84 protein-coding genes and 2 riboswitches are annotated in these 97,913 nt (G+C 70.6%); of the genes, 21 read left to right on the top strand and 63 right to left on the bottom strand.

Translation table 11 applies throughout. The features are described 5' to 3' along the window. Nucleotides 1-261 (bottom strand): carboxyl transferase domain-containing protein (locus tag IEY89_RS32265; protein WP_308437468.1); only part of this gene is annotated, 261 nt, incomplete at its 3' end. Between the two features lie 321 nt (nt 262-582). Here IEY89_RS32265 and IEY89_RS32260 point away from each other — a divergent pair. Then, the gene (locus IEY89_RS32260; protein WP_189151066.1) at nt 583-1,200 is read left to right on the top strand and encodes a YceI family protein; all 618 of its coding nucleotides are present in this window, start codon (nt 583-585) and stop codon (nt 1,198-1,200) included. 145 nt (nt 1,201-1,345) lie between these two features. Here the strand turns inward: IEY89_RS32260 and IEY89_RS32255 are convergent, their stop codons facing one another. Further along, a complete protein-coding gene (locus IEY89_RS32255) occupies nt 1,346-1,906 on the bottom strand; it encodes a YdeI/OmpD-associated family protein (protein ID WP_229695526.1) in 561 nt (186 codons plus the stop codon). Nucleotides 1,907-2,218: 312 nt separating this feature from the next. Between IEY89_RS32255 and IEY89_RS32250 the strand changes: the two genes are divergently transcribed. Beyond that, a complete protein-coding gene (locus tag IEY89_RS32250; RefSeq protein WP_189151064.1) occupies nt 2,219-3,004 on the top strand; it encodes a S1 family peptidase in 786 nt (261 codons plus the stop codon). A 239-nt stretch (nt 3,005-3,243) separates the two neighbouring features. Here the strand turns inward: IEY89_RS32250 and IEY89_RS32245 are convergent, their stop codons facing one another. The 6 genes from IEY89_RS32245 to IEY89_RS32220 form a co-directional block, all read right to left on the bottom strand. Beyond that, nucleotides 3,244-4,602: a hypothetical protein gene (locus IEY89_RS32245; protein WP_189151063.1), complete on the bottom strand. Its 1,359-nt coding sequence runs from the start codon at nt 4,600-4,602 to the stop codon at nt 3,244-3,246. A gap of 92 nt (nt 4,603-4,694) precedes the next feature. Further along, entirely contained in the window at nt 4,695-7,727 is a 3,033-nt protein-coding gene (locus IEY89_RS32240; protein ID WP_189151062.1) for a glycoside hydrolase family 3 protein, read from the bottom strand. A gap of 156 nt (nt 7,728-7,883) precedes the next feature. After that, complete coding sequence (gene cimA / locus IEY89_RS32235; RefSeq protein ID WP_189151061.1) at nt 7,884-9,488, bottom strand: citramalate synthase; 1,605 nt, start codon at nt 9,486-9,488, stop codon at nt 7,884-7,886. 321 nt (nt 9,489-9,809) lie between these two features. Next, complete coding sequence (locus IEY89_RS32230) at nt 9,810-11,066, bottom strand: TolB-like translocation protein (RefSeq protein ID WP_189151060.1); 1,257 nt, start codon at nt 11,064-11,066, stop codon at nt 9,810-9,812. Between the two features lie 258 nt (nt 11,067-11,324). Then, the gene (locus tag IEY89_RS32225; protein ID WP_189151059.1) at nt 11,325-12,413 is read right to left on the bottom strand and encodes a branched-chain amino acid aminotransferase; all 1,089 of its coding nucleotides are present in this window, start codon (nt 12,411-12,413) and stop codon (nt 11,325-11,327) included. 263 nt (nt 12,414-12,676) lie between these two features. Beyond that, nucleotides 12,677-13,717: a 3-isopropylmalate dehydrogenase gene (locus IEY89_RS32220; RefSeq protein ID WP_189151058.1), complete on the bottom strand. Its 1,041-nt coding sequence runs from the start codon at nt 13,715-13,717 to the stop codon at nt 12,677-12,679. A gap of 152 nt (nt 13,718-13,869) precedes the next feature. Between IEY89_RS32220 and IEY89_RS32215 the strand changes: the two genes are divergently transcribed. Beyond that, the gene (locus tag IEY89_RS32215) at nt 13,870-15,441 is read left to right on the top strand and encodes a purple acid phosphatase family protein (protein ID WP_189151057.1); all 1,572 of its coding nucleotides are present in this window, start codon (nt 13,870-13,872) and stop codon (nt 15,439-15,441) included. Nucleotides 15,442-15,451: 10 nt separating this feature from the next. Here IEY89_RS32215 and IEY89_RS41570 read toward each other — a convergent pair whose 3' ends face one another. The 4 genes from IEY89_RS41570 to IEY89_RS32195 form a co-directional block, all read right to left on the bottom strand. Then, nucleotides 15,452-15,583, bottom strand: a complete 132-nt coding sequence (locus tag IEY89_RS41570; RefSeq protein WP_006374903.1) for a hypothetical protein — start codon at nt 15,581-15,583, stop codon at nt 15,452-15,454. A gap of 249 nt (nt 15,584-15,832) precedes the next feature. Then, the gene (locus IEY89_RS32210; RefSeq protein WP_189151056.1) at nt 15,833-16,372 is read right to left on the bottom strand and encodes a GNAT family N-acetyltransferase; all 540 of its coding nucleotides are present in this window, start codon (nt 16,370-16,372) and stop codon (nt 15,833-15,835) included. 520 nt (nt 16,373-16,892) lie between these two features. Further along, nucleotides 16,893-18,524, bottom strand: coding sequence for an L-glutamate gamma-semialdehyde dehydrogenase (gene pruA / locus IEY89_RS32200; protein ID WP_189151055.1), 1,632 nt, complete (start codon nt 18,522-18,524; stop codon nt 16,893-16,895). A 62-nt stretch (nt 18,525-18,586) separates the two neighbouring features. Further along, nucleotides 18,587-19,513: a proline dehydrogenase family protein gene (locus IEY89_RS32195; RefSeq protein WP_189151054.1), complete on the bottom strand. Its 927-nt coding sequence runs from the start codon at nt 19,511-19,513 to the stop codon at nt 18,587-18,589. A 141-nt stretch (nt 19,514-19,654) separates the two neighbouring features. On the opposite strand from IEY89_RS32195, the gene IEY89_RS32190 reads away from it, so the two are divergent. Next, entirely contained in the window at nt 19,655-20,851 is a 1,197-nt protein-coding gene (locus IEY89_RS32190; protein WP_189151074.1) for a PucR family transcriptional regulator, read from the top strand. Nucleotides 20,852-20,968: 117 nt separating this feature from the next. On the opposite strand, the gene IEY89_RS32185 is transcribed toward IEY89_RS32190, so the two are convergent. Then, on the bottom strand, nt 20,969-21,598 hold the full coding sequence (locus IEY89_RS32185) for a hypothetical protein (protein ID WP_189151053.1): 630 nt from the start codon (nt 21,596-21,598) through the stop codon (nt 20,969-20,971). A 281-nt stretch (nt 21,599-21,879) separates the two neighbouring features. Next, the gene (locus tag IEY89_RS32180) at nt 21,880-22,479 is read right to left on the bottom strand and encodes a TetR/AcrR family transcriptional regulator (protein ID WP_189151052.1); all 600 of its coding nucleotides are present in this window, start codon (nt 22,477-22,479) and stop codon (nt 21,880-21,882) included. 96 nt (nt 22,480-22,575) lie between these two features. On the opposite strand from IEY89_RS32180, the gene IEY89_RS32175 reads away from it, so the two are divergent. Next, complete coding sequence (locus IEY89_RS32175) at nt 22,576-24,129, top strand: MFS transporter (protein WP_189151051.1); 1,554 nt, start codon at nt 22,576-22,578, stop codon at nt 24,127-24,129. Between the two features lie 156 nt (nt 24,130-24,285). On the opposite strand, the gene serA is transcribed toward IEY89_RS32175, so the two are convergent. From serA to IEY89_RS32145, 6 genes are all read right to left on the bottom strand, one after another. Then, a complete protein-coding gene (gene serA, locus IEY89_RS32170; RefSeq protein WP_189151050.1) occupies nt 24,286-25,875 on the bottom strand; it encodes a phosphoglycerate dehydrogenase in 1,590 nt (529 codons plus the stop codon). A 252-nt stretch (nt 25,876-26,127) separates the two neighbouring features. After that, nucleotides 26,128-27,126 (bottom strand): ketol-acid reductoisomerase, encoded by a 999-nt coding sequence (gene ilvC, locus IEY89_RS32165; protein ID WP_189151049.1) that lies wholly within the window; start codon nt 27,124-27,126, stop codon nt 26,128-26,130. Between the two features lie 131 nt (nt 27,127-27,257). Further along, entirely contained in the window at nt 27,258-27,785 is a 528-nt protein-coding gene (ilvN, locus tag IEY89_RS32160; protein WP_053739835.1) for an acetolactate synthase small subunit, read from the bottom strand. 20 nt (nt 27,786-27,805) lie between these two features. Then, nucleotides 27,806-29,653 carry an acetolactate synthase large subunit gene (locus tag IEY89_RS32155; protein ID WP_189151048.1) on the bottom strand — a complete coding sequence of 616 codons (1,848 nt, stop codon included), beginning with the start codon at nt 29,651-29,653 and terminating at the stop codon, nt 27,806-27,808. Between the two features lie 254 nt (nt 29,654-29,907). Beyond that, complete coding sequence (locus IEY89_RS32150) at nt 29,908-32,955, bottom strand: putative bifunctional diguanylate cyclase/phosphodiesterase (protein ID WP_189151047.1); 3,048 nt, start codon at nt 32,953-32,955, stop codon at nt 29,908-29,910. Nucleotides 32,956-33,357: 402 nt separating this feature from the next. Next, nucleotides 33,358-34,308, bottom strand: coding sequence for a 2-hydroxyacid dehydrogenase (locus tag IEY89_RS32145; protein ID WP_189151046.1), 951 nt, complete (start codon nt 34,306-34,308; stop codon nt 33,358-33,360). Nucleotides 34,309-34,383: 75 nt separating this feature from the next. Here IEY89_RS32145 and IEY89_RS32140 point away from each other — a divergent pair, with 75 nt between their 5' ends. Further along, nucleotides 34,384-35,382, top strand: a complete 999-nt coding sequence (locus IEY89_RS32140) for an aldo/keto reductase (RefSeq protein WP_189151045.1) — start codon at nt 34,384-34,386, stop codon at nt 35,380-35,382. Nucleotides 35,383-35,466: 84 nt separating this feature from the next. Then, nucleotides 35,467-36,645, top strand: a complete 1,179-nt coding sequence (locus IEY89_RS32135; RefSeq protein ID WP_189151044.1) for a PQQ-dependent sugar dehydrogenase — start codon at nt 35,467-35,469, stop codon at nt 36,643-36,645. A gap of 15 nt (nt 36,646-36,660) precedes the next feature. Here the strand turns inward: IEY89_RS32135 and IEY89_RS41065 are convergent, their stop codons facing one another. The 7 genes from IEY89_RS41065 to IEY89_RS32100 form a co-directional block, all read right to left on the bottom strand. Continuing rightward, on the bottom strand, nt 36,661-36,798 hold the full coding sequence (locus IEY89_RS41065; RefSeq protein ID WP_229695524.1) for a hypothetical protein: 138 nt from the start codon (nt 36,796-36,798) through the stop codon (nt 36,661-36,663). Between the two features lie 168 nt (nt 36,799-36,966). Then, complete coding sequence (locus tag IEY89_RS32125) at nt 36,967-39,993, bottom strand: helix-turn-helix transcriptional regulator (protein WP_189151043.1); 3,027 nt, start codon at nt 39,991-39,993, stop codon at nt 36,967-36,969. 182 nt (nt 39,994-40,175) lie between these two features. Beyond that, nucleotides 40,176-40,361 carry a hypothetical protein gene (locus IEY89_RS32120; RefSeq protein WP_189151042.1) on the bottom strand — a complete coding sequence of 62 codons (186 nt, stop codon included), beginning with the start codon at nt 40,359-40,361 and terminating at the stop codon, nt 40,176-40,178. Nucleotides 40,362-40,574: 213 nt separating this feature from the next. Continuing rightward, nucleotides 40,575-41,192, bottom strand: a complete 618-nt coding sequence (locus tag IEY89_RS32115) for a hypothetical protein (protein WP_189151041.1) — start codon at nt 41,190-41,192, stop codon at nt 40,575-40,577. 35 nt (nt 41,193-41,227) lie between these two features. After that, the gene (locus tag IEY89_RS32110; RefSeq protein WP_189151040.1) at nt 41,228-41,803 is read right to left on the bottom strand and encodes a GNAT family N-acetyltransferase; all 576 of its coding nucleotides are present in this window, start codon (nt 41,801-41,803) and stop codon (nt 41,228-41,230) included. Beyond that, complete coding sequence (locus IEY89_RS32105) at nt 41,781-44,093, bottom strand: MMPL family transporter (RefSeq protein ID WP_189151039.1); 2,313 nt, start codon at nt 44,091-44,093, stop codon at nt 41,781-41,783. The genes IEY89_RS32110 and IEY89_RS32105 overlap by 23 nt, the downstream gene beginning before the upstream one ends. Nucleotides 44,094-44,291: 198 nt before the next feature. Next, on the bottom strand, nt 44,292-44,600 hold the full coding sequence (locus IEY89_RS32100) for a hypothetical protein (protein ID WP_189151038.1): 309 nt from the start codon (nt 44,598-44,600) through the stop codon (nt 44,292-44,294). A 192-nt stretch (nt 44,601-44,792) separates the two neighbouring features. Between IEY89_RS32100 and IEY89_RS32095 the strand changes: the two genes are divergently transcribed. Beyond that, nucleotides 44,793-45,605 (top strand): SAM-dependent methyltransferase, encoded by an 813-nt coding sequence (locus IEY89_RS32095; RefSeq protein WP_189151037.1) that lies wholly within the window; start codon nt 44,793-44,795, stop codon nt 45,603-45,605. Nucleotides 45,606-45,684: 79 nt separating this feature from the next. On the opposite strand, the gene gatB is transcribed toward IEY89_RS32095, so the two are convergent. The 8 genes from gatB to IEY89_RS32055 form a co-directional block, all read right to left on the bottom strand. Beyond that, on the bottom strand, nt 45,685-47,205 hold the full coding sequence (gene gatB / locus IEY89_RS32090; protein ID WP_189151036.1) for an Asp-tRNA(Asn)/Glu-tRNA(Gln) amidotransferase subunit GatB: 1,521 nt from the start codon (nt 47,203-47,205) through the stop codon (nt 45,685-45,687). A gap of 16 nt (nt 47,206-47,221) precedes the next feature. Continuing rightward, nucleotides 47,222-47,464, bottom strand: coding sequence for a hypothetical protein (locus tag IEY89_RS32085; protein ID WP_189151035.1), 243 nt, complete (start codon nt 47,462-47,464; stop codon nt 47,222-47,224). Next, on the bottom strand, nt 47,461-48,969 hold the full coding sequence (gatA, locus tag IEY89_RS32080) for an Asp-tRNA(Asn)/Glu-tRNA(Gln) amidotransferase subunit GatA (RefSeq protein ID WP_189151034.1): 1,509 nt from the start codon (nt 48,967-48,969) through the stop codon (nt 47,461-47,463). The genes IEY89_RS32085 and gatA overlap by 4 nt, the downstream gene beginning before the upstream one ends. A 5-nt stretch (nt 48,970-48,974) precedes the next feature. Further along, nucleotides 48,975-49,271 (bottom strand): Asp-tRNA(Asn)/Glu-tRNA(Gln) amidotransferase subunit GatC, encoded by a 297-nt coding sequence (gene gatC / locus IEY89_RS32075; RefSeq protein WP_015036350.1) that lies wholly within the window; start codon nt 49,269-49,271, stop codon nt 48,975-48,977. 181 nt (nt 49,272-49,452) lie between these two features. After that, nucleotides 49,453-51,795 (bottom strand): putative bifunctional diguanylate cyclase/phosphodiesterase, encoded by a 2,343-nt coding sequence (locus IEY89_RS32070; protein ID WP_189151033.1) that lies wholly within the window; start codon nt 51,793-51,795, stop codon nt 49,453-49,455. A 218-nt stretch (nt 51,796-52,013) separates the two neighbouring features. Next, on the bottom strand, nt 52,014-54,209 hold the full coding sequence (ligA, locus tag IEY89_RS32065; protein WP_189151032.1) for an NAD-dependent DNA ligase LigA: 2,196 nt from the start codon (nt 54,207-54,209) through the stop codon (nt 52,014-52,016). Between the two features lie 15 nt (nt 54,210-54,224). Next, nucleotides 54,225-55,226 carry a methionine synthase gene (locus IEY89_RS32060; RefSeq protein ID WP_189151031.1) on the bottom strand — a complete coding sequence of 334 codons (1,002 nt, stop codon included), beginning with the start codon at nt 55,224-55,226 and terminating at the stop codon, nt 54,225-54,227. A 205-nt stretch (nt 55,227-55,431) separates the two neighbouring features. Continuing rightward, nucleotides 55,432-56,130 carry an SDR family oxidoreductase gene (locus IEY89_RS32055; protein ID WP_189151030.1) on the bottom strand — a complete coding sequence of 233 codons (699 nt, stop codon included), beginning with the start codon at nt 56,128-56,130 and terminating at the stop codon, nt 55,432-55,434. Between the two features lie 95 nt (nt 56,131-56,225). Here IEY89_RS32055 and IEY89_RS32050 point away from each other — a divergent pair, with 95 nt between their 5' ends. Next, on the top strand, nt 56,226-56,549 hold the full coding sequence (locus IEY89_RS32050) for a DUF427 domain-containing protein (RefSeq protein ID WP_189151029.1): 324 nt from the start codon (nt 56,226-56,228) through the stop codon (nt 56,547-56,549). 87 nt (nt 56,550-56,636) lie between these two features. On the opposite strand, the gene mnmA is transcribed toward IEY89_RS32050, so the two are convergent. After that, on the bottom strand, nt 56,637-57,761 hold the full coding sequence (mnmA, locus tag IEY89_RS32045; protein ID WP_189151028.1) for a tRNA 2-thiouridine(34) synthase MnmA: 1,125 nt from the start codon (nt 57,759-57,761) through the stop codon (nt 56,637-56,639). Between the two features lie 60 nt (nt 57,762-57,821). Here mnmA and IEY89_RS32040 point away from each other — a divergent pair, with 60 nt between their 5' ends. Beyond that, on the top strand, nt 57,822-58,559 hold the full coding sequence (locus tag IEY89_RS32040) for an N-acetylmuramoyl-L-alanine amidase (protein ID WP_229695523.1): 738 nt from the start codon (nt 57,822-57,824) through the stop codon (nt 58,557-58,559). Nucleotides 58,560-58,730: 171 nt separating this feature from the next. Here the strand turns inward: IEY89_RS32040 and IEY89_RS32035 are convergent, their stop codons facing one another. Next, nucleotides 58,731-59,894, bottom strand: coding sequence for a cysteine desulfurase family protein (locus tag IEY89_RS32035; RefSeq protein ID WP_189151027.1), 1,164 nt, complete (start codon nt 59,892-59,894; stop codon nt 58,731-58,733). A gap of 190 nt (nt 59,895-60,084) precedes the next feature. On the opposite strand from IEY89_RS32035, the gene IEY89_RS32030 reads away from it, so the two are divergent. Continuing rightward, nucleotides 60,085-60,867: an IclR family transcriptional regulator gene (locus tag IEY89_RS32030; RefSeq protein WP_189151026.1), complete on the top strand. Its 783-nt coding sequence runs from the start codon at nt 60,085-60,087 to the stop codon at nt 60,865-60,867. Nucleotides 60,868-60,972: 105 nt separating this feature from the next. Here the strand turns inward: IEY89_RS32030 and gap are convergent, their stop codons facing one another. Next, the gene (gene gap, locus IEY89_RS32025; RefSeq protein ID WP_189151025.1) at nt 60,973-61,983 is read right to left on the bottom strand and encodes a type I glyceraldehyde-3-phosphate dehydrogenase; all 1,011 of its coding nucleotides are present in this window, start codon (nt 61,981-61,983) and stop codon (nt 60,973-60,975) included. A 52-nt stretch (nt 61,984-62,035) separates the two neighbouring features. Continuing rightward, a complete protein-coding gene (locus IEY89_RS32020; RefSeq protein WP_189151024.1) occupies nt 62,036-62,971 on the bottom strand; it encodes a DMT family transporter in 936 nt (311 codons plus the stop codon). Nucleotides 62,972-63,135: 164 nt separating this feature from the next. Here IEY89_RS32020 and IEY89_RS32015 point away from each other — a divergent pair, with 164 nt between their 5' ends. Continuing rightward, nucleotides 63,136-63,669, top strand: coding sequence for a CGNR zinc finger domain-containing protein (locus IEY89_RS32015; protein ID WP_189151023.1), 534 nt, complete (start codon nt 63,136-63,138; stop codon nt 63,667-63,669). Nucleotides 63,670-63,729: 60 nt separating this feature from the next. Here IEY89_RS32015 and IEY89_RS32010 read toward each other — a convergent pair whose 3' ends face one another. From IEY89_RS32010 to leuC, 5 genes are all read right to left on the bottom strand, one after another. After that, nucleotides 63,730-64,149: a cupin domain-containing protein gene (locus IEY89_RS32010; protein WP_189151022.1), complete on the bottom strand. Its 420-nt coding sequence runs from the start codon at nt 64,147-64,149 to the stop codon at nt 63,730-63,732. 76 nt (nt 64,150-64,225) lie between these two features. Beyond that, nucleotides 64,226-65,230 carry a TauD/TfdA family dioxygenase gene (locus tag IEY89_RS32005; RefSeq protein ID WP_189151021.1) on the bottom strand — a complete coding sequence of 335 codons (1,005 nt, stop codon included), beginning with the start codon at nt 65,228-65,230 and terminating at the stop codon, nt 64,226-64,228. Nucleotides 65,231-65,235: 5 nt separating this feature from the next. Then, the gene (locus IEY89_RS32000) at nt 65,236-65,901 is read right to left on the bottom strand and encodes a cysteine hydrolase family protein (protein WP_189151020.1); all 666 of its coding nucleotides are present in this window, start codon (nt 65,899-65,901) and stop codon (nt 65,236-65,238) included. Then, nucleotides 65,898-66,494 carry a 3-isopropylmalate dehydratase small subunit gene (gene leuD, locus IEY89_RS31995; RefSeq protein ID WP_189151019.1) on the bottom strand — a complete coding sequence of 199 codons (597 nt, stop codon included), beginning with the start codon at nt 66,492-66,494 and terminating at the stop codon, nt 65,898-65,900. The genes IEY89_RS32000 and leuD overlap by 4 nt, the downstream gene beginning before the upstream one ends. Beyond that, a complete protein-coding gene (leuC, locus tag IEY89_RS31990; RefSeq protein WP_189151018.1) occupies nt 66,491-67,909 on the bottom strand; it encodes a 3-isopropylmalate dehydratase large subunit in 1,419 nt (472 codons plus the stop codon). The genes leuD and leuC overlap by 4 nt, the downstream gene beginning before the upstream one ends. Nucleotides 67,910-68,215: 306 nt before the next feature. On the opposite strand from leuC, the gene aroH reads away from it, so the two are divergent. Both aroH and IEY89_RS31980 read left to right on the top strand, forming a co-directional pair. Then, complete coding sequence (gene aroH, locus IEY89_RS31985) at nt 68,216-68,590, top strand: chorismate mutase (RefSeq protein ID WP_373287318.1); 375 nt, start codon at nt 68,216-68,218, stop codon at nt 68,588-68,590. 287 nt (nt 68,591-68,877) lie between these two features. Next, a complete protein-coding gene (locus IEY89_RS31980) occupies nt 68,878-70,104 on the top strand; it encodes a 3-deoxy-7-phosphoheptulonate synthase (RefSeq protein WP_229695521.1) in 1,227 nt (408 codons plus the stop codon). A 12-nt stretch (nt 70,105-70,116) separates the two neighbouring features. On the opposite strand, the gene dhaL is transcribed toward IEY89_RS31980, so the two are convergent. Beyond that, the gene (dhaL, locus tag IEY89_RS31975; protein WP_189151016.1) at nt 70,117-70,809 is read right to left on the bottom strand and encodes a dihydroxyacetone kinase subunit DhaL; all 693 of its coding nucleotides are present in this window, start codon (nt 70,807-70,809) and stop codon (nt 70,117-70,119) included. A 282-nt stretch (nt 70,810-71,091) separates the two neighbouring features. On the opposite strand from dhaL, the gene IEY89_RS31970 reads away from it, so the two are divergent. Continuing rightward, on the top strand, nt 71,092-71,793 hold the full coding sequence (locus tag IEY89_RS31970; RefSeq protein ID WP_189151015.1) for a response regulator transcription factor: 702 nt from the start codon (nt 71,092-71,094) through the stop codon (nt 71,791-71,793). 28 nt (nt 71,794-71,821) lie between these two features. On the opposite strand, the gene IEY89_RS31965 is transcribed toward IEY89_RS31970, so the two are convergent. From IEY89_RS31965 to IEY89_RS31940, 6 genes are all read right to left on the bottom strand, one after another. Beyond that, the gene (locus IEY89_RS31965; protein ID WP_229695520.1) at nt 71,822-73,054 is read right to left on the bottom strand and encodes a pyridoxal phosphate-dependent aminotransferase; all 1,233 of its coding nucleotides are present in this window, start codon (nt 73,052-73,054) and stop codon (nt 71,822-71,824) included. Next, nucleotides 73,051-75,003: an FAD/NAD(P)-binding protein gene (locus tag IEY89_RS31960; RefSeq protein ID WP_189151014.1), complete on the bottom strand. Its 1,953-nt coding sequence runs from the start codon at nt 75,001-75,003 to the stop codon at nt 73,051-73,053. The genes IEY89_RS31965 and IEY89_RS31960 overlap by 4 nt, the downstream gene beginning before the upstream one ends. Beyond that, nucleotides 75,000-75,869 (bottom strand): prephenate dehydratase, encoded by an 870-nt coding sequence (pheA, locus tag IEY89_RS31955; protein WP_189151013.1) that lies wholly within the window; start codon nt 75,867-75,869, stop codon nt 75,000-75,002. The genes IEY89_RS31960 and pheA overlap by 4 nt, the downstream gene beginning before the upstream one ends. Continuing rightward, on the bottom strand, nt 75,866-77,071 hold the full coding sequence (locus tag IEY89_RS31950; protein ID WP_189151012.1) for a LeuA family protein: 1,206 nt from the start codon (nt 77,069-77,071) through the stop codon (nt 75,866-75,868). The genes pheA and IEY89_RS31950 overlap by 4 nt, the downstream gene beginning before the upstream one ends. 240 nt (nt 77,072-77,311) lie before the next feature. After that, entirely contained in the window at nt 77,312-77,587 is a 276-nt protein-coding gene (locus tag IEY89_RS31945) for a DUF4190 domain-containing protein (protein ID WP_189151011.1), read from the bottom strand. Between the two features lie 5 nt (nt 77,588-77,592). Next, on the bottom strand, nt 77,593-77,745 hold the full coding sequence (locus IEY89_RS31940) for a hypothetical protein (protein ID WP_189151010.1): 153 nt from the start codon (nt 77,743-77,745) through the stop codon (nt 77,593-77,595). Between the two features lie 125 nt (nt 77,746-77,870). Between IEY89_RS31940 and IEY89_RS31935 the strand changes: the two genes are divergently transcribed. Beyond that, entirely contained in the window at nt 77,871-78,497 is a 627-nt protein-coding gene (locus IEY89_RS31935) for a TetR family transcriptional regulator (protein ID WP_189151009.1), read from the top strand. An 88-nt stretch (nt 78,498-78,585) separates the two neighbouring features. On the opposite strand, the gene IEY89_RS31930 is transcribed toward IEY89_RS31935, so the two are convergent. Next, nucleotides 78,586-78,936, bottom strand: coding sequence for a hypothetical protein (locus tag IEY89_RS31930; protein WP_189151008.1), 351 nt, complete (start codon nt 78,934-78,936; stop codon nt 78,586-78,588). 201 nt (nt 78,937-79,137) lie between these two features. Then, nucleotides 79,138-79,998, bottom strand: coding sequence for a thioesterase family protein (locus IEY89_RS31925; protein WP_189151007.1), 861 nt, complete (start codon nt 79,996-79,998; stop codon nt 79,138-79,140). Between the two features lie 149 nt (nt 79,999-80,147). On the opposite strand from IEY89_RS31925, the gene IEY89_RS31920 reads away from it, so the two are divergent. Next, complete coding sequence (locus tag IEY89_RS31920; protein WP_189151006.1) at nt 80,148-81,404, top strand: alpha/beta hydrolase; 1,257 nt, start codon at nt 80,148-80,150, stop codon at nt 81,402-81,404. Here the strand turns inward: IEY89_RS31920 and IEY89_RS31915 are convergent. From IEY89_RS31915 to IEY89_RS31875, 9 genes are all read right to left on the bottom strand, one after another. Next, the gene (locus IEY89_RS31915) at nt 81,301-81,969 is read right to left on the bottom strand and encodes a trimeric intracellular cation channel family protein (RefSeq protein ID WP_189151005.1); all 669 of its coding nucleotides are present in this window, start codon (nt 81,967-81,969) and stop codon (nt 81,301-81,303) included. The genes IEY89_RS31920 and IEY89_RS31915 overlap by 104 nt on opposite strands. Nucleotides 81,970-82,064: 95 nt before the next feature. Next, nucleotides 82,065-83,312, bottom strand: a complete 1,248-nt coding sequence (locus IEY89_RS31910; RefSeq protein WP_229695519.1) for an ABC transporter ATP-binding protein — start codon at nt 83,310-83,312, stop codon at nt 82,065-82,067. Nucleotides 83,313-83,335: 23 nt separating this feature from the next. Continuing rightward, nucleotides 83,336-84,433 (bottom strand): ABC transporter ATP-binding protein, encoded by a 1,098-nt coding sequence (locus IEY89_RS31905; RefSeq protein ID WP_189151003.1) that lies wholly within the window; start codon nt 84,431-84,433, stop codon nt 83,336-83,338. Next, entirely contained in the window at nt 84,430-85,428 is a 999-nt protein-coding gene (locus IEY89_RS31900) for an ABC transporter permease (RefSeq protein WP_189151002.1), read from the bottom strand. Before IEY89_RS31900 ends, IEY89_RS31905 begins: the two co-directional genes overlap by 4 nt. 110 nt (nt 85,429-85,538) lie before the next feature. Then, entirely contained in the window at nt 85,539-87,335 is a 1,797-nt protein-coding gene (locus IEY89_RS31895; protein ID WP_189151001.1) for an ABC transporter substrate-binding protein, read from the bottom strand. 74 nt (nt 87,336-87,409) lie between these two features. Further along, on the bottom strand, nt 87,410-88,417 hold the full coding sequence (locus tag IEY89_RS31890; RefSeq protein ID WP_189151000.1) for an ABC transporter permease: 1,008 nt from the start codon (nt 88,415-88,417) through the stop codon (nt 87,410-87,412). 334 nt (nt 88,418-88,751) lie between these two features. Next, on the bottom strand, nt 88,752-89,564 hold the full coding sequence (locus IEY89_RS31885) for an enhanced serine sensitivity protein SseB C-terminal domain-containing protein (protein ID WP_189151070.1): 813 nt from the start codon (nt 89,562-89,564) through the stop codon (nt 88,752-88,754). Nucleotides 89,565-89,745: 181 nt separating this feature from the next. Continuing rightward, nucleotides 89,746-90,546: an enhanced serine sensitivity protein SseB gene (locus IEY89_RS31880; RefSeq protein WP_189150999.1), complete on the bottom strand. Its 801-nt coding sequence runs from the start codon at nt 90,544-90,546 to the stop codon at nt 89,746-89,748. Between the two features lie 92 nt (nt 90,547-90,638). After that, nucleotides 90,639-91,325 (bottom strand): AAA family ATPase, encoded by a 687-nt coding sequence (locus IEY89_RS31875; protein WP_189151069.1) that lies wholly within the window; start codon nt 91,323-91,325, stop codon nt 90,639-90,641. 213 nt (nt 91,326-91,538) lie between these two features. Next, a riboswitch (glycine riboswitch) is annotated at nt 91,539-91,639 on the top strand. Further along, nucleotides 91,640-91,766: riboswitch (glycine riboswitch) on the top strand. A gap of 34 nt (nt 91,767-91,800) precedes the next feature. On the opposite strand from IEY89_RS31875, the gene gcvT reads away from it, so the two are divergent. The 4 genes from gcvT to IEY89_RS31855 all read left to right on the top strand — a co-directional run bounded on the left by gcvT (nt 91,801) and on the right by IEY89_RS31855 (nt 96,164). Beyond that, on the top strand, nt 91,801-92,919 hold the full coding sequence (gene gcvT / locus IEY89_RS31870) for a glycine cleavage system aminomethyltransferase GcvT (RefSeq protein WP_189150998.1): 1,119 nt from the start codon (nt 91,801-91,803) through the stop codon (nt 92,917-92,919). A gap of 123 nt (nt 92,920-93,042) precedes the next feature. Further along, on the top strand, nt 93,043-93,420 hold the full coding sequence (gene gcvH / locus IEY89_RS31865) for a glycine cleavage system protein GcvH (protein WP_189150997.1): 378 nt from the start codon (nt 93,043-93,045) through the stop codon (nt 93,418-93,420). Between the two features lie 42 nt (nt 93,421-93,462). Next, a complete protein-coding gene (gene glyA, locus IEY89_RS31860; protein ID WP_229695518.1) occupies nt 93,463-94,740 on the top strand; it encodes a serine hydroxymethyltransferase in 1,278 nt (425 codons plus the stop codon). Nucleotides 94,741-94,796: 56 nt separating this feature from the next. Beyond that, entirely contained in the window at nt 94,797-96,164 is a 1,368-nt protein-coding gene (locus tag IEY89_RS31855; RefSeq protein ID WP_189150996.1) for an L-serine ammonia-lyase, read from the top strand. Nucleotides 96,165-96,517: 353 nt separating this feature from the next. Here IEY89_RS31855 and IEY89_RS31850 read toward each other — a convergent pair whose 3' ends face one another. Further along, nucleotides 96,518-97,852, bottom strand: a complete 1,335-nt coding sequence (locus IEY89_RS31850) for a glycoside hydrolase family 68 protein (protein ID WP_229695517.1) — start codon at nt 97,850-97,852, stop codon at nt 96,518-96,520. Nucleotides 97,853-97,913: the final 61 nt, after the last annotated feature.

The raw sequence follows: 97,913 nt of genomic DNA, 5'->3' as shown, positions 1-97,913 counted from the left end.
GGCCTCCAGGCCGAAGCCGGTCGCGCGATGCCGGCGCAACTGCTCGACCTCGTTGAAGGAGTCCGGGTCGAGGAGTAGCTCGATGCGCTCCCGGGCGGTCAGCTTGCCCTTGGCGTGCTGCGCCTCGGTGGCCTTCTCGCTGGGCCCGGCCAGAGCCTGCGCACGGATCTGGTGCAGCTCGGCCACGCGCCCGCGTGCGTCCGTCGGCTCCCCCGTCGGCTCGCCCGTGGACTCACCCTGCGCCTCATCCAAAACGGTCATGTAGCGACCATACGAAGCCGGGCGAGAAAACCGGGCCGTCGACTCCGTACAGTCTCCGGCGCGTTTTCCTGGTACCCCTGAACAGAACGATGTCGGCATGCAGCCGACCCGACTGCTCAGAGGGCATGCGCGTTGTAGAGGTCTCACAAAGTCGTCGCGGTGAGAGCCCTGTCACGCCGGGCGGGAGTACGACACCTGGAGTAACAACACGATCACTCCAGAGATAAAGTTGAAATTTGAACGGAATGGAACTACGGTGACTCCTGTTGAAGTGATTCAAGCTTCAACGACTTCGGTACCCCGTCCCCAAGGAGTCACGTCATGAGCATCTTCGGCCGCAGGACCACCGCCGACAGCGACGCCGCCACCTCGTCCGTGGCGACCGCGGTGGCCCCCGAGCTCGCCGCCCTCACCGGCGACTACACGATCGACCCGTCGCACACGACGATCGGCTTCGTCGCCCGGCACGCCATGGTGACGAACGTCAAGGGCAGCTTCCAGGAGTTCGAGGGCGCCCTGCACCTCGACGGAACCGACCCCGCCAACTCGACGGCCTCCCTCGACATCACGATGAACAGCATCGAGACGGGTTCCGCCGACCGGGACGGCCACCTGAAGAGCGCGGACTTCTTCCGCACGGACGAGTTCCCGACGATGACGTTCCGCTCCACCAAGGCGGAGTCCCTGGGCGGCGACGACTACCGCATCACCGGCGACCTGGAGATCCTCGGCACCTCCAGGCCGATCTCCATCGACCTGGAGTTCAACGGCACGGCGAAGGACCCGTTCGGCAACGAGCGCGTGGGGTTCGAGGGCAAGGCGGAGATCCTGCGCTCGGACTGGGGCCTGACCTGGAACGCGGCGCTGGAGACGGGCGGGGTGCTGGTGTCGGACAAGATCAAGCTGAACTTCGACATCTCGGCCATCAGGAACGCGTGACACGACGCGTGCCGCTCCGGGTGCCGCGACGTCGGCGCCCACGGAGCGGAGACGAACCGCCCGCCCGGTCACTCCCCGACCAGGCGGGCGGACGTGTATCGGGGCGCCGCCTCCCGCTCAGGCTCGCAGGGTCGGGGTCGCCCGCTCAGGCTCGCGGACTCGGGGCCCCTTGCGCCAGGCCGGCGACGGCTGCCGCGAGGCGTGCGCCCCGGGTGTCCGGTGTACGGGCCTTGAGCAACGGCAGGACGACCTGGTACCGCCCCGTCCTGCCGAGTGCCTCGAAGGCCGCCCCGGCGCGAGGCTCGCGCTCCAGCGCGGCGAGGAGGTCGTCCGGCACCGAGGCGTTGCGCTGGGACTCGTAAGCCGCCTCCCATCGGCCGTCCGCCTTGGCCGTGTCGACCTCCGCGAAGCCGCCGGGCCGCATCAGCCCGGCCGCCGCCAGCTCCGGCACCCTGCGCACGTTGACCATCGACCACTGGCTGCCCCGCCGGCGCGGGGTGATCTTCTGGAGGAAGTACGAGGCGTCGAGGCTCTTGCGCTGCCCGGTGATCCACCCGTGACAGAGGGCCATGTCATTGACCTCGGCGGCGGTGACGGAGGACGGCTCCGAGCCCTTCTTCGTGACCTTCACCCAGAGACCGGCGGTCCGCGGTGCCGAGTGGGCGACGAGCCAGGCGTCGAGGGCGGGCGCGTCGGCGAAGGGCATGACCGGTATGCCGTCGAGGGCGTCTGCGGGCTGGTCAGGTGCGTTCTCGGGTGGGGTGGTCGTTGGCGTGGTCATATGGAGACGGTAGGAGGGCTATAGGACAAGTCCTGTCCTATAGCCCTCCTGTCATCCACCTGTGGCTCGATTGGCGCGGCTGGATTTCGCCCCTTGTGGGGGTGCTCACAGCGTTCACATAATCCTTCAACAGATTTTGACCAGCTCATGCCAGCAAAAGCGCGAGTTCTTTCTGTTGATTTGGCATGGGCCTGACATTCCTGCGTATGTCCAACCCCCCCCACGGAAGGCATCACGTTGAAGAAGCTCATCACCGCGCTGAAGAGAGCCGCAGCCGCCGGCGCAGCCGCGCTCGCGATCATCAGCCTGCAGCCCCTCTCCTCCGCGCAGGCCGCTCCGGCACCCGTCGTCGGTGGAACCCGTGCCGCGCAGGGCGAGTTCCCCTTCATGGTCCGACTCTCCATGGGCTGTGGCGGCGCGCTGTACACGCAGCAGATCGTGCTCACCGCCGCGCACTGTGTGAGCGGTTCGGGCGCCAACACGAGCATCACGGCCACCGCCGGTGTCGTGGACCTCCAGTCCACCTCCGGCCGGGTCCAGGTCAGGTCCACCCGGGTGCTCCAGGCCCCCGGCTACAACGGCACCGGCAAGGACTGGGCGCTGATCAAGCTCGCCCAGCCGATCAACCTGCCGACGCTTAAGATCGCCACCACCACGCAGTACAACACCGGTGACTTCACCGTCGCCGGCTGGGGTTCGGCCCGCGAGGGCGGCGCTCAGCAGCGCTACATGCTCAAGGCCACGGTGCCGTTCATCAGCGACGCCACCTGCAAGGCGTACGGCGGCTACTACAGCGGCCTCGTCGCCGGCGAGGAGATCTGCGCCGGCTTCGCGTCGGGCGGCGTCGACACCTGCCAGGGCGACTCCGGCGGCCCGATGTTCCGCAAGGACAACGCCGGTGCCTACATCCAGGTCGGCATCGTGAGCTGGGGCGACGGCTGCGCCCGTGCGAACGCCCCCGGCGTCTACAGCGAGGTCTCGACCTTCGCCTCGGCCATCGCCTCGGCGGCGTCGACTCTCTGACGCGCCTGAGCAGCACCCTCAGTACGACGTCCGCTGGCCCGGCGCTCTCCAGCGCCGGGCCAGTGCCCGTTCCCGTACCCCTATCCGTGCGTTTGCGGGGGCCTGCGTTGTCAGGGTGAGTCGCCCCCCGCCGCCCCTACCCGTCCCTCCCCCGGAGGGGGGACCCCCATCGGGGGCGCTGCCCCCGAACCCCCGCTCCTCAAACGCCGGAGGGGCTGAATTTTCCCCTCGTCGCTTGCTCAGAAGCCCCCGCCGAAGTCGCCGCCCCCTCCGAAGTCGCCGCCTCCCCCGAAGTCCCCGGGGTCGAAGTCGGCGCCGGACGTGTCGCCGCCCTCGTAGCCGCCGGGGTCCCGGAAGTCGCCGTATCCGCCGCCGTAGTCGGCCGCGTAGGACGGGGTGGCCATCATGCCGCCGAGCATCGTGCCGACGAGGAGGCCGGGGAGGATGCCGCCGCCGAAGTAGCCGCCCGCCCAGGGACCGTACGCCGGGCCCGCGTCCCAGTAGGGGCGGGGCCCCGAGGCGGTCTCCACCTCGCGGACCGCCGGGTCGTGGCCGTCGGCCAGACGGGCCCGGTCGGCGGCGCAGACCGGGACCTCGCGGGGAGAACCGCCGGTCGGCCTCCAGGTCGCGTCGGCGACCGAGGGGCCGTGGCGCGGATCGAAGAAGCAGGGGCCACGGCGGTCGGGCAGCGGGCGGCCCTCGCGGCGCGCGGCCAGTCGCGTGAGCGAGAACCGGCCGTCCTCCAGCGCCTGCGTCACCGCGCGCACCTCCTCCGGTCGCCGGGTGGCGGCCATCAGCGACTTCGCCTTCTCGTACGCGTCCAGCGCCCGTTCGTAGTCCGCGCGCATCGCGTCGTCGGCGCCCGACTCGGCGGGGTGGAAGTCGAGCCGGTCGAGCTCCTCGCCGAACGCGGTGATGTCCTCGTCGACGACGACCGTCAGCTTGGCGAGCGCGGCCCGCCGCTCCGCCTCGTGCCGCGCCCGGTTGCGCCGGACCAGCGCGTACGCGCCGCCACCGCCCGCCGCCAGCACCGCGCCGACTGCGATCAGCGCCCCCGTGTTCACCCCACCGTCGTCGCCACCATCCGAGCCGCTCCAGGTGGCCGGCGCCGAACCGCCGACGGTGCCACGCAGCGCAGCGTCGACGAAGTCGTTGAGCTGGGCCTTCGTATCGCCCTCGCTCCGCACCGCGGTCACGAGGTTGCGGACCGCCGGCCGGCTGAGCACACCGCCGTCGGCCCGTGCGTCGAACCGGTCGCCGAGGCGGACGGCGTACAGACCCGTGATGCCTGTCTCGGTACGAAGGTTCGTGAACAGGTTCGCGGACGGGTGGTCGGCCGGAAGGACGGCCACGAACACCGGTTTGTCGGCCTCCTCGATCCTGGCGGCGAGCGCGTCCGCGTCGGACGAGGACAGCAGGTCGGAGGCGGCCGGGTCCACGTACACCGGGCTCGCTCGCAGCGCCTCGGCGATCTTCGAGAGGTCGGTGGCCGCGTGCGCGCCGGGCGCGGCGGCCGTCAGCATCGCGAGTACCGCGAGTGTCGCGACGAGAGGCACCAGCAGCAGGCGTACGAGAGGTCGGACCGGTACGGCCTTCATGTCTTCGAAGCTACCTGAGTCGGGGGAGAAACGGAGACCGGTCCCGGTGAGGTCCCACTGCCTCCTCCCCACCAGGACCGGTCCCCCATCGCTCAGGCCGCCCGGTACGCGGCCCTCAGCTTCTCCAGGGCCGCGCCGTACCGCCCGGTCAGCAGCAGATGGTCGGCGTCGGCGAAGGGCTTGGCGGCGGCCGACGTGATGTCCTGCCCGATCCTCTGCTGGACGATCAGCCGCGCCTGGGTGACGAGGGCGCGTCCCGCCTTCCCGTCGTGCGCCCGCTCGGCCACGGCCGCCGCGGCCGTCAGCGCCTTCAGGGTCTTTTCGCCGCCCTCCGGGATCTTGGCCCTCGTGGTCAGGCCCCAGCCGTACGGGAACTGCGGGTCGTACGTCGTGTCGCCCACGTTGATCGGCAGCTGGGCCTCCGACTTCGGCCAGGTGAGCGGGAGTTGGCCACTGAACCCGCGCCTGCCGTAGAGCACGTCGGCGACGCCGTCGCCCTCGGTGCCCGGCAGCCAGGAGGCGATGAGGGCGTCGATGTCCCCGAGCCGGTCGCCGATGAGCTGGGGGCGTCCGGCGACCACCAGTACCGCGCACTTCATCGCGGCGCACACCCTGTCGACCGCTGCCTTGTCGGCGTCGCTCAGCGCCAGGTCGTTGCCGTTGCCGACGTCGCCCATGCCCTCGGCGTACGGGGTCTCGCCGACCACGACCACACCCACGTCGTATCCGCCGGTGGGGGCCGAGGCGTCCTTGGAGTAGGTGAGGTCGGCCCCGGTCCTCCGCATGCCCTCCAGGACGGTCGTGCCCTCGGTGATGTCGCCGGAGGAGCCCTGCCAGGTGACGGTCCAGCCGCCGGTCTGGTTGCCGATGTCATCGGCGTTGGACCCGGCGACGTACACCTTCTGGGACTTTTTCAGCGGCAACAGGCCCTGTGAGTTCTTCAGCAGCACCTGCGACTTGGCCGCCACCTCCCGTGCCACTGCCCGGTGTTCGGCCGAGCCGATGTCCGCAGCGCCGCTCGTGTCGGCGTACGGGCGCTCGAAGAGGCCGAGCCTGAACTTCTGGGTGAGGATGCGGGAGACGGCGTCGTCGATCCGCTTGCCGTTGATCCGGCCGGCGTTCACCTCGGCGACGAGGGTGGTGCGGAAGTCCTGGTAGGCGTACGGGACCATGATCATGTCGAGGCCCGCGTTGACGGACGTTCGGACGTCGGAGGCGTAGTCGCCGGGGATCTGGTCGATGGCCTGCCAGTCGCTGATGACGAAGCCGTCGAAGCCCATACGGCCCTTCAGGACGCCGTTGATCATGTCGGCACGAGCGTGCATCTTCACCGGCCCCTGGCCGTCCCCCGCGATGTCGAGGGAGGAGTAGGACGGCATGACCGAGCCGACGCCCCGGTCGACGGCGTCCTGGTACGGGGCGAGGTGGACCGACTCCAGTTGCTTGCGGGTGACCTCGGTGACGCCCTGGTCGATGGTGTACGAGCCGGTGGTGGAGGAGCCGTACGTGGTGCCGCCGTCGCCGACGAAGTGCTTGGCGGTGGCGAGGACCTTGTCGTTCCTCTTCAACTCCGTGCCGTTCGGGCGCCCTTGGAGGCCCTGGATCACCGTCTCCATCGACTCGACGAGGGCCGGGTCCTCGCCGAACGACTCGTACGTCCGTCCCCAGCGTTCGTCCCGGGCGACGCAGAGACAGGGCGCGAAGTCCCAGGGAATACCGGTGGCCCGGACCTCGGCCGCCGTCACCTTCCCTGCCCCATAGGCGAGTTGGGGGTCCCGGGCGGCCCCGATACCGATGTTGTGCGGCAGGATCGTGGCGCCGACGAGGTTGTTGTGGCCGTGCACCGCGTCCACCCCGTAGATCAACGGGATCTGGAACCGCGTTGCCTGTGCCCGGAGTTGGAAGCCGTCGATCATCTTCGCCCAGGCCGCCGGGGTGTTGGGCGTGGGCGTCGAACCGCCGCCGGAGAGCAGCGAGCCGAGGTCGTACGAGGCGATGTCGCCGGGCGTCGCCGCGAGTGCGCCGCGCTCGGCCTGGGTCATCTGGCCGGCCTTCTCCGCCAGGCTCATCCGGGAGAGGAGGTCGGCGACGCGCTGCTTCACCGGCAACTTGCCGTTCAGATACGGGAGTCCGTGTGCGTCGATGACGATCTGCGGGGTCTCGGCCGGGGCCCTGGCTCCGGTGACCGTGAGCTTGAGGGGGACGGTCTCCGCCGACTCCGCCGCCCTGTCCTTGCGGGTGGGGACCTGGATCGTGCGGGAGGTGCCGGAGGCCGTACCCGCGGGGAAGGTGAGCTCGCCGCGGACGGGCGTGTAGTCGGCGCCGTCCGATGCCGTACCGCCGGTCGTCGTCTCGTAGGTGACCGTCACGGGGTCGGTGAGCGGGGCGGAACCGGTCGTGCCGAGAGTGACGCCGACCGTCGCCGTGCCGCCCTCCTTCACCGGGTACACGGCGGAGTCGGTGGTGACCGACGCGCGCAGCGACTGATCCGCCCTGCCGTACAGTTCGACGCCGTCCATGGCGAACCGGTCGCTGATCCCGACGGGAAGCGTGAGGGCGTACCCCCAGATCTCGGTGAGGCCGAGGATCTGGTCGATCCCGCCGACCGGCTGGTAGTCCGTGCGGTACGCGAAGTCGGTGAAGGGGATCTCGATCCGCTTCCAGCCGGTGAAGTCGTCGGTGAAGGAGGTCGTCCAGAGTTCGGAGGCCTCGCCGTTGGCGCCGCCGTCCTTCAGCTCGAAGCCGACCTTCCCGCCGTTGTTCCGGCCCTCCCACCAGAAGCGGATGCCCTTGCTCGCCGACCAGTCGTGGGCGGGCTCGGCGAAGGCGAAGTCGTGGGTGAAGCCGCCGTAGCCGCTGATGTCGTAGGTGCCGGTGAGGACCTTGGCGCCCTCGGGGGCGTCCGACCGTTCGGTGAGGGCGAGTCGGGGCGGGTCGTCGGCGTCGCCGCCCCAGGTGAAGATGCCGTCGGCGGGCGGGGAGGCGAAGGGGACCTCGCCCTCGAAGCGGTCCACCGGGACGGGAGTGGGGGCGGGGTCGTCCGCCCCGGCCGCCGTGCCCGCGGCGGCCAGGGGCAGCAGCCCGGTCAGCAAAGTGGCGCAGACGAGCAGGGCGGTTCGTCGCATGGACCTTCCCTCGGCTCTGGAGTCCTTGAGTCCTTGAGTCCACTTGAACACCTCGGGTGAACTCACGGCTGGGAACACGCCGCGAGTCAACAAGTGCCCCAGAGGACCGTCAAGGTGCCGAACAGGCCTCGCCCACTTTGCCCGGATCGGGTCTCCCTACTCGGCGGGCTCGACGCCCGCCCGCAGCAGTCCGTACGTGTAGGCGTCCGCCAGCGCCTCCCAGGACGCGGCGATCACGTTGTCGGCGACGCCCACCGTCGACCACTCGCCCTTGCCGTCCGAGGTGGAGATCAGGACGCGGGTCGTGGACTGCGTACCGTGCTTGCCCTCCAGGATGCGGACCTTGTAGTCGACCAGCTCCAGCTGGGCGAGCGGCGGGTAGATCTTCTCCAGGGCGACCTTCAGGGCGCGGTCGAGGGCGTTCACCGGGCCGTTGCCCTCCGCCGTCGCGACGATGCGCTCGCCCTTCGCGAAGATCTTGACCGTGGCCTCGTTGGCGTGGCTGCCGTCGGGGCGGTCCTCGACGATCGCACGCCAGGACTCGACCTCGAAGTACGTACGGGCCCTGCCCTCGGCCTCCGCCCGCAGCAGCAGTTCGAAGGACGCGTCGGCCGCCTCGAACGTGTAGCCCTGCAGCTCACGCTCCTTGACTCTCCCCACGACCCGGCCGACCAGCTCCCGGTCGTCGCCGAGGTCCACGCCGAGTTCCCTGCCCTTGAGCTCGATCGAGGCGCGGCCGGCCATGTCGGAGACCAGCATCCGCATGGTGTTGCCGACCTGCTCGGGGTCGATGTGCTGGTAGAGATCGGGGTCGACCTTGATGGCCGAGGCGTGCAGGCCCGCCTTGTGGGCGAAGGCCGAGACTCCCACGTACGGCTGATGCGTGGACGGCGTCAGGTTGACGACCTCGGCGATGGCGTGGGAGATACGGGTCATCTCGCGCAGCGCGCCGTCGGGCAGGACCTTCTTGCCGTACTTCAGCTCCAGGGCGGCCACGACCGGGAACAGGTTGGCGTTGCCGACGCGCTCGCCGTAGCCGTTCGCCGTGCACTGGACGTGGGTCGCGCCCGCGTCCACGGCGGCGAGGGTGTTGGCGACCGCGCAGCCCGTGTCGTCCTGTGCGTGGATACCGAGGCGGGCGCCGGTGTCGGCGAGGACCGTGGAGACGACCGCCTGGACCTGGGCCGGAAGCATGCCGCCGTTGGTGTCGCAGAGGATGACGACATCGGCGCCGGCCTCGGAGGCGGCGCGGACGACGGCCTTCGCGTACTCGGGGTTCGCGCGGTAGCCGTCGAAGAAGTGCTCGCAGTCGACGAAGACACGGCGGCCCTGGGAACGCAGGTGGGCGACGGTGTCGCGGACCATCTCCAGGTTCTCGTCGAGGGTCGTGCGCAGCGCCAGTTCGACGTGTCGGTCGTGGGACTTGGCGACCAGGGTGACGACGGGAGCGCCGGAGTCGAGGAGTGCCTTGACCTGCGGGTCCTCGCTCGCCTTGCCGCCGGCCCGGCGGGTGGCGCCGAAGGCCACCAGCTGGGCGTGCTTGAAGTCGATCTCCCGCTGAGCGCGGGCGAAGAACTCGGTGTCGCGCGGGTTGGCGCCCGGCCAGCCGCCCTCGATGAATCCGACGCCGAAGTCGTCCAGGTGCCGTGCGATGGCCAGCTTGTCGGCGACGGTGAGGTTGATGCCCTCGCGCTGGGCGCCGTCGCGCAGGGTGGTGTCGAAGACGTGGAACGAGTCGTCGGGTTCGCTGGGTTCCGTCATGATCTCAAGGCTCCTGAGGATGTCGATCTCGGTCTGTACCGGAATGACCGGCTCCACCGTCCCCCAATGATCCCTCGCGCTTCTTCTCCGGCTGAAGGTGGGCCAGAAAAGCGAAAAACCCCTCGCGGGTGCGAGAGGTCTGCGCGCGGGTCGAAGACGACGATGGCCGCCCGTACCTGTTAGTACGAGGCGGTCACTGCGGACCGGCGCGCCTGCTGCCAATAATCGTGGCGAACGAGAGCACGGGAGCAGTCTTGCACAGCACTGCCCCCGCGCTCAGCGGTGTCTCAGCATGCGAACCCGAGGAGTGACGCCTGAGGGTCATCGCAGGCGGCGTACAAAGCCGTCGGTCTCGCCGTTCGTGTCGCCCCTGACCAACTGCGCGGAGGTGCTGCCGAGGCCGAGGAGTCGGTCCTTGCCGCCGAACGAGGTGATGTGGACGGGGTCGTCCGTGACCGGGCCGCCGGTGACGGCAGGGCTGGCGAGCCGGGACTTCCCGGTGCGCAGATCCCGTACGTACGCGTTGCCCTGGCCCTGTGGGGCCGCGAACACATAGCCGACGTTCCGGCCGTCGCCGCTGAGCTCGGGCCCGAAGACGGACGCGCCGCCCGCTCCGTCGTGGACGACGCCCCGGGTCCTGTCGGTCCGCAGGTCGCGCACATAGGTGTGGGTGTTGACGGTGCCGCCGGCCACCAGGTCGTCGCCGTGGTGCTCGAAGGCGATGATCCGGCCGTTCGCCGAGAGCGACGGGGTGAGGCCGTAAAACGCGGACGGGGTGCCGTCCGGCTTCACGTCGACCGGTTCCTCGGTGTGGGTGCGGCGGTCGTGCACCCACAGCCGGCCCCCGCCGCCGCGCGGCTCGAACTGCGTGTACGCCACGTAACGGCCGTCCGCGCTCAGGTCGAGGTGGTACGCGCCGCGGGTCGGGTGGTCGCGGTTGGTGATCCGCTCGATCTTCCCCGTGCGGCGGTCGGCGAGGTACACGGCCGGATGGATGGGCCTGTCGGCGCTCTCCAGCTGGCTGGGCCGGGCGTTGAAGGCGACGTAGCGGCCGTCGTCGGAGATCCGGGCGACTCCGTGGGCGTACGAGGACGCGCCCGTCGGGGTCTTGCTGATCCGGTCCGTGCGGCCGGTGCGGCGGTCGTGGACGTACACGTCCTGGGCCCAGTAGACCTGCGGCTCGGGCCACTTGGCGAGGTTCGTCGCCGTCGAGACGAGCACCACGAAGCGGCCGTCGGCACTGATGGCCACGACGCCGGTGCCCCGGTCGGCCTGGGTGCCGTCCGTCGCGACGCTGACCCGGCTCACCCGGCCCGTGCGCAGATCCCGGACGAAGGCGTCCTCAACGCCGTTGGTGTCACCAGGGACCAGGTTCTTGGCGTGGGAACCGAACGCGGCATAGCGGCCGTCGTCGCTGAGGTACGGGCCTGCCGAGTAACTGTCGCCCTGCTCCCCGGCGGCCGACACCGTGACCCGCTCGGTCGGGCGCGGCGGCGCCGGAGCCGCCGAGGTCACCGACAGTGCGACCGCCCCCGCCGTGATCGCCGCGACGGTCATCGCGCGCGTGATTGCGAACATGCCTGTTCCCCCGTTTCCCCTGCCCCCGCAGGGTGCTGCTTCCGCGATGCATGCGATGCAAACGCATATTCACGATACGGGTCAATCAGTCATATTGAGTACAACCTGAACGGGAGTTCACGCGTCCGTGTGGTCCTCACCAATTCCGGGAACCGTACAGTCCCCCGACCCCGAAAGGGGCGCGGGGAACTGCGCGACCAGCCCCAACCGGCCCGCGGCCATAAATCCACCGGTCCATGGCCAAGAACCCGCCGGCCCTCAGCCGAGAACATGCATCCAGGCGTGCTTGTCCTCGGCGGTGCCGCGCTGGATGTCGAGGAGCGCCTCGCGCAGGCGCAGCGTGACCTCGCCGGGCTCGCCGCCGCTCTGCTGCCACTCGACGTCGGCGCGCTTGACCGTGCCGACGGGGGTGATGACGGCCGCCGTACCACAGGCGAAGACCTCGGTCAGGGTGCCGTTCTCGGCGTCGCGCTGCCACTGGTCGACGGAGATGCGGCCCTCCTCGGCGGTGTAGCCGAGGTCGCGGGCGACGGTGAGGAGGGAGTCACGGGTGACGCCCTCCAGGATGGAACCGGTGAGGGAGGGGGTGACGATGCGGTCCCCGTACACGAAGTACAGGTTCATGCCGCCGAGTTCCTCGATCCACTTGTGCTCGACGGCGTCGACGTAGCAGACCTGGGCGCAGCCGTGTCCGGCGGCCTCGGCCTGGGCGAGCAGGGAGGCCGCGTAGTTGCCGCCGGTCTTGGCGTCGCCCATGCCGCCGGGGACGGCGCGGACGCGGTCCTCGGAGAGCCAGATGGAGACGGGCTGCACGCCACCGGGGAAGTAGGCGCCGGCGGGGGACGCGATCACCAGGAACAGGTACTCGTTGGCCGGCTTGACGCCGAGGCCGATCTCCGTGGCGATCATGAAGGGGCGCAGGTAGAGGGACTCCTCACCGCCGTGTGCGGGCACCCAGTCCCGGTCCTGGCGCACGAGCGTGTCGATGGCCTCGATGAACGTCTCGACGGGCAGTTCGGGCATGGCCAGACGGCGCGCGGAGTGCTGGAAGCGCAGGGCGTTCTTCTCCGGCCGGAAGGTGGCGACGGAACCGTCGGGGCGGCGGTAGGCCTTGAGACCCTCGAAGATCTCCTGCGCGTAGTGCAGGGTCATGTTCGCGGGGTCGATGGAGAGCGGGCCGTACGGGACGAGCTGGCCGTCGTGCCAGCCGCGGCCCTCGGTCCACTTGATGGTCACCATGTGGTCGGTGAAGTGGCGGCCGAAGCCGGGGCTGGCCAGGATCGCCTCGCGCTCCGCACCGGAGAGTGGCGAGGCCGAGGGCTTGAGCTCGATCGTGGGCGTCGTCATGAGTGGGTGTCCTTCACCGGTCTTGTGTGTGACGGGCCGCGCCCACGCCCATGACCGTTCGACTGGTGGTCAGTGTGAGGACGTCCGAGCATTCCCTCAGTCCGCGGCTCCGCGTTCGATTATCGCGCGAAGGGGGCCATGGACGAAAAGGGCGTGAATGCGACCCAGGGGATGATGGTGACACCCGGCGGGGACATAAGAGAAGCCGCCGGGTGCATACGCGACCCGGCGGCTTCGAAAGTTTTCGAGTGGAGCGCCGCGGGTCAGCCGGCTACTCGTACGGCGAGAGCGTCGCCGATCTCGTCGGTCGTACGGGTCGTCGTGCCGCGCTCCGCGAGGTCGGCGGTGACGGCGTCCTCGATGCGGGCGGCCTCGGACTCGTAGCCGAGGTGGCGCAGCAGGAGGGCGACGGACAGGACGGTGGCACTGGGGTCGGCCTTGCCCTGACCGGCGATGTCCGGGGCCGAGCCGTGCACGGGCTCGAACATCGAGGGGTACTCGCCGGCCGGGTTGATGTTCCCGCTCGCGGCGACGCCGATGCCGCCGGAGACGGCCGCGGCGAGGTCGGTGATGATGTCGCCGAAGAGGTTGTCGGTGACGATCACGTCGAAGCGCTCGGGCTGCGTGACGAGGTAGATCGTCGCCGCGTCCACGTGCATGTACTCGGTGGTGACGTCGGGGAACTCCTCGCCCACCTTGTTGAAGATGTCCGTCCACAGGTGACCGGCGTGCACGAGCACGTTGTTCTTGTGGACGAGCGCCAGCTTCTTGCGGGGGCGGGCCTGGGCGCGGGCGTAGGCGTCGCGGACGACCCGCTCGATGCCGAAGGCGGTGTTCAGCGACACCTCGGTGGCGACCGCGTGGGGGGTGCCCTGGCGGATGGTGCCGCCGTTGCCGGTGTACGGGCCCTCGGTGCCCTCGCGGACGACCACGAAGTCGATCGCCGGCTGCCCGGCCAGCGGGGTGGCGACCCCGGGCAGGAGCCTCGACGGACGCAGGTTGACGTGGTGGTCGAAGGCGAAGCGGAGCTTCAGCAGGAAGCCGCGCTCCAGGACGCCGGAAGGCACGCTCGGGTCACCGATCGCACCGAGCAGGATGGCGTCGTGCTTCTTGAGCGCGTCCAGGTCGGCGTCGGTGAGGGTCTCACCGGTGGCGCGGTAGCGCCGGGCTCCGAAGTCGAACTCCCTGGTCTCCAGCTTCACATCCTGCGGAAGGACGGCGGAGAGCACCTTCAGCCCCTGGGCCACGACCTCCTGGCCGATGCCGTCACCGGGAATCACTGCGAGATTGATGCTGCGAGACATACCGGCACCGTACTCCGGGTCCCATGGGATGACACACCGTGTCCGCGATACGGACACGGCCTGGAGGTGAGACGTGCGGAACCGGCCGCTCTTCGACCGGCGTTCACCTGTACGTCTGGCGGACGTCGGGGATTGCTGGGAGGTTCCCTCCCATGGACAGTCCCCCGGACACCCCCGACGTCGGCATTCCGCCTCAGCTGGCCCGCCGGATGAGCATGGCGGAGCAGTACGAGTACATGCGGACGCGGCTCACCCGGCGCCGCGCGCTGGTGACGGCGGGCGCGCTGGCCGGCGGCGGCCTGCTCGCCGGCTGTTCGTCGAGCACGGGGACGGCGAACCCCGCGACCAGCAGGGTCCCCGGCTCCGCCGTCACCCCCTTCGGCCGTCACCTCGCCTTCGGCGCCGACCCGAAGACACAGATGCGGATCTCCTGGCAGGTACCGTTCGCGGTGCGGAAGCCGTACGTGCGTGTCGGACCGACGCCCGGCGACCTGAGCCGCCGCGTCGAGGCCGAGGTCCGCCCGCTGCACACGCCGGGGCTGTCGGGCGTACGCCTCGACCTGGACCAGTACTACGTGCACGCGGCGCTCGACGGACTGCGTCCCGGGACGACGTACTACTACGGCGTCGGCCACGAGGGCTTCGACCCGGCGTCCGGCGCGCACAGGCCGACCCTCAGCACCTTCCGCACAGCACCCGCGACCGGCCCCGCGAGCTTCGTGTTCACCGCCTTCGGCGACCAGGGCGTCACGCCCGACGCGCTCGCCAACGACAAGGTACTGCTCGGCCGGAACCCCGCCTTCCACCTCCACGCCGGTGACATCTGCTACGCGGACGTCACCGGCCACGGCGAGAAGTCGGACAGCTACGACCCCACCGCCTGGGACCTGTTCCTGAAGCAGACGGAGACGGTCGCGAAGTCGGTGCCGTGGATGGTGACGACCGGCAACCACGACATGGAGGCGTGGTACTCCCCGAACGGGTACGGCGGCCAGTCGGCCCGCTGGTCACTCCCGGACAACGGCTTCGACGCCCGGAACACACCGGGCGCCTACTCCTTCGCGTACGGCAATGTCGGGGTCGTGGCGCTGGACGCGAACGACGTGTCGTACGAGATCCCGGCGAACCTGGGCCACTCGGACGGCCGCCAGACGGCGTGGCTGGACCGACGGCTCGCCGAGCTGCGCGCGTCGGACGCGATCGATTTCGTCGTGGTCTTCTTCCACCACTGCGCGTACTCGACGACGTCCGCCCACGCCTCCGACGGCGGCGTACGGGACGCCTGGCTGCCGCTCTTCGACAAGCACCAGGTGGACCTGGTGATCAACGGCCACAACCATGTGTACGAGCGGACGGACGCCCTCAGGGGAGGCCGGGTGGGCCGGCAGGTCCCGGTCGGCGCGTCGACCGACCCGACACGGGACGGCACCGTGTACGTCACGGCGGGCGGCGCCGGCAAGAGCCTGTACGGCTTCCCGTACGGGGTGAAGGACAGCTTCGAGGGGAAGGTCGCCGACCGGGAGTCGGTGGAGACCTACCACTGGACGAGGTCGCAGGACCGGCACGAGGACACCGTGGAGTGGTCACGCGTGCGCTACACCGGCTACTCGTTCCTCTCCGTGGAGGCGGCGGCAGGCGCACCGGGCACGGCTCCCCGGCTCACGGTGTCGGCGCTGGCGCAGAGCGGGGAGCGGATCGACCACTTCGAGGTGCGGCGCGGGTAGCGAACCGCCCTCAGTGACCTGTCTGGCCGCCGTTGTCCCGGCGGTCGAGGGCGCGCTGGAGGGCTGCGGCGGCGTTCTTGCGGTCGGACTCGCTCGTCGGGGAGACGTGGCGGACTCGGCGGCGGACGGTCGTCTCGGCCATGGGAAATCGACTCCTTCAGGGAATCCGGGAGTACGGCAGGGGGATGCGAGACGCCGGGTGGGACGGGGAGCAGCGGTACCGCAGGGGTTGCCTGCACGGGGTACCGGCCCACGACCGTCATTCGCTTGGTCTGGCGAGACGTTCGGCTCCCACCAAGCTAGGCGAGGACAGGGCATCTGTCTCCACCGTTACTCGGACTTCCTACTATCTGAGACGGTGGATTGGGTCACACCCCGTTGACCTGGTGTTTTACAGCACGTCACCGTCTCGCCAGTCGAAGACCAGACCGTCCGCGGGGTCGAGCGAACCGGCAGCGGCCCGGCGGACGAAGACACTGCCCTCCTCTTCCGGAAGGTGGATCACCCCGTCCGTACCGAGGGCGCTGATCCGCCCCGGCCAGAGCTGCCAGCCCCTGGCCTCGTAGAGGGCGGCGCCGTCGACGCTCGCGGACAGCGCGCCCACGTCGTAGCCGCCGTCGACGAATCGCTCCAGCGCGCCCATCACCTCCCCGCCGAGGCCACGACGGCGGGCGTCGGCCCGGACAGCGACCGCCTCCACGTAGCCGACACGCAGCCAGCGGCCCCGGTGCAGCGCGCGCCGCATGACGACCGAGCCATGGGCGAGGAGGCCGGTGGCGTCGTGGACGAGGGCGTGGATGCCGCCGAGCGCGTGCTCCCAGTCCTCGCCGGAGAAGCCGCCGTCGAACGCGGCGCCCAGGAGGTCGCGGGCGGCGGCGAGTTCGGCCCGGGTGAGGTCGGCCGTGTGGGCGGTGCGCAGCGTGTGGGCCATGACTCCAGTATCCCGAAGCCCGGAACCCAGAACTCGTAGTCGCGGCAGCGCACGCGCTGGTACGACGAGGCCCTGGAAGCGACGGCCCGTCACGACCTCCTCGTCGGCTTCCACGGCTCGACGATCCCCAAGCGCATGCGACGCACCTGGCCACAGCTCCTGACGATGGAGTGCGTGGGCGGCGAGGAGGAGCGCGTGGTGGGCCTGACGGTGCTGAACGAGTCGGGCGTCCAGAACCTCGTCGGCACCCCGGCGTCGTACGAGACCCGCCCCGAGGCCCGCCACTGCCTGCGGCGACTGCCCTGGCGCCGCGGAAGGAGACACGGGTGTCGACCGGGCCCGGGCCTGGCCGCCGTACTCGCCCGACGGGACGTACCACTGCGACTCGGCGCCGGCCGCCTGCTGGTGGAGACGGTGGCTGACGGCCCGCCGGGCGCCCTGGTCCGGGGCGGTGTGACGAACGCCGGGCCCGCGTGTACGCGGACCCGGCGTTCACCCGTGAGCCGACAGCTATCAGCCGTCAGCCCATGTGCGGGTACGGGTAGTCGGTCGGCGCGACCAGGGTCTCCTTGATGGCGCGGGTCAGGGTCCAGCGCATCAGGTTCTGCGGGGCCCCCGCCTTGTCGTTGGTGCCGGACGCGCGCCCGCCGCCGAACGGCTGCTGCCCGACGACCGCGCCGGTCGACTTGTCGTTGATGTAGAAGTTGCCGGCCGCGTAGCGCAGCTTCTCCATCGTGTACGCGGCTGCCGCGCGGTCACCGGAGATGACCGAGCCGGTCAGCGCGTAGTCGGACACGGACTCCATCTGGGTCAGCATCGCGTCGTACTTGTCGTCCTCGTAGACGTACACGGCGAGGAACGGGCCGAAGTACTCGGTGGTGAAGACCTGGTTGGCGGGGTCCGTGCACTCCACGACCGTCGGGCGGACGAAGTAGCCGACCGAGTCGTCGTAGGAGCCGCCCGCCACGATCGTGCACGTCGGGTCGGACTTCGCGCGGTCGATGGCGGCCTTGTTCTTGGCGAAGGCACGCTCGTCGATGACCGCCCCGATGAAGTTGCCGAGGTCGGTGACGTCACCCATGGTCAGGTGGTCGGCCTCGGCGGCGAACTCCTCGCGGAACCCGTCGTTCCAGATGGAGGCCGGGATGTAGGCGCGGGAGGTCGCGCTGCACTTCTGGCCCTGGTACTCGAAGGCACCCCGCGTGAGGGCCGTCTTCAGGACCGCGCGGTCGGCGCTCGGGTGGGCGACGACGAAATCCTTGCCGCCGGTCTCGCCGACGAGACGCGGGTACGAGCGGTACTTCTCGATGTTGGCGCCGACCGTCTTCCACAGGTACTGGAAGGTCTTCGTCGACCCGGTGAAGTGGATGCCGGCCAGATCGGGGTGCTCCAGGGCCACCTTGGAGACCTCGATGCCGTCACCGGTGACGAGGTTGATGACGCCCTTGGGCAGCCCGGCCTCCTCCAGCAACCGCATGAGGAGAACGGCGGAGTGGGTCTGCGTCGGGGACGGCTTCCACACCACCACGTTGCCCATGAGGGCGGGCGCGGTCGGGAGATTGCCCGCGATGGCCGTGAAGTTGAAGGGGGTGATCGCGTAGACGAAGCCTTCGAGGGGGCGGTGGTCGAGACGGTTCCAGACGCCCGGGGAGTTGGCGGGCGGCTGCTCGGCGAGCAGGTCGCGCGCGTACTTGACGTTGAAGCGCCAGAAGTCGACGAGCTCGCACGGACAGTCGATCTCGGCCTGCTGGGCGGTCTTCGACTGGCCGAGCATGGTGGAGGCGGCGAGGGTCTCGCGCCAGGGGCCGGCCAGCAGTTCGGCGGCGCGCAGGATGATCGCGGCACGGTCGTCGAACGACATCGCGCGCCAGGCGGGCGCGGCGGCGAGGGCCGCGTCGATCGCGTCCTGGGCGTCCTGCTGGGTGGCGTTGGCGTAGGTGCCGAGGCGGGCCTTGTGGTGGTGCGGCTGCACGACGTCGAATCGCTCGCCGCCACCCATGCGCCGCGCGCCGCCGATGGTCATCGGCAGGTCGACGGGGTTCTCGGCGAGCTCCTTGAGCTTGGCCTCCAGGCGGGCCCGCTCGGGCGACCCGGGGGCGTAGCCGTGCACCGGCTCGTTGACGGGGGTGGGGACCTGGGTGACGGCGTCCATTGGTTCCGAATCTCCTTGGGGGGCGAGTGAGTGGGTGTTGTCGGGGGCCAAATCCCTTGGTCTCAGCCCTTGGTGAGGATCGAACGGCCGAAGAACAGGAGGTTGGCGGGGCGTTCGGCCAGCCTCCGCATGAAGTACCCGTACCAGTCCGTCCCGTAGGCGGTGTAGACACGCATCCGGTGTCCCTCGGCGGCGAGCCGCAGATGCTCGTCGCTCCTGATCCCGTACAGCATCTGGAACTCGTACTCGTCGGGCTTGCGGCTCGCGCGCCGGGCGAGTTCCTGGGCGATGGAGATGAGGCGCGGGTCGTGGGACCCGATCATCGGGTACCCCTCGCCCTCCATGAGGATCCTCAGGACGCGGACGTACGCCTTGTCGGTCTCGGACCTCTGCTGGTAGGCGACCTCGGCGGGCTCCTTGTACGCGCCCTTCACCAGCCGTACGCGGCTGCCGCTGTCGGCGAGGCGGCGGGCGTCGGCCTCGGTGCGGTACAGGTAGGCCTGGATGACGCAGCCGGTCTGCGGGAAGTCCTTCCGGAGTTCCTCGTGGATCGCGAACATCGAGTCCAGGGTGGTGTGGTCCTCCGCGTCGAGCGTGACCGTCGTGCCGATCGCGGCGGCGGCCTCGACGACGGGCCGGACGTTGGCCAGGGCCAGCTCGTGCCCGCCCCGCAGCGCCTGGCCGAACAGCGACAGCTTGACGGACATCTCGGCGCGGGTGCCCAGTTCCAGGTCCCCGAGCCGCTCGACCAGCTCCAGATAGGCGTCCCGGGCGGCGGCGGCCTGCTCGGGGGTGGTGATGTCCTCGCCGACGACGTCCAGGGTGACTTCCAGCCCCCGGTCGGTGAGGTCCTGGACGATCGGCAGGACGTCGTCGACCGTCTCACCGGGGATGAAGCGGTCGACGACCGGCCCGGTCACCGGGGCGGCCGAGATCAGCCGGCGCATCCGGTCGCTGCGCGAGGCGGCGAGAATCACGGGACCCAGCACGGGGCACCTCCACAAAAGGCCGGTAGACGGAGAACCGGAGAACCACCGTGAAACCTAGGGATCCTTCCGATCGTGGGCCATCGACAGCTGTCACGCATCCGTGCCCCCGATCTCATACAGATGTCTGAAAGCGCCGCCGGAATGCGCGAGAATGCCCCCATGAGCCAGGCGAGCGGCGACCACCACGGTGACTACCAGGAACTGGTGGACGACATCTCGGAGCTTCTCGGTGCCCCCGCGACGCTGGAGAACCGCGACTTCGAGCTGCTCGCCTTCGGCGCCTACGACAGCGAGGGCGAACTGGACGCCTCGGCGCTGGACCCGGTCCGCGCCCGCTCGATCCTGACCCGCCGCTCGACACCCGCGGTGCGCGCGTGGTTCGAGGGCTTCGGCATCACGCGGGCGACCGGCCCGGTCCGTATCCCGCCCACCCCGGAGGCGGGGGTGTACCGGGGGCGGATCTGTCTCCCCGTACGCCATCGGAGTGTCGTCCTCGGTTACGTCTGGCTGCTGGACGACGATCCGGGGCCGTCGGCGGAGCAGCTCACGGCGGCCATGGAGGTGGCGGACCGGATCGGCGCGCTGCTCGCGGACGAGGCGCAGGCGGGGGCCGATCTGAGCCGCGAGTTCCGGACCGCGCTGACCGCCGAGCGCGGCTGGCAGCGGGACATGGCGGTGGCGGCGCTGCGTACGGCCCTGGGGGCACGCGGCGAGGGCCCGCACGCGCTGGTGTGTGTGGCGCCCTGGCCGTCGGCGGATCCGGACGACGCCCCGTCGGCCCGTACGGTGCCGCACGCGACAGCGGTGTGCACGGTGCCGTGGGGCACGACGGCCCGGAGCCTGGCGCTGCTGGTCAGGCTGCGCGCGACGGACGTACCCGCCCCGGCTCTGACGGCGGCGTCCCGGCTGCTGAAGGAGACGGAGGGCGCGGTCGCGGCCGGCGTCGGCGCACCGCGCACCGGCCTCGCCGGTCTGGGCGCCGGCTGGCAGGAGGCGTCGGCGGCGGCCCGCGCGGCCCTGGCGGAACCGCACCTCGGCCCGGTCGCGGAGTGGGGCGCCATCGGCCCGTACCGCCTGCTCACGGCGCTGCCCCCGGACACGGCCCAGGACCCCGCCGTACGCACCCTGCTCTCCCCCGCCCACCAGGAACTGGCCCGCACGGCGGAGATCTATCTGGACCGCGCGGGCCAGGCGGGCCGCACCGCGGCCGAACTGGGCATCCACCGCCAGACGCTGTACTACCGCCTGTCCCGGGTGGAGCAGCTGACGGGCCTGGACCTGGACGACGGCGAGGACCGCCTGTTGCTGCACATGGCACTGAAGGGTGCGCGGCTCTAGGTCTGGTGTATCCGCGTCTTGATGGACAACGGACCCGTGAAATGGGCAATGGATGAGCAATTTCACGGGTCCGTGGTCACTAACCGCTCTCAGTAACTACCGTCCTCCGCATGGCGATCAAGGGTTCAGCCCCGTTGTCGGGAAGGGGCACGCCGTGCGTACGGGCCGCCTCGTCCAGCTCCGCGTGTGTGGCGGGACGTGCGCATCGGACGTCGTCCAGGATGCTCTCCGGGCCGCCACCGCCATCCGCCACGGCGCCAGCGGCAGGAGCGTCACGGAGGTGACCAGCACGACGTACGCCCAGTTCGCCCCGGATTGGCTGAGCCAGACGCTCAGCCCGTCGAGGGGCCCCGTGATCGGCAGCGGGCCACCCGCGGCGGCGTGCAGCAGGACCAGACCGACGGCGAGGGGGGCGGCCAGGCCGCTCAGCCAAAGCGTCGCCCGGTTCCCCCAGCGGGCACAGCCGAAGAGCACGCTCGCCTCGCCGACCTGGACGAGCAGGAAAGGGGCGGCGGCCAGCACCTGGGCCACGCTCACCAGCGCGGCCAGCGCGGCCAGCGCGAGCGCCGCACCCGGTGCGCGCCGGCTCCCGCCGACCACCGTCGCGGCGCTCGTGACCAGCAGGAGCTGTCGGCTGTCGGCCGTGGACGGGGCGCGCCAGGCCACCTCCAGGAGCCCCAGGAGAAGGACAGCGAGGCCGACGGTCGCGTCCGGAGCCCAAGCACGCCGGTACCAAGAGACGCTCAAACCGTTTCTCCACTCGTGCCGGGGCCGGTCAGCCCAGAACCGACCCGAGGAAACCCTGGTAGACGACGGCGTATGCGCACAGTGCCATTGACACGGCTGCCGCCAGCGTCAGCGCCCGCTCACGGTTGCCGCGCCCCACAGCCTCGGACGGAGGGCCGATGACGGCAGGCGCTACTCGGAGCGACCGCGGAGGAATCCCAGCGAGACGTACTGCTCATGATCCGCGGCCACAAGCAGTGCTCACCACGCGCGGAATCCGACGATTCCGCAGGAGTCCGTGCTCACGAAGCGGCGGTCCCTGCAGCCTGGGACGCGCCGATGACCCGGCGCAGCCCTTCCGTGAGTTGATCCGCGGTCGGGGCCGTCGCCGGATCGAAGACGTACTGGCAGATGAGCCCGGTCATCAGGGTGTTGTAGAACTGGCCGACGGAGTCGACGTCGTCCTCCGAGACGTCCTCCTCCTTGCCTCCGAGGAACAGCGGGATGATGCCGCGCCCCGCCTCCCGCTGGGCCTGCGCCAAGTGGTCGCGGACGGTGGGCAGTTGGTCCCCCATGGCCACGATCTCCACGCTCAGCCGCCACAGTGAACCCGGCCCCTGCATGGTGCCGATGATGTTCGACCAGACCTCCTGGAACCGGTCGAGCGAGCCGGGCCCAGTGCCGCCGGCCGTCCCCACGGCGGGGGTGAAGTCGTCGGAGAGCCCCTCCACCAGGGAGACGTACGCCTCCGCGAGGAGCTTGTCCTTCGAGCCGTAGTGGTAGCCGATCGACGCCAGGTTGGTCCCCGACTCCCTGACGATGTCGCGCGCGGTCGTACGCACGAAGCCCTTCTCCAGCAGGCAGCGTTTGGCGCCTTCGAGCAGATCCTCACGGTGTCCCATGGGATCACCCTACCCGCGATCCATACGGTCGTCCTAGACGAACGCATTACACAATCGTTCTAGACAGTCGTTTAATACGACCGTATATTCCCGGTCATGACGAACTCGACCAGCACGACCACCTCCCCCGGCCCCCGCGCAGGCCGCCGCGAATGGACCGCGCTGGGCGTGCTGATGCTGCCGCTGCTGCTGGTCTCCATGGACGTCTCCGTCCTCTATTTCGCGGTCCCCGCGATCAGCGCGGACCTGGAGCCGACCGGCACCCAGCAGCTGTGGATCTTCGACATCTACGCCTTCGTCCTGGCCGGTCTGCTGATGACGATGGGATCGCTCGGCGACCGTATCGGCCGCCGCCGGCTCCTCCTCATCGGCGCCGCCGCCTTCGGCGGGGGCTCGCTGCTCGCCGCCTACGCGAACAGCGCCGAGACCCTGATCGCGGCCCGCGCGGTCCTCGGCATCGGCGGCGCGACCCTGATGCCGTCGACGATGGCCCTGGTCCGCACGATGTTCCGCGACCCCGGCCAGCGCGCCAAGGCGATCGGCGTGTGGTCCGGCGTGATGACCGGAGGCATCGCCCTCGGCTCGGTGATGAGCGGACTGCTGGTCGAGTACTTCTGGTGGGGCTCGGTCTTCCTGGTCAACCTGCCCGCGATGGCACTGCTGCTGGTCCTGGGCCCGATCCTGCTCCCCGAGTCGAAGAACCCGGACCCGGGCCGCTTCGATCTCCTCGGCGTCCTCCTGTCGATGGCCGCCGTCCTCCCCGTGATCTACGGCCTCAAGGAGATCCCGTCGGAGGGCTGGTACGCGCAGTACGTCCTCTCGGTCACCGTCGGCCTGTTCTTCGCCTACCTCTTCGTCCAGCGCCAGCGCACGGCGGCCTCGCCCCTCATCTCCCCCGCGCTGTTCCGGAGCCGCGGCTTCGGCCCTGCCGTCACGCTGAACCTGCTGTCGGCGTTCGCGATGATGGGCTCGGCGTACTTCACCACGCAGTACCTCCAGTCGGTGCTCGGCAAGAGCTCCATCGAGGCCGCGCTGTGGGGCCTGCTGCCGACGGTCCTGGTCGGCATCGCCGCACCGGTCGCCGCCGCCCTCGTCCAGCGGGGCGTGCAGCGTGCCCATGTCGTCGCCGGCGGATTCCTCACCGCGGCGTGCGGATACGGGCTGCTGGCCCTGGTCGGCACGGACTCGCTGTGGCTGGTCCTGGCCGGCGCGGGCGTCCTCGCCGCCGGCATCGTCACCGTGATGTCCCAGATGACGGACCTGGGCCTGAGCACCGCTCCCCTCGACAAGGCGGGCACCGCGGCCTCCCTGCTGGAGTCGGGCACGGAGTTCGGCGGCGCGCTCGGCATGGCCGTACTGGGCTCGATCGGTACGGCGGTCTACCGACACGACATCCCGGCCTCGGCACCCACCGCGGCCCAGGAGACCCTGGGCGGCGCGCTGGCGGTGGCCCAGCAGCTCCCGGCGCGCACGGGAGACGCGCTGGCCACGGCGGCCAGGGAGGCGTACACCCACGGGATGCAGGCGGCGGCGATCACGGGGGTGATGGTGTTGCTTGGGGCGGCCTTGCTGGCGGCGCGGGCGCTTCGCGGGGTGACTGTGCGGGAGACCTCTGTGGAGGAGGCGGCGACGGAGGTCTCCCGCGTCTGAGACAACGGAAAACGCGGGCCCACTGAGGTTTCCCAGTAGGCCCGCGTTCACGTACAAGCGCCGCCCAGCATCCCAGCCCGCCCGGCGGTTGAGGACGAGGCCCCTTCAGGGCCGAAGCGGGGGCCCGGGGGCGGCAGCCCCCGGACGACGGTCACCTCAGACCAGGTTCACCGAGCGAGCAGACGTCGCCCCGATCTCCTCGGCGACCTCCGCGAGCACACCGGGGGCAACCGTGTCGTCGACGGTCAGGACGGCCAGCGCCTCTCCACCCGCCACCGACCGCGACACCTGCATCCCGGCGATGTTGATCCCGGCCTCGCCGAAGATCCGGCCGACCGTGCCGACGACACCCGGGCGGTCCGCGTACCGGTACACGACCATGTGGTCGGCGAGCGCGAGGTCGACGTCGTACTCGCCGACCGCGACGATCTTCTGGTGGTGCTTGGGTCCGGCCAGCGTGCCGGAGACCGACACCTCCTCGCCGCTGCTGAGCGTGCCGCGCACGGTCACGACGTTGCGGTGGTCCGCCGACTCCGAGCTGGTCGTCAGCCGCACCTCGACGCCGCGCTCCTGGGCGAACAGCGGGGCGTTGACGTACGACACCGTCTCGTCGACGACGTCCTCGAACACACCCTTGAGCGCGGACAGCTCCAGCACCTTCACGTCGTGCTGGGTGATCTCGCCGTACACCTCGACGTCGAGACGGACCGCGACCTCGCCCGCGAGCGCGGTGAAGATACGGCCGAGCTTCTCGGCGAGCGGCAGACCCGGCTTGACGTCCTCGGCGATGACACCGCCCTGGACGTTCACCGCGTCCGGGACCAGCTCACCGGCGAGCGCGAGACGCACCGAGCGGGCGACGGCGATACCGGCCTTCTCCTGTGCCTCGTCCGTGGACGCGCCGAGGTGCGGGGTGCAGACGACCTCGTCCAGCTCGAACAGCGGGGAGTCCGTGCAGGGCTCCTTCGCGTACACGTCGAGACCGGCGCCGGCGACGCGGCCCTCCTTGAGCGCCGAGTACAGCGCCTCCTCGTCGACGATCCCGCCGCGCGCGGCGTTCACGATGCGGACGCTCGGCTTGACCTTGTGCAGCGCCTCGTCACCGATGAGACCGAGGGTCTCGGGGGTCTTCGGCAGGTGCACGGTGATGAAGTCGGAGACCTCCAGGAGCTCGTCCAGGGACAGCACCTTGACGCCCATCTGCGCGGCCCGGGCTGGCTGGACGTACGGGTCGTACGCGACGACCTTCATGCCGAACGCGGACATGCGCTGCGCGACGAGCGCGCCGATGCGCCCGAGGCCCACGACACCGAGGGTCTTCTCGGCCAGCTCGACGCCGGTGTACTTGCTGCGCTTCCACTCGCCGTTCTTGAGCGCGGTGTTGGCCTGCGGAATGTGGCGCGCGGTCGCCAGCAGCAGACCGCAGGCCAGTTCGGCGGCGGTGACGATGTTCGAGGTGGGGGCGTTGACGACCATCACGCCGGCCTTGGTGGCGGCGGCGACGTCCACGTTGTCCAGGCCGACGCCGGCTCGTGCGACGACCTTCAGCTTGCGGGCGGCGGCGACCGCCTCGGCGTCGACCTTGGTGGCCGAGCGGATCAGGATCGCGTCGACGTCGGCGATGGCGGGGAGCAGTTCGGCTCGGTCAGCTCCGTTGCAGTGCCGGATCTCGAAGTCCGGGCCGAGCGCGTCGACGGTCGCGGGCGACAGCTCTTCAGCGATGAGTACGACAGGTTTCGAGCTCACGTGAGGTCCTCACTCAGTCCTATGCGGACGGCCGTCCCGACGGCCGCAGGCGGTGGAGGGTGCTACCGCGTTGGAGACGCACGACGCTGTGGGCCTGACGCGTTGGTAGTACGGCAGTGTAGTGGCGCGGCGAAGGGCGGCTCCCGCCCCTGCGGAAGGATCACTCATCCGTGACGGGTCAGCCCGGACAAGGCCTTACCGGGGGTTCGGCAATGGGGCCGCAGCATGCGCCACGGCCCCATCCCTCAAGAACTACGCCTCGTCGTCGACCCAGGACATGAGCTTGCGCAGCTCCTTGCCCGTGGTCTCCAGGAGGCTCTGCTCGTCCTGCGTCTTGTACTCGTTGTACTTCTTCAGACCGCCGTGGTACTCGGCCATCCACTCACGCGCGAAGGTGCCGTCCTGGATCTCGGCCAGGATCTTCTTCATCTCGGCCTTGGTGGCGTCCGTGATGATCCGGGGGCCGGTGACGTAGTCGCCCCACTCGGCGGTCTCGGAGACGCTCCAGCGCATCTTCTCCAGGCCGCCCTCGTACATGAGGTCGACGATCAGCTTCAGCTCGTGCAGGCACTCGAAGTACGCGATCTCCGGCTGGTAACCGGCCTCGGTCAGCGTCTCGAAACCGGCCTTGACCAGCGCGGCCGTACCACCGCAGAGAACGGCCTGCTCACCGAACAGGTCGGTCTCGGTCTCCTCGGTGAACGTCGTCTTGATGACGCCGGCGCGGGTGCCGCCGATGCCCTTGGCGTACGACAGGGCCAGCGCGAAGGCGTTGCCGGTCGCGTCCTGCTCGACGGCCGCGATACACGGAACGCCGCGGCCCTCCTCGTACTGGCGGCGCACGAGGTGGCCCGGGCCCTTGGGGGCGACCATGCAGACGTCGATCCCGGCCGGGGGCTTGATGAAGTCGAAGCGGATGTTCAGGCCGTGGCCGAAGAACAGCGCGTCGCCCTGGTTGAGGTTGTCCTTGATGGACTCCTCGTAGACCTGGGCCTGGATCGGGTCCGGGACCAGGATCATGATGACGTCGGCCTCGGCGGCGGCCTCGGCGGGGGTCACCACGCGCAGGCCCTGCTCCTCGGCCTTCGCCTTCGACTTGGAGCCCTCGTGCAGACCGACGCGGACGTCGACACCAGAGTCGCGGAGCGACAGCGCGTGGGCGTGGCCCTGGCTGCCGTAACCGATGACCGCGACCTTGCGGCCCTGGATGATGGACAGGTCGGCGTCGGCGTCGTAGAACAGCTCGGCCACTTTGGGTTCTCTCCTTGGGTGCAGATGTTGCGTCCCACCGTATGACGGCGGGCGGAAGTGAGGTTCGGGGGTCTCGGTATACGGGCGGCCGGTATCACCCGACCGCCCGAATCCGCCGCCCTTGACGCTGGTCAGGCCGACCGGTCGAGGGCCCGCAGCGACCGGTCCGTGATCGAGCGCGCGCCGCGGCCGATCGCGATGGTGCCGGACTGCACCAGCTCCTTGATGCCGTACGGCTCCAGCATCTTGAGCATGGCGGACAGCTTGTCGCTGCTGCCGGTGGCCTCGATGGTGACGGCCTCCGGCGAGACGTCGACCGTCTTGGCGCGGAAGAGCTGGACGATCTCGACGATCTGGGAGCGCGTCTCGTTGTCCGCGCGCACCTTCACCAGAACGAGTTCACGCTGAACGGCCGAACCGGATTCCAGTTCGACGATCTTCAGCACGTTGACGAGCTTGTTGAGCTGCTTGGTGACCTGTTCGAGAGGGAGCGCCTCGATCACGTTGACCACGATGGTGATGCGGGAGATCTCGGGGTGCTCGGTGACACCGACGGCGAGCGAGTCGATGTTGAAGCCGCGCCGGGAGAACAGGGCGGTGATCCGGGCGAGGACACCTGGCTTGTTCTCGACGAGGACGGAGAGGGTGTGCTTGGACATGTCTCTGGAGTCTCTCTCGCTCAGTCGTCTTCGTTGTCGCCGAAGTCGGGGCGGACGTCCCGGGCTGCCATGATCTCGTCGTTGGAGGTACCGGCGGCGACCATCGGCCACACCATGGCGTCCTCGTGGACGATGAAGTCGATCACGACGGGGCGGTCGTTGACCGAGTTCGCCTCCTCGATGACCTTGTCCAGGTCGTCCGGGGACTCGCAGCGGATCGCGTAGCAGCCCATCGCCTCGGACAGCTTCACGAAGTCGGGGACGCGCGTGCCCCTGGCCGCCGGATTGACGTCGTCGGGCCCGGAGTGCAGCACGGTGTTGGAGTAGCGCTGGTTGTAGAACAGGGTCTGCCACTGGCGGACCATCCCGAGGGCGCCGTTGTTGATGATGGCGACCTTGATCGGGATGTTGTTGAGCGCGCAGGTGGTGAGTTCCTGGTTGGTCATCTGGAAGCAGCCGTCACCGTCGATGGCCCAGACCGTACGCTCGGGGGCGCCGGCCTTGGCTCCCATCGCGGCCGGGACCGCGTACCCCATCGTTCCGGCGCCGCCGGAGTTCAGCCAGGTCGCGGGCTTCTCGTACTGGATGTAGTGCGCGGCCCACATCTGGTGCTGGCCGACTCCCGCCGTGAAGATCGTGCCCTCGGGGGCGAGCTGTCCGATGCGCTCGATGACCTGCTGGGGCGAGAGCGAGCCGTTGTCCGGCTGTTCGTAACCCAGGGGGTAGGTCTCGCGCCAGCGGTTGAGGTCCTTCCACCAGGCGGTGTAGTCGCCGGTGTGCCCGTCGCTGTGCTCCTTCTGCACCGCCTGCACCAGGTCCGCGATGACCTCGCGGGCGTCCCCGACGATCGGGACGTCGGCGGCTCGGTTCTTGCCGATCTCCGCCGGGTCGATGTCGGCGTGGACGATCTTGGCGTGCGGGGCGAAGCTGGACAGCTTGCCGGTGACGCGGTCGTCGAAGCGGGCTCCGAGGGCGACGATCAGGTCGGCCTTCTGCAGCGCGGTGACGGCGGTGACCGCACCGTGCATGCCCGGCATTCCCACGTGCAGCGGGTGGCTGTCGGGGAATGCGCCGAGCGCCATCAGGGTGGTGGTGACGGGCGCTCCGGTGAGCTCCGCGAGGACCTTCAGCTCGGCGGTGGCCCTGGCCTTGAGGACGCCGCCGCCGACGTAGAGGACCGGCCGCTTGGCGGCGGTGATCAGCTTCGCGGCCTCGCGGATCTGCTTGGCGTGCGGCTTGGTCACCGGGCGGTAGCCGGGCAGGTCGGTGACCGGCGGCCACTGGAAGACGGTCTGGGCCTGGAGGATGTCCTTGGGGATGTCGACCAGGACCGGGCCGGGGCGGCCGGTGGAGGCGATGTGGAAGGCCTCCGCGATCGCCCGGGGGATGTCCTCCGCCTTGGTGACCAGGAAGCTGTGCTTGGTGATCGGCATGGTGATGCCGACGATGTCCGCCTCCTGGAAGGCGTCCGTACCGATCGCCTTGGACACGACCTGCCCGGTGATCGCCACGAGCGGCACCGAGTCCATGTGCGCGTCGGCGATCGGGGTGACCAGGTTGGTGGCACCGGGGCCGCTGGTCGCCATGCAGACGCCGACCTTGCCGGTGGCCTGCGCGTAGCCGGTCGCCGCGTGGCCGGCGCCCTGCTCGTGGCGGACCAGCACGTGGCGCACCCGCGTGGAGTCCATCATCGGGTCGTACGCCGGCAGGATCGTGCCCCCCGGAATGCCGAATACCGTCTCGGCCCCGACCTCCTCAAGCGAGCGGATGAGGGACTTCGCACCCGTCACATGCTCGGGGGCGGACTGCTGTCCTCCGGAACGGGGCCGCGGCTGCGGGTGATGGGCCCCGGTGGCCTGCTCGGTCATCGGCATTCTCTTCTCGATGCTGAGGGTTTTTGCGAGGTTTGTGCGGTGTGCGTTGCGGTTGCGTCGCTGTTCGGCCGGTGCCGGTGCAACAAAAAACCCCTCGTGCCGTGAGGCAAGCGAGGGGAGCGCGCCGGGTGCGGTCGCTGGGAGTTCCGGGTCCGTCCGAAACTTCACCAGCGTCAGCCGACGCGCTTTCCAAGTACGAGAATTCGGGTGCGCATGGGGTCGACCCTCCCCCCGGCACGCACCGACTGTCAAGTGGGTGGGACGGGAGTCTCATTATGTGAGCGGAGGGCGGTTCCGCCTCCGAAAACAGCGGGCACACCTGTACTTGTGTACACCCCGGAACCGCCGCCCGCGAACGCGGGTTCGGCCGGCCCGTTCGGCACCGGATAGCGGCCGGTGGACAGGGCCCGGCGCAGCCGGTACTCGTCCAGCGGCCCGGAGAAGGCCATGCCCTGCCCGTGCGTGCAGCCCATCGCGCGCAGGGCGACCACCTGCTCCGGCAGGTCCACACCGTCGGCCACGGACGGGAGCCCGAGGTCGGTGGCGATTCTGAGCAGCCCACTGGTGATCTTGTGCAGCCGCGGGTTCTCGACGACGCCCTCGACCAGACCACGGTCGAGTTTCAGTACGTCGACGGGGAGCCGGCGCAGTGCCGTGATCGGCGCGTAGCCGCTGCCGAAGCCGTCCAGCGCGATCCGTACGCCCAGGCACCTGAAGGCGTTCAGGCGGCGCTCCAGCTCGTCCAGGGAGACCCGGGGGTCGGTGTCCGCCAGTTCGATCTCCAGGGCGCCGGTGGGGAGCCCGTGGCGGGTCAGCAGGCTCTCGACCGAGCCGAGGGGCAGGGAGCGGTCGAGCAGCCGCCGGGCGCTCATCCGGACGGCGACGGGTACGGCGAGCCCGGTCGCGGCGCGTTCGGCGGCCTGTTCGACGGCCTCCTCCAGCATCCAGCGGTCCAGCTCGGCGGTCCTGCCACTGTCCTCGGTGACGCGCAGGAACTCGGCGGGCGTGAAGAGCACTCCCTGGGAGGAGCGCCAGCGCGCCTGGGCGGAGACCGAGGTGATCCGGCCGGTTTCCAGCTCCACCACGGGCTGGTGCAGCAGCGCGAACTCGCCGTCGTGCAGGGCGGCACGCAGACGCGTGGCCAGCTCCGCCTTCCGTACGACGTCCTGCTGCATCTGGGGGGCGTAGAGCTCGACGCGGCCCTTGCCGGAGGCCTTGGCGCGGTACATCGCCAGGTCGGCGTTGCGCAGCAGCTCGCCCGCGCCGAGGCCGGGCTCGGCGAAGGCGACGCCGATGGAGGCGTTGACCCGCACATCGTTGCCGTCGATGTCGTAGGGCTGCGAGAGGGTGAGCCGCAGCCTGTCGGCCAGTTCCCCTATGTGGCGTTCACGCGCGGCACGGTCCTTGGTGCCGTCGCCGACGATCAGGGCGGCGAACTCGTCACCGCCGAGGCGGGAGGCGGTGTCCCCGTAGCGGACCGAGTCCTGGAGCCTGCGGGCGGCCTGGACGAGCAGTTCGTCCCCGGCCTGGTGTCCGATCGTGTCGTTGACGGCCTTGAAGCCGTCGAGGTCGATGAAGAGGACGGCCGTCCCGCGGTCGGTGGAGCGGCGGCCGGACAGGGCCTGCTGCACGCGCTGGGTGAACAGGGCGCGGTTGGGCAGGTCGGTGAGCGGGTCGTGTTCGGCGTTGTGCTGCAGCTGGGCCTGGAGCCGCACCCGTTCGGTGACGTCCCGGCTGTTGAAGATGAGGCCGCCGTGGTGCCGGTTGACGGTCGACTCGACGTTCAGCCAGCCTCCCCCGCTCTCGGCTTCTCCCCCAGCCTCCGGCCGGGAGGTGCCCCCGGAGCGGGAGGTGCCCCCAGAGCCGGCCTTGAAGCGGCACTCGATGCGGGTGGTGGGTTCCTCGTCGGGGCTGGCGGCGAGGAAGCGGCGCACTTCGTGCACCACGCAGCCCAGGTCCTCCGGGTGGATGAGGTGGGCCAGTTCGGTGCCTACGAGGTCCTCCGCTGGCCGCCCGTAGACCCCGGCGGCGGCCGGGCTGACGTAGCGCAGCATTCCGTTCGGAGCGGCGATCATGATGACGTCGCTGGAGCCCTGCACCAGGGAGCGGAAGTGGTTCTCCTTCTGGGCCAGTTCCTGGGTGAGGGTGATGTTGTCGAGGAGCATGATGCCCTGACGCACGACCAGCGCGAGGACGACGCCGCCCGCGGTGATGAGCACGACGCGGTCGGGGCTGCGGCCGTTGAGCACGTTGTAGAGGACGCCCAGGGTGCACACGGCGGCGGCCAGATACGGCGTGAGCGCGGCCAGGGAGCCGGTGATGGGCCGGGTGGCCGGATACCGGCCGTGTTCGCCTCCGGGTGCGGGCGGATGCCCCTGTCCGGGGGCGGGCGCCCGGCCCTGCCTGGGCACCGGCCGGTGCCCCCCGGGCCTGACGGGATGCTGCCGCCCGGGGCGGTGTTCGTGCACCACACGCGTCTGCCCGTCGGACTCGCCCGGGCCGCTGTGCCCGGAGCCCACCCAGGGTGCGTACGCCAGCAGCAGCGAGCCCGCGAACCAGCCCGCGTCGAGGAGCTGACCCGAGTGGTAGTTGTTGTGCATCAGGGGCGAGGTGAACAGGGCGTCGCAGCCCACGGTCAGGGCGAGCGCGCCGATCGCGGTGTTCGCGGCGGAGCGGTTCACGGTGGAGCGCCGGAAGTGCAGCGCGAGCACCATGCTGACGAGGGCGATGTCGAGCAGCGGATAGGCCAGCGACAACGCGGTGTGCGCGACGCTCGGCCCGTCGGCCTTCGCCGCCTGCGCCAGGGCGAGGCTCCAGGACAGGGTGAGCAGCGAGCCGCCGATCAGCCAGGCGTCGAGGACCATGCAGACCCAGCCGGCCCTCGTCACCGGCCGCTTGGCGAGGACCAGGAGTCCCACGATGGCGGGCGGGGCGAAGCACAGGAAGAACAGGTCGGCGTAGCTGGGGCTGGGTACGTCCTGGCCGAGCACCACCTCGTACCAGCCCCAGACGAAGTTGCCCAGACAGGCCATGGCCGACGACAGCGCGAACAGCAGCCAGGCGGGCCGAAAGCGGATCCGGCGGCGGGCGTAGAGGAAACAGGACACGGCCGCGGCTCCCGCCGCGACGCTCAGCCCGAAATCGCCCATGATCAGGGCGAGTCGGGGGGAGCCCCAGCCGAGCGCGGCACCGACGGCGTATCCCGCGCACACCAGGGCCAGTACGAGCTGCGCGACCAGGTTCGTCCCGCCGCCGAGGGCCGGCCGGCGGGCCAGCAGCGCTCCGGGGGAACTCACCGGACGCTCCGGGCCCGCACCGCGACCATGTCCCGCGCGTCCCGCTGGCGCGGGTGCGCGGCGGGTGCCGGGGGCGCGGTGTGCGTGTGCCTCCGGCGAGCGCTGTGCCGGCGGTGCTGATGATGGCTGCTGTGGCCGCGTCTGCGCGTGGCCGTGCGCCAGGGTCGCCGTCGGCGGTCCCGCCGCGTCGGATCGTTCGTCCATAGGCCGTGCATCGCCCGTCGCCCCCCTCACAGTCTGCAATGTCCATCCCCGGCGCCGAAAGGTTCGCGGCGCAGCCCCTGTCGGGACGATACACCAGTCTCGTCACTCAGGGACATAGTTCCTCTACTCTCCGTGACGGCCGGCGGTGGCAGCGACACACCCCGCATACGGGGGAATGCGGAGGGTGCCCGAAACGGACTACGCGTCGACCGCCCCCGTCGTAAGGATCACGTTCCGCAGCGGCTTCTGGTTCATGAAACGACTCAACTGGTCCACCAGCAGCCTCTCGGCGCGCGGCCGGAACGCGGTGGTCGGGCCGCCGACGTGCGGGCTGATGAGCACGCCGGGCGCCTGCCACAAGGGGTGCCCCGGAGGCAGCGGCTCCGGATCGGTGACGTCGAGGGCTGCCGTGAGGCGGCCGGACTCCAGCTCGGCGAGCAGCGCCTTGGTGTCGACGACGGGCCCGCGGGCCACGTTCACGAGCAGTGCGCCGTCCTTCATCCGCGCCAGGAAATCGGCGTTCACCAGCCCTCTTGTCTGATCGGTGAGGGGAGTGGCGAGGATCACGATGTCGGCTTCGGGCAGCAGGGCGGGCAGTTCGGTGAGCGGATGCACCGGTCCGCGCGCCGTGGTGCGCTCAGAGCGCGCGACGCGCGCCACCCGCGCGAGCTCGAAGGGCGCGAGCCGGTCCTCGATGGCGGCGCCGATGGCCCCGTAGCCGACGATGAGGGCGGACTTGTCGGCGAGAGCCGGCCGGAAGCCGCCCCGCCACTCCCCCCTGTCCTGCGCCCGCACGAAGTCGGGGATGCCGCGCAGCGAGGCCAGGATCAGGGCGAGGGTCAGCTCACCGGTGCTCGCCTCGTGCACACCGCGCGCGTTGCACAGCTGTACGCCCGGGCGCAGATGCCCGAGCCCGGGCTGCACGTTGTCGACACCCGCGGACAGCGTCTGCAGCACCTGGACGCGGGTCATCTCCGGCAGAGGGCGTACACAGAGCTCTACGGGCTTCATGTACGGCACGACGTAGAACACGCAGTCGGCCGGGTCCCCCGGGTAGTCGTGATCCCCGTTCCAGAAGAGGTAGCCGGGCCCTTCGGGCAGGCCCTCGATCTCTTCCGGCGGGATGGGGAGCCACACGTCAGCAGTCATGGTCACGAGCGTAGGCGAACCCCTGTGCGTACAGAGGTTAGGTTTGGGGGCAAGGAGAGAGAGGTTCGCGACCAGGTGGAGCGCAGGACGATCGGCGCGGCGGCGCTCGAAGTGGGGGCCATAGGCCTCGGGTGCATGCCGATGAGCTGGGCGTACAGCGCCTCCCGGCGGCGTGGCGAGGAGTCGGTGCGGGCCGTGCACCGGGCCCTGGACGAGGGCTCGACGCTTCTGGACACGGCCGACATGTACGGCCCGTTCACCAACGAACTGCTGGTGGGACGGGTGTTGAGGGAAAGGCGCCGGGACGCCTTCGTGTCGACGAAGGTCGGTCTGCTGGTGGGCGATCAGCACATCGTGGCCAACGGCCGCCCGGGATACGTGAAACGGGCGTGCGACGCCTCGCTGCGCCGCCTGCAGACGGATGTCATCGACCTCTACCATCTGCACCGCGCGGACCCGGAGGTACCCCTCGAGGAGACCTGGGGCGCGCTGGCCGAACTCGTACAGGCGGGAAAGGTCAGGGCGTTGGGGCTGTCCGCGATGGGCGCGCGGACGGGGCGCCGGTCGGAAGCACGGCTGTACGACACGACGATCCGCCAGCTGGAGCGGGTGCAGCAGGTGTTTCCGGTCAGCGCGGTGCAGGCCGAGCTGTCGGTGTGGTCGCGGGAGGCCCTGGAGACGCTGCTGCCGTGGTGCGCGGCGCGCGGGATCGGCTTCCTGGCGGCGATGCCCCTGGGCAACGGCTTCCTGACCGGGACGCTGACTCCGGGCGGGGGCTTCGAGCCGGAGGACATCCGGGCCCGCCACCCCCGCTTCACGGCCGACATGATGGCCGCGAACCAGCCGATCGTGGCGGGACTGCGCCGCGTGGCGGCACGGCTCGGTCCGGACGTCACCCCGGCCCAGGTGGCGCTGGCGTGGGTACTCGCGCAGGGGCGGCACGTGGTGCCCGTACCCGGGGCGAAACAGGAACGGTGGGTGGCCCAGAACGCGGGGGCGGCCCAGTTGCGGCTGTCGGCGGCGGACCTTGCCGAGGTGGCGGGACTCCCCAGGGCGCAGGGGTCGTGGGACTGAGGCCGGAATCAGACTGCGGAGATCGGGAACTCGTGAGGCGCGAGCGGTGTATGACAAGGAGAACCCGTCGCGTCGAAGGGACCCATGATCGTGCAACGTAGAGCTGTGACGGCCGTACTGGCCGCGGCCACGCTCCTGCTCACGGCCGGCTGCTCCTCCGGCGAGGGACAAGGAGTCGGCGGCTCGGGCGGCACCGACACCGCCTCGCCCCGACGTACGAGCCCGCAGTCGTCGCCCCCGTCCCAGGCGACCGAGGAGGCCCCGCCGGCCAAGGGCTCGGTGAAGGTGGTGCGGACGGTCGCCGAGGGCCTGAAGTCCCCCTGGGGCCTGGCCCCGCTGCCGGACGGCGATCTGCTGGTCTCCTCCCGTGACGACGGCACGATCACGCGGGTCGACACGGAGACGGGCGGGAAGACGGTCCTGGGCGAGGTACCGGGCGTCTCCCCGGCCGGTGAGGGCGGCCTGATGGGCCTCGCCCTGTCTCCTTCCTTCGCGTCGGACCACATGGTCTACGCGTACTTCACGACGGAGTCGGACAACCGCATCGCCCGGATGCTCTACGAGGAGGAGAAGCCGGCGGGCGAGCAGCTGGGCGCCCCGGACACGGTCTTCAGGGGCATCCCCAAGGGCTATGTCCACAACGGGGGCCGGATCGCCTTCGGCCCCGACAAGATGCTGTACGCGGGCACGGGCGAGAGCGGTGAGACGGGTCTGTCGCAGGACAGGTCGTCGCTGGGCGGCAAGATCCTGCGCATGACCCCGGAGGGCGAACCGGCGCCGGGCAACCCCTTCCCCGACTCCGCGGTGTACTCCTACGGTCACCGCAATGTGCAAGGTCTCGCCTGGGACACGAAGCAGCGTCTGTTCGCCGCCGAGTTCGGCCAGGACACCTGGGACGAGCTGAACCGGATCGAGCCGGGCGACAACTACGGCTGGCCCGAGGCGGAGGGCGACAGCGACGACGCCGCGTTCCACAACCCGGTCGCCCAGTGGGGCACGGACGAGGCGTCCCCCAGCGGCATCGCCCATGCCGAGGGCTCGATATGGATGGCCGGGCTCAGGGGCCAGCGCCTGTGGCGCGTCCCGCTGAAGGGCACGGAGGCCGCGGCCGACCCGCAGGCGTTCCTGGAGGGCGAGTACGGCAGGCTCCGTACGGTCGTGTCGGCGGGCGGCGACAAGCTGTGGCTGGTGACGAGCGAGACGGACGGGAGAGGGTCCCCGGAGGGCGGGGACGACCGGATCCTGGAGCTTCAGGTGACGTAGCGGTCCGGTAGGGGCCTATTCGTCTATCAACGACTGGTCGAGGATCGCCACCGAGACCAGGATCAGGAACGCCCGGTGGACCATGTAGTCGACGATCAGCCCCGGGGCGACGGACACCACACGGATGTCCTCGCCGCTGACGGCCTGCGACACGGGTGTGAAGGGATCCTCGGCCAGCTTCAGCAGACCGCGCTCCAGGAGCTTGCGCCGGTCTTCGGGCAGCGTGTCGCGCTGTGCGCGGCACGCTCGGTGAATTCGATCTGGTACACCACAGCTCCTCCGCGACGTTTGTCCTGCCGTCGGTATCCCGCGTCGAAGCGGTCAGCGTGCACCAGCCGGGAACAGCCCCAGCCGGTGGGCCATCGCCGCCGCCTCTCCCCGGCCCGAGACGCCCAGTTTGGCCAGGATGTTGGAGACGTGGACGCTGGCCGTCTTGGGGGAGATGAAGAGTTCCTCGGCGATCTGGCGGTTGGTGCGGCCGGCGGAGACCAGGCGCAGGACGTCCCGTTCGCGGCTGGTCAGGCCCAGGGACTCCGCCGGGTCCGCCGGGTCCGCCGTGGGACGGGGCGAGGTGGGGCTGAGGCGGGCGCGCTGGGCGAGGAGGGTGACGGCGTCGGCGAGGGGGCGGGCGCCCAGGTGGTCGGCGACGGTGGCGGACAGGCGGAGGAGTTCGGCCGCCCGGTCACGGTCGCCGGGGTCGGCGCCGTCCGTCAGCAGTGCCTCGGCGAGGCGGTGGCGGACCCGGGCGAGGTCGTAGGGGCGGTCCAGGGTCTCGAAGGCGGTGACGAGCCGTGACCAGGTGTCGGGGGTGTCGATGCCGTCGGCGCGTTGGAGTTCGGCGCGCACCCACTGTTCGTGGGCGAGCCAGACGGGGGCGTCCGTGGTGAGCTTCCGCGCGGTGCCGAAGATGCGTTCGAGGGTCGCGGGGCGGCCCGCGTCGACGGTGGGCAGAGCGCGGGCGTCCGCCTCCGCGGAGGCGGCGGCAAGGAGCAGCGGCCAGCCGTAGCGGTGGGTACCGGGCGGGAAGCCGGTGTCGAGGACGTGGCCCAGCGCGGTGCGGGCGTCGAGGAGACGGCCCTCGGCGGCGGCGACACCGATGGTGACCAGGGCGAGCATCAGGTCGTGCTGGGGCATGGGGTCGTGGGTGCCGAAGTGCTCGTGGGCGATGGCCAGTCGGCGCGCCGCCTCGGGCAGGTCGCCCCGGCCCAGGGCGAGCTGGGACAGGCAGACGGCGCCGGCGGCCTGCGGTTTGGCGCTGTGGCCGCGCCGTAGTGCGTTGGCCGCGGCGTCGGCGGCCTCGTCCCAGCGGCCGAGCGAGTACAGCGATTCGGAGAGGTTGTCCCACACCCAGGCCTCGGAGTCCAGCAGCCCGAACTTCCGGGTGTAGACGAGGCCCTCCTCCAGGATGCCGACGGAGTCCCGGGAGCGGCCGACCGCTTCGAGCCCGTTGGCTAGGTTGACGTAGGCGCGTCCGGCGACGAAGAGACTGTTCGCCGCGACCGACCTTTCCTTGACCGCGCGCATCTCCGCGAACCCGGCCTCCGTGGCCCCTGCGTCGACCAGGAGGGTGCCGTGGGTGAGGCGGGCGTGCAGCTCGGTCTCGGCGGCGCCCACCATGCGGGCGTACTCGACCGCCTGTTCGGCGGCGGCGAGGGCGTCGGGGCCCGGCGAGTGCAGCATCGACCAGGCGGCGACGTGGGCCAGGACCTCGGCGTGCACCGCCGAGGGCGGCAGGCCGCGTACGAGTTCCTGGGCGGTGCCGAGTTCCTTCCAGCCGTCGCCGCGGGACTGGGCCTGGACGAGGCGGGAGCGCTGGCACCAGAACCAGGCGGCGCGCAGGGGGTCGCCGTCGTCCTCAAGGAGGTGCAGCGCACGCTTGATGATCTTCAGGGCGCGTTCGCGTTCTCCGCTCAGCCGGCCCGCGACGGCGGCCTCGGCCATGAGGTCGAGGTAGCGCAGGGCGGTGGTGGCCGGGTCACAGCCGCAGGGAGGGTAGACCTCGGTGTGGTCGACGGGCCTGAGCGTGGCCCGTACGGCTTCGGAGGCGGCGTCCCACAGCTCCATCGCCCGTTCCAGCAGCCGTAGTTGCTCGGAGTAGGCGTACCGGCGGCGGGCGGTGACCGAGGCGTCCAGGACGGCGGGCAGGGCCTTGGCCGGGTCGTGGGCGTGGTACCAGTAGCTGGCCAGGCGCATGGCACGTTCGTCGGCGGGGACGAGCGTCGGGTCGGCTTCCAGTGCCTCGGCGTAGCGGCGGTTGAGGCGGGAGCGTTCGCCGGGGAGCAGGTCGTCGGCGACGGCCTCGCGGACCAGGGAGTGACGGAAGCGGTAGCCGTCACCGGCCGGGGTGACGAGCAGGAGGTTGGCGCCGACAGCTGCGCGCAGCGCCTCGATGAGGTCGTCCTCGGCGAGCCCGGCGACGGCGGCGAGCAGCCGGTACTCGACGGTGGAGCCGCCCTCGGCGACGGTCCGGGCGACCCGCTGGGCAGTCTCGGGCAGGCTTTCGACGCGGACCAGGAGAAGGTCCCGGAGGGTGTCCGTGAGCCGGGTGCGGCAGCCCTCGTGGGCGGCGACGGCGAGTTCCTCGACGAAGAAGGCGTTGCCGTCGGAGCGCTCGAAGATCTCGTCGACCTGGGCCGGTGCGGGTTCGGCTGCGAGGATGCCGGCGATCTGGCGGCCGACCTCGGCGCGGTTGAAGCGGCTCAGCTCGATCCGGCGGACCGTGCGCAGCCGGTCCAGTTCGGCGAGCAGGGGGCGCAGTGGGTGGCGGCGGTGGATGTCGTCGGCGCGGTAGGTGGCGAGGACGACGAGGCGGCCGGTGCGCAGGGTGCGGAAGAGGTAGGAGAGGAGGTGGCGGGTGGAGGCGTCGGCCCAGTGGAGGTCTTCGAGGGCGACGACGACCGTACGGTCCGCGGCGACACGTTCCAGGAGGCGCGCGGTGAGCTCGAAGAGGCGTGCCATGCCCTCCTCGTCGTGCCGCCCTGCGCCGGTCTCGCCCAACTCGGGCAGCAGCCGGGCCAGTTCCTCCTCCTGCCCGGCAGCGGCGGCGGCCAACTCGTCGGGCAGCGCGCGGCGCAGGGCGCGCAGGGCGGTGGAGAAGGGCGCGAACGGCAGCCCGTCGGCGCCGATCTCGACGCAGCCGCCGAGCGCGACGACAGCGCCCCGGGCACAGGCCGCTTCGGCGAACTCCTCGACCAGGCGCGTCTTGCCGACCCCCGCCTCCCCGCCGAGCAGCAACGCCTGCGGCTCGCCGGCGGCGGCGCGGGCGAGCGCGGCGTGCAACACCCCCAACTCATCGGCGCGACCGACGAACACCGGACAGACGGACCTGGTCTCCACGGGCCAGAGCATCGCACAGGGCTCTGACACAGCGGGACCGGATATCGAGCCGAGGGACAGGGGGACGGGCGAAGTGCCGGACGGGCCGGTCACCGAGACGGTGACCGGCCCGTGGTGGGTCGTGGGGCGGACGGCCGCGGCACGCGCGGGGAGGAACGACGCCGTGGGAGGGCCGCCCGCCCTTCCCCGGCTGTTCACGCGGCCCGGGTGAACCAGTGCCTGCGCTGGTGGTCGGTATGCACCTCGCCCTCGGCGGCCCGGCCGGCTGCCTCGCGGCGGGCGGCGCGGGCGCTGCGGACCGTTTCCCGGGCCAGGCGCTCGTCCGCGGCCTCGCGGCGCCGCTCGGCGGAACGGATCTGCTGGAGTTCGTACTCGAACATGTGATGCCCCTCGGGTTCTGGCGAGTCCGGTTGTTCTTCGCTTTCTGCGATGTCTCAACCTTCGTCTCCCAGGGGGGTCCGCCACATCGGGAGAGTTCCGCATCTTCCGAAGGGGTGGGGGCCTTAGAAACGGGTGAGGGGCCCCGGACGAGCCGTAAGGTACTTACGACCGGCCTAAGGCCCCTCATGACCTGCGGTGATTCCGCTCCCGTGTCAGGGCGCCGACGGCAGGCCCAGCAGCACGTCGGTGTACTTCAGGACCGCGAGGAGCAGCCCGAGGACGCCGAGGGCGACACCCGCCCAGGAGACCGACTTGATCCAGACGGCCTGCGGCTTCGCCGGGGCGCCGAACGCGGGCCGGGCGAGGGCTGCGACACCGACGAGCAGGGCGAGCAGCGCGAAGATGCCGCCCCACAGCGCGGTGGTCTGCCAGGCGTCGCCGTAGACCTCCTTGATCTGGGTGGCGACGCTCGCGGACGACGCGGTCCCCAGCTGGCCGACGAGGGTCTCGCGCGCGGCGGCCACCGTGCCCAGCCAGCTGCCGGTGAGGGAGACGAAACCGAGCACGGCGGACACGACGGCGGCAGCGCCCTGGCCCACACCGGAGGGACCGTCCTTCCCGGCCGCGAGCTCCGTCTCGTCGAGGTCCGTCAGGTCCTCGCCCTCGTACTCGTCCGCGTCGCCCAGGACCTCGACCTCGGTCTCGGCCGCGCTCTTCGCCGGCTGCTCGTCCTTGGTGATGTCCACCGTCTCCTTACCGCTGTTCACATCGTCGCTCTTCGCCTCGGTACCGGTCTCGGCGCCGGTCTCGTCTGCTGTCTTGGTTCCCATGCCTCGCACCGTACGGACGTCGTCTGAGAAGTTCCTTAATGATCCCTGTGAGCGGCACGCGCGCGTGCGTCTCGCCACTCGGGCGCGAGTACCGACCAGATCTCGGTGTCCGTGCGGACGCCCCGGTGCGGGTAGTTCTCCCGCAGCAGGCCCTCACGGCTCATGCCCAGCCGCCGCGCCACGTTGATGCTCGCTTCGTTGACGGACGACGCGTGCCACTCCACACGGTGTATGCCGCGTACGTCAATCGCCCAGTCGATGAGGACACGCATCGCGCGCGTGATCAGCCCGCGTCCGGTGCCTGCCGGTTCCAGCCAGCAGCCGACCTCGCAGTTGCCGTGCTCCGCGCTGAAGTTGAGGAACAGCACCCCGCCGACGAGCTTCCCGTCCAGCCAGATCCCGTGCAGCGACCCGGTGTCGGCGGCGTGCTGGTCGGCGTACCGCTGGAGCTGGTCCCGCGCGGAGTCGAGGTCCGTGGACTTCATGCCGAAGGGGATGTGCCGGGTGATGAACTCCCGCCCCCGGTCGAGGTGCGCGAGGAACTCCTCGGCGTGCCAGGGCTCCAGGGGCCGCAGTTCCGCCCCGTCGTCACCCAGGGATATCGCGTACATCCTTCGGTCGCTCCTTCACGAGTACGTCCATGACGTCGACGTCCGTCATGGCGTCCACGTCCTCCCGTGCGCGGTCCGTGGCGCGCGGCCCCGGAATGCTCGCACGGCCGGCCTCCTCGACGCCCGGCATTTCGGCGGCGGCGCGGCACTCGGGCGGTTCGATGCTGATGCGCGGCAGACGGCGGTCGAGCCATCGGGGCAGCCACCAGTTGGCGGCGCCGAGCAGATGCATCAGCGCGGGCACCAGGAGCGTACGCAGGACGAAGGCGTCGAGGGCGACGGCGGCGGCCAGGGCGATGCCGAACATGGCGATCACGCGGTCGCCGGAGAGGACGAAGGCGAGGAAGACGGAGATCATGATGACGGCCGCGGAGTTGATCACGCGGCTGGTCTCGGCGAGGCCGACCCGGACGGCCCGCCGGTTGTCGCCGGTCTCCAGCCACTCCTCGTACATCCGGCTGACCAGGAAGACCTGGTAGTCCATGGAGAGTCCGAAGAGGACCGACACCATGATCACGGGGAGGAAGGGCTCGATCGGGCCCGCGCTGCCGAGGCCCAGCAGTTCGCTCCCCCAGCCCCACTGGAAGATCGCGACGACGACACCGAACGAGGAGGCGACGGCGGCGACGTTCATCGCGGCGGCCTTGAGCGGGATGCCGATCGACCGGAACGCGAGCAGAAGCAGCAGACAGCCCAGGCCGATCACGACACCGACGAACAGCGGCAGCTTGCCGACGATCACGTCCGCGAAGTCGTCATAGCTCGCCGTGACCCCGCCGACATGCAGGTCGAGCGAGGTGCCGGTCTCCGCGCGCGGGAGCACCCTCTCGCGCAGCCGCTCCACCAGGTCGCTGGTCCGCGCGGACTGCGGGGAGGACTCCGGTACGACGGTGAGGTACCCGGTGGAGCCGTCCGCGCTGTAGGTCACCGGCGAGGACGACGCGACGCCCTCGGTGGTCCGGAGGGTCGCGGCGAGGTTGTCGAGGACGAGCTTGTCCTCGGCGTCGGAGACGGGCGTGACCAGGGTGAGCGGGCCGTTGACGCCGGGACCGAAGCCGTCGGCGAGGAGGTCGTAGGCCTGGCGTGTGGTCGTCGCCTTCGGGTTGTTTCCCTGGTCGGAGGTGCCGAGGTGGAGCGAGAGGGTGGGCAGGGCGAGCAGCGCCATGACGACCAGGGCGGCGGCGCCGAGCGCCTTGGGGTGGCGCTCGACGAACGCGGACCAGCGGGCGGCGAATCCCGTGGGCAGCTCCGGCTCGGGCCCGTGCCCGGCCAGTCTGCGCCGCTCGCGCCGGCTCAGGGCGCGCGGCCCGATGTACGACAGCAGGGCGGGGAGCAGGGTCACGGAGGCCGCGACGGTCAGGACCACCGTCAGCGAGGCCGCGATCGCGACCCCGTTGAGGAAGCCCAGCCGCAGGATCAGCATCCCCAGGAGGGCGATGCAAACGGTCGCACCCGCGAAGACGACGGCGCGTCCGGTGGTCGTGACGGCGTTGGTGGCGGCCTCGGTGACGGACAGGCCGCGCTTGAGGCCGCGTCGGTGTCTGGTGACGATGAACAGCGCGTAGTCGATGCCCACGCCGAGCCCGATCAGCATGCCGAGCATGGGCGCGAAGTCCGCGACGGTCATCGCGTGCCCGAGGAGCACGATCCCGGCGTACGCCGTGCCGACGCTCACCAGGGCGGTGGCGATGGGCAGCAGGGAGGCGGCGAGCGAGCCGAAGGCGAGGAACAGCACGACGGCCGCGACGACCACACCGACGGCCTCAGCGAGGTGGCCGCCGGACGACTCGGTGAGCGCGATGGCGCTGCCGCCCAGCTCCACCTGGAGCCCGTCGGCCCGCGCCGCCCCGGCCGCGTCGACGACGGCCCGGGCCTCGTCCTCACCGATGTCCTCGGCGGACCTGTCGAAGGTGACGGTGGCGTACGCCGTACGCCCGTCGGCACTGATGCGGCCGGTGCCGCGGCCCTCGTAGGGGCTGACGACCGAGGCCACTCCGGGCAGGTCGGCGATGCGGTCCAGGGTGCGGGTCATCGTCTGTTCGACGTCGGCGGCACGGACCGTGCCGGAGCCGGTGTGCCAGACGACGGTGTCGGTGTCGCCGCCGAGACCGGGGAAACCTCTCTCCAGGAGCTGGGTGGCGCGGCCCGACTCGGTGCCGGGGACTTCGTAGTCGTTCGAGTACGCCGAGCCCACGACGGCCGCGGCGGCGGTCGCTCCGCCGAAGGCGGCGAGCCAGATCAGGACAACGGCGAGGCGGTGCCTGACACACCAGCGTGCGAGGACTGCCACAGACGTGCTCCCTGGAGGAAAGGTGGATCTTTGACCGGGAACAGTCGTGAATGAACAGAACGGCCCGCAAAGAAACGAAAGAAGGCAAGAGCGTTACCGGACCACTGTTGCAGGCGATAGTGATCGTTTGACGTGTCAGTGCCCTTATTCACAAGAGTGCGAGTCACGTCACAGGACAACCGGCCGAACTCTGTCGTCTCAGTCGAACTGGTCCCCGAGAGCCATCACCATCACCCCGGCGATCAGCAGCCACAGAGCCCGACGGGTACGCCCCCGCGCCCCCAGCACCGACGCGAGCCCGCAGACGGCGGCGCCGAAGGCGTACGCGCCGGGTACCAGCAGGGGCGCGGAGCCCGTGAGGCGGAGCGTCGAGGCAGCGAGCCCCACGAGGGCCAGCAGCACCCCGCTCCCGGTCGCCGTCCAGCGGGCGCGCCGCGCGTCCAGCGCCGCGTCCCCGTACTCCTCGGAGTCCCCCTCGTGTTCGTCGGTCCCGTCCTTCTCGTCCATGGCGGGGGAGCGTAGCGCGCCCACCTGAAATTCGGATGCGGGCGCCGGATGCCCACTGCTAGCGTCCGGCCGTCGACTGTCCGTACCCGGCTTTCCGCCGCCTTTCCGAGCAGGTGCATTGTTTGAAGGTCCGACCGAGCTCCGAAGCCTTCCGTTCTTTCTCGTCACAGAACCCGAGGAGCCCGCTCACCGATGTCCGACATCACCTCCAGGACCTCGAACGACCGTCCCGACCCGCTCGCTGACCGGCTGAACCACCCCCACTACCCGCGCAGCGGCCACTACGACGCCCGCTGGACCATCGACAACCAGATGGGCCCGCACGCCCTGTGGCTGCTGGAGTGGCTGGCTCCCGTGCTCGGCCTCGACACCCTCCCGCCGGGCGCCCGGGTGCTCGACCTGGGCTGCGGCAAGGCCATGACGTCCGTCTTCCTCGCCAAGGAGTACGACGTCCAGGTCACCGCCGCCGACCTGTGGATCGAGCCCGCCAAGAACGCCCGCCGCATCGCCGAGGCGGGCGTCGCCGACCGGGTGCTGCCCGTGTACGCCGAGGCACACCAACTGCCTTTCGGTGACGGGTCGTTCGACGCGATCGTGAGCATCGACGCCTATCAGTACTTCGGCACGGACGACCTGTATCTGCCCACCCTCACCCGGCTGCTGAAGCCGGGCGGGCGGATCGGTGTCGTCGTACCGGCGCTGCGCGAGGAGCCGGACGGCGTGGAGCCGCCGGAGCACCTCAAGCCGTTCTGGGACCCGGGGTTCTGGTCGTTCCACACCGCCGACTGGTGGCGGCGGCAGTGGTCGCGCAGCGGGGCCGTGACGGTGGAGGCCGCCGACTGGCTGCCGGACGGCTGGCGCGACTGGCTGCTGTGGAGCGAGGTCTGCGCCCAGGAGAGCACCGAGGAGTTCATGGCCGGCATGGCCCGCGACTCGGTGGAACTGCTCAACGCCGACCAGGGGCGGTCCCTGGGCTTCGTACGGGTCGTGGGACGCCGTACGTGATCACGTAGACGAGTAGCGGAGGGCAAAGGCCGAGGGGCGCATCGGAAACCCGATGCGCCCCTCAGTCACGGTGCTCGGCTCAGCCCTCGCTGACGCCCAGCTGCTCAAGGATCAGTTCCTTGACGCGGGCCGCGTCGGCCTGACCGCGGGTCGCCTTCATGACCGCGCCGACCAGGGCTCCGACCGCGGCCACCTTGCCGCCGCGGATCTTGTCGGCGATGCCCGGGTTGCCGGCGATGGCCTCCTGGACGGCCGTGTTGAGCGCGCCGTCGTCGGAGACGACCTTCAGTCCGCGCTTCTCGACGACCTCGTCCGGGCCGCCCTCACCCGCGAGAACGCCCTCGATGACCTGGCGGGCCAGCTTGTCGTTCAGGTCGCCGGAGCTGACCAGCGCGGCGACCCGGGCGACCTGCTCGGGCGTGATGGCCAGTTCGTCGATCGCGGTGCCCGACTCGTTGGCGCTGCGCGCGAGTTCGCCCATCCACCACTTGCGGGCGGAGGCCGCGTCGGCACCGGCGCCGATGGTGCTGACGATGAGGTCGATGGCACCGGCGTTGAGCATCGACTGCATGTCGGTCGACGTGACGCCCCACTCCGCGAGGAGCCGGTTGCGGCGGGCCAGCGGCAGTTCGGGCAGCCCGGCGCGGATCTCCTCGACCCACTCGCGGGAGGGGGCCACCGGCACCAGGTCCGGCTCGGGGAAGTACCGGTAGTCCTCGGCCTCCTCCTTCACGCGGCCCGAGGTGGTCGACCCGGTGTCCTCGTGGAAATGCCGGGTCTCCTGGATGATCGTCCCGCCCGAGTTCAGTACGGCGGCGTGCCGCTGGATCTCGAAACGGGCCGCACGCTCCACGGAACGCAGCGAGTTGACGTTCTTCGTCTCGCTGCGGGTGCCGAACCTCTCGCGGCCGTGCGGGCGCAGCGACAGGTTCACGTCGCAGCGCATCTGCCCCTGGTCCATGCGGGCTTCCGAGACACCGAGCGCCTTGATGAGTTCGCGCAGCTCGGCGACGTACGCCTTGGCGACCTCGGGAGCGCGCTCGCCGGCGCCCTCGATCGGCTTGGTGACGATCTCGATGAGGGGGATGCCGGCGCGGTTGTAGTCGAGGAGCGAGTGCGAGGCGCCGTGGATACGGCCCGTCGCGCCGCCGACGTGCAGCGACTTGCCGGTGTCCTCCTCCATGTGGGCGCGCTCGATCTCCACGCGGAAGGTCTCGCCGTCCTCCAGCTGGACGTCGAGGTACCCGTTGAAGGCGATCGGCTCGTCGTACTGGGAGGTCTGGAAGTTCTTCGGCATGTCCGGATAGAAGTAGTTCTTCCGGGCGAAGCGGCACCACTCGGCGATCTCGCAGTGGAGCGCGAGACCGATCTTGATGGCGGACTCGACGCCGATCGCGTTGACGACCGGGAGCGCGCCGGGCATGCCGAGGCAGGTCGGGCAGGTCTGCGAGTTGGGCTCGCCGCCCAGCTCGGTCGAACAGCCGCAGAACATCTTGGTGCGGGTGCCCAGTTCGACATGGACCTCAAGGCCCATGACGGGGTCGTACGACGCCAACGCGTCCTCGTACGACACCAGTTCGGTGTCGGTCGTGGTGGTCACGGTGAAAACTTCCCTCTCAGCCCAGCAGGACGTCGTCGTCGCCCAGCCGCTTCAGCTCGCGGTAGAGGATGGCGAGGCCGGTGACGATGGCGACGGCGGACACGGTGGCGTCGACCAGGACCAGGGTGTCCTTGTCGGCGCGGGCCTTCTTGAGCCGCTTGGCGACACCGAGAGCGCCGAACGCGGTCCCGGCGATGGACAGGTACGTCCCGGACTTGGACTTCTTGAAGCCCTTGGCCTTCGAAAGAGCATTGCTCACAGCGACGGTGCCTCCTCAAGCAGCGGGTGCCCCCACTTTTCCACGAACGCCGCCTCGACGGCCGCGCCGACCTTGTAAAGACGGTCGTCCTTGAGTGCCGGGGCGATGATCTGGAGTCCGACCGGCAGTCCGTCCTCCGGTGCGAGACCGCAGGGCAGGGACATGGCCGCGTTGCCGGCCAGGTTGGTCGGGATGGTGCAGAGGTCCGCGAGGTACATCGCCATCGGGTCGTCGGCACGCTCGCCGATCGGGAAGGCGGTGGTGGGCGTGGTCGGGGAGACGATCACGTCCACCGACTCGAACGCCTTCTCGAAGTCCCGGGTGATGAGCGTACGGACCTTCTGGGCGCTGCCGTAGTACGCGTCGTAGTAGCCGGAGCTGAGCGCGTACGTGCCGAGCATGATGCGGCGCTTGACCTCGGGTCCGAAGCCCTCCGCCCGGGTGAGCGAGGTGACCTCCTCGGCGGAGTGCGTGCCGTCGTCGCCGCTGCGCAGGCCGTAGCGGAGCCCGTCGAAGCGGGCGAGGTTGGACGAGCACTCGCTCGGCGCGATCAGGTAGTAGGCGGAGAGCGCCAGGTCGAAGGACGGGCAGTCCAGCTCGACGATCTCGGCCCCGAGGTCCTTCAGCAGGGCGACGGACTCGTCGAAGCGCTGGATGACGCCGGCCTGGTAGCCCTCGCCGCGGAACTGCTTGACGACACCGACGCGCATGCCCTCGACGCTGCCGTTGCGCGCGGCCTCGACGACCGGCGGGACCGGCGCGTCGATCGAGGTGGAGTCGAGCGGGTCGTGCCCGGCGATGGCCTCGTGCAGGAGCGCGGCGTCCAGGACCGTACGGGCGCAGGGCCCGCCCTGGTCGAGGGAGGACGAGAAGGCGACCATGCCGTACCGCGACACGGCACCGTACGTCGGCTTGACGCCGACCGTGCCGGTGACGGAGGCGGGCTGGCGGATGGAACCGCCGGTGTCCGTACCGATGGCCAGCGGCGCCTGGAAGGAGGCGAGCGCGGCCGAGGAACCGCCACCGGAGCCGCCGGGGATACGCGTGAGGTCCCACGGGTTGCCGGTGGGCCCGTACGCGCTGTTCTCGGTGCTCGACCCCATGGCGAACTCGTCCATGTTGGTCTTGCCGAGGATGACGACGTCGGCGGCCTTCAGCCGCTTGGTGACGGTCGCGTCGTACGGCGGGATCCACCCTTCGAGCATCTTGGACCCGACGGTGGTCGGGATCCCCTCGGTGGTGAAGATGTCCTTGAGCGCGAGGGGTACGCCGGCCAGCGGGCCCAGCGTCTCCCCGCGCTCGCGCTTGGCGTCGACGGCCCGGGCCTGGGCGAGAGCACCCTCCCGGTCGACGTGCAGGAAGGCGTGCACCTTCTCGTCGACGGCCTCGATCCGGGCCAGGTGGGCCTCGGTGACCTGTACGGCGGTGAGCTCGCCGGAGGCGATCTTCGCGGCGGTCTCGGCGGCGGTGAGCCGGATGATGTTGACGTTGCTGTTGTCCGACATGGTGATTAGTCCTCCCCCAGGATCTGCGGCACCTTGAAACGCTGCTGCTCCTGGGCGGGGGCGCCGGAGAGCGCCTGCTCGGGGGTGAGCGACGGACGGACCTCGTCCGCGCGCATGACGTTCGTCAGCGGCAGCGGGTGCGAGGTCGGCGGTACGTCTTGGTCGGCGACCTCGCTGACGCGGGCGACCGCGCCGATGATGTCGTCGAGCTGGCCTGCGAAGTGGTCGAGCTCTTCGCCCTTCAGCTCCAGACGCGCCAGCCGTGCGAGGTGGGCGACCTCCTCGCGCGTGATGCCAGGCATGCAGCGATCCTCTGGGGTGAGTGCGGTGTGGGTTTTGGCCCCAATCCTAGGGGGCGGGCGGGACAACCCGCGCACGGGTTTGCCTCAGGCGGCCGGCAGCCGCCAATGGCGCCGAGCCCTCATGGCAGAGCTCACCCTTGAATCGGGGGATGAACGGGCGGTGCGCGGGTGGGAGATCTCCCTACGATTCCGCGGCGGGCAAGGCCGCCCGCGGACGCTGCCACCCCCGGGTCCCCCGCGCCAGCAACCACGCGGTGGCCTCCTCGGGAGGCATCGCGGCGGCGACGAGCCACCCCTGCACCGCGTCACACCCCATGTCCCGCAACCGCTCCCACGTCTCGTCGTCCTCGACGCCCTCGGCGACCACGAGCAGCCCCAGGGAGTGCGCGAGATCCACCGTGCACCGCACGATCTCCGCGTCCTCCGTGTCCACCGCCAGGCGCGCCACGAACGACCGGTCGATCTTCAGCTCACTGACCGGCAGCCGCCGCAGATGCACCAGCGAGGAGTACCCCGTACCGAAGTCGTCCAGGGACATCTTCACGCCGTGCCCGGTCAGCGCGGCCAGGGTGTCCGCGGCCTTCTGCGGATCCTCCAGGAGCACGTGTTCCGTTATCTCCAGCTGGAGCGCCCCCGCCGGGACCCCGTGCCGGGCCAGCCGCGCGGCGACGGAACCGGCGAAGCCCGGGGTGTGGACGTCGCGCGGGGAGACGTTGACGGCGACCGGGACGAACAGGCCCTGGGAGCGCCACCTCGCCACCTGTTCGAGCGCCGTCTCCAGTACGTACTCCGTGAGGTGGGGCATCAGCCCGGACGACTCGGCGATCGCTATGAACTCGTCCGGCGGCACCTTCCCGCGTTCCGGGTGCACCCACCGCACCAGCGCCTCCAGGCCGGCGACCTGTCCGTCGAAGCGCACCTTGGGCTGGTAGTGCAGCTCGACCTCGTGCGCGTCGAGCGCGCGCCGCAGGTCGCCCAGCAGGCCGAGCCGGTCCGGGGTGTTCGAGTCGCGCTTGGACTCGTACACCTCGACGCCCGTACGGTCCCGCTTCGCCTGGTACATCGCGACGTCCGCGCGCCGCAGCAGTCCCTCCGCGTCGAGCGCGTGGTCGGGGAAGACGGCGAGGCCCGCGCTGGCCTCCAGGACGAGGGTGAGTCCGTCGAGGTCCAGCGGGGAGCCGAGCACGGTGACCAGGTTGCGGGCGACGCGGGTGGCCGACGTCGTGGAGTCGACGACCGGCAGTAAGACGGCGAACTCGTCGCCGCCGAGCCGTGCGGCCTCCGCACCGCGCGGCAGGGCGAGGCGCAGCCGGTCGGCTATCTGGAGGAGAAGGCGGTCACCGGCGAGATGGCCCAGCGTGTCGTTGACGGACCGGAAGCGGTCGAGGTCTATGAGCATCAACGCGGCCCGCGCATCGATGCGTTCGGCATCGTCGAGGGCCGACCAGGTGCGCTCCAGGAGCCACTGTCTGTTGGGCAGTCCGGTCAGTGGGTCGCGCAGCTGTTCCTCGGCCCGGGCCCTGGCTATCCACAGGGTGGAGTCGAGGGCGATGAGAGGGATGGCGAACAGGGGCAGCAGGATCGGCAGGGCGACGGCGACGACGCAGATCAGCGGCGCGATGGCGAGCAGCGCGACCGCGACCAGGCCCTGTCTGACCAGGGCGGAGCGGGCGACGGTGGGCAGTCCGCCGCGCGGGGTGTGCAGATACCAGAGCAGGGTGCGGGTGAGCGCCAGGTAGGTGACCGCGATCAGCGTCACCTCGGGCGCCGTGTAGACGCTCCAGGTCTGCGGGTCCCACGGCGTCTCGACGGAGGGGACCCGGCCGAACGCGGCGAGCACCAGCGCCCCGGCGCCGATGCCGAGGATGTCCACCGCACCGTGCAGGAGGCCCTGCCGCCAGCGGTGGCGCCGGGCCACACCGACCAGGACGACGACGGTGAGGCTGACCATGCCGGCCGGCACCCACCCGTACAGCAGGAGTACGGAGAGGGTGAGGGCGGCGCCCGAGCCGGTGCCGCCCCACCAGCGGGCGCGGCCGAGGGCGACGAGGTGGCCGACGATGACACCGGTGAGCACGGCGAGGGCCCAGCCGACGGTGCCGGACGGGAAGAGCGCGCTGTGGCCGGTGAAACCGCGGTAGAAGCCGGCGCCGAGGACGAAACCGCCCGCCGCGACGACCGCCGCGGGCAGTGCGGGCCAGGACAGCTGGCGCGCGGGGTCGTGGGCGTGCAGGTGGGCGACGCGTTCCTCGGCGGTGAGGTGGGCCGTCAGCGGGGTCGACACCCTGCTGTCGGCGACGATGCGCTGTCCGGTGCCGCCCGCCGCGCCTGTTCTGCCGGCCCGTCCGGTCGTGAGGACACCGACGCCCGCCCGTTCCAGGAACCGTGCCGTCCGACGGGCCGCGCCCGGTTGCCGGGCGGGCTCGGGACGGCCCGCGAGGCGGGCGGAGCCCCAGCGCAGGGCGCCGGATATCCGGCGTCCGCGCAGCCGTGAGGGAGGGGCGGCGCTTTCGGTCGGTTCCATTCCCGTCCCTCTCACAGCCGGCGGTGCCCACGCCACGCGGTCCGATGTCCGTCAGCCGTCAACGGCACCGCGTCCGAAACCGCATCCGGGCACGGCAGGCGCATACGTCAACAGTAGGCCGCAGAAGGCTTCCACGGGCAGCGGTCGTCGACGGTTGCCCGAATGCGACCGGCCACCCGTATGCATCTGGTATGCGCCGATCGGGTGGTCTTCAACCCCTACTCCTCGTTCGGAAGTGCTGCTTCGGCCGCTGCCTCGGGTCCCTGTTCGAGCAACACGGCAAAGCCGTCCTCGTTCAGAACGGGCACCTTCAGCTGCATCGCCTTGTCGAACTTCGAACCAGGATTGTCACCCACAACCACGAAAGACGTCTTCTTCGAAACAGAACCGGTCACCTTTGCTCCACGGCTCTGCAGCGCCTCCTTCGCGCCGTCCCGGGTGTGGTGTTCGAGTGTGCCGGTCACGACGACGGTGAGCCCTTCGAGCGGGCGCGGCCCCTCGTCCTCGCCGGAGTTCTCCTCCTCCACACGGACTCCGGCGGCCCGCCACTTGCGCAGGATCTCCTGGTGCCAGTCCACCGCGAACCACTCCTTGAGCGAGGCCGCGATGATCGGGCCGACCCCGTCCGTGGTGGCCAACTCCTCCTCCGAGGCCTGCTCGATGCGCTCGATCGAGCGGAATTCGCGGGCCAGCGCCTCGGCGGCGACCGGACCGACATGCCTGATCGACAGACCGGTGATGATCCGGGCCAGCGGACGGTCCTTGGCCGCGGCGATGTTGGCGAGCATCGAGACCGCGTTCTTCCTGGGCTCGCCCTCCTGGTTGGCGAAGACCGTGGCGATCTTCTCCTCACCGGTCTTCGGGTCCCGCTTGGGCAGCCCGCTGTCCTGGTCGAGGACGTACGCCTTGATGGGCAGCAGGCGCTCGATGGTGAGGTCGAAGAGGTCGCCCTCGTCGACGAGCGGCGGCTCGGACGGCTCCAGCGGTTTGGTGAGCGCGGCGGCGGCCACGTAGCCGAAGTTCTCGATGTCCAGGCACTTGCGCCCGGCGAGATAGAAGAGCCGCTCTCTCAACTGGGCGGGGCAGCTCTGCCCGTTGGGGCAGCGGAGGTCGACGTCGGCCTCCTTCATGGGCCGCAGCGGCGTACCGCACTCGGGGCACTCGGCCGGCATCACGAAGGGCTTCTCCGTGCCGTCGCGCAGGTCGGCGACCGGGCCGAGGATCTCCGGGATGACGTCACCGGCCTTGCGCAGCACCACGGTGTCGCCGATGAGCACGCCCTTGGCCTTGACGACGTCCTGGTTGTGCAGGGTGGCGAACTCGACCTCCGAGCCGGCCACCGTCACCGGCTCGACCTGCGCGTACGGCGTGACCCTGCCCGTACGGCCCACGCCCACGCGGATGTTGATGAGCTTGGTGTTGACCTCCTCGGGCGCGTACTTCCAGGCGATCGCCCAGCGGGGGGCGCGCGAGGTCGAGCCGAGGCGGCCCTGGAGCGGGATCTCGTCGAGCTTGACGACGACCCCGTCGATCTCGTGCTCGACGGAGTGCCGGTTCTCGCCGTAGTACGCGATGAACTCCCGTACGCCGTCGAGGTCGTCGACCCGCTTCGCGTACCGCGTGGTCGGCAGGCCCCACTCGTGCAGGAGGGTGTACGCCTCGGAGAGACGGGTCAGCGCCTCGTAGCCCTCCAGGGCGCCGATGCCGTGGACCACCATGTGCAGCGGGCGCGTCGCGGTGACGCGCGGGTCCTTCTGCCGGAGCGAACCGGCCGCCGCGTTGCGCGGGTTGGCGAACGGCTTGTCGCCGCCCTCCACCAGACGGGCGTTCAGCTCCTCGAACTTCTCCATCGGGAAGTAGACCTCGCCACGGATCTCCACCAGGTCAGGGACACGGTCGCCCGTCAGCCGGTCCGGGATCTCGGCGATCGTCCGCACGTTGGGCGTGATGTCCTCGCCGGTGCGGCCGTCGCCGCGGGTCGCCGCGCGTGTGAGACGCCCGTGCTCGTACGTCAGGTTGACGGCCAGGCCGTCGACCTTCAGCTCGCACAGGAAGTGGTGCTCCGATGCGCCGACGTCCTTGTGGACGCGCTCCGCCCACGCCGCCAACTCCAGGTCGTCGAAGGCGTTGTCGAGGGAGAGCATGCGTGAGCGGTGCTCCACGGAGGTGAACTCCGTCTCGTACGCCCCCGAGACCTTCTGGGTCGGGGAGTCGGGGGTGCGCAGCTCCGGATACTCCTCCTCCAGCGCCTCCAGGGTGCGCAGGAGCTTGTCGAACTCCGCGTCACTGACGACGGGAGCGTCGTTCACGTAGTACCGGAAGCGGTGCTCCTCGATGCGCTCGGCGAGCTGGGCGTGCCTGTCGCGCGCCTCGGCGGGCACCGATGTGGTCTGTGCGTGCTGTTCGCCGGCCACCGTATTGTCCTCCCGTTACTCTGGGTTGTCCGCGAGTGATCTCGCCGCCTGGACGCAGTGGGCGAGCGCCTCCCATGCGTACCGCGGGGAAGCGCCCGCGAGTCCGCACGACGGAGTGACCGTCACCGCCTCCGCGAGAAGCCCCGGATGCAGCCCCAGCCTGCGCCACAGCGTTCTGACACCACTGACGCTACCGGCAGGGTCTGACAATGGGCCGTCCGTGCCGGGCACGACACCGGCGAAGAGCCGGGTACCGCCTTCCACCGCCTCACCGATCGCGTCGTCGTCACGCTCGGTGAGGAGCGAGAAGTCGAACGAGACGGCGGCGGCACCGGCCCTGCGGAGGAAGGCGAAGGGGACGTCCGGGGCGCAGGAATGCACGACGACGGGCCCGTCGCCGTGCACGCCGATGACCTCCCGGAGCACGGCCTCGGCGATCTGGCGGTCGGGGATCCGGTGGGTGCGGTAGCCGCTGGCGGTCCTCACCTGGCCGCGCAGCACGGCCATCAGGGACGGTTCGTCGAGTTGCAGGACGAGCCTGGCGCCGGGGATGCGGCGGCGCAGTTCGTCGAGGTGGAGGCGGATGCCCTCGGCGAGGGAACCCGCGAGGTCGCGGCAGGCGCCGAGGTCGGAGAGAGCGAGTTCGCCGTTCCTGAGTTCGAGTGCGGCGGCGAGCGTCCAGGGGCCCACGGCCTGCACCTTCAGCTGTCCCTCGTACCCCTGCGTGAACTCCTCCAGCGCGTCGAGGTCCTCGCCGAGCCAGGAGCGGGCCCGCTTGGTGTCCCGGCCCGGGCGGTCCCCGAGGCGCCAGCCGCTGGGCTCCACGCGCGCGTACATCTCGACGAGCATTCCGGCGGTGCGGCCGATCATGTCGGCGCCGGGGCCCCGGGCGGGGAGTTCGGGCAGGAAGGGGAAGTCGTCGAAGGTCCCGGTGGCCGCCTTGACGGCTTCCCGGGCGTCGCCGCCGGGCAGGGAACCGATGCCGGTGGCGGGGCCGAAGGTGGGGTTCTCGTTCACATGGCGAAGCCTATGTTTCTTCGCCCCCGCCGCCCCTACCCGTCCCCTCCCTGGGGGCCTGCGGCCCCAGACCCCCGCTTCGGCCCTGAAGGGGCCTCGTCCTCAAACGCCGGACAGGCCGGAAATGCGGGCCGGCGCGAGTATTCCAGCCTCTCCGGCGTTTGAGGAGCGGGGGTTCGGGGGCGGCGGGGGCGAGAACCCGACATCACCTGCCGGGGCGTACCGTCACGTCGTTGATCTCCGCGTCCCGGGGCAGGTCCAGAGTCAGCAGGATCGTCGTCGCCACCGACTCCGGGTCGATCCACTTCGACGGGTCGTACTCCTTGCCCTCCTGCTGGTGCACCTTCGCCTGCATCGGACTCGCCGTCCGCCCCGGATACACCGTCGTCACCCGCACCCCGGCCCCGTGTTCCTCCTGGCGCAACGAGTCCGCCAGCGCCTTGAGTCCGTGCTTGGACGCGGCGTACGCGGACCAGTTGGCACTCGCACTCAGGCCCGCGCCGGAGTTGACGAAGACCACCTGGCCCTGGGCGGCGCGGAGTTGGGGCAGGAAGTGCCGGGTCAGTTCGGCGGGGGCGATCAGGTTGACGTTCAGCTGGTGGCGCCAGGTCTTGGGGGTCAGGTCACCGACCGGGCCCAGATCGACAACCCCCGCGATGTGCAGCAGGGAGTCCACCCGGTCGGGCAGCGTCTGGTGGGAGAACGCCCAGGACAGCCGGTCCGGGTCGGACAGGTCACCCACCAGCGTCGTCGCCCCCGGGAACCCCGCCGCCAGTTCCTTCGCGCGGCCCGCGTCACGCGCGTGCAGCACGAGTTCGTCCCCGCGCGCGTGCAGCCGCCTCGCGACCGCCGCACCGATGCCCGAACCCGCTCCGGTGATCACATGAGTAGCCATGCCCGCCATGCTCGCATCACCGGGGCCTCACGCCCTCCGCGCTCCCCCCTCGCCCTCCCCCTCCCCGGCGGGAACAACTCCGGGTCCGCGAACGCTCCTCAGGTATGGCTGAAGGACACACGATCACCATCGAGCAGACCCCCGACCGGGTAAGGGTCGTCCACGGCGGCCAGGTGCTCGCCGAGAGCGGACGCGCCCTCGTCCTGCGGGAGACCGGCTGTCCCCCGCGGTACTACCTCCCCGCCGAGGACGTCCGCCTCGACCTGCTGACACCCTCCGAGACCCACACGTACTGCCCTTTCAAGGGCACGGCGTCCTACTGGTCCCTCCCGGACGCCGCCGACCTCGTCTGGGCGTACCCCGAGCCGAAGCCGGAGGTGGCCCGGATAAAGGACCACCTGTGCTTCTACGAGGTCGAGACCCTGTAGACCTCCCGGGTCGTCCTTCTCCACCGGTTTGGTCACGCACGAGCTCCTGCGCACGCCGAGGGCGTCGGGCGGTGTCGGGACGACGGCTCAGACCATGCCCGCGGTGGCCCGGTTCGTCGTGGCGATCGTTGCCGAGCCGACGACACGTGTGCCGTCGTACAGGACGATCGCCTGGCCCGGCGCCACCCCGCGTACGGGCTCGGTGAACGCGACCTCCAGGCGGCCGTCGACCAGTTCGGCGGTCACCTCGGTCTCGCCGCCGTGGGCGCGCAGCTGGGCGGTGTAGGTGCCGGGGCCGGTGGGGGCCGCGCCGCACCAGCGGGGCCTGATCGCGGTGAGGGCGTCGACGTCGAGGGCGGCGGCCGGGCCGACCGTCACCGTGTTGTCGACGGGGGAGATGTCGAGGACGTAGCGCGGCTTGCCGTCGGCGGCCGGGGTGCCGATGCGGAGTCCCTTGCGCTGGCCGATGGTGAAGCCGTACGCGCCCTCGTGCGTGCCGATCTTCGCGCCGGACTCGTCGACGATGTCGCCCTCGGCGCGGCCCAGGCGGTTCGCCAGGAAACCCTGGGTGTCGCCGTCGGCGATGAAGCAGATGTCGTGCGAGTCGGGCTTCTTGGCGACCGCGAGGCCGCGCCGCTCGGCCTCCGCGCGGATCTCGTCCTTCGTGGTGAGGGTGTCACCGAGGGGGAACATCGCGTGGGCGAGCTGGCGGTCGTCGAGCACCCCGAGGACGTACGACTGGTCCTTGGCCATGTCGGAGGCGCGGTGCAGCTCGCGCGTGCCGTCCTCATGGAGGATCACCTGGGCGTAGTGGCCCGTGCAGACCGCGTCGAAGCCGAGGGCCAGGGCCTTGTCGAGGAGCGCGGCGAACTTGATCTTCTCGTTGCAGCGCAGGCACGGGTTCGGGGTGCGCCCCGCCTCGTACTCGGCGACGAAGTCGTCCACCACGTCCTCGCGGAAGCGGTCGGCGAGGTCCCACACGTAGAAGGGGATGCCGATGACGTCGGCCGCGCGGCGGGCGTCACGGGAGTCCTCGATGGTGCAACAGCCACGCGCGCCCGTGCGGAACGACTGCGGGTTCGCGGACAGGGCGAGGTGGACGCCTGTCACGTCGTGGCCGGCTTCCGCCGCGCGGGCGGCGGCTACGGCGGAGTCCACGCCGCCGGACATGGCGGCCAGTACGCGGAGGGGCTGCTGCGAGGTGTGAGTCATAACCCTTCAAGGGTACGGGGCGCCGGGAACCGGGGCGCGCGAGTATCCGTTCACGCTGACATGAAGGAAACACAGGCTCGGCAGGACACCGGCCGCGGCCTTTCGCAGGATGTTCCCCGGCCACTGCGGAGCGAGGGCCACGGGCGGGCTCCGCGGGACGGCGACCGGCGGATCGGGCGGCGCGCCCTGCTCATCGGCGGGGCGGTGGCCGCCGTCGCCACGGGCGTGCTCGCGCGGGACGAACTGGCCCGGCTGTGGTGGCGGGTGCCCGGGGTGGCGAAGCCGCGCAAGGAGGGCGAGATCGACTACGCGGGGGCGCTCTGGGTGGCGGCCTCGTCGGCGAACTGGCGGATGGCGGACCGGCCCGACGACTACGGCGTGGACCGGGTGATCATCCATGTCACACAGGGCGGCTACGCGAGCGCGGTGAAGGTCTTCCAGGACCCCGCGCACGGTGCGGCGGCGCACTACATCGTCCGCAAGGACGGGCGGGTCACGCAGATGATCCGCGAGCTGGACGTGGCGTTCCACGCGGGCAACCGGGAGTTCAACGAGCGGAGTGTGGGCATCGAGCACGAGGGTTTCGTGGAGAAGCCCGAGGACTTCACGGACGCGATGTACGCCGCCTCGGCACGGCTGACGGCCAGGATCTGCGCGCGGTACGGCATACCCGTCGACCGGGAGCACATCATCGGGCATGTGGAGGTGCCGGGCACGGACCACACGGACCCGGGCGAGGGGTGGGACTGGAAGAAGTACCTGCGGCTCGTCGAAGAGGCTTCCACCACGACCACATGAAGATCATCGTGACGCATGTCACCGGCACGGAACTCGTGAGCGTTCGATGAGCGCCGGCCGCCCGAAGTGCCCCGTCCCCCGATCCTGATCTGTCGGCGCGACGGGAGCGGCCTTCGCCCTGCCGACCGACGGCAACACCTTCAAGGCCGCGGCGCCCGACCCGCCCCTCGGCTAACTGAGGCCCGCCGCCCGCGCCCGGTCCACCACGGGGCCGATCGCCTTCGTCACCGCCTCCACGTCCGCCTGGGTGGAGGTGTGGCCGAAGGAGAAGCGGAGGGTGCCGCGGGCCAGGCCGGGGGCAACGCCGGTGGCCAGGAGGACATGGCTGGGCTGGGCCACACCGGCCGTGCAGGCGGACCCCGTCGAGCACTCGATGCCCTGGGCGTCCAGGAGCAGCAGCAGGGAGTCGCCCTCGCAGCCGGGGAAGGTGAAGTGCGCGTTGGCGGGCAGCCGGCCGACCGGGTCACCGCCGAGCACGGCGTCCGGCACCACCCTGAGCACCCCCTCGACCAGGGAGTCGCGCAGGGCGCCGATCTCGTGCGCGAACCACTCCTGCTGCTCGGCGGCGATCCGCCCGGCCACCGCGAAGGAGGCGACGGCCGGCACATCGAGGGTCCCGGAGCGTACGTGCCGCTCCTGGCCTCCGCCGTGCAGCACCGGTACGGGGGTGTGCTCGCGGCCCAGCAGCAGTGCGCCGATGCCGTACGGGCCGCCGACCTTGTGGCCGGAGACGGTCATCGCGGCGAGCCCGGAGTCGGCGAAGGAGACGGGCACCTGACCGAAGGCCTGCACGGCGTCGGCATGCAGGGGAACGTCGAACTCGCGTGCCACGTCGGCGAGTTCACGGATCGGCATGATCGTGCCGATCTCGTTGTTGGCCCACATCACGGTGGCCAGGGCCACACTGCCGGGGTCGCGGGCGATGGCCTCGCGCAGGGCGTCGGGGTGGACCCGGCCGTACGGGTCGACGGGTAGGTACTCGACGACGGCGCCCTCGTGCTCGCCGAGCCAGTGCACGGCGTCGAGGACGGCGTGGTGCTCGACGGGGCTGGCGAGCACGCGGACGCGGGCCGGATCGGCGTCCCGGCGGGACCAGTACAGCCCCTTGACGGCGAGGTTGTCGGCCTCGGTGCCGCCGGAGGTGAACACGACCTCGCTGGGCCGGGCGCCGAGCGACTCGGCGAGCGTCTCCCGGGCCTCCTCGACCGTGCGCCTGGCCCTCCGGCCGGCCGCGTGGAGTGAGGAGGCGTTGCCGGTGACGCCCAGCTGCGCGGTCATTGCCTCGACCGCCTCCGGGAGCATCGGGGTGGTCGCGGCGTGGTCGAGGTATGCCATGGTGCCGTGATTCTACGGCGCCCCGATGACCCGCCCATGGCCGAGGCCTTTCCGCGCCCGGTCCGGCCGCGTAAAGTGCGCCCGCACCACGGCGCCCTCACGTATGTCCCATACAAGCAAACTCCCTCTAAGCTACCGCCAGGCCTTACGCTTGCCGAACATTGTTCGGACATACTGAATGTGGGTAAGAATGACGGTTCAGTCCGTTCAGCGCGCGGCCCGCATCCTGCGGGAGCTGGCCACTTCGGGTCCCCGCCTGGGCGTCACGGACCTCGCTGAACGGATCGGTGTCTCGAAGCCCACCGCGCACGCCTTGCTGCGCACCCTGGAGGCCGAGGGGCTGGTGCGCCAGGAGAAGGAGACCAGCAAGTACCTTCTGGGCCCTGCCCTGCTGCGGCTCGGCAACTCCTACCTGGAGACACAGGAGCTGCGGTCACGGTCGGTCGCCTGGGCCGACACCCTGGCCGAGCGCACCGGCGAGGCGGTATGGGTCGCCGTGCTCGACGACCGCCGGCACGTGCTCGTCGTGCACCACGCCTTCCGCCACGGGAGCGGGGTGCAGATCCTGGAACTGGGCGCCAGCATTCCGTGGAACACCTGCGCGCTCGGCAAGGCGGTCGTCGCGTTCCTGCCCCAGAGCGAGCAGAAGGACCTGCTGGCGGGGGAACTGGCCCGGCTGACCGGGCAGAGCGTGGTGGACCCCACCGCCCTGGCGGAGCAGCTGGCGCGGACCCAGCTCATCGGTTACGCGCTGGAGGACCAGGAGAGCGCCCTCGGCGAGGCCGGTATCGCCTCGCCTGTGTTCGACCGGCACGGCGACCCGACGGGGGCCATCGGCATCGTCGGCCCCGTGGAGCGGCTGCTCACGGACGCGGACCAGCAGCGGCACGCCGTCGCCGTACGCGAGGTGGCGACCCAGCTCTCCCGTGAACTCGGCGCCGGCCGGGGCGTGGCCTGGCGCATCTCCGACTGAGCTCCGCCCGACCGACCGCACCGCCCGGACAGAGGGACCTGCCCCGCGTGACGTTTCAGGGCGTCACGCGGGGCAGGGTCACCGGAGTCGGTCACGGAGGGGCGGTCAGGCCCGGGTGCCCAGGAGTCGTACGACGTCCACGACCCGGTGGGAGAAGCCCGACTCGTTGTCGTACCAGCCGAAGACCTTCACATGGCGGCCCCCGCCCATGACCGTGGTCAGCCGGGAGTCGAAGACGCAGGACGCCGGGTCGCCGACGATGTCGGTGGAGACGAGGGGGGCGTCCGTGTAACGCAGGACGCCGGCCAGCGGGCCGGCGGCGGCCTCGGCGAACAGCTCGTTGACCTCCTCGGCGGTGGTCGGGCGTCCCACGTACGCCGAGAGGTCGGTGATCGAGCCGACCGGCACCGGGACGCGCAGCGAGTGGCCCGCCAGCCGGCCGTTCAGCTCGGGCAGGACGAGACCGATGGCCTTGGCGGCGCCGGTGGACGTGGGGACGATGTTGAGCGCGGCCGAGCGGGCGCGCCGGGGGTCCTTGTGCGGGCCGTCCTGGAGGTTCTGGTCCTGGGTGTAGGCGTGCACGGTGGTCATCAGACCGTGTTCGAGGCCGAGGCCCTGGTGCAGCACCTGGGCCAGCGGGGCCAGGCAGTTCGTCGTGCAGGACGCGTTGGAGACGATGTGGTGGACGGCCGGGTCGTAGCTCGTGTGGTTGATGCCGTACGCGAGGGTGAGGTCCTCGTTCGACGCGGGAGCGGAGATGAGGACCTTGCGGGCGCCCGCCTCCAGGTGCGCCGCGGCCTTCTTGCCGTCGGTGAAGAAGCCGGTGGACTCCACGACCACGTCGATGCCCAGCTCGCCCCACGGCAGCTTGGCGGGGTCGCGCTCCGCGTGGACGGCGATCCTGCGGCCGTCGACGACCAGGGCGTCACCGTCGACCTCGACCCGGGCGTTCAGCCGGCCCATGGTGCTGTCGTAGTCGAGCAGGTGGGCGAGAGTCTTCGCGTCGGTGAGGTCGTTCACCGCCACGATGTCGAGGTCGGCTCCCTGGGCGAGAGCCGCCCTGAGGAACCCCCTGCCGATGCGGCCGAACCCGTTGACGGCGACCTTGATGCTCATGATGCTTTCGTCTCCTCTGGGGATGCGGGCGGGGATCCGGCTACCGCTCGCGCTACTTGCGGACCGCGAGCAGGACGCCGACGCCGCCCAGGACGAGGCCGATGATCGCCGACAGGCTCAGCGTCTGGTCGATGACGATCCAGGCGAGCAGGGCGGTGACGGCCGGGGTCAGGAAGAAGAGCGTGCCGACGCGGCTGGCGTCCTGCTTCTTGAGCATGAAGTTGAGCAGCAGGAACGTGCCCACCGAGTTGATCAGCACGATCCAGGCCAGCGCGCCGCCGAAGGCACCCCAGTCGGTGACCTTGGGGTCCTCCAGGGTCAGGGTCATCACGCCCATCACCGGGGCGCCCGCGAGGAAGTGCACGGCGGTCCCGCTGCGGACGTCCACACCCTGGGTGTAGCGCTTCTGGTAGACGGTGCCGACGCTCAGGCCGAGCAGGCCGACGAAGGACAGCACGATGGCGCCGGTGGAGAAGTGCAGCGCCCCGGCGACGGCGAGCGCGACGCCCACGCCGCCGATGGCGAAGCCGAGCCACTGCCGCCCGGTGATCTCCTCACCCAGCAGGAACCCGGCCAGCAGGGCGATGAGCACGGGGTTGAACCCCTGGATGAGCGCGACGACACCGCCGGGCAGGCCCGCGCCGATGGCCGTGTAGAAGGCGCCGAACTGCACGGCCTGCATCAGCAGACCGACGACGATGACATGAAGCAGCATCCGGCCCCTGGGCCAGGGCGCCTTGGCCACCAGGGCGACGATCGTGAGCAGCACACCGGCGACCGCGAAGCGGGAGAACGTCAGCAGCAGGGGCGGGGCGGCGTCGGTGCCGATGACCGCCGCGATGAACGCGCTGCTCCAGAGGACCACGAAGACGGCGGGGATCGCCGCGGACGCCCAGGCCGGCGCCGCGGCGGCCCGCGCTGTCCCGGCATCCGCGTCGGCAGGGGTGTCCGCATCGGCCTCTGCGAGTTTCAGGTCGTCGCGTTCCATCACAGGGGTGACCTCTCGTCGAGCAGTAACCAGTCAACAGGGTTATTCGGACCCTACCGACGGCCAAGCAACCAGTCAATGCGGTTACGCCCGAAGTCCAGGTAACCATTCAGAGAGGTTATTTTTCACTTCTCGCAACCTGCCCGTGCGGTTACCCTCAGGAGATGACGTTCGCATTTGTCAGTGGCAGCGCGGCCCTGGACTTCGTCGGTACGGTCCAGAACCGACGTGACGACGCGCTGGACCTGCTCACCACACCGGCCGACCTCACCGACTGGTCCGTCGCCTCCGGAGCCCTGGACTCCCCCGCGTCGGCGACCAGGGCGGACCTGACCACGGCTCTGCACCTGCGCGAGGCGATCTACCGGCTGGTGGTCGCCTCGACCAACGGCTCCCTGTTGCCCCCGGAGGACTGCGCCGTCGTCAACCGCGCGGCCGGCCGGAACCCGGTGCGCTGCGAACTGCTGCCCGACGGCACTGTCGTACGCCACGGCACGATCGGGGCCGTCCTGTCGACGCTGGCCCGTGACGCCGTCGAGCTGATCACCCTTACCCCGGAGCAGGTGAAGGAGTGCGCGGCGCCCCGGTGCACCCGGCTGTACGTCGACCGGTCCCACCGCGGTTCCCGGCGCTGGTGCGACATGGCGCGCTGCGGCAACCGGGCCAAGGCCGCGCTCTACCGCTCCCGGCACGCCTGACCCGTACGACAGGCGGGGGCGGGTGGTCGCCCACCCGCCCCCGCCTCGCCCTGCCCGCGCTCACACCACCTGGACCGGGCGCTCCCAGACGACCAGGCCGACGCACCCCTTGGGGCTGCGGGGCGCGTGCACGCTGTTCGGCGGCATGACGAGGAGGCTGCCCGCCGCGTAGACGCCGTCGTCGGTCTCCAGCTCGCCGCTGAGAACGTAGATCAGCTCGAAGCCGGGGTGGAGGTGCGAGGGGGCCTTGGCACCCGGGAGGTAGTGCATGACCGCGGCGGCCGGACCGTTCTCGCCGGTCTGCGCGACCGTGTACAGCGGGGCCATCTCGGCCTGGGTCCGCCCGTCGGCCACGACCGGCTGGAAGACCAGCTCCTGCGGGGCGAAGGACAGACCGGGCATTCCTGTGAACAGGGTGGGCAGCGGGGCGCCGACGTAGTCCTCGGTGGAGGTCGCCGGTGAGGTCGAGGGCGGAGTCATGGGGGTGTTCCCTTCGGTTGCGTCGCGCGGTTACGGGGATTGCGGAGGGCGAGCCGGGGTGAGCGGCTCGGGGCGGTCAGTCGCCGACGCGGCCCGGGGTGCCGTCCGTCCAGCGGTCCGCGAAGCCGTCCGCGACGGCCTGGCTGCGGAAGGCGTACGTCTTCAGCAGCCAGCGCGAGCGGGACCGTTCGGCGTCGATGACCTCGATCTTCTCCCGGCTGTGCAGGCCGTTCTGGTTGGCGAAGATCAGCAGGTCGCCCTCCAGGATGCGGTGCCGCTTCTTCTCCGCCCGGGTGAGCGCGTTCTTCAGGTCGATCAGCGCGTCCTTGGCCTCGCCCGGGGCGTCCGGCGCGACCGTGGTGTGCGTGTCCAGGTAGCGGATGCCGTAGTCGCCCTCGAAGACCGCGTGCCTGTCGGAGACGGTCAGGCCGCTGTTGTTGTCCCGCGAGACCACGTCGAAGGGGGTGACGAAGTGCCGCTCCCCCAGGACGCGCAGGGTGTCTGCGGAGAGGGCGGCGCGCAGGGTGCGGGCCTCGACCAGGCTGGTGACGGTGTACTCCTCCAGCGGGCAGCGCATGCCCAGGAGGGTGATGTAGTCGGCGCGCACGGGGTGGGCGGTGCGGTCGTTGTGGAAGACGAGTTCGCCGTCGCTGTAACCGGTCTGCTTGCCGTGGTACTTGTTGATCGAGTAGACGTCGGTGAAGAAGTCCCCGTTGAAGCGGGTCGCGTAGGACATCAGCGGGGTCGCGGTCAGCTGCCCCATGAGTTCGAGGAAACCCTCGGCGACGAAGGTGTGCTTGTGGGCGTACTTGTCGGCCTGCGGGTCGTCGTGGCCGAGCTCCGGAAGATCCTTGTCCACCGGGCAGTTGCGCAGCACATGGGTGTCCGAGACGCCCTGCTCGCGCTCGGCGCGGATCCGGTCGGCCGCCGCGACCAGCGAGGCCGGCACCTTGCCCGCCGTGGCCTGCCGCACGGCGGCGGAGAAGGCCGGGTAGTCGGTGTACGGACTGGTGTCGACGGCTTCGAGCACCCCGTACAGCTCGTCCTTCTCCCGGTCGCTGATGGAATGGCACGGCTGCATCGGCGTCACACGTTCCCTTCGGTTTCGGCGGGGTCGGCGGTGTCGGTGGCGGCTGCGAGGCCGGTGGTCTGCGGCTGCCCCAACGCCGCGTCCACGGTGGTCACTTCGGCGGTGCGGCGCAGCAACGTCAGCGCCGCCTGGTGCAGTTCGGGGTCCGAGGTGGCGGTGGCGTCCTCCAGGACCTCGACGAGGAAGTCCCGGTCGTGCGCCTCGCGCGCGGTGGAGAGGATCACCAGGTCCGTGGTCACCCCGGTCAGCAACAGGGTGTTGACGCCCCTGGCGCGCAGGATCAGTTCGAGGTGCGTGCCGAGGAACGGGTTCACCCGGCGTTTGGCGACCACCGGTTCGTCGGCCAGGGGCTTCAGCGACTCGTGCACCTCGGTGCCCCAGGTGCCCAGGATCAGCCGGTCACCGTCGGCCGCCTCGGTGAACAGCGGTGAGGTCTCGGGCCAGTCGGCCAGCCCCGGGGAGAAGCCGACGATCACGTACACCACCGGGATACCGGCCGCGCGGGCCCGGTCCACGGCACGGCGGGCGTGGCCGAGGACGCCCCGGCTCTCGATCTGGTCGAGGCAGACGTCGTTGTACCTGCCCTCGGGGTGCGAGATCTCGTTGATCAGGTCCAGCACGAGCAGGGCGGGACGCCGTTCGTGAAGGGTTTCCGTCGTCATACGGCACTCCTCGTCCGGGGCAGGAGCGGCCGTCGGGCGCGCTCGTGCAGGGTGATCTCCGCTTCGTGGCGCAGGGTGTCGCCGATGGTGTCGGTGCCGTCGAGCAGCCGGCGGCGGGCCGCCTCGGGCACCTCGAACTCCTCGGTGCGGTCGGCGAACCGGACCTGCTGGGTCTCCAGGTCGACGGTGACGGGCGTACTCGGGTCGGCCTCGGTGAGCGCCCACAGCAACTCGATGGCCAGCGCCGGGAGTTGCACCGGGAGCAAACCGCGCATGAGGGCGTTCTCGCGGAAGATGTCGCCGAAGCGCGGGGCGAGGACGACCAGGAAGCCGGCCTTCTGCAGCGCCCAGACCGCGGACTCCCGGGAGGAGCCGGTGCCGAACTCGTTGCCGGCCACGAGGATGGTGGCCCCCTGGTACTGGGGCTGGTTGGTGGCGAACGCCGGGTCGTCGCGCCAGTCCGCGAACAGGCCGTTGCCCTGTCCGGTCAGCTGGAAGTAGGGGACGAAGCGGGCGGGGATGATCTGGTCGGTGTCGACGTTGCTGCGCCGCAGGGGCAGCGCCGTTCCGACGTGCACGGTGAACCGGTTCATGAGCGTCCGTCTCCCAGGTCGGCGGGGGCGGTGATCCGGCCGGTGACCGCGCTGGCCGCCGCCACCTCCGGGGAGGCGATGTGCGTACGGGCCTGCTTGCCCTGCCGGCCCTCGAAGTTGCGGTTGCTGGTGGACACGGCACGCTGTCCGGCCTTCATCCGGTCCTCGTTGAGGCCGCAGCACATGGAGCAGCCCGCGATGGGCCGGAAGTCGGCGCCCGCCCCGGTGAAGACCTTGTCGAGGCCCTCGTCCACGGCCTGCCGGTGCACGGCGGCCGAGCCGGGCACGACGAGCATCCGCACCCCGTCGGCGACCCGGCGTCCGCGCAGCACCTCGGCCGCCGCGCGCAGGTCCTCGATCCGGCCGTTGGTGCAGGATCCGACGAACACGGTGTCGATCCCGATGTCCTGGAGCCGGCTGCCCGGCCGCAGGTCCATGTACGTCAGGGCGCGCTCGGCCGCCGTCCGCTCCTCGGGGGTGGCGAACTCGTCCGGGCCGGGCACCCGGGCGTCCACCGGCGCGCTCTGCGCCGGGTTGGTCCCCCAGGAGACGTACGGCCGGATCGTCGAGGCGTCGAGGACGACCTCCCGGTCGAACTCCGCGTCCGGGTCGGTGCGCAGGCTCTTCCAGTGCGCCACCTCCGCGTCCCAGTCCGCGCCCTCGGGCATTCCGGGGCGGGTGCGCAGATAGGCGAACGTCGTTTCGTCGGGGCCGACGACACCAGCCTTGGAGCCGGCCTCCACGGACATGTTGCAGAGGGTCATCCGGCCCTCCATGGAGAGGGCGTCGACGGCCTCTCCCCGGTACTCGATGATGTGCCCCTGGCCGCCACCGGTGCCGATGCGCGCGATCAGCGTCATCACCAGGTCCTTGGCGGTCGCGCCCGCCGGGAGGGTGCCCGTGACGGTGACCGCCATGTCCTTGGGGCGGCCCGTCCACAGGGTCTGCGTCGCCAGGACGTGTTCCACCTGGCTGGTGCCGATCCCGAAGGCCAGGGCCCCGAAGGCACCCAGTGTGGTGGTGTGCGAGTCGCAGCACACGACGGTCATCCCGGGCCGGACCAGGCCCTGTTCCGGCCCGATGACATGCACGATGCCGTGCCCGTCGTCACCGCGCCGGTGCACCGGAATCCCGAAGGCGTCGCAGTTGTCCCGCAGTTGGGCGGCCTGGCGGCGGCCCGCCGGGTCGTCGAACAGGCCGGTCAGGGAGATGGTGGGCACGTTGTGGTCCTCGGTGCCCACCGTCAGGTCGGGACGCCGTACGGTGCGGCCGGCGGCCCGCAGACCGTCGAACGCCCTCGGCGTGTTCACCTCGTGGAGCAGATGCAGGTCGACGTACAGCAGATCGTCGCCCCCAAAGCCGCCCCTGCGGACCGTGTGACCGGCCCACACCTTCTGCGCAAGCGTTGAACCCATGGCCGACAGGCTCGTCCACGCGGCACGGGGGTGACATCGGCCGATGGTGGAGGCCTCCTCCCCCGGTGCACGGCGTTCCTCCTTCGGCGCAGCCGGGCCGCGACGTGCGCCGGAGTCCTCCGTCGGTGGAAGACGCCGGGGCCCCGGTCCCTCAGCATGAACGCGCGGTCCGCACCTGTTCGGTCTGTCCTCAGTACATCCGGAGAAGAAGTGAACGGACACCTTGTCACCGGTCACCCCCGCGCCACGGACGCACCCCCGGCCGGTGAGCCCCTCGCCGTCCGTCGACTGCCGCCCCCGCCAAGGGTGCTGGCTCTGCGGGGCGCCACCCAGGTGGACTCCGACGCCCCCCGGTCCATCGTCTCGGCCACCATCGAGCTGCTCCAGGAACTGTTCACCCGCAACGCGCTCGATCCGGCGGACCTGATCAGCATCTGGTTCACGGCCAGCCCGGACCTGACCGCCGACTACCCGGCGCGCGCCGCCCGGGAGATGGGTCTGGTCGACGTGCCCCTGATGTGCGCGGCCGAACTCGCCGTACCGCACGGGATTCCGCGCACCGTCCGGGTGCTCGTGCACACCCATTCCACCCGCTCCCGGTCCGCCGCCTCGCATGTCTATCTGCACGGCGCGGCAGCGCTGCGCCCTGATCTCGGGCCCGCCGGCCGGATCGGGCCGTAGCCGTCGAGCCCCGGACACCGAACCGTGGACGAGGGTCGCGGCACGCGCTTCCCCGGCGGGCGGCTTCCCGTACGGCCTGTACTGCCCAGACGGCTTGGACGGCCCGGACCAGGCCGAACTCGCCCGAGCCGTCCGGGACTTCACCCACGTGTCGCCCGCCGCAGCAGGGTCCGGTGCCCGCGCCCGTCGCACGCTCCCCCCACGCCCGACGGACGCCGTCGCTTCCGGCGCCCGATGAACGACCTACCCCGGCCGACCGCACGCCCCCGGCCCGAAGGAGCCCGACCGTGACCTCGTCGTACCCGCCCTCGCCGCCCCTCTACGACCCCACCGAGCCGCGACCCGCGGCCCCGGACGCCTGGTTGGCCGCGCCCGCGCACCAGCAGCCGCAGTGGAGCGACCCGCTCCGGGCCACCGCCGTGCGGGCCGAACTCGCCCGGCTGCCCGGTCTGGTGACCTGGGAGGAGACCGAGGTCCTGCGGATGCTGCTGGCCCAGGCCGCCGCCGGGGAGTACCAGGTGATCCAGGCCGGCGACTGCGCCGAGGACCCCGCCGAGTGCACCCCGTCGGCGGTCGCCCGCAAGGTCGGGGTGCTCGACGCGCTGGCCGGGATCATGAAGGTGAACACCGGCAGGCCGGTGATCCGGATCGGTCGGATCGCCGGCCAGTTCGCCAAGCCGCGCAGCTCACCGACCGAGCAGGTGGACGGCGTCGAACTCCCGGTGTTCCGAGGGCCGTTGGTGAACGATCCGGCGCCGGACGCGGAGGCCAGGCAGGCCCGGGCCGAACGCATGCTGGAGTGTTACGCGGCGGCTCAGCGGGCCACCGCCTTCCTGCGTGGGCGCACCGGCGGCTGGAACCCGCCCACCGGGGCACCGGTGTGGACGAGTCACGAGGCACTCCTCCTCGACTACGAGCTGCCCTTCCTGCGGCGCACACCCACCGGCCAGACCATGCTGACGTCCACCCACCTGCCGTGGATCGGTGAACGCACCCGTCAGCCGGACGCGGCCCACGCGCGGATGCTCGCCCAGGTCACCAACCCGCTGGCCTGCAAGGTCGGCCCCAGCACCGACCCCGACGCCCTGCTGCGCCTGTGCGCTCTGCTGGACCCCGACCGGGAACCCGGCCGGCTCACCCTCATCGCCCGCATGGGCGCGGCCGGTGTGGCGTCGAAACTGCCCCGGCTGGTCACCGCCGTACGGGAGGCGGGGCACCCGGCGGCCTGGCTGTGCGACCCGATGCACGGCAACACGGTCACCGCGCCGTCGGGCCACAAGACCCGGCTCGTGCCGGTGCTGATCGAGGAGGTGGTGGGCTTCCAGGCGGCCGTCGCCGGGGCGGGCGGGGTGGCCGCGGGACTGCATCTGGAGACCACTCCCGACCCGGTGACCGAGTGCGCGTGGGGAGCCGACGGCGTGGCAGGCGTGGCCGAGCACTACACCTCGCTGTGCGACCCCCGGCTCAACCCGCAGCAGGCGTTCACCGTGGCGGGTGCCTGGGGCGCCGCCTGACGGCACGCGTCCTCAGGCCGACGACGGGACGGCCCACCCCTTCGCCGCCAGGGCGAGCGATCTGAAGAGCAGCTCCGTGGAGGCGGCGCCGGGATCGAGATGGCCGATGCTGCGCGGGCCGAGGTAGGAGGCGCGCCCCTTGCGGGCCTGCATCGGGATGGTGGCCAGGGCGCCGTCCCTGGCGGCCACCGCCGCGGCCTGGGCCGCATCGGCCAGATCCCTCGCCCTGGCGGGGACCTGGGAGACCGTGCCGACGTCGGCCGGCTGCGCCGACCGGAAGTCACGGAACGCGGTGACGGCCGGGGTGAAGGCGTCGACCATGGTCTTGTCGCCGGGCACCGCCGCCCCCAGCTTGACCGTGGCGGCGAGCCCGGCGTCGAGCGCGTCCGCGAACCGGTCCACGTCGACCTCGCTCATCGGCAGCGCGCCGCCGATCGCCTGGAAGGCGCTGCCGTACAGCACCCCCGAGGCGCCGCCGACATGGGAACGGAGCAACGCCCCGGTCTCGGTGAACAGTTCACCGGCCGCGCCGGGTGCCTCCTCGTCCCGCAGCAGCAGTTCGCGTACGCGCGACAGGCCCCGACACAGGTTCACACCGTGGTCCCCGTCGCCGATCGCGGAGTCGAGGGTGGTCAGCCGCCGTTTCTCCGCATGGGCCGCGGTCGCAAAGGCCCAAATCCAGTCCCTGGCCAGCACGCTGTCCACAACAGCACCCTTCAGCCACAGTCATCGCCCCCTAGAAAATCAGACGTTATGCCTAGCCATGATCACGGTCAACGACGCCCGTACCAAGGGAGGTCAAACTTTGCGAACGCACCATCGCAATCACGCCAGAGTGGCCTGGATTTCACGGGGAGGGAAATGAGCCGGGCGGGAAATCGGCACCATTGAGCCAAAACACGGTTCGGTATTGCTGAACCGTATTCAGATGACTACGCTCCATGATCATGCCAAGCCTCATTCGCAGACATACGAAGGGCGTACAGCATGTCTCTCGAGCGTGACCTCTTCGGCATGGACCAGGCCGCGGAGACCACAGCGCGCGTGCTGGTGGCGGACCACGACCCCATCTCCCGGCACGTCCTGGCCCGCGTCCTCGGCGCCTCAGCACAGCTCGTGGTGACGGGCAGCGTCAACAACCATCAGCCCCTGCGGCAGTGGCCACTGGACCGGGTCGACGTGGTCGTCCTGGCGGTCGCCCCGCACGAGGAGTCCACCGGCCTGGTCAGGCAGCTGGAGCTGCGGAAGGTGGGCGTTCTGCTCATCGGCACCGGCTGGACCCAGCGCCGTCTGGACGCGGCCTTCGCGGCGGGCGCCATGGGCTGTCTGGTGAAGAACATCAAGGTCGCCGGGCTCGCGGCGGCCATCCGCGCGGTGGCGTCCGGGCACACGGTGCTCTCGCCCGAACTGCACACCCTCTACGCCCGGCGGACACCCGCCGCGCCGAGCCCGGCCCCGGCCGGCACGGAACACCTCCTGCACACGCTCACCTCACGTGAGCAGGAGGTCATGCGCAATCTCGCGGAGGGGATGTCGACGGCGGAGACGGCGGTACGGCTGCGGGTGTCACCGGCGACCGTCAAGAGCCACGTCTCGCACGTACTGACCAAGCTGGGCGCCCGGAACCGCCTTGAGGCGGTGCTGCTCTTCCAGCAGTGCGAGCGCTCCGCGGGATACGCGGTCACCTAACGCCTGTGGGGGGCAGCCCCGCGCCCCTTCAGGGCGCGGGCCACTCCTCCGCCAGCCGGGTCAGGCGTTCACCGACCCCCTCCAGCACGTCCCGTGACGCGGCGAAGGACAGACGTACGTGTCCTTCGCCGCCCGCGCCGAACGCCGAGCCCGGTGCGACCGTGACCGCCGCCCGCTCCAGCAGGAGCTGGGCGAAGGCCGCCGAGGTCAGGCCGGTGCCCCGGATGTCGGCGAAGGCGTAGAAGGCACCCTCCGGATAGGCGCAGCTGACCCCCGGCAGGGCGTTCAGGGCGGTGACCGTCAGCTCCCTGCGGACGGTGTACTCCTTCAGCATCGCGGCGATGTCGTCGGCGGCCCCGGTGAGCGCGGCCACTCCCCCGCGCTGCACGAAGGACGCGGCACAACTCACCGTGTGCTCCTGGACCTTGAGGGCCTGCGCGATCAGCGGCCCGGGACCGGCGAGGTAGCCCAGCCGCCAGCCCGTCATGGCGTACGCCTTCGAGAAGCCGTTGACGGTCAGGGTCCGTTCCGCCACGCCGGGCAGGCTCGCGAGGCTGAGGTGGCGGTGACCGTCGTACACGATCTTCTCGTAGATCTCGTCCACGATCAGCACGAGGTTGTGCTCGACCGCGAACGCCACGATCTCCGCCGCCTCCTCCCCGTCCAGTACGTGACCCGTCGGGTTGGCCGGGGTGTTGATCACCAACGCCCGGGTCCGGTCCGTCAGCCGGCCCTCCAGCAGCTGCCGGGAGAGCCGGAAACCGTCCTCCGCGCGGAGTTCCGCCGGCACCGCACGGGCCCCGATCAGCGCGGCCATCGCCGGATAGCTGACCCAGGCGGGCGTCGGCACGATCACCTCGTCGCCCGGGTCGAGCACCGTCATCAGCGCGGTGAACAACGCCTGCTTGGCGGACGGGGTGACGATGATCCCGGTGGCCGGATCGACGTGGACGCCGTTCTCGGTGGCCAGCTTCTCCCCGATGGCGCCCAGGAGTTCGGGCAGGCCACGGCTCGGGGTGTAGTGCGTGTCGCCGCCCTCCAGCGCCGACACGGCCTCCGCGATCACGGTCTGCGGGGTCGTGAAGTCCGGTTCCCCGCCGCTGAGATCGAGTACGTCGACGCCCTCCCGGCGCAGCCTCTGGACGGTCTCCAGCAGGGCCACGGTCGCGGACCGCTCGACCCCCGAGAAGCGCTGTGCGACGCGTACGCCGCCCATCCGGTCCGTACCCACCCGGCTGCTCTCCTTCGTCCGCTCGTTCATCCCGCCCGCCTCTCCGCCGGCCGCTCACCGGCGCCGCGCACCGCCGCGCTCGCCGGCCGTGCCTCCAGCGCGTGTTCCGCGATCCGGTCGGCGTCCCGGACGAAGTCGCTCCACATGCCGGGTCTGCTGCTGCCGACCTGCATGAACCAGCGCGTGTGCTCCGTGGGAATGCCGAGCACGTACATGCCCTCGTCGGCGCGGCCCTCGTGGTCGACGGGATGGAACGGACTCCGGGTCACCGCGACCCCACCCGTGTCGTAGGCCTCGCCCGGCTCCCGATGGACGCCTTCCCGAGGGACTTCCTCCCGGTTCACATAGCTCGTCCACACGCCCCGCTCGCGCAGCCGCGCCGTGAGGGGCTGGGTGTTGCGGCGCAGGTCGGGGTCGGGGACGCGGGCGTCCACCAGGGTGGTGACCGCGAGGGCGGAGCCCTCGACGCGGGGCGAGGAGACCACGTACCGACCGGTCGCCGCGTCCGTGTCGTAGCGGGTGTGCGGGCCCACGATGTGCAGGTGCCCGCTGTCGAGCAGGGCCAGCACCTGCCGGAGCCGGACGCGCGGCGGGCCCGCCGCGAGGAAGGACGCCCTGGGCACGTACCAGCCGAGGAAGTCGTCCCGTTGCGAGCGCGCCGTCAGCCCCGAGAAGTCGACCAGCTCACGGATGACCCAGCGGGTGTCCCGCATGACGTCCAGCGCGGCCTTCAGCGGCGAGTCGACGTTGCCCTCGGCGGCGTTCGCGAGGTCCTGCTCGATCTCCTTGCGCAGCACCCGGCGGAACTCGGCGGGCCCGGTGAACCCCTGCTGCTCGAACGGCCGGGCCAGCGTGTCGAGGTCGAGCGGCGACTGGTCGCGCAGACCGAACTGCTCCGCGAAGTCCGCTACCTGGGGTACGCCGGTGTCGGCGGCGCTCGTCACCCGGTCGGTGAACCGGGCGGCGGAGTCGGTGCCGAGGGCGCGGCGCAGGGCGGTGCCGTAGTAGACGAGGTCGATCTCGGCCTTCAGCCACGGGTAGACGTGCTCGGCGAAGTCGAGTGGCCCCCAGGGCCGGTGGGCGCGCACGCGTTCCGGGGTGAAGAGGACCGGGCGGTAGGAGTAGGTCGGGGGCTTCTGGTTGTGGCCCCGCGCGTGCAGCGGCATCCCGCTGCGGGACCCGGCGACGATCACCGGTTCGGTGCCGCTGGGGAGGTAGCGGAGGGTGCCGTCCGGGCGTTCGGCGAAGGCGCCGCCGCGGCCCAGGGTGAGGGCGGCCATCACGTCGTAGAAGGACAGGCCGAGGCCGATGACCCCGACCCGGGAGCCGGCCGGGATGTCGTCGAGGGGCATGTCGGCCGCCGAACCGCCCTGGATGTACCGGAGTTCGGGGTGGCGTACGGCGAAGTCGGCGAGGTCGCCCTCGCGGCCGGTGAGTTCGTTGCTCGCGTGGCCGGTGGTGAGGACGACCCGGTCGACGTCGAGCCGTTCGCCGCCGGAGAGGGTGAGCCGGTAGCGGCCGGCGCCCCGGACGACGTCCTCGGCCCTCTCCTTGATGCAGCGCAGCCGTACACCGGGCGGCAGGGACTCCTGGACGGCGGCGAGCACCGAGCGCAGATAGCGGCCGTACTGCCCGCGGGGCGCGTAGCTGTCCGGACCGGGGTAGTTCGCCGGATCGACGGCCTGCCACCATTCGCCGAACGAGGGTCCTGCCCCCGCCCGGGCCGGGCCGCCGTCGGGCACGCCCGAGTAGGCGGAGATCTGGCCCGCCACGGTGTTCATCAGGAACCAGTCGGGCTGGTCGGTGCGGTAGACCTGACCGGCGCCCGGTTCCACCGCGTCCACCAGGAAGATCCTGACCTCCAGCGGTTCCCGCGCACCCGTCCGGCCGTGCTGTTCGGCGAGGCGGGCGACGAGCCGTTCGAGGACCATCATTCCTCTGGGCCCGCTGCCTATGACGGCGATACGTGTCCCGCTCATGCGGCGGTCCTCTCCCCGACCAGGGCATGGTCGACCAGATACGGGTAACTCCCGAGCAGGGTCAGGGAGTCGACGCCCCGGCGCATCGCGACGACGGCCTCGGCGAGCCCGCCCTCCGTGATGTGCCCGTCGACCTCGACCAGGAAGTGGTAGCGCCCGTGCTCGGCCGGGCGGGGCCAGGACTGGATCCAGGTGACCGAGACCTGCCGGGCGCTCAGCTCGCCGAGGACCCCGGTGAGCACCCCGGGATCGGAGCGGTCGGAGGTGATCAGCAGGGCGGTGCGGTCCCGGTCGGTGGGCGGCCCCTCCGGGCCGCTGCGGCGCAGCGACACGAACCGCGTCATGGCGTCCTGGCGGGCGCCGATGTCCGAGGCCAGCACGGTCAGCCCGTAGCGGGCGGCGGCTGCGGAGCTCGCGATCGCCGCGTCGCGCGGTGCCGTCCGGTCCGCGACCGCGCGGGCGGCCTCCGCCGTCGAGGCGGCGGTGACCAGCTCGGCGTGCGGCAGATGCCGCCGGACCCACCGGCCGCACTGCCCGTGCGCGTGCGGATGGGTGACCACCCGGCGTACGTCGGACAGTTCGGTTCCGGCGGCGGCCATGAGGTCGAAGCTGACGCCGATGGACAGCTGGGCGTCGATCCTGATCCGCCCGGCGTGCGTGACGAGTTCACCGAGCGTGGCCGGCACTACACCGCTCACGGAGTTCTCCAGCGGCACCACCGCCCGCTCGGACCGGCCGGACACGAGCGACTCCACGGCGGCCGGCACGCTGGGAAACGGCACGGCGTCGCGTACCGAACCCCCCGCGAGCCGCCGCACGGCGGACTCGGTGAAGGTGCCCTCCGGGCCGAGATACGCGTAGGTCATCGGCCCGCGCCCACCGTGGTCAGCGCTTCGCCGGCCGCCCGGGCGCCGAGGTCACGGGCGAGCCGGTCCCGTACGACGGACAGGTCCTCGCAGTCGCCCTGCGCGCGTTCGGCGATGTGGACGCGGTACAGCTCGTCCAGCTCGGCCTCGTCGACCCGTACGGACAGCTGCTCCAGGAGGTGGCGCAGGACGGTGCGGCCGGAGTGGCGGCCGATGAGCAGGGAGCGTTCGCGGCCGAAGCGGGCGGGCTCGACGTACTCGTAGGTGCTCGGGTCGCTGAGCATGCCCTGCTGGTGGATGCCGGCGGCGGTGCCGAAGACGTACTTGCCGAAGAGGGGCTTGTTGCGGGGCTCCTCCAGCCGGATGATCTCGCGCAGCCGCTGGTAGGCCGGGTACATGGCGTCGAGGCGGATGTCCGTGGTGAGGCCGAGGATCTCGCTCTTGTAGGCGAGGACCGCGGCGACCTCCTCCAGGGAGGTGTTGCCGGCCCGTTCGCCGATGCCGCCGAGGGCGACCTGGACCTCGTCCGCGCCCGCCGCGAGCCCGGCCAGGGTGTTGGCGGTGGCCAGGCCGAAGTCGTTGTGGCAGTGGGTGGAGACCTTGACGGGCGGCGGTGCCCAGCGGCGGATCTTGCCGATGAGGGCGCCGAACTCCTCGGGCGTGTGGCAGCCGGTCGTGTCGGCCAGGATGATGCAGGTCGCGCCCGCGTCCACGGCGGACTCCGTCAGGGCGCGCAGCAGGTCGTCCTCGCCGCGGCTGGCGTCCTCGATGCCGACGGCGATGTCGGTGACGCCGAGCGAGGAGGCGAACCGTACGGTGTCGACGACTTCCTGGACGGCCGCGTGCCGGGTGATGCCGCGCTTGTGGGTCAGATGGATCTGGCTGCCGGTGGCGACCATCTGCACCTGGTGGTTGTCGATGCCGCCCGCCTCGACGGCGAGTTCGACGTCCCGGCGGGCGGTCCGGGAGAACGTGGCGAACCTGGTGCCGGCCAGTTCCTTCGAGATCAGCCGCGTCGCCTCGAAGTCGCTGGGCGAGGAGGCGGGGAAGCCCGCCTCGATGGTGTCCACCCCCAACCCGGCGATGAGCAGGGCCAGTTCCAGCTTCTGGTCGGGCGTCATCGCGTTGCCCGGCGCCTGCTCGCCGTCGCGGAGGGTGGTGTCGAAGACCGATATGCGACGGGCCGTTGCGTGCTCGTTCACTTCTCCCCCAAGGACCTGGAAAACGCTCGGTCACCTCGGCCGAACGGTTCAGATCCTTCGGGCGCGGGCGGGCCGCGTCATCCGCCGATGGAGGAACGCGGGGGACGGCGTCCTCCACCGGGTACCGCTCCCGCGCCTTTGGTGGAGCGGGGTCCACCAAAAGACCGACCCGCCCGCGCGGCCTCCTCCGGAGGGCGATGCGTCGGGCGGGGTGCGGTCCTCAGACTTCCGGCGCGGGCGTCAGAAGCTCCACGAGACGGTGTTGTCCATCTGCATGAGGGTGACCAGGACGACCAGGTCGGCCACGCCGAGACCGAGGCCCAGGACGGCCCGGCCGCGCCTCTTCGTGCCGCGCCAGAGGGCGACGGCGGCCAGCGTGATGGCGATGGGGCCGAGGAAGATGTTGAGGACCAGCAGGCCCAGCAGGCCGAGGACGAAGGACGCGACGGCCATGCCGTCGGCGTCGCGGGGGGCGGTGCGCTCGGTACGGCCGGTGGCCGATGCGGTGAGTTGCACGGTGATCAGCTCCGACGGGCGAGGCGCTCACGGAGCGCGAAGATGCCGAGCCAGGCGGCGATGCCGGCGGCGGCAAGGACGGTGAACGAGACCGGGAGATGGGCGACACTGCCCAGCACCATGCCCAGCAGCAGAAGGACGGCCACGAGGAAGAACATGGGAGGAGATCCCTTTCGTTCGTTACAGTTCAGTGAACGGTTGTAGTAACACTTGTCCACTGACTCTTGAGTCTAACCCGCTTCCCGGCTTTTCAATTACAGAGAACAGTTGTTAACTGCATGGCATGAGTCACACGCTCGGCATCCGACAGGTCCAGAAGCAGAAGACCCGGCAGGCGCTGCTGGACGCGGCGCTCGGCCTGCTGGAGGACCAGAGCCTGAGCAGCCTCGGTCTGCGCGAGGTCACCCGCGCCGTCGGCGTCGCCCCGACCGCCTTCTACCGCCACTTCCGCTCCACCGCCGACCTTGGCGTCGCCCTCGTCGAGGAGGCGCTCGGCAGCCTCCACCCGATGATCGGTACGACGGTGTCCGGGTCCGGCGACAGCGAGGACCGCATAGTCCGCGCGGTCGGCCTGATCGCCGGTCACGTCCAGGCGCAGCCCGCCCATGTCCGCTTCATCGCGCGCGAGCGGCACGGCGGGGTCCAGCCGGTCCGCGAGGCCATCCGGGACCAACTGGCCCGGTTCGCCGAGGAGGTGCGGGACGCGCTCGCCGAACAGCCCGAGTCCGAGGGCTGGACGCAGGAGGACCTGCTGATGCTCGCCGGCCTCTACGTCGACCACATGCTGGTGACGGCTTCCCAGTTCCTGGAGACGCTGGACGCCCCGGCGGCGCGGCGCGAGGAGGTGGCCCGTCTGGCGACCCGCCGGATGCGCCTGATCGTCATCGGCCGCAGACACTGGCTGGCCTGACCTCCGCGGAACGCTCCGGGAAGACGCGTGGGCGGCGCGCCCGTCCGTCGGGCGCGCCGCCCACGTCGTACCCGCGGGGCCGCCGGTCCTACTGCTGGTTGCCCTGCCCCTGACCGCCGCCGGGGCCGCCACAGCCGCCGCCGGACGGCATACCGGAGGGCATCCCGGACGGCATACCTGACGGAGCCGCCCCGGTAGGCAGACCCGAGGGAAGTCCCGAGGCACCGTCGGTCGGCAGACCTGACGGGGCACCGCTGGGCGCCCCCGACGGGAAACCGGACGGCATGCCCGAGGGGGGCCGGCAACTCTGCCCGGAGGTACCGGAGTCGCCGGAGTTGCCACCGTTCGAGGACGACGTGTCACCCGAACCGCAGGCGGTGAGGACCAGCGAGGACAGCGCCAGCAGGGCCACGGCGGGGACGAGGCGCACACGCTTCATGAGGAACAACTCCAGGAAAGATGAGGGAGTTTCGAGGCGGGCATCGAATCAACGACACCTGGGACTTGCCTGGGACCGCCCTGTTTCCTGTCTGTGCGTCAGGTAAAGCACATCTATAGAAACGCTCCTGACCTGGCCTTTCCCTCCGGAGAGCGAACTACCCGCTGGTACAGGTCCGTGACAGAAGCCCTCACCCGACCCTCATCCGAGCCGAACGCTCGCCAACTGCCGTGACTGGGCGACGAGTCGGTCCGCGCTGTCCCAGACCTCGGCGTCCTCCTCCAGGAAGCCTCCGGCCAGGTTGCGGGTCGTTATCGAGACCCGCAACGGACCCGGGGCGGGCCGGCAGCGCACGTGCACGGTCAGTTCGACCGTCGGGACCCAGCCGGAGAGGCCGATCTCGAACGCGGTCGGCGGCAGCGCGTCGACGGCGAGGAGCAGCGAGAGGGGGTCGGCGTCACGGCCGTCGGCGAGCCCGAACCAGGACCGCATCTCCCCCTTGCCGGAGGGCGCGCCGAGCGCCCAGCCGAGGGTGGCCGGGTCGAGCTTCAGCATCAGCCGGTCGGCGATGGCGGAGCTGCCGGGGATGGGGGCGGGTGCGTCCTGCGGGCCGAAGCACTGGTCCATGGGCGGCAGCGAGGGCGGCTCGGCCGTCGTGCGGACGTCGTCGGCGAGGGCGTCCAGGTCGCCGTACGAGGCGAGGACGCGGATCCGCTCGATCTCCTGGCCCTCGTCGTCGTACTGGAAGAGCGAGGCCGTGCCGGTCGACAGCGAGCGTCCGGCACGGACCACGTCCGTGCGGACCACGGCCGGACCCGGTCGGGACGCGGTGAGGTAGTGCGCGGAGACACTGAACGGGTCGCCGTGCGGGAGCGCGTCCGCGAGGGCGCGGCCCAGCACCGCCAGCAGATAGCCGCCGTTGACGGCGTTGATGATGATCCAGCCGGCGGAGAGTTCGGTGTCGTAGACACCGGGCGCACGCCGGGTGACGGCGGTGTCGCGGTCGAACTCGCTGTCACCGATGGTGGCTCGCGCGGTCTGGGCGAAAGCTGCTTCTGGCATGGGTGAACGGTACAACAGAAGAATACTAAGCGGTAGCTTTCTCGTTCACCCCAGCCTGTGGATCACCTCTTGGTAAGTGCCCGGAATGTCTTGGGTAAGGGTTCGTCCGCAGCCGTGACCTCCGGCGCCGGATCGTCCTCCTCACAGACATGAGCCTCACCGGTACGCCGTTCCTCCTCACGACGATCACGCTCGTCGCCGTCGCCGTGCTGCTGCCCCTGGCCCTCTGGTCCCGGGTGCGCGGGCCCGCGCTCGTGCGGGGTGCCGCCCGGCTGCTGATGGTGCTGTTCGCCCAGGCCACGGCGGTCACCCTGGTGTTCCTGCTGGTGAACGACTCCAACAACCTGTACGACAACTGGGGCGACCTCCTCGGCACCGGCGACCATGTCCAGGCCGCCGCCGACCTCGGCCCCGACGGCACCGGCGGTATCTCGCTGCGCGAGCTGCCGAAGGTGAGGCAGACGTTCCGCGAGGCCGACGGACCGGGCATGCACGCGGCCGGCGGTGTCCAGGTCACCGACCTCAGGGGCCAGGTCTCGGGCGTCGACGCCGAGGTCTACGTCTGGCTGCCGCCGCAGTACCACCAGGCCGCCTACCGGCACCGCAGATTCCCGGTCGTCGAACTGCTGCCCGGCTACCCCGGCTCGGCGAAGTCCTGGTTCGGCTCACTGCACGCGCCCCAGCAACTGCTGCCGCTGATGAGGAGCGGCCAGATCACGCCCTTCATCCTGGTGTCGCCGCGCACGACGCTCATCGCCGACGCGGACACGGGCTGCGCCAACATCGCGGGCCGGGTCGACGCGGACACCTGGCTCAGTGTCGACGTACCGAAGATGGTCACGGACAACTTCCGTGCCGAGGGCGGGCCGGGCGGCTGGGCCGTCGCCGGGTACTCGGCCGGAGCGCACTGCGCGGCCAAGCTCGCCGTCGCGCACCCCGACCGCTACCGGGCCGCGGTGTCCATGTCCGGCTACAACGACCCGGCCGACGAGCCCCTCTCGCTGGCCGCCCGGACCCCGCGGCTGAGGGCCGCGAACAATCCGTACCTGATCCTCCGGCACGACCGTGTCCCGCCCGCCGTCGCGCTCTACGTCTCCGGCGAGTCCGGCGACGGCTACGAGGCCGGCCTGGCGCTGCAGAAGGTGGCGAAGGCGCCGACGGCGGTGGACGTGGTGTACCTGCCGCGCAGCGACGGCGGCCACAACATGGCGCTGTGGCGGCCCCAGATCACCACGGTGTTCCGCTGGCTGACCCAGCAGTTCGACGCGGGCGGCCGGAAGGACACCGGCTCCGCGACCGGCCCTACCCGGCGGACTCGTCCTCACGAGCCGTCGACCGCCGGTGCCACGCGCGCGGCGCTCGCCAGTGGAACCGCATCGCGAGCAACCGCAGTACGAAAGCCGTGACGACCGCGAATCCGCTGGTGAACGGGTTGAGCACGTCGTAGCGGATGCAGAGGACGACCAGCGCGGAGCCGACGATCGCCGGGACCGCGTACAGGTCACGGTCCCACCGCAGCAGTGAGGGAACCTCGTTGGCGAGCACATCACGCAGCACTCCGCCGCCCACGGCGGTCGCGAGACCGAGGGCGGCGGAGGCGGTGAGGCCGAGACCGTAGTCGTACGCCTTCACCGTGCCCGTGACACAGAACAACCCGAGCCCCGCCGCGTCGAACACGTTCACCCCGGCCTGGATGCGCTCCACCTCCGGGTGGAGGAAGAAGACCAGCAGGGCGGCGAACAGCGGCGTCACGAAGTACCCGAGATCCGTGAACGCGGCCGGCGGCACCGCCCCGATGACCACGTCCCGCAACAGCCCGCCGCCCAGCGCGGTGACCTCGGCGAGGACGGCGATCCCGAAGACGTCGAAGTTCTTGCGGACTGCGAGCAGGGCGCCCGAGATCGCGAAGACGAAGATGCCGACAAGGTCGAGCGTGTGCTGGACGGAGGGGTTGAAGAGCTGCTGGATCACCCCTGCATTCTCGCCGGGGACGGCCTCTGGAACGAGGATGCCCCGGCAGCCGGTGAATCCGGCGGCCGGGGCATCCTGTTCGACAGGGACTTCTCCTACTTGCTGTCGCGGTCGGTCTCCGGCTCGTCGGAGGCAGCCGCGTCCGGGGTCTCCTCGGCCGCGGGACCGGTGGGCGAGGCCGCCACCTCCGCGACCTCCGCCGCCACAGCCGCCGACGTCGTCGCCGACTCCGCCAGGACCTCGTCGGCCACCAGCTCCGCCGCCTCCTTGGCGGCCGTGAGCAGCACGGTGTCCTGCGGGGCCTGGTCCTCGAAGTTCTCCGGGTGGTGGCAGGCGACACGCTGGCCGGGCTTGAGCTCCACGAGCTGCGGCTCGACCGTCGTGCAGATCTGCGTCGCCTTCCAGCACCGGGTGTGGAACCGGCAGCCGCTCGGCGGCGAGATGGGCGACGGCACATCGCCCTTGAGCAGGATGCGCTCGCTCTTCGCCGACCGGCGCCGCGGGTCCGGGATCGGCACAGCCGACATCAGCGCCTTGGTGTACGGGTGCATCGGCGCCTTGTAGAGCGACTCGCGGTCGGCCAACTCGACGATCTTGCCCAGGTACATCACCGCGATCCGGTCCGACACATGCCGGACCACCGAGAGGTCGTGCGCGATGATCACGTAGGTCAGGCCCAGCTCCTGCTGGAGGTCGTCCATCAGGTTGACGACCTGAGCCTGGATCGACACGTCCAGCGCGGAGACCGGTTCGTCCGCGACGACCAGCTTCGGCTTCAGGGCGAGTGCGCGGGCGATGCCGATGCGCTGGCGCTGACCGCCGGAGAACTCGTGCGGGTAGCGGTTGTAGTGCTCGGGGTTGAGGCCCACGACCGACAGCAGCCGCTGCACTTCCCTCTTGACGCCGCCCTCGGGCTCGACCCCCTGGAGCCGGAAGGGAGCGCTGATGATCGTGCCGATGGTGTGCCGCGGGTTCAGGGAAGAGTACGGGTCCTGGAAGATCATCTGCACGTCGCGGCGCAGCGGGCGCATCCCGCCGACACCGAGGTGCGTGATGTCCTTGCCCTCGAACTCGACCGTACCGGCGGTCGGTTCGAGCAGGCGCGTGATCAGCCGGCCCATCGTCGACTTGCCGCAGCCGGACTCGCCCACGACACCCAGGGTCTCGCCGGACCTGACCTCGAAGTCGATGCCGTCGACCGCGCGCACCGCGCCGACCTGCCGCTGGAGCAGACCCTTACGGATCGGGAAGTGCTTCTGGAGGCCGGTCACCTTCAGCAAGGTCTCGCCGGGAGCGGCGTCCTTGGAGAGGACGGCGCCCTCACTCTGCGCGGGATTCGTCACTGCCGCGTCCTCGGATTTCTCGCTCACAGCTTCGGCGCAATCTCTTCGGTCCAGATACGCTCCCGCTGCTCCTGCGTCATGTGGCAGGCGGCCCAGTGCCGACTGGCGACCTCGGCCAGTTCGGGACGGACCGTGCGGGTGACGTTGTCCTTGGGGACGTCCGCGTACGGGCAACGCGGGTTGAAGGCGCAGCCGGACGGAATGTTGATGAGGGAGGGCGGGGAACCCTTGACCGGGATGAGGCGCTCCTGCTGGTCACGGTCCAGGCGCGGCATCGAGCCGAGCAGACCCCAGGTGTAGGGGTGCCGGGGCTCGTAGAACACCTTCTCGGCCTGTCCTCGTTCGACGCAGCGGCCCCCGTACATCACCAGGATGTCGTCGGCCAGCTCGGCGACGACGCCCAGGTCGTGGGTGATGATGATGACGGCCGAGCCGAACTCCGTCTGCAGATCACGGATGAGGTCGAGGATCTGCGCCTGGACCGTCACGTCCAGGGCGGTCGTCGGCTCGTCGGCGATGAGCAGTTCGGGGTTGTTGACCAGCGACATCGCGATCATCGCGCGCTGTCGCATACCGCCCGAGAACTCGTGCGGGTAGCTGTCGACCCGCTTGTCCGGCTGCGGGATGCCGACCCGGTCGAGCATCTCCACGGCACGGCGCTTGGCCGTCTTCTTGTCGACCTTGTTGTGGATGCGGTACGCCTCCACGATCTGCTGGCCGATCGTGTAGTACGGGTGCAGCGCCGACAGCGGGTCCTGGAAGATCATCGACATCTCACGGCCACGCAGCTTGCGTACGTAGTCCGGGTCGGCGGACAGCAGCTCCGTGCCGTCCAGCCAGATCTCACCGGACACCTGCGCCTTGCGCTTGCCGTACTGGCCGGCGCTGTGCAGGCCCATGATGCCGAGGGAGGTCACCGACTTGCCGGAGCCCGACTCGCCCACGATGCCGAGGGTCTTGCCCTTCTCCAGCTGGAAGCTGAGCCCGTCGACGGACTTGACCAGGCCGTCGTCGGTCGGGAAGTGCACCTTCAGATCACGCACTTCGAGGAAGGCGGTCCCGCTCGACGACGCGGTGGTGGGCTCGCCCACGGCCGCTCCGCTCTTGCTGAGTTCGGTCATGACAGCCTCACTCGGGGGTCGATCACGGCGTACAGGACATCCACCACGAGGTTGGCGAAGAGCACGGCCAGGGAGGTGATCAGGGTGACGCCCACGATGATCGGGAGGTCCTGGTTCCTGATGGCGTCGAGGACGGCCCGGCCCAGACCCGGCAGGTTGAACGTGGACTCGGTCAGGATCGCGCCGCCGATGAGGGCGCCGAGGTCCATGCCGAGCATGGTCAGGATCGGCGTCATCGTCGAGCGCATGGCGTGCTTGCCGATGACCGTCTGTTCCTTGAGGCCCTTGGCACGGGCGGTACGGATGTAGTCCTCGCCGAGGATCTCCAGCATGGTGGCGCGGGTGATCCGGGCGTACATCGCCGCGTAGAGGAACGCGAGGGTGATCCACGGCAGGATCATGGCGCCGAACCAGCCGGAGAAGCTGTCCTCCAGTGGCACGTACTGCGCGTCGATCCATTTCAGCCCGAAGGCGAAGACCGCCAGGCTGAGCATGCCGGTGAAGTAGATGGGCAGGGAGACACCCGCGAGGGCGACCACCATGGCCCCGCGGTCCCACAGGGTGCCCCGCTTGAGTGCGGAGAGCACACCCGCCGCCACACCGAAGACCAGCCACAGCACGGCCGCGCCGAGCGCGAGAGCCAGGGTCACCGGGAAGCGGTCGGTCAGCACCGGCCAGACGGCCTGCTCGCTTCGGAAGGAGTAGCCGAAGCACGGCGCGGCGCATTGGATGGTGTCGCCGCCGCCCGAGTAGGTGCGGCCGACGAAGATGCCCTTGAAGAACTCCCACACCTGGGCGTAGATCGGGTCGCCCAGGCCCAGCTTCTGCCGCACGCCCTCGACGGCGGCCGGGTCGGCCTGCTTGCCCACGAAGCTCGTGGCGATGTCCACTCCCGCCCACTTGGGGACGAGGAAGAAGATGCCGAAGACCACCATGACGATGACCACGAGCATCACTGCGGCGGCGAACAGCCGCCTGATGAGGTAAGCGAGCACAGCTCTTGGCCCGCTGCGGACTGCGGGCCACCGGAGGTCTTCCGGTGGCCCGCAGTCACGCCGCGCCGGCCTTCACCTGCCTTTCGTGCTGTACGGCGGGTGCGCCGGGTCTACTTCGGGGACTTCAGGCCGAGGTTGACGAAGTCGTACATACCGCTGTAGGAGTCGGTGGTGTACACGTTCGCCAGGTTGTCCGAGCGCCAGTTGATGAACTTCTCGAAGACGAAGGGCAGGTAGTACGCGCCCTCCATGACCTTGTGGTTGATCTCCGTGGACAGCTTGGTCTTGCCCGCGTCGTCCAGGGTCGTGACGTACTGGTCGAAGAGACCGTCGATCGTCTTGTCCTTGATCAGCGCGAAGTTGGAGTTACCGCTCTCCAGGATGTACTTGCTGTTCCACAGCGGCAGACCGAAGCCCTGGACGGACGGGAAGTCCGGGCCCCAGCCCATGATGATGATGCCGTAGCCCTTCTTCTTCACGTTCTCGGGGCTGCCGATGATGCCGCTGGTCTGCGAACCGTCGTACTGGTCGATCTCGGCGGTGATGCCGATCTTCTTCAGCGACGCCTGGAGCGACTGGGCCGTGGCCACCTCGACCGGCTTGTTGTTGCGGACGGCGATGGTGGTCTTGAAGCCGCTCGCCTTACCGCAGGCCTTCAGGGCCTCCTTGGCCTTGGCCTCGTTGCCGTCCTTGTTGGCACCCGCGATCTCGTACGGGTCGTACTTCTGGCCCTCGGCACCCGGGATGGACGGCGGCAGCATGTTGGTGCCGATGTCACCACCGGCGACCGGGCCACCGCGCGCGGTCTGCAGCGACACGTGGTCGGCGCCGTAGATCACGGCCTTGCGGCACTCGATGTTGTCGAACGGCGCGACGCTCTGCGGGAAGACCGCGTAACGGATGTAGCCGGAGACCGGGTTGTCCAGGTTGCCCTTGTGCTCCTTCAGGGCGGTGGTGCGGCCCTGCGGCGACATGCCGGTCTGGTTGATGTCCAGGTCCAGGTCACCGTTGAGCAGACGCTGGTCCAGCTGGTTGGCGTCCGAGAAGAACGTGACGGTGATCTTGTCCGGGTAGGCCTTGCGGATCGGGTCCGAGGCCTGCTTCCAGGAGGCGTTGCGGGTGAGGGTCAGTTCCTTGCCCGGGCTGTACGACTCGAACTTGTACGGGCCGGAGGAGAACGGCTTCAGGCCGTACTTGGACTTGGTGTCCTTGTCCTGGCGGACCGGGGAGGCCGAGACCAGGGCCAGCATCTCCTCGAAGTCCGAGTTGGCCTGCGGCAGGTGGAAGACGATCGTCTTGTCGTCCGGCGTGTCGATCGCCTTCAGACCCAGCTTGTCCGCGGAGGTGTCCTTGTACGGGCCCTTGTACTCACCCTTCGGGTCGAGCACGTCCTTCAGGTAGACCGGACCGCCGGACAGCACGTCCTGCGCCCACACCCGCTCGATGCCGTACTTCACGTCCTTGGACGTGATCGCCTTGCCGTCCTCCCACGTGACGCCGTCACGCAGGGTGTACGTGTAGGTCTTGCCGTCGTCGGTGACCTTGGCGAGACCGGTGGCGAGGTCGGGGGTCAGCTCGGCGCCCGCGGCACCGGGCTCCGTCTTGCCGGTGACGAGCTGGCGGCTGTAGTAGCGCGCGAAGTTCCACATGAAGCCGTAGTAACCGCGCGTGGTGTCCCAGGAGTCGGCGTCCTGGGCGCCACCGAACTTCAGCGTGCCGCCCTTCTTGGCCAGCGAAGCCTGGGCGATCTTGTTGTTCGCGGCGTCGAAGCCTGCGGCACCGGTGCTCGAGCCCTTGTCGCCGTCATCTCCACCGCCGCCGCACGCCGCCGTGGTCAGCAGCGCGGCCACCGCGGCGACAGCGGCGAACGACCGCTTCCGCTGTCCTGAGGTGCGTTGGGTAGTCACGATCTCGGATCCTCCGGATTTGATGAGAGACCCCGTGTCAGTGACACGGGACGGTTCGGTTGTGGTGCAGCGGCTCAGCGGGAGGCCTTCGGGTCCAGCGCGTCCCGGACGCCGTCGCCGAAGAGGTTGAAGGCCAGCACGGTGATGAAGATCGCCACGCCCGGGACCACCATGTACATGGGGTCCGACTCGTAGTAGTCGATCGCACTCGAGAGCATCTGTCCCCAGGAGGCCGTGGGCGGCTTGACGCCCACGCCCAGGAAGCTGAGTGCCGCCTCGGTGAGGATGTTGGTGGGGATCATCATCGTCGAGTACACGACGATCGGGGCGACGAGGTTGGGCAGCAGTTCCTTGAACAGGATGTACACCCGCCCGGCGCCCAGCGACCGGGCCGCCTCGACGTACTCGCGCTCGCGCAGCGAGAGTGTCTGGCCGCGCACCACACGCCCGATGTAGGGCCAGCCGAAGAAACCGATGACCAGGATCATCACGAACACACGCACACTCGACCCGCTCAGGCCCAGCATCTCGTTCGGCATGACCGACACCAGAGCGATGATGAACAGCAGCTGGGGGAAGGCGAGCAGGCCGTCCATCACCCGGCTGATGGCGGAGTCGAGCCAGCCGCCGAAGAAGCCGGCCAGGATGCCCAGGACCGTTCCGAGGATCACGGCGACCATGGCCGACAGGAAGCCGACGAGGAGCGAGATCCGGGCGCCGTAGAGGATGCGCGCGAGGATGTCGCGGCCGTTGACCGGCTCGACGCCCAGCAGGTGGTCGCCGCTGATGCCGCCCAGAGAGCCCGTGGGCGTACCGAACAGCGGGTCGATGAGGTTCTCGTGGTACTCGTCCGGATCCTGCCCGAGGATGCCCGTGATGAGGGGGGCGAACAGTGCGACCACGACGAGCAGGAGCACCACGACACCGCCCGCGAGTGCGAGCTTGTCCCGCTTGAGCCGCTCCCAGGCGATCCGGCCCAGCGAACGACCCTGGACGGCCTTCGCATCGGCGCTGGCCAACGCCGCTTCCTCGGCCGCACTCGGGGCCGTTTCCGCGGTCGGCTCGTGCAGTGGTGCCGTCATCTGGCAGGGACCCCTCTCAACCGGCGGTAACCGGCTCACACTTGCCACTGGTAGCGGCGTGATTAATCCGTTGTACGCAGGGGAGAACACCCCCTGTTGCCGGAGTCTTCAACGGTTCGGCGATCTGTCACCAGACTTGGAGGTGAATGGATGCGTAACCGTGATGCTGTCCTGGGGATTCCGTTATCCGAACGCCAGGTAACGGGGGCCGGACGGGCACCAATGGGGACATTGTTCGCGGTCCCCCCCATTTCACCTTGATCTACGCGCGGAGACAGCGCGCTGAATCCCGTGTGCGGTCACCGCGGAGTGACGCGGCCCCGCGCCGGGGTACTCAGTAACGACCCCGTACGGGCGGATACCCGTAACCGCCCGCCGGAGCCTGCGGGGTCCGGGGCGGGGCGGCGATCGCGTGGGCCTCCCGGTCGTAGAACGGCCGGGCGTTCGCGCGCAGCCACATCACGACCGGGTCCTGCTCGTCCGACATCGCGACCGTCGACACGGGCAGCCCGTCGGGGACCGCCCCGATCGACTGCTGCATCATCGCGCGCACCGAGTCCACGGCGGGCGGCGAGGTGTCGTACACGTCCAGTCCGATGGCCAGATACGGCGCGCCGAGCGCCGGCTGCACCCAGGCGCGGCGCAGCGAGCGGACCGCCGGGGTGCGGTGGGCGTTCTGCGAGAGGAGGGCGTAGAACTGCGGGATCTCGATGCCGGGTTCGGCCAGCCGCAGCGGGCCGGCGGGCTGGCGCTCCAGGCCCGCCGCGATCCGGCGCAGGTCGAGCCAGGGGATGCCGACACCGCCGCCCGGGGAGTGCGGGTTGAGCCAGAGGCCGTACTGGTCCGGGTAGAGGGTGCGGGCCACGTCGAGGCCGTCGACCACCTCGTACGACCTGTTCCAGCCGCTGACCGACAGCTCCTGCGCGGAGGTCACACAGGGCGCGTAGCCGTACCCGTCGACCTCCATGTTTCCGTACTGCGCGTCGGGGGAGCCGGCCTGGCCGTGCCAGAGCAGCATCCAGATCTGGCCGGACGAGGGGGTCGCGAGGGCGCGCAGGAGCGCCTCGTAGGCGTCGTAACGCCCGGGCGTCACCTGGCGCAGCATGTGCTCGACCTGACCGGCCGCGGCCGTGCCCGACGCGCTCACCATTACCGCCCCTTCGTCACCCTGACCGAGTTGTGTGTTCTAGCTTAGGCGCTCCGCGGGGTAGGCCGTTGAGAGCTCGGGGCCTGGTGTTGTCGGCGGAGTGCGGGTGTGTTGTGGCTTGTCGCGCGGTTCCTCGCGCCCCTGGGGGCCGCCCCTCGGGGAAGTTCGTCAGTGAAGTTCGTCAGTGACCGTGTCGGTAGAAGGGACGGACCTTTGCCCTCAGCCAATCGGTCACCGGGTCCTGGGCCGCGTCCAGGAAGACGAGGTTGACCGGCCAGGGTGAGGGTGCTCGGCCCAGGGCCCTGCCCACCGCGTCCATGGGGATGGTGCGGGCCACCGGGTCCCAGGGGGAGAGTTCGACGCCTATGAACATCACGGGGGCGGACGTCTCGATGGCCGCCAGGCAGCGGCGGGCGCTGAGGACGACGCCGGTGCCGGCGAACTCCGACGAGGCGGCGGCGAGGAAGTCGACCGGGTCCTCCTGCCAGTGGGGCTCGTAGAGGCGGACCCGTCCGCCGCCCGCGCCGTCGAGGACGGTACGGCCGGAGCGGCAGAGCTGGGCCACGGCCTGCGGGGGCAGCGGGACGCCGACCACTCCGTCCGGGTTCACGGCGATGCCGACCTGGGGAGGCAGACCCCGGGCGAACTCGACAGCGGGGGCCACCGTGTACGACACATGGGCACCGACGACCTGCCGGAACTGTTCCTCCGAGCTGAAGACCGGCACGTACGCCTGACCGGAGATGTCCATCGTGGGCAGGTCGAGGGGGCCGGTGTGGGGGCCGCCGCCGGACGGGAGGGGGACCCAGACGAAGCTGCGGCCGAGGACCTCGACGATGCGGGCGCCCGCGCCGGGGACGCCGAGGGACGCCGAGAGCACCTCCTCCAGCTCGTTGCCGGGCCAGCCGCCGTGCGAATGCGGGTGTGCCGGTGCGGGGAAGCCCCCGGAAAAGTCCGGGGGGAAGTCCGCCGGGATGTCCATCTGCCTACCGCCTGCTGTGAACCGCTGTCGTGAGCCCCTTGCGGGAGTCCCTTAATGGGCAAAACCCTAACCGGCCCCGGCGACCTGGGCGGTCAGTCCGCGAAGTCGATCCTGCGCAGGGTGTCCGCCGCGTCCCGGTCGATCAGCACCGCCGAGCCGCAGCCGTCCGGCAGGTTCCCCTTCTCCACGGAGCGCAGCAGCCGCGAGGCGGCCTGGCGGTGACGCAGGAACGCGTACCGCGAGACGCCCCGGCCGCGTTCGCGCTGGCCTTCCAGTGCCTCGTCCGGGGTGACGTCGAGGAGGAGCAGATGCAGGGTGCCGCCCCGGCGGCGGGCCTCGCGGGCCAGCCAGCCGCGCACCCAGGCCTGCGTACCGCAGTCGTGCACGACGACTCCGGCGCCGGAGCGCAGGGCACGGCGCAGTCCGGCGTAGTGGGCGAGGCGGACGAGGGGGCGGTAGACGGCGTACGGGAGGAAGGAGGGGGTACGGGCGTCCCAGTGGTCGCGGGTGTTCTGGGAGTCGATGCCGGTGGCGCGCACCGCCCGGCGCATCAGCGTGGACTTGCCGCTGCCGGGCAGGCCGGTGACCACGACGAGGTCGCGGGCGCCGAAGGTGAGGCCGTGCGGGCTGTGGCCCGAGCGCTCCCGCAGGTCGCGGATCACGGGTTCCGGGCGCGTCGCGCACACCTCCCCGGCCGGGGCGGCGGGCTGCTTGGGCAGCGCGTCGGTCAGCGCGAGGGCCGAGGCCGTCGCATACGCCGTGGTCCTGTTCACCGTGATCGTCCTCCCATGGGGTCGGGAAGTACCGTCCCCGTCGAGTGTAAAGAGAAGGTAATACGCGGTGCCTCTCGGTTGGGTCCGATTCCTGCAACAGGCCTGCTACAGGGCGGTGTGTGGACCTGTGGCGGGGCCGCGTCCCCTCTCTGAAGGGTCCCCCTGCCGTGCCGAAGGAATGCGTGCGATGATGTGCCCGCCAACTGCATACCGGCCGCTTGAATCCGCGCGGGAGAGTTCCGGGCACCTCTGGGTACCCGGGCGCCGAAGGAGCAAGTCCCTCCCTTGAATCTCTCAGGCCCCGTTACCGCGCGGGCGAGGCACATCTGAAAAGCGGGCCCCCGGTCGTCATGACCAGTGGCTCCACCCAAGGTGCAAGTCAGTGACCTGCCGTTTTCACCGGTGGTCATGACGAACCTCTCAGGTTCCGATGACAGATGGGGAGGAACGACCTCGCCGTCATGCCCTGGGAGCACTACCGATGAGCAGCACCCCTCTGCGTTTGACCGCGCTCGATGCCCTGCATCGTTCGCTCGGCGCCACCATGACCGACTTCGCCGGCTGGGACATGCCCCTGCGATACGGCTCCGAGCGCGACGAGCACCTGGCCGTGCGCACCAAGGCCGGTCTCTTCGACCTGTCCCACATGGGTGAGATCACCGTGACGGGGGCGGAAGCCGCCGCCCTGCTCGACTTCGCCCTTGTCGGCAACATCGGGTCCGTCGCCGTCGGGCGCGCCCGCTACACCATGATCTGCCGGGCCGACGGCGGCATCCTGGACGACCTGATCGTCTACCGCCTGGCCGAAACCGAGTACCTCGTCGTGGCCAATGCCGGGAACGCGCAGGTCGTGCTGGACGCCCTCGTCGAGCGCGCCGACGGCTTCGACGCGCTGGTCCGCGACGACCGCGACGCCTACGCGCTGATCGCCGTCCAGGGCCCGGAGGCCCCCGGCATCCTCGCCGCCCTCACCGACGCCGATCTCGACGGCCTGAAGTACTACGCGGGCCTGCCCGGCACGGTCGCCGGTGTCCCCGCCCTGATCGCGCGCACCGGATACACCGGCGAGGACGGCTTCGAGCTGTTCGTGGCGCCGGGTGACGCGGAGAAGGTGTGGCAGGCGCTGACCGACGCGGGTACGCCCGTCGGACTGATCCCCTGCGGTCTGTCCTGCCGGGACACGCTTCGCCTGGAGGCGGGCATGCCGCTGTACGGGCACGAGCTGACCACCTCCCTCACCCCCTTCGACGCCGGGCTCGGCCGGGTCGTCAAGTTCGAGAAGGCGGGCGACTTCGTGGGCCGCGCGGCCCTGCGCGAGGCCGCCGAGCGCGCTTCGTACGAGCTGCCGCGGGTACTCGTCGGCCTGGTCGCCGAGGGCCGTCGCGTCCCGCGCGCCGGGTACGCGGTCGTCGCCGACGGCCGGGTGATCGGCGAGGTCACCTCGGGTGCCCCCTCCCCCACCCTGGGGAAGCCGATCGCGATGGCGTACGTCGACGCCACGCACTCCGCGCCGGGTACCGCGGGCGTGGGCGTGGACATCCGGGGCAGCCACGAGCCGTACGAGGTCGTGGCGCTGCCCTTCTACAAGCGCCGGAAGTAACCCGGCCGTCGCTCCGGCGTCAGAATCAACCGGTGTCCCGGATCCCGTGTCCTGCCTGCTGACGGGCAGTCCCTGTAGTACCCCATGCATGATCAGTCCCCCGCGTACAGGAGAATTCAGGCCATGAGCAACCCCCAGCAGCTGCGCTACAGCAAGGAGCACGAGTGGCTTTCGGGCGCCGAGGACGGCGTCTCGACGGTCGGTATCACCGAGCACGCGGCCAACGCGCTCGGCGATGTCGTGTACGTACAGCTTCCCGAGGTCGGTGCCACCGTGACCGCGGGTGAGACCTGCGGTGAGCTGGAGTCGACCAAGTCCGTCAGCGACCTGTACTCCCCGGTCACCGGTGAGGTCACCGAGGTCAACGAGGACGTCTCCAACGACCCGTCACTGGTGAACTCCGCCCCGTTCGAGGGCGGTTGGCTCTTCAAGGTGCGCGTCACGGACGAGCCGGGCGACCTGCTCTCCGCAGACGAGTACACCGCGTTCTCCGGCAGCTGAGACACACAGGCGCAAGACAGGCGTAAGGACGTACTGAGCCCCATGTCGCTTCTGAACACTCCCCTGCACGAGCTCGACCCCGACATCGCCGCCGCCGTCGACGCCGAGCTGAACCGCCAGCAGTCCACCCTGGAGATGATCGCCTCGGAGAACTTCGCTCCGGTCGCGGTCATGGAGGCCCAGGGCTCGGTTCTCACCAACAAGTACGCCGAGGGCTACCCGGGCCGCCGCTACTACGGCGGCTGTGAGCACGTCGACGTCGCCGAGCAGATCGCGATCGACCGGGTCAAGGAACTGTTCGGCGCCGAGTACGCCAACGTGCAGCCGCACTCGGGCGCCTCCGCCAACCAGGCGGCGCTGTTCGCGCTGGCCCAGCCCGGCGACACCATCCTCGGCCTGGACCTGGCCCACGGCGGCCACCTCACCCACGGGATGCGGCTGAACTTCTCCGGCAAGCAGTTCGACGTGGTCGCCTACCACGTGGACGAGGCCGGTCTGGTCGACATGGCCGAGCTGGAGCGGCTCGCCAAGGAGCACCGGCCGAAGGTGATCATCGCGGGCTGGTCGGCGTACCCGCGTCAGCTGGACTTCGCGGAGTTCCGCCGGATCGCGGACGAGGTGGGCGCGTACCTCTGGGTCGACATGGCGCACTTCGCCGGACTGGTCGCGGCGGGCCTGCACCCGAACCCGGTGCCCTACGCCGACGTCGTCACGTCGACGACCCACAAGACGCTGGGCGGCCCGCGCGGCGGCATCATCCTGGCGAAGAAGGAGTTCGCGAAGAAGCTGAACTCGTCCGTCTTCCCGGGCTTCCAGGGCGGCCCCCTGGAGCACGTGATCGCTGCGAAGGCCGTCTCCTTCAAGGTCGCCGCGAGCGAGGAGTTCAAGGAGCGCCAGCGCCGTACGGTCGAGGGCGCGCGGATCCTCGCCGAGCGTCTGGTGCGCGCGGACGTCACGGAGCACGGCGTGTCCGTCCTGTCCGGCGGTACGGACGTCCACCTGGTCCTCGTCGACCTTCGGAACTCCGAACTGGACGGCAAGCAGGCCGAGGACCGTCTCCACGAGGTCGGCATCACCGTCAACCGGAACGCGGTCCCGAACGACCCGCGCCCTCCGATGGTGACGTCGGGCCTGCGGATCGGCACGCCCGCGCTGGCCACCCGCGGCTTCACGACGGAGGACTTCACCGAGGTCGCCGACGTGATCGCGGAGACTCTGAAGGCGCCCGCTCCCTTCGGGGAGGCCGACGCCGATGCTCTGAAGGCGCGTGTGAAGGCGCTGGCCGACGAGCACCCGCTGTACCCCGGCCTGAACAAGTAGTTTCCCGGCGGGGGCACCCGACGACGTGTGCCCCCGCCCTCTCTGAAGGAGTCCCCGTGGCCATCTCGGTCTTCGACCTGTTCTCGATCGGTATCGGCCCGTCCAGCTCCCACACGGTCGGCCCGATGCGCGCGGCCCGGCTGTTCGCCCGTCGGCTGCGCAACGAGGAGGTCCTCGGGGCGGTGGCGTCGGTCCGCGCGGAGCTGTACGGCTCCCTGGGCGCGACCGGACACGGCCACGGCACCCCCAAGGCGGTGCTGCTCGGCCTGGAGGGCGCCTCACCGCGCACGGTGGACGTCGAGGGCGCCGACGAACGGGTGGAGCGGATCAAGGAGTCGGGTCGGCTCAGGTTGTTGGACGACCACGAGATCGGCTTCTCCTTCGACGACGACCTGGTGCTGCACCGCCGCAAGACGCTCCCCTACCACGCGAACGGTATGACCCTGTGGGCGTACGACGCCTCGGGGACCGAGCTGCTGTCGAAGACGTACTACTCGGTGGGCGGCGGATTCGTCGTCGACGAGGACGCTGTCGGCGCCGACCGCATCAAACTCGACGACACGGCGCTGAAGTACCCCTTCCGGACGGGCGACGAACTGCTGCGCCTGACGAAGGAGACGGGTCTGTCGATCTCCGCGCTGATGCTGGAGAACGAACGGGCCTGGCGCACGGAGGAGGAGATCCGCTCCGGCCTGCTGGACATCTGGCGGGTGATGCAGACGTGCGTCTCACGCGGGATGTCCCGCGAGGGCATCCTGCCGGGCGGGCTCCGGGTCCGCCGGCGCGCGGCCATGTCGGCTCGTCAACTCCGGGCGGAGGGCGAGCCGTTGGCACGCGCGATGGAGTGGATCACGCTGTACGCGATGGCGGTGAACGAGGAGAACGCGGCGGGCGGCCGGGTCGTCACGGCCCCGACGAACGGGGCCGCGGGCATCATCCCGGCGGTGCTGCACTACTACATCAACTTCGTGCCGGGCGCCGACGAGGAGGGCGTGGTCCGCTTCATGCTCGCCGCCGGCGCGATCGGCATGCTGTTCAAGGAGAACGCGTCCATCTCCGGCGCGGAGGTCGGCTGCCAGGGCGAGGTGGGCTCGGCCTGCTCGATGGCGGCGGGCGCGCTGGCCGAAGTGCTGGGCGGCAGCCCCGAACAGGTCGAGAACGCGGCCGAGATCGGCATGGAACACAATCTCGGCCTGACCTGTGACCCGGTCGGCGGCCTGGTCCAGATCCCGTGCATCGAGCGCAACGGCATGGCCGCGGTGAAGGCGGTCACGGCGGCGCGGATGGCGATGCGGGGGGACGGCTCGCACATGGTGTCCCTGGACAAGGTCATCAAGACGATGAAGGAGACGGGGGCCGACATGTCCGTCAAGTACAAGGAGACGGCCCGGGGCGGGCTTGCGGTGAACATCATCGAGTGCTGAGGGGGTGGGCCCTGACCAGCGCGTTCGTGCCTTCCAGCGCTGCCAGGGCCTTGCGTGCCTACGCGGCGGAAAGTCCCCGAATCTCCCTGAGACAGGTGTGAAAGTCCCCGAAGAGTCCCCAGGAAATCCCCTGGGACGGGCGCTTGACCTGGGGGTTCATGGCACTCTCGAGCACTGTTCCGATCCGCTCTGACCGCCGACCGCCGACCGCCGCGAGGATGAATCACATCGATCCCCTGCGGGACGCGACGGTGGCGACCCTGTGCGACAGCTCTTCAGCGACCGGTTCGAACGGCCGTGGCGGGCCATGATTGGCGTGGCCCGCCACGGCGGGTTGCCCGACTGTGGGTTGGTTACGGGATGTAGCCGTAGTCCAGCTGCTTGACGAGCCTGGTCCTGTCGCCCTTCAGTGACACCAGGAGCGTGCGTGCCAGCGTGCCGCCGAAACGGGTCCCGCCGTCGGCGGTCGGGACCGTGTCGATGAAGCTCTCCACCAGCCCGTTGGGCATCACGTAGTGGGAGTACTGCTGCGTCGGGGCGTCCTCCGGGTTGCCCAGGACCAGTGCGCTGCCGTTGAGCGGCTTGTAGTCGCTGCGCAGGGACCGACCGACGAACCCGTAGAGGCCGTCCCAGCCGCTCAGCCCCGGCGCGAACGTGAACTTGTGGCTGATGGTGAACAGGTAGTACTTGCCGTTACGGATGACCAGGTGGGGCCGTTCGGTCTGCTGGTTCACACAGTTGGCCGAGAGCAGCGGGGGCTGCAGCCGCCACTTGTCCATGCTGTCGCTGCGAGCCGTGGCCAGCCCGATGTTGCCCGTGTAGTACTTCGCGTCCTCCGGCACCTCATGGCCGGCCGGGACGTCACCTATGTCGCGCTTGGTGCACCGGTACGTTCCGGCGACACCGGCCGTGTTGCCCTCGAACAAGAGGTGGATCTTGCGGTCCCGAGGGTCTCGGAAGACGAACGGGTCGCGGAAGGCGTAGATGATCGGGCCCGCCTGGGACTGTTCCATGGTCTGGTACAGCTTCCCGTCGGGCTCGGCGATGATGCGGTGGTTCCGAAACCCGTCGAACCACACGTGGGTCTTGTCCGCGTGGATCCGACCGCTCGCCATCGCCAGGCGTTGCAGGGGATCGTTGGGGTCGACCCCACCGTTGTCGCGCCCGGAGGCGGTGTAGAAGGAGTACACCTTGTCGCCGACGAGCGCCGCCGAGCCGGCCCACTCACGGGAGCCGAACGCGGTGCCGGGCTGGAACAGGTCGCCACCGTACTTCCAGCTCTTGGCGTCACGCGAGTAGTAGTAGCCGATCTTCGCGTACCAGTGCCGGTCACCGAAGGGCACCGAGCGCGGAGCCGTCAGCGCGAAGATGACATGCCAGCCCTTGTAGGTGGCGGTCTTCGTGTTGAGCTTGGTCAGCGGCCAGGTGTCCCACTGCCACACCCGGTCGCTGGTCACGGGAAAGTCGGGAGACACACGGGGGGCGGTGTTGGTCCTGTCCTGCCGAAGCTTCAACGCGTCCGCGCGGGACCAGACGGCGAAGTAGTCGTCGTCCGCGCTGTACTGCCGCGTTCCCGTCTGGGACGAGGCCGGTCTGTCGGCGGAAGCTGGTGTCGCCACACCGCCCAGCGTCGCGAGGGCTATCAAGCCCGTAGCCAGCCGGAGCAGCACTCTTCGTGCTCTGCGCATGGGTCGTGTCCCTTGTCGTGGTGTAGCCGATCATCCGGCGGTCGTGTTGGTGGTGTTGGGT

Source organism: Streptomyces lacrimifluminis (assembly GCF_014646095.1).
GTDB classification, from domain to species: domain Bacteria; phylum Actinomycetota; class Actinomycetes; order Streptomycetales; family Streptomycetaceae; genus Streptomyces; species Streptomyces lacrimifluminis.
This window is presented reverse-complemented; position numbering and strand designations above follow the sequence as displayed.

Excerpts from the sequence above, each read along its gene's own strand:
- IEY89_RS32260 (WP_189151066.1), top strand. The coding sequence starts at position 583 with ATGAGCATCTTCGGCCGCAGGACCACCGCCGACAGCGACGCCGCCACC.
- IEY89_RS32255 (WP_229695526.1), bottom strand. The coding sequence starts at position 1,906 with ATGCCCTTCGCCGACGCGCCCGCCCTCGACGCCTGGCTCGTCGCCCAC.
- IEY89_RS32245 (WP_189151063.1), bottom strand. The coding sequence starts at position 4,602 with ATGAAGGCCGTACCGGTCCGACCTCTCGTACGCCTGCTGCTGGTGCCT.
- IEY89_RS32240 (WP_189151062.1), bottom strand. The coding sequence starts at position 7,727 with ATGCGACGAACCGCCCTGCTCGTCTGCGCCACTTTGCTGACCGGGCTG.
- cimA (WP_189151061.1), bottom strand. The coding sequence starts at position 9,488 with ATGACGGAACCCAGCGAACCCGACGACTCGTTCCACGTCTTCGACACC.
- IEY89_RS32230 (WP_189151060.1), bottom strand. The coding sequence starts at position 11,066 with ATGTTCGCAATCACGCGCGCGATGACCGTCGCGGCGATCACGGCGGGG.
- IEY89_RS32225 (WP_189151059.1), bottom strand. The coding sequence starts at position 12,413 with ATGACGACGCCCACGATCGAGCTCAAGCCCTCGGCCTCGCCACTCTCC.
- IEY89_RS32220 (WP_189151058.1), bottom strand. The coding sequence starts at position 13,717 with ATGTCTCGCAGCATCAATCTCGCAGTGATTCCCGGTGACGGCATCGGC.
- IEY89_RS32215 (WP_189151057.1), top strand. The coding sequence starts at position 13,870 with ATGGACAGTCCCCCGGACACCCCCGACGTCGGCATTCCGCCTCAGCTG.
- IEY89_RS41570 (WP_006374903.1), bottom strand. The coding sequence starts at position 15,583 with ATGGCCGAGACGACCGTCCGCCGCCGAGTCCGCCACGTCTCCCCGACG.
- IEY89_RS32210 (WP_189151056.1), bottom strand. The coding sequence starts at position 16,372 with ATGGCCCACACGCTGCGCACCGCCCACACGGCCGACCTCACCCGGGCC.
- pruA (WP_189151055.1), bottom strand. The coding sequence starts at position 18,524 with ATGGACGCCGTCACCCAGGTCCCCACCCCCGTCAACGAGCCGGTGCAC.
- IEY89_RS32190 (WP_189151074.1), top strand. The coding sequence starts at position 19,655 with ATGCGCGAGAATGCCCCCATGAGCCAGGCGAGCGGCGACCACCACGGT.
- IEY89_RS32180 (WP_189151052.1), bottom strand. The coding sequence starts at position 22,479 with ATGGGACACCGTGAGGATCTGCTCGAAGGCGCCAAACGCTGCCTGCTG.
- IEY89_RS32175 (WP_189151051.1), top strand. The coding sequence starts at position 22,576 with ATGACGAACTCGACCAGCACGACCACCTCCCCCGGCCCCCGCGCAGGC.
- ilvN (WP_053739835.1), bottom strand. The coding sequence starts at position 27,785 with ATGTCCAAGCACACCCTCTCCGTCCTCGTCGAGAACAAGCCAGGTGTC.
- IEY89_RS32155 (WP_189151048.1), bottom strand. The coding sequence starts at position 29,653 with ATGACCGAGCAGGCCACCGGGGCCCATCACCCGCAGCCGCGGCCCCGT.
- IEY89_RS32145 (WP_189151046.1), bottom strand. The coding sequence starts at position 34,308 with ATGACTGCTGACGTGTGGCTCCCCATCCCGCCGGAAGAGATCGAGGGC.
- IEY89_RS32135 (WP_189151044.1), top strand. The coding sequence starts at position 35,467 with ATGATCGTGCAACGTAGAGCTGTGACGGCCGTACTGGCCGCGGCCACG.
- IEY89_RS32125 (WP_189151043.1), bottom strand. The coding sequence starts at position 39,993 with ATGCTCTGGCCCGTGGAGACCAGGTCCGTCTGTCCGGTGTTCGTCGGT.
- IEY89_RS32120 (WP_189151042.1), bottom strand. The coding sequence starts at position 40,361 with ATGTTCGAGTACGAACTCCAGCAGATCCGTTCCGCCGAGCGGCGCCGC.
- IEY89_RS32115 (WP_189151041.1), bottom strand. The coding sequence starts at position 41,192 with ATGGGAACCAAGACAGCAGACGAGACCGGCGCCGAGACCGGTACCGAG.
- IEY89_RS32110 (WP_189151040.1), bottom strand. The coding sequence starts at position 41,803 with ATGTACGCGATATCCCTGGGTGACGACGGGGCGGAACTGCGGCCCCTG.
- IEY89_RS32100 (WP_189151038.1), bottom strand. The coding sequence starts at position 44,600 with ATGGACGAGAAGGACGGGACCGACGAACACGAGGGGGACTCCGAGGAG.
- IEY89_RS32095 (WP_189151037.1), top strand. The coding sequence starts at position 44,793 with ATGTCCGACATCACCTCCAGGACCTCGAACGACCGTCCCGACCCGCTC.
- gatA (WP_189151034.1), bottom strand. The coding sequence starts at position 48,969 with ATGTCGGACAACAGCAACGTCAACATCATCCGGCTCACCGCCGCCGAG.
- gatC (WP_015036350.1), bottom strand. The coding sequence starts at position 49,271 with ATGCCTGGCATCACGCGCGAGGAGGTCGCCCACCTCGCACGGCTGGCG.
- IEY89_RS32070 (WP_189151033.1), bottom strand. The coding sequence starts at position 51,795 with ATGGAACCGACCGAAAGCGCCGCCCCTCCCTCACGGCTGCGCGGACGC.
- IEY89_RS32055 (WP_189151030.1), bottom strand. The coding sequence starts at position 56,130 with ATGGCGGGCATGGCTACTCATGTGATCACCGGAGCGGGTTCGGGCATC.
- IEY89_RS32050 (WP_189151029.1), top strand. The coding sequence starts at position 56,226 with ATGGCTGAAGGACACACGATCACCATCGAGCAGACCCCCGACCGGGTA.
- mnmA (WP_189151028.1), bottom strand. The coding sequence starts at position 57,761 with ATGACTCACACCTCGCAGCAGCCCCTCCGCGTACTGGCCGCCATGTCC.
- IEY89_RS32040 (WP_229695523.1), top strand. The coding sequence starts at position 57,822 with ATGAAGGAAACACAGGCTCGGCAGGACACCGGCCGCGGCCTTTCGCAG.
- IEY89_RS32035 (WP_189151027.1), bottom strand. The coding sequence starts at position 59,894 with ATGGCATACCTCGACCACGCCGCGACCACCCCGATGCTCCCGGAGGCG.
- IEY89_RS32030 (WP_189151026.1), top strand. The coding sequence starts at position 60,085 with ATGACGGTTCAGTCCGTTCAGCGCGCGGCCCGCATCCTGCGGGAGCTG.
- gap (WP_189151025.1), bottom strand. The coding sequence starts at position 61,983 with ATGAGCATCAAGGTCGCCGTCAACGGGTTCGGCCGCATCGGCAGGGGG.
- IEY89_RS32020 (WP_189151024.1), bottom strand. The coding sequence starts at position 62,971 with ATGGAACGCGACGACCTGAAACTCGCAGAGGCCGATGCGGACACCCCT.
- IEY89_RS32015 (WP_189151023.1), top strand. The coding sequence starts at position 63,136 with ATGACGTTCGCATTTGTCAGTGGCAGCGCGGCCCTGGACTTCGTCGGT.
- IEY89_RS32010 (WP_189151022.1), bottom strand. The coding sequence starts at position 64,149 with ATGACTCCGCCCTCGACCTCACCGGCGACCTCCACCGAGGACTACGTC.
- IEY89_RS32005 (WP_189151021.1), bottom strand. The coding sequence starts at position 65,230 with ATGCAGCCGTGCCATTCCATCAGCGACCGGGAGAAGGACGAGCTGTAC.
- IEY89_RS32000 (WP_189151020.1), bottom strand. The coding sequence starts at position 65,901 with ATGACGACGGAAACCCTTCACGAACGGCGTCCCGCCCTGCTCGTGCTG.
- leuD (WP_189151019.1), bottom strand. The coding sequence starts at position 66,494 with ATGAACCGGTTCACCGTGCACGTCGGAACGGCGCTGCCCCTGCGGCGC.
- leuC (WP_189151018.1), bottom strand. The coding sequence starts at position 67,909 with ATGGGTTCAACGCTTGCGCAGAAGGTGTGGGCCGGTCACACGGTCCGC.
- IEY89_RS31970 (WP_189151015.1), top strand. The coding sequence starts at position 71,092 with ATGTCTCTCGAGCGTGACCTCTTCGGCATGGACCAGGCCGCGGAGACC.
- IEY89_RS31965 (WP_229695520.1), bottom strand. The coding sequence starts at position 73,054 with ATGAACGAGCGGACGAAGGAGAGCAGCCGGGTGGGTACGGACCGGATG.
- IEY89_RS31960 (WP_189151014.1), bottom strand. The coding sequence starts at position 75,003 with ATGAGCGGGACACGTATCGCCGTCATAGGCAGCGGGCCCAGAGGAATG.
- pheA (WP_189151013.1), bottom strand. The coding sequence starts at position 75,869 with ATGACCTACGCGTATCTCGGCCCGGAGGGCACCTTCACCGAGTCCGCC.
- IEY89_RS31940 (WP_189151010.1), bottom strand. The coding sequence starts at position 77,745 with ATGTTCTTCCTCGTGGCCGTCCTTCTGCTGCTGGGCATGGTGCTGGGC.
- IEY89_RS31935 (WP_189151009.1), top strand. The coding sequence starts at position 77,871 with ATGAGTCACACGCTCGGCATCCGACAGGTCCAGAAGCAGAAGACCCGG.
- IEY89_RS31930 (WP_189151008.1), bottom strand. The coding sequence starts at position 78,936 with ATGAAGCGTGTGCGCCTCGTCCCCGCCGTGGCCCTGCTGGCGCTGTCC.
- IEY89_RS31925 (WP_189151007.1), bottom strand. The coding sequence starts at position 79,998 with ATGCCAGAAGCAGCTTTCGCCCAGACCGCGCGAGCCACCATCGGTGAC.
- IEY89_RS31920 (WP_189151006.1), top strand. The coding sequence starts at position 80,148 with ATGAGCCTCACCGGTACGCCGTTCCTCCTCACGACGATCACGCTCGTC.
- IEY89_RS31905 (WP_189151003.1), bottom strand. The coding sequence starts at position 84,433 with ATGACCGAACTCAGCAAGAGCGGAGCGGCCGTGGGCGAGCCCACCACC.
- IEY89_RS31890 (WP_189151000.1), bottom strand. The coding sequence starts at position 88,417 with ATGACGGCACCACTGCACGAGCCGACCGCGGAAACGGCCCCGAGTGCG.
- IEY89_RS31880 (WP_189150999.1), bottom strand. The coding sequence starts at position 90,546 with ATGGACATCCCGGCGGACTTCCCCCCGGACTTTTCCGGGGGCTTCCCC.
- gcvT (WP_189150998.1), top strand. The coding sequence starts at position 91,801 with ATGAGCAGCACCCCTCTGCGTTTGACCGCGCTCGATGCCCTGCATCGT.
- gcvH (WP_189150997.1), top strand. The coding sequence starts at position 93,043 with ATGAGCAACCCCCAGCAGCTGCGCTACAGCAAGGAGCACGAGTGGCTT.
- glyA (WP_229695518.1), top strand. The coding sequence starts at position 93,463 with ATGTCGCTTCTGAACACTCCCCTGCACGAGCTCGACCCCGACATCGCC.
- IEY89_RS31850 (WP_229695517.1), bottom strand. The coding sequence starts at position 97,852 with ATGCGCAGAGCACGAAGAGTGCTGCTCCGGCTGGCTACGGGCTTGATA.